134 protein-coding genes, 5 pseudogenes and 3 other annotated features (2 of these 142 cut by a window edge) are annotated in these 113,405 nt (G+C 35.5%); of the genes and pseudogenes, 100 read left to right on the top strand and 39 right to left on the bottom strand.

Features of this window, described 5'->3' with window-relative positions; all coding sequences use genetic code 11:
- Positions 1–609: pseudogene (gene mnmA, locus ACFYKX_RS04095) on the top strand (tRNA 2-thiouridine(34) synthase MnmA) (it extends 500 nt beyond the left edge of the window).
- 36 nt (positions 610–645) lie between these two features.
- Here the strand turns inward: mnmA and ACFYKX_RS04090 are convergent.
- The 4 genes from ACFYKX_RS04090 to ACFYKX_RS04075 all read right to left on the bottom strand — a co-directional run bounded on the left by ACFYKX_RS04090 (position 646) and on the right by ACFYKX_RS04075 (position 5,299).
- Positions 646–1,728, bottom strand: a complete 1,083-nt coding sequence (locus ACFYKX_RS04090; protein ID WP_389358302.1) for a Ger(x)C family spore germination protein — start codon at positions 1,726–1,728, stop codon at positions 646–648.
- Positions 1,725–2,837 (bottom strand): GerAB/ArcD/ProY family transporter, encoded by a 1,113-nt coding sequence (locus ACFYKX_RS04085; protein WP_389358300.1) that lies wholly within the window; start codon positions 2,835–2,837, stop codon positions 1,725–1,727. Before ACFYKX_RS04085 ends, ACFYKX_RS04090 begins: the two co-directional genes overlap by 4 nt.
- The gene (locus ACFYKX_RS04080) at positions 2,821–4,311 is read right to left on the bottom strand and encodes a spore germination protein (protein WP_389358298.1); all 1,491 of its coding nucleotides are present in this window, start codon (positions 4,309–4,311) and stop codon (positions 2,821–2,823) included. Before ACFYKX_RS04080 ends, ACFYKX_RS04085 begins: the two co-directional genes overlap by 17 nt.
- Before the next feature lie 478 nt (positions 4,312–4,789).
- Positions 4,790–5,299, bottom strand: a complete 510-nt coding sequence (locus tag ACFYKX_RS04075) for a CBO0543 family protein (protein WP_389358296.1) — start codon at positions 5,297–5,299, stop codon at positions 4,790–4,792.
- Positions 5,300–5,555: 256 nt separating this feature from the next.
- Between ACFYKX_RS04075 and ACFYKX_RS04070 the strand changes: the two are divergent.
- A pseudogene (locus tag ACFYKX_RS04070) lies at positions 5,556–5,813 on the top strand (cyanophycinase); the annotation flags it as partial.
- Positions 5,814–6,117: 304 nt separating this feature from the next.
- Here ACFYKX_RS04070 and ACFYKX_RS04065 read toward each other — a convergent pair.
- Positions 6,118–6,678 (bottom strand): TetR/AcrR family transcriptional regulator, encoded by a 561-nt coding sequence (locus ACFYKX_RS04065; RefSeq protein ID WP_389358294.1) that lies wholly within the window; start codon positions 6,676–6,678, stop codon positions 6,118–6,120.
- A gap of 203 nt (positions 6,679–6,881) precedes the next feature.
- Between ACFYKX_RS04065 and ACFYKX_RS04060 the strand changes: the two genes are divergently transcribed.
- Positions 6,882–7,211 (top strand): DUF2834 domain-containing protein, encoded by a 330-nt coding sequence (locus ACFYKX_RS04060; protein ID WP_389358290.1) that lies wholly within the window; start codon positions 6,882–6,884, stop codon positions 7,209–7,211.
- A 379-nt stretch (positions 7,212–7,590) separates the two neighbouring features.
- Here the strand turns inward: ACFYKX_RS04060 and ACFYKX_RS04055 are convergent, their stop codons facing one another.
- From ACFYKX_RS04055 to ACFYKX_RS04035, 5 genes are all read right to left on the bottom strand, one after another.
- Positions 7,591–7,917, bottom strand: coding sequence for a hypothetical protein (locus ACFYKX_RS04055; RefSeq protein WP_389358289.1), 327 nt, complete (start codon positions 7,915–7,917; stop codon positions 7,591–7,593).
- Between the two features lie 223 nt (positions 7,918–8,140).
- Positions 8,141–8,365 (bottom strand): hypothetical protein, encoded by a 225-nt coding sequence (locus tag ACFYKX_RS04050; RefSeq protein WP_389358288.1) that lies wholly within the window; start codon positions 8,363–8,365, stop codon positions 8,141–8,143.
- An 18-nt stretch (positions 8,366–8,383) separates the two neighbouring features.
- The gene (locus ACFYKX_RS04045; RefSeq protein ID WP_389358287.1) at positions 8,384–9,631 is read right to left on the bottom strand and encodes an MFS transporter; all 1,248 of its coding nucleotides are present in this window, start codon (positions 9,629–9,631) and stop codon (positions 8,384–8,386) included.
- A gap of 1 nt (position 9,632) precedes the next feature.
- Positions 9,633–10,280, bottom strand: coding sequence for a TetR/AcrR family transcriptional regulator (locus ACFYKX_RS04040; protein ID WP_389358285.1), 648 nt, complete (start codon positions 10,278–10,280; stop codon positions 9,633–9,635).
- Positions 10,281–10,299: 19 nt separating this feature from the next.
- On the bottom strand, positions 10,300–11,559 hold the full coding sequence (locus ACFYKX_RS04035) for a glycosyltransferase (protein ID WP_389358283.1): 1,260 nt from the start codon (positions 11,557–11,559) through the stop codon (positions 10,300–10,302).
- Between the two features lie 276 nt (positions 11,560–11,835).
- Between ACFYKX_RS04035 and ACFYKX_RS04030 the strand changes: the two genes are divergently transcribed.
- Complete coding sequence (locus ACFYKX_RS04030; protein ID WP_389358281.1) at positions 11,836–12,381, top strand: GNAT family N-acetyltransferase; 546 nt, start codon at positions 11,836–11,838, stop codon at positions 12,379–12,381.
- Positions 12,382–12,444: 63 nt separating this feature from the next.
- Here the strand turns inward: ACFYKX_RS04030 and ACFYKX_RS04025 are convergent, their stop codons facing one another.
- Positions 12,445–13,017 (bottom strand): hypothetical protein, encoded by a 573-nt coding sequence (locus tag ACFYKX_RS04025; RefSeq protein ID WP_389358279.1) that lies wholly within the window; start codon positions 13,015–13,017, stop codon positions 12,445–12,447.
- A 1-nt stretch (position 13,018) separates the two neighbouring features.
- Entirely contained in the window at positions 13,019–13,675 is a 657-nt protein-coding gene (locus ACFYKX_RS04020) for a hypothetical protein (RefSeq protein ID WP_389358277.1), read from the bottom strand.
- A 296-nt stretch (positions 13,676–13,971) separates the two neighbouring features.
- Here ACFYKX_RS04020 and ACFYKX_RS04015 point away from each other — a divergent pair, with 296 nt between their 5' ends.
- The 13 genes from ACFYKX_RS04015 (at position 13,972) to ACFYKX_RS03955 (ending at position 22,897) form a co-directional block, all read left to right on the top strand.
- Positions 13,972–14,571 carry a hypothetical protein gene (locus ACFYKX_RS04015; RefSeq protein WP_389358275.1) on the top strand — a complete coding sequence of 200 codons (600 nt, stop codon included), beginning with the start codon at positions 13,972–13,974 and terminating at the stop codon, positions 14,569–14,571.
- A gap of 735 nt (positions 14,572–15,306) precedes the next feature.
- Positions 15,307–15,762 (top strand): hypothetical protein, encoded by a 456-nt coding sequence (locus tag ACFYKX_RS04010; RefSeq protein ID WP_389358273.1) that lies wholly within the window; start codon positions 15,307–15,309, stop codon positions 15,760–15,762.
- Between the two features lie 298 nt (positions 15,763–16,060).
- Positions 16,061–16,291: a DUF3888 domain-containing protein gene (locus tag ACFYKX_RS04005; RefSeq protein ID WP_389359039.1), complete on the top strand. Its 231-nt coding sequence runs from the start codon at positions 16,061–16,063 to the stop codon at positions 16,289–16,291.
- 96 nt (positions 16,292–16,387) lie between these two features.
- Complete coding sequence (locus ACFYKX_RS04000) at positions 16,388–16,585, top strand: DUF2281 domain-containing protein (protein ID WP_188206660.1); 198 nt, start codon at positions 16,388–16,390, stop codon at positions 16,583–16,585.
- A complete protein-coding gene (locus tag ACFYKX_RS03995; RefSeq protein WP_389358271.1) occupies positions 16,575–16,913 on the top strand; it encodes a type II toxin-antitoxin system PemK/MazF family toxin in 339 nt (112 codons plus the stop codon). The genes ACFYKX_RS04000 and ACFYKX_RS03995 overlap by 11 nt, the downstream gene beginning before the upstream one ends.
- Positions 16,914–17,084: 171 nt before the next feature.
- Complete coding sequence (locus ACFYKX_RS03990) at positions 17,085–17,333, top strand: hypothetical protein (protein ID WP_389358269.1); 249 nt, start codon at positions 17,085–17,087, stop codon at positions 17,331–17,333.
- A 186-nt stretch (positions 17,334–17,519) separates the two neighbouring features.
- Positions 17,520–18,002: a hypothetical protein gene (locus ACFYKX_RS03985; RefSeq protein ID WP_389358267.1), complete on the top strand. Its 483-nt coding sequence runs from the start codon at positions 17,520–17,522 to the stop codon at positions 18,000–18,002.
- Positions 18,003–18,197: 195 nt separating this feature from the next.
- Entirely contained in the window at positions 18,198–18,602 is a 405-nt protein-coding gene (locus ACFYKX_RS03980; protein WP_389358265.1) for a hypothetical protein, read from the top strand.
- A gap of 114 nt (positions 18,603–18,716) precedes the next feature.
- A complete protein-coding gene (locus ACFYKX_RS03975; RefSeq protein WP_389358263.1) occupies positions 18,717–19,571 on the top strand; it encodes a GNAT family N-acetyltransferase in 855 nt (284 codons plus the stop codon).
- Positions 19,572–19,879: 308 nt separating this feature from the next.
- Positions 19,880–20,656 (top strand): hypothetical protein, encoded by a 777-nt coding sequence (locus ACFYKX_RS03970; RefSeq protein WP_389358261.1) that lies wholly within the window; start codon positions 19,880–19,882, stop codon positions 20,654–20,656.
- Between the two features lie 195 nt (positions 20,657–20,851).
- On the top strand, positions 20,852–21,040 hold the full coding sequence (locus tag ACFYKX_RS03965) for a hypothetical protein (protein WP_389358260.1): 189 nt from the start codon (positions 20,852–20,854) through the stop codon (positions 21,038–21,040).
- 156 nt (positions 21,041–21,196) lie between these two features.
- Positions 21,197–21,895: a class I SAM-dependent methyltransferase gene (locus ACFYKX_RS03960; RefSeq protein WP_389359037.1), complete on the top strand. Its 699-nt coding sequence runs from the start codon at positions 21,197–21,199 to the stop codon at positions 21,893–21,895.
- Between the two features lie 402 nt (positions 21,896–22,297).
- Positions 22,298–22,897 (top strand): GNAT family N-acetyltransferase, encoded by a 600-nt coding sequence (locus ACFYKX_RS03955; protein ID WP_389358258.1) that lies wholly within the window; start codon positions 22,298–22,300, stop codon positions 22,895–22,897.
- A 239-nt stretch (positions 22,898–23,136) separates the two neighbouring features.
- Here ACFYKX_RS03955 and ACFYKX_RS03950 read toward each other — a convergent pair whose 3' ends face one another.
- Entirely contained in the window at positions 23,137–24,381 is a 1,245-nt protein-coding gene (locus ACFYKX_RS03950) for an ATP-binding protein (protein WP_389358256.1), read from the bottom strand.
- Positions 24,382–24,941: 560 nt separating this feature from the next.
- Here ACFYKX_RS03950 and ACFYKX_RS03945 point away from each other — a divergent pair.
- From ACFYKX_RS03945 to ACFYKX_RS03900, 10 genes are all read left to right on the top strand, one after another.
- Positions 24,942–25,418 carry an SRPBCC family protein gene (locus ACFYKX_RS03945; RefSeq protein WP_389358254.1) on the top strand — a complete coding sequence of 159 codons (477 nt, stop codon included), beginning with the start codon at positions 24,942–24,944 and terminating at the stop codon, positions 25,416–25,418.
- A gap of 468 nt (positions 25,419–25,886) precedes the next feature.
- Complete coding sequence (locus ACFYKX_RS03940) at positions 25,887–26,327, top strand: YaiI/YqxD family protein (protein ID WP_389358252.1); 441 nt, start codon at positions 25,887–25,889, stop codon at positions 26,325–26,327.
- Positions 26,328–26,357: 30 nt separating this feature from the next.
- Complete coding sequence (locus tag ACFYKX_RS03935; RefSeq protein WP_389358250.1) at positions 26,358–26,555, top strand: hypothetical protein; 198 nt, start codon at positions 26,358–26,360, stop codon at positions 26,553–26,555.
- Positions 26,556–26,768: 213 nt separating this feature from the next.
- Positions 26,769–27,185: a flavoprotein gene (locus tag ACFYKX_RS03930; RefSeq protein ID WP_389358248.1), complete on the top strand. Its 417-nt coding sequence runs from the start codon at positions 26,769–26,771 to the stop codon at positions 27,183–27,185.
- 131 nt (positions 27,186–27,316) lie between these two features.
- Positions 27,317–28,075, top strand: coding sequence for a phosphorylase family protein (locus ACFYKX_RS03925; RefSeq protein WP_389358246.1), 759 nt, complete (start codon positions 27,317–27,319; stop codon positions 28,073–28,075).
- A 92-nt stretch (positions 28,076–28,167) separates the two neighbouring features.
- The gene (locus ACFYKX_RS03920; RefSeq protein ID WP_389358244.1) at positions 28,168–28,629 is read left to right on the top strand and encodes an NUDIX hydrolase; all 462 of its coding nucleotides are present in this window, start codon (positions 28,168–28,170) and stop codon (positions 28,627–28,629) included.
- 158 nt (positions 28,630–28,787) lie between these two features.
- Positions 28,788–29,621, top strand: a complete 834-nt coding sequence (locus ACFYKX_RS03915; RefSeq protein ID WP_389358242.1) for a DUF2268 domain-containing putative Zn-dependent protease — start codon at positions 28,788–28,790, stop codon at positions 29,619–29,621.
- Between the two features lie 139 nt (positions 29,622–29,760).
- Positions 29,761–30,138 carry a DUF4181 domain-containing protein gene (locus tag ACFYKX_RS03910; RefSeq protein ID WP_389358240.1) on the top strand — a complete coding sequence of 126 codons (378 nt, stop codon included), beginning with the start codon at positions 29,761–29,763 and terminating at the stop codon, positions 30,136–30,138.
- 439 nt (positions 30,139–30,577) lie between these two features.
- Positions 30,578–30,754 carry a hypothetical protein gene (locus tag ACFYKX_RS03905; protein ID WP_389358238.1) on the top strand — a complete coding sequence of 59 codons (177 nt, stop codon included), beginning with the start codon at positions 30,578–30,580 and terminating at the stop codon, positions 30,752–30,754.
- A 695-nt stretch (positions 30,755–31,449) separates the two neighbouring features.
- Positions 31,450–31,926, top strand: a complete 477-nt coding sequence (locus ACFYKX_RS03900; protein ID WP_389358236.1) for an NUDIX hydrolase — start codon at positions 31,450–31,452, stop codon at positions 31,924–31,926.
- Positions 31,927–32,373: 447 nt separating this feature from the next.
- Here the strand turns inward: ACFYKX_RS03900 and ACFYKX_RS03895 are convergent, their stop codons facing one another.
- Entirely contained in the window at positions 32,374–32,559 is a 186-nt protein-coding gene (locus ACFYKX_RS03895) for a hypothetical protein (protein ID WP_389358234.1), read from the bottom strand.
- 270 nt (positions 32,560–32,829) lie between these two features.
- On the opposite strand from ACFYKX_RS03895, the gene ACFYKX_RS03890 reads away from it, so the two are divergent.
- From ACFYKX_RS03890 to ACFYKX_RS03875, 4 genes and pseudogenes are all read left to right on the top strand, one after another.
- The gene (locus ACFYKX_RS03890; RefSeq protein WP_389358232.1) at positions 32,830–33,057 is read left to right on the top strand and encodes a hypothetical protein; all 228 of its coding nucleotides are present in this window, start codon (positions 32,830–32,832) and stop codon (positions 33,055–33,057) included.
- Positions 33,058–33,148: 91 nt separating this feature from the next.
- The gene (locus tag ACFYKX_RS03885; protein ID WP_389358230.1) at positions 33,149–33,289 is read left to right on the top strand and encodes a hypothetical protein; all 141 of its coding nucleotides are present in this window, start codon (positions 33,149–33,151) and stop codon (positions 33,287–33,289) included.
- A gap of 8 nt (positions 33,290–33,297) precedes the next feature.
- Positions 33,298–33,507, top strand: a complete 210-nt coding sequence (locus ACFYKX_RS03880; RefSeq protein WP_389358228.1) for a histidine phosphatase family protein — start codon at positions 33,298–33,300, stop codon at positions 33,505–33,507.
- A pseudogene (locus ACFYKX_RS03875) lies at positions 33,497–33,857 on the top strand (cupin domain-containing protein); the annotation flags it as partial. The gene ACFYKX_RS03880 and the pseudogene ACFYKX_RS03875, both read left to right, overlap by 11 nt.
- A gap of 597 nt (positions 33,858–34,454) precedes the next feature.
- Here ACFYKX_RS03875 and ACFYKX_RS03870 read toward each other — a convergent pair.
- Entirely contained in the window at positions 34,455–34,616 is a 162-nt protein-coding gene (locus ACFYKX_RS03870; protein WP_389358226.1) for a Spo0E family sporulation regulatory protein-aspartic acid phosphatase, read from the bottom strand.
- A 170-nt stretch (positions 34,617–34,786) separates the two neighbouring features.
- Complete coding sequence (locus ACFYKX_RS03865; RefSeq protein WP_389358224.1) at positions 34,787–36,532, bottom strand: methyl-accepting chemotaxis protein; 1,746 nt, start codon at positions 36,530–36,532, stop codon at positions 34,787–34,789.
- 363 nt (positions 36,533–36,895) lie between these two features.
- On the opposite strand from ACFYKX_RS03865, the gene ACFYKX_RS03860 reads away from it, so the two are divergent.
- From ACFYKX_RS03860 to ACFYKX_RS03845, 4 genes are all read left to right on the top strand, one after another.
- Positions 36,896–37,792, top strand: a complete 897-nt coding sequence (locus ACFYKX_RS03860; protein ID WP_389358222.1) for an HNH endonuclease — start codon at positions 36,896–36,898, stop codon at positions 37,790–37,792.
- 99 nt (positions 37,793–37,891) lie between these two features.
- On the top strand, positions 37,892–38,836 hold the full coding sequence (locus tag ACFYKX_RS03855; RefSeq protein WP_389358220.1) for an HNH endonuclease: 945 nt from the start codon (positions 37,892–37,894) through the stop codon (positions 38,834–38,836).
- Between the two features lie 97 nt (positions 38,837–38,933).
- Complete coding sequence (locus ACFYKX_RS03850) at positions 38,934–39,443, top strand: hypothetical protein (RefSeq protein ID WP_389358218.1); 510 nt, start codon at positions 38,934–38,936, stop codon at positions 39,441–39,443.
- Between the two features lie 340 nt (positions 39,444–39,783).
- The gene (locus ACFYKX_RS03845) at positions 39,784–39,924 is read left to right on the top strand and encodes an SDR family NAD(P)-dependent oxidoreductase (RefSeq protein WP_389359035.1); all 141 of its coding nucleotides are present in this window, start codon (positions 39,784–39,786) and stop codon (positions 39,922–39,924) included.
- A gap of 174 nt (positions 39,925–40,098) precedes the next feature.
- On the opposite strand, the gene ACFYKX_RS03840 is transcribed toward ACFYKX_RS03845, so the two are convergent.
- From ACFYKX_RS03840 to ACFYKX_RS03820, 5 genes are all read right to left on the bottom strand, one after another.
- A complete protein-coding gene (locus tag ACFYKX_RS03840; protein ID WP_389358216.1) occupies positions 40,099–40,782 on the bottom strand; it encodes an ABC transporter ATP-binding protein in 684 nt (227 codons plus the stop codon).
- 1 nt (position 40,783) lies between these two features.
- Positions 40,784–41,818: an ABC transporter permease gene (locus ACFYKX_RS03835; RefSeq protein WP_389358214.1), complete on the bottom strand. Its 1,035-nt coding sequence runs from the start codon at positions 41,816–41,818 to the stop codon at positions 40,784–40,786.
- 178 nt (positions 41,819–41,996) lie between these two features.
- A complete protein-coding gene (locus ACFYKX_RS03830; RefSeq protein ID WP_389358212.1) occupies positions 41,997–42,383 on the bottom strand; it encodes a hypothetical protein in 387 nt (128 codons plus the stop codon).
- Between the two features lie 143 nt (positions 42,384–42,526).
- Entirely contained in the window at positions 42,527–43,918 is a 1,392-nt protein-coding gene (locus ACFYKX_RS03825; RefSeq protein WP_389358210.1) for a sensor histidine kinase, read from the bottom strand.
- Positions 43,915–44,595 carry a response regulator transcription factor gene (locus tag ACFYKX_RS03820; protein WP_389358208.1) on the bottom strand — a complete coding sequence of 227 codons (681 nt, stop codon included), beginning with the start codon at positions 44,593–44,595 and terminating at the stop codon, positions 43,915–43,917. Before ACFYKX_RS03820 ends, ACFYKX_RS03825 begins: the two co-directional genes overlap by 4 nt.
- Positions 44,596–44,927: 332 nt before the next feature.
- Positions 44,928–45,180, top strand: a binding site (T-box leader).
- A gap of 90 nt (positions 45,181–45,270) precedes the next feature.
- Here ACFYKX_RS03820 and ilvE point away from each other — a divergent pair.
- The 6 genes from ilvE (at position 45,271) to ilvA (ending at position 52,313) form a co-directional block, all read left to right on the top strand.
- Entirely contained in the window at positions 45,271–46,164 is an 894-nt protein-coding gene (gene ilvE, locus ACFYKX_RS03815; protein ID WP_389358206.1) for a branched-chain-amino-acid transaminase, read from the top strand.
- A gap of 23 nt (positions 46,165–46,187) precedes the next feature.
- A complete protein-coding gene (gene ilvD / locus ACFYKX_RS03810; protein WP_389358204.1) occupies positions 46,188–47,855 on the top strand; it encodes a dihydroxy-acid dehydratase in 1,668 nt (555 codons plus the stop codon).
- 359 nt (positions 47,856–48,214) lie between these two features.
- The gene (gene ilvB / locus ACFYKX_RS03805) at positions 48,215–49,927 is read left to right on the top strand and encodes an acetolactate synthase large subunit (RefSeq protein WP_389358202.1); all 1,713 of its coding nucleotides are present in this window, start codon (positions 48,215–48,217) and stop codon (positions 49,925–49,927) included.
- Positions 49,924–50,217 carry an acetolactate synthase small subunit gene (gene ilvN, locus ACFYKX_RS03800; RefSeq protein WP_389358200.1) on the top strand — a complete coding sequence of 98 codons (294 nt, stop codon included), beginning with the start codon at positions 49,924–49,926 and terminating at the stop codon, positions 50,215–50,217. Before ilvB ends, ilvN begins: the two co-directional genes overlap by 4 nt.
- 47 nt (positions 50,218–50,264) lie before the next feature.
- On the top strand, positions 50,265–51,278 hold the full coding sequence (gene ilvC, locus ACFYKX_RS03795) for a ketol-acid reductoisomerase (protein ID WP_389358198.1): 1,014 nt from the start codon (positions 50,265–50,267) through the stop codon (positions 51,276–51,278).
- Positions 51,279–51,410: 132 nt separating this feature from the next.
- Positions 51,411–52,313, top strand: a complete 903-nt coding sequence (ilvA, locus tag ACFYKX_RS03790) for a threonine ammonia-lyase (RefSeq protein WP_389359033.1) — start codon at positions 51,411–51,413, stop codon at positions 52,311–52,313.
- A gap of 947 nt (positions 52,314–53,260) precedes the next feature.
- On the opposite strand, the gene ACFYKX_RS03785 is transcribed toward ilvA, so the two are convergent.
- Both ACFYKX_RS03785 and ACFYKX_RS03780 read right to left on the bottom strand, forming a co-directional pair.
- Positions 53,261–53,860, bottom strand: a complete 600-nt coding sequence (locus ACFYKX_RS03785; protein WP_389358197.1) for a TetR/AcrR family transcriptional regulator — start codon at positions 53,858–53,860, stop codon at positions 53,261–53,263.
- Positions 53,861–53,882: 22 nt separating this feature from the next.
- The gene (locus ACFYKX_RS03780; RefSeq protein ID WP_389358195.1) at positions 53,883–55,187 is read right to left on the bottom strand and encodes a phytoene desaturase family protein; all 1,305 of its coding nucleotides are present in this window, start codon (positions 55,185–55,187) and stop codon (positions 53,883–53,885) included.
- 195 nt (positions 55,188–55,382) lie between these two features.
- On the opposite strand from ACFYKX_RS03780, the gene ACFYKX_RS03775 reads away from it, so the two are divergent.
- Positions 55,383–55,958, top strand: a complete 576-nt coding sequence (locus ACFYKX_RS03775) for an FAD-dependent monooxygenase (RefSeq protein ID WP_389358193.1) — start codon at positions 55,383–55,385, stop codon at positions 55,956–55,958.
- Between the two features lie 191 nt (positions 55,959–56,149).
- Here ACFYKX_RS03775 and ACFYKX_RS03770 read toward each other — a convergent pair whose 3' ends face one another.
- Both ACFYKX_RS03770 and ACFYKX_RS03765 read right to left on the bottom strand, forming a co-directional pair.
- Positions 56,150–56,434, bottom strand: coding sequence for a hypothetical protein (locus tag ACFYKX_RS03770; protein WP_389358192.1), 285 nt, complete (start codon positions 56,432–56,434; stop codon positions 56,150–56,152).
- A 486-nt stretch (positions 56,435–56,920) separates the two neighbouring features.
- Positions 56,921–57,088, bottom strand: coding sequence for a hypothetical protein (locus tag ACFYKX_RS03765; protein WP_389358190.1), 168 nt, complete (start codon positions 57,086–57,088; stop codon positions 56,921–56,923).
- Between the two features lie 205 nt (positions 57,089–57,293).
- On the opposite strand from ACFYKX_RS03765, the gene ACFYKX_RS03760 reads away from it, so the two are divergent.
- The 20 genes and pseudogenes from ACFYKX_RS03760 (at position 57,294) to ACFYKX_RS03665 (ending at position 71,673) form a co-directional block, all read left to right on the top strand.
- The gene (locus ACFYKX_RS03760; protein ID WP_389358188.1) at positions 57,294–57,740 is read left to right on the top strand and encodes a GNAT family N-acetyltransferase; all 447 of its coding nucleotides are present in this window, start codon (positions 57,294–57,296) and stop codon (positions 57,738–57,740) included.
- A gap of 177 nt (positions 57,741–57,917) precedes the next feature.
- Positions 57,918–58,124, top strand: a complete 207-nt coding sequence (locus ACFYKX_RS03755) for a hypothetical protein (RefSeq protein ID WP_389358186.1) — start codon at positions 57,918–57,920, stop codon at positions 58,122–58,124.
- Positions 58,125–58,249: 125 nt separating this feature from the next.
- Positions 58,250–58,429: a hypothetical protein gene (locus ACFYKX_RS03750; RefSeq protein ID WP_389358184.1), complete on the top strand. Its 180-nt coding sequence runs from the start codon at positions 58,250–58,252 to the stop codon at positions 58,427–58,429.
- Positions 58,430–58,524: 95 nt separating this feature from the next.
- Entirely contained in the window at positions 58,525–59,112 is a 588-nt protein-coding gene (locus ACFYKX_RS03745; RefSeq protein ID WP_389358182.1) for a histidine phosphatase family protein, read from the top strand.
- Between the two features lie 261 nt (positions 59,113–59,373).
- On the top strand, positions 59,374–59,931 hold the full coding sequence (locus ACFYKX_RS03740) for a hypothetical protein (protein ID WP_389358180.1): 558 nt from the start codon (positions 59,374–59,376) through the stop codon (positions 59,929–59,931).
- Positions 59,932–60,194: 263 nt separating this feature from the next.
- Complete coding sequence (locus ACFYKX_RS03735; RefSeq protein ID WP_389358178.1) at positions 60,195–60,761, top strand: ATP-binding protein; 567 nt, start codon at positions 60,195–60,197, stop codon at positions 60,759–60,761.
- 68 nt (positions 60,762–60,829) lie between these two features.
- Positions 60,830–61,356: pseudogene (locus ACFYKX_RS03730) on the top strand (helicase).
- A gap of 107 nt (positions 61,357–61,463) precedes the next feature.
- Entirely contained in the window at positions 61,464–62,051 is a 588-nt protein-coding gene (locus tag ACFYKX_RS03725) for a hypothetical protein (protein WP_389358176.1), read from the top strand.
- A gap of 149 nt (positions 62,052–62,200) precedes the next feature.
- Positions 62,201–62,647 (top strand): HIT family protein, encoded by a 447-nt coding sequence (locus ACFYKX_RS03720; protein ID WP_389358174.1) that lies wholly within the window; start codon positions 62,201–62,203, stop codon positions 62,645–62,647.
- Between the two features lie 80 nt (positions 62,648–62,727).
- On the top strand, positions 62,728–63,174 hold the full coding sequence (locus ACFYKX_RS03715; RefSeq protein ID WP_389358172.1) for an NUDIX domain-containing protein: 447 nt from the start codon (positions 62,728–62,730) through the stop codon (positions 63,172–63,174).
- 133 nt (positions 63,175–63,307) lie between these two features.
- Positions 63,308–63,727, top strand: a complete 420-nt coding sequence (locus ACFYKX_RS03710; protein ID WP_389358170.1) for an RDD family protein — start codon at positions 63,308–63,310, stop codon at positions 63,725–63,727.
- A gap of 52 nt (positions 63,728–63,779) precedes the next feature.
- A complete protein-coding gene (locus ACFYKX_RS03705; protein ID WP_389358168.1) occupies positions 63,780–64,139 on the top strand; it encodes a DUF4181 domain-containing protein in 360 nt (119 codons plus the stop codon).
- A gap of 343 nt (positions 64,140–64,482) precedes the next feature.
- Positions 64,483–65,028 carry an RNA polymerase sigma factor gene (locus tag ACFYKX_RS03700; RefSeq protein WP_389358166.1) on the top strand — a complete coding sequence of 182 codons (546 nt, stop codon included), beginning with the start codon at positions 64,483–64,485 and terminating at the stop codon, positions 65,026–65,028.
- Entirely contained in the window at positions 65,000–66,463 is a 1,464-nt protein-coding gene (locus ACFYKX_RS03695; RefSeq protein ID WP_389358164.1) for a GerMN domain-containing protein, read from the top strand. The genes ACFYKX_RS03700 and ACFYKX_RS03695 overlap by 29 nt, the downstream gene beginning before the upstream one ends.
- 192 nt (positions 66,464–66,655) lie before the next feature.
- A complete protein-coding gene (locus ACFYKX_RS03690) occupies positions 66,656–67,465 on the top strand; it encodes a nucleotidyltransferase domain-containing protein (protein WP_389358162.1) in 810 nt (269 codons plus the stop codon).
- 123 nt (positions 67,466–67,588) lie between these two features.
- Positions 67,589–67,816, top strand: a binding site (T-box leader).
- A 54-nt stretch (positions 67,817–67,870) separates the two neighbouring features.
- Positions 67,871–68,326, top strand: coding sequence for an HIT family protein (locus tag ACFYKX_RS03685; RefSeq protein ID WP_389358160.1), 456 nt, complete (start codon positions 67,871–67,873; stop codon positions 68,324–68,326).
- Positions 68,319–69,131 (top strand): protein phosphatase 2C domain-containing protein, encoded by an 813-nt coding sequence (locus tag ACFYKX_RS03680; protein WP_389358158.1) that lies wholly within the window; start codon positions 68,319–68,321, stop codon positions 69,129–69,131. The genes ACFYKX_RS03685 and ACFYKX_RS03680 overlap by 8 nt, the downstream gene beginning before the upstream one ends.
- A 40-nt stretch (positions 69,132–69,171) precedes the next feature.
- A complete protein-coding gene (locus tag ACFYKX_RS03675) occupies positions 69,172–70,089 on the top strand; it encodes an alpha/beta hydrolase (RefSeq protein WP_389358156.1) in 918 nt (305 codons plus the stop codon).
- Positions 70,090–70,130: 41 nt separating this feature from the next.
- A complete protein-coding gene (locus ACFYKX_RS03670) occupies positions 70,131–70,712 on the top strand; it encodes a histidine phosphatase family protein (RefSeq protein WP_389358154.1) in 582 nt (193 codons plus the stop codon).
- Between the two features lie 169 nt (positions 70,713–70,881).
- The gene (locus ACFYKX_RS03665; RefSeq protein WP_389358153.1) at positions 70,882–71,673 is read left to right on the top strand and encodes a phosphotransferase; all 792 of its coding nucleotides are present in this window, start codon (positions 70,882–70,884) and stop codon (positions 71,671–71,673) included.
- 127 nt (positions 71,674–71,800) lie between these two features.
- Here ACFYKX_RS03665 and ACFYKX_RS03660 read toward each other — a convergent pair whose 3' ends face one another.
- The 3 genes from ACFYKX_RS03660 to ACFYKX_RS03650 all read right to left on the bottom strand — a co-directional run bounded on the left by ACFYKX_RS03660 (position 71,801) and on the right by ACFYKX_RS03650 (position 73,185).
- Positions 71,801–72,067, bottom strand: a complete 267-nt coding sequence (locus ACFYKX_RS03660; RefSeq protein WP_389358151.1) for a hypothetical protein — start codon at positions 72,065–72,067, stop codon at positions 71,801–71,803.
- A gap of 261 nt (positions 72,068–72,328) precedes the next feature.
- Positions 72,329–73,000 carry a TVP38/TMEM64 family protein gene (locus tag ACFYKX_RS03655; RefSeq protein ID WP_389358150.1) on the bottom strand — a complete coding sequence of 224 codons (672 nt, stop codon included), beginning with the start codon at positions 72,998–73,000 and terminating at the stop codon, positions 72,329–72,331.
- Complete coding sequence (locus ACFYKX_RS03650) at positions 72,997–73,185, bottom strand: hypothetical protein (RefSeq protein ID WP_389358148.1); 189 nt, start codon at positions 73,183–73,185, stop codon at positions 72,997–72,999. Before ACFYKX_RS03650 ends, ACFYKX_RS03655 begins: the two co-directional genes overlap by 4 nt.
- Before the next feature lie 285 nt (positions 73,186–73,470).
- Here ACFYKX_RS03650 and ACFYKX_RS03645 point away from each other — a divergent pair.
- Both ACFYKX_RS03645 and ACFYKX_RS03640 read left to right on the top strand, forming a co-directional pair.
- Positions 73,471–73,877, top strand: a pseudogene (locus ACFYKX_RS03645) (hypothetical protein).
- Positions 73,878–74,115: 238 nt separating this feature from the next.
- A complete protein-coding gene (locus ACFYKX_RS03640) occupies positions 74,116–74,586 on the top strand; it encodes a hypothetical protein (RefSeq protein ID WP_389358146.1) in 471 nt (156 codons plus the stop codon).
- A gap of 244 nt (positions 74,587–74,830) precedes the next feature.
- Here ACFYKX_RS03640 and ACFYKX_RS03635 read toward each other — a convergent pair whose 3' ends face one another.
- Positions 74,831–75,319 carry a DinB family protein gene (locus ACFYKX_RS03635; protein ID WP_389358144.1) on the bottom strand — a complete coding sequence of 163 codons (489 nt, stop codon included), beginning with the start codon at positions 75,317–75,319 and terminating at the stop codon, positions 74,831–74,833.
- A gap of 318 nt (positions 75,320–75,637) precedes the next feature.
- The gene (gltX, locus tag ACFYKX_RS03630) at positions 75,638–77,302 is read right to left on the bottom strand and encodes a glutamate--tRNA ligase (RefSeq protein ID WP_389358142.1); all 1,665 of its coding nucleotides are present in this window, start codon (positions 77,300–77,302) and stop codon (positions 75,638–75,640) included.
- 44 nt (positions 77,303–77,346) lie between these two features.
- Positions 77,347–77,584, bottom strand: a binding site (T-box leader).
- Between the two features lie 260 nt (positions 77,585–77,844).
- Between gltX and ACFYKX_RS03625 the strand changes: the two genes are divergently transcribed.
- The 4 genes from ACFYKX_RS03625 to ACFYKX_RS03610 all read left to right on the top strand — a co-directional run bounded on the left by ACFYKX_RS03625 (position 77,845) and on the right by ACFYKX_RS03610 (position 80,075).
- Positions 77,845–78,312, top strand: a complete 468-nt coding sequence (locus tag ACFYKX_RS03625) for a hypothetical protein (RefSeq protein WP_389358140.1) — start codon at positions 77,845–77,847, stop codon at positions 78,310–78,312.
- Between the two features lie 105 nt (positions 78,313–78,417).
- Positions 78,418–78,921, top strand: a complete 504-nt coding sequence (locus ACFYKX_RS03620; RefSeq protein WP_389358138.1) for a hypothetical protein — start codon at positions 78,418–78,420, stop codon at positions 78,919–78,921.
- Between the two features lie 364 nt (positions 78,922–79,285).
- Positions 79,286–79,522 (top strand): hypothetical protein, encoded by a 237-nt coding sequence (locus tag ACFYKX_RS03615; protein ID WP_389358136.1) that lies wholly within the window; start codon positions 79,286–79,288, stop codon positions 79,520–79,522.
- A 310-nt stretch (positions 79,523–79,832) separates the two neighbouring features.
- Complete coding sequence (locus tag ACFYKX_RS03610; RefSeq protein ID WP_389358134.1) at positions 79,833–80,075, top strand: hypothetical protein; 243 nt, start codon at positions 79,833–79,835, stop codon at positions 80,073–80,075.
- Positions 80,076–80,162: 87 nt separating this feature from the next.
- Here ACFYKX_RS03610 and ACFYKX_RS03605 read toward each other — a convergent pair whose 3' ends face one another.
- Positions 80,163–80,618, bottom strand: a complete 456-nt coding sequence (locus tag ACFYKX_RS03605; RefSeq protein WP_389358132.1) for a hypothetical protein — start codon at positions 80,616–80,618, stop codon at positions 80,163–80,165.
- A 157-nt stretch (positions 80,619–80,775) separates the two neighbouring features.
- Here ACFYKX_RS03605 and ACFYKX_RS03600 point away from each other — a divergent pair, with 157 nt between their 5' ends.
- The 3 genes from ACFYKX_RS03600 (at position 80,776) to ACFYKX_RS03590 (ending at position 82,889) form a co-directional block, all read left to right on the top strand.
- The gene (locus ACFYKX_RS03600; protein ID WP_389358130.1) at positions 80,776–81,303 is read left to right on the top strand and encodes a GNAT family N-acetyltransferase; all 528 of its coding nucleotides are present in this window, start codon (positions 80,776–80,778) and stop codon (positions 81,301–81,303) included.
- Between the two features lie 207 nt (positions 81,304–81,510).
- Positions 81,511–82,335 carry a methyl-accepting chemotaxis protein gene (locus tag ACFYKX_RS03595; RefSeq protein ID WP_389358128.1) on the top strand — a complete coding sequence of 275 codons (825 nt, stop codon included), beginning with the start codon at positions 81,511–81,513 and terminating at the stop codon, positions 82,333–82,335.
- 149 nt (positions 82,336–82,484) lie between these two features.
- Positions 82,485–82,889, top strand: a complete 405-nt coding sequence (locus ACFYKX_RS03590; protein ID WP_389358126.1) for a hypothetical protein — start codon at positions 82,485–82,487, stop codon at positions 82,887–82,889.
- A 54-nt stretch (positions 82,890–82,943) separates the two neighbouring features.
- On the opposite strand, the gene ACFYKX_RS03585 is transcribed toward ACFYKX_RS03590, so the two are convergent.
- Positions 82,944–83,165 carry a hypothetical protein gene (locus ACFYKX_RS03585; RefSeq protein ID WP_389358124.1) on the bottom strand — a complete coding sequence of 74 codons (222 nt, stop codon included), beginning with the start codon at positions 83,163–83,165 and terminating at the stop codon, positions 82,944–82,946.
- A 287-nt stretch (positions 83,166–83,452) separates the two neighbouring features.
- On the opposite strand from ACFYKX_RS03585, the gene ACFYKX_RS03580 reads away from it, so the two are divergent.
- The 8 genes from ACFYKX_RS03580 (at position 83,453) to ACFYKX_RS03545 (ending at position 89,283) form a co-directional block, all read left to right on the top strand.
- Positions 83,453–84,211 (top strand): SDR family oxidoreductase, encoded by a 759-nt coding sequence (locus tag ACFYKX_RS03580; protein WP_389358122.1) that lies wholly within the window; start codon positions 83,453–83,455, stop codon positions 84,209–84,211.
- A gap of 242 nt (positions 84,212–84,453) precedes the next feature.
- Positions 84,454–85,350 (top strand): hypothetical protein, encoded by an 897-nt coding sequence (locus ACFYKX_RS03575; RefSeq protein ID WP_389358120.1) that lies wholly within the window; start codon positions 84,454–84,456, stop codon positions 85,348–85,350.
- 78 nt (positions 85,351–85,428) lie between these two features.
- Positions 85,429–86,874: a sensor histidine kinase gene (locus ACFYKX_RS03570; protein ID WP_389358118.1), complete on the top strand. Its 1,446-nt coding sequence runs from the start codon at positions 85,429–85,431 to the stop codon at positions 86,872–86,874.
- A complete protein-coding gene (locus ACFYKX_RS03565; RefSeq protein ID WP_389358116.1) occupies positions 86,874–87,563 on the top strand; it encodes a response regulator transcription factor in 690 nt (229 codons plus the stop codon). Before ACFYKX_RS03570 ends, ACFYKX_RS03565 begins: the two co-directional genes overlap by 1 nt.
- Before the next feature lie 88 nt (positions 87,564–87,651).
- Positions 87,652–87,990, top strand: coding sequence for a DUF1516 family protein (locus tag ACFYKX_RS03560; protein WP_389358114.1), 339 nt, complete (start codon positions 87,652–87,654; stop codon positions 87,988–87,990).
- 124 nt (positions 87,991–88,114) lie between these two features.
- Positions 88,115–88,522: a VOC family protein gene (locus tag ACFYKX_RS03555; RefSeq protein ID WP_389358112.1), complete on the top strand. Its 408-nt coding sequence runs from the start codon at positions 88,115–88,117 to the stop codon at positions 88,520–88,522.
- A 20-nt stretch (positions 88,523–88,542) separates the two neighbouring features.
- Positions 88,543–89,130, top strand: a complete 588-nt coding sequence (locus ACFYKX_RS03550; RefSeq protein WP_389358110.1) for a GyrI-like domain-containing protein — start codon at positions 88,543–88,545, stop codon at positions 89,128–89,130.
- Positions 89,131–89,145: 15 nt separating this feature from the next.
- Positions 89,146–89,283: a hypothetical protein gene (locus tag ACFYKX_RS03545; protein WP_389358108.1), complete on the top strand. Its 138-nt coding sequence runs from the start codon at positions 89,146–89,148 to the stop codon at positions 89,281–89,283.
- Positions 89,284–90,419: 1,136 nt separating this feature from the next.
- Here the strand turns inward: ACFYKX_RS03545 and ACFYKX_RS03540 are convergent.
- Positions 90,420–91,046: an FMN-dependent NADH-azoreductase gene (locus tag ACFYKX_RS03540; protein WP_389358106.1), complete on the bottom strand. Its 627-nt coding sequence runs from the start codon at positions 91,044–91,046 to the stop codon at positions 90,420–90,422.
- A 142-nt stretch (positions 91,047–91,188) separates the two neighbouring features.
- Between ACFYKX_RS03540 and ACFYKX_RS03535 the strand changes: the two genes are divergently transcribed.
- The 7 genes from ACFYKX_RS03535 (at position 91,189) to ACFYKX_RS03505 (ending at position 96,898) form a co-directional block, all read left to right on the top strand.
- A complete protein-coding gene (locus ACFYKX_RS03535; protein ID WP_389358104.1) occupies positions 91,189–91,782 on the top strand; it encodes a YdcF family protein in 594 nt (197 codons plus the stop codon).
- A 309-nt stretch (positions 91,783–92,091) separates the two neighbouring features.
- Positions 92,092–92,631 (top strand): GNAT family N-acetyltransferase, encoded by a 540-nt coding sequence (locus ACFYKX_RS03530; RefSeq protein WP_389358102.1) that lies wholly within the window; start codon positions 92,092–92,094, stop codon positions 92,629–92,631.
- A 74-nt stretch (positions 92,632–92,705) separates the two neighbouring features.
- Positions 92,706–93,704 (top strand): DUF3231 family protein, encoded by a 999-nt coding sequence (locus ACFYKX_RS03525; protein ID WP_389358100.1) that lies wholly within the window; start codon positions 92,706–92,708, stop codon positions 93,702–93,704.
- A 177-nt stretch (positions 93,705–93,881) separates the two neighbouring features.
- Entirely contained in the window at positions 93,882–94,583 is a 702-nt protein-coding gene (locus ACFYKX_RS03520; protein ID WP_389358098.1) for a LytS/YhcK type 5TM receptor domain-containing protein, read from the top strand.
- Entirely contained in the window at positions 94,493–95,377 is an 885-nt protein-coding gene (locus tag ACFYKX_RS03515; protein ID WP_389359031.1) for a sensor domain-containing diguanylate cyclase, read from the top strand. The genes ACFYKX_RS03520 and ACFYKX_RS03515 overlap by 91 nt, the downstream gene beginning before the upstream one ends.
- Positions 95,378–95,544: 167 nt before the next feature.
- Entirely contained in the window at positions 95,545–95,970 is a 426-nt protein-coding gene (locus ACFYKX_RS03510) for a VOC family protein (RefSeq protein ID WP_389358096.1), read from the top strand.
- 139 nt (positions 95,971–96,109) lie between these two features.
- Entirely contained in the window at positions 96,110–96,898 is a 789-nt protein-coding gene (locus tag ACFYKX_RS03505; protein ID WP_389358094.1) for a MerR family transcriptional regulator, read from the top strand.
- A gap of 115 nt (positions 96,899–97,013) precedes the next feature.
- Here ACFYKX_RS03505 and ACFYKX_RS03500 read toward each other — a convergent pair whose 3' ends face one another.
- Positions 97,014–97,607, bottom strand: a complete 594-nt coding sequence (locus ACFYKX_RS03500; RefSeq protein WP_389358092.1) for a DUF421 domain-containing protein — start codon at positions 97,605–97,607, stop codon at positions 97,014–97,016.
- 106 nt (positions 97,608–97,713) lie between these two features.
- Here ACFYKX_RS03500 and ACFYKX_RS03495 point away from each other — a divergent pair, with 106 nt between their 5' ends.
- From ACFYKX_RS03495 to ACFYKX_RS03465, 7 genes are all read left to right on the top strand, one after another.
- A complete protein-coding gene (locus tag ACFYKX_RS03495; RefSeq protein WP_389358090.1) occupies positions 97,714–97,911 on the top strand; it encodes a hypothetical protein in 198 nt (65 codons plus the stop codon).
- Positions 97,908–98,429, top strand: a complete 522-nt coding sequence (locus ACFYKX_RS03490; protein WP_389358088.1) for an AAA family ATPase — start codon at positions 97,908–97,910, stop codon at positions 98,427–98,429. Before ACFYKX_RS03495 ends, ACFYKX_RS03490 begins: the two co-directional genes overlap by 4 nt.
- Before the next feature lie 136 nt (positions 98,430–98,565).
- A complete protein-coding gene (locus ACFYKX_RS03485; RefSeq protein WP_389358086.1) occupies positions 98,566–99,234 on the top strand; it encodes a hypothetical protein in 669 nt (222 codons plus the stop codon).
- 38 nt (positions 99,235–99,272) lie between these two features.
- On the top strand, positions 99,273–99,752 hold the full coding sequence (locus tag ACFYKX_RS03480) for a hypothetical protein (RefSeq protein ID WP_389358084.1): 480 nt from the start codon (positions 99,273–99,275) through the stop codon (positions 99,750–99,752).
- 98 nt (positions 99,753–99,850) lie between these two features.
- Entirely contained in the window at positions 99,851–100,387 is a 537-nt protein-coding gene (locus ACFYKX_RS03475) for an RNA polymerase sigma factor (protein ID WP_389358082.1), read from the top strand.
- A complete protein-coding gene (locus ACFYKX_RS03470; protein WP_389358080.1) occupies positions 100,380–101,672 on the top strand; it encodes a DUF4179 domain-containing protein in 1,293 nt (430 codons plus the stop codon). The genes ACFYKX_RS03475 and ACFYKX_RS03470 overlap by 8 nt, the downstream gene beginning before the upstream one ends.
- Positions 101,673–101,884: 212 nt before the next feature.
- On the top strand, positions 101,885–103,618 hold the full coding sequence (locus ACFYKX_RS03465; protein WP_389358078.1) for an ABC transporter ATP-binding protein: 1,734 nt from the start codon (positions 101,885–101,887) through the stop codon (positions 103,616–103,618).
- Between the two features lie 68 nt (positions 103,619–103,686).
- Here ACFYKX_RS03465 and ACFYKX_RS03460 read toward each other — a convergent pair whose 3' ends face one another.
- Positions 103,687–103,863: a hypothetical protein gene (locus tag ACFYKX_RS03460; RefSeq protein WP_389358076.1), complete on the bottom strand. Its 177-nt coding sequence runs from the start codon at positions 103,861–103,863 to the stop codon at positions 103,687–103,689.
- A 161-nt stretch (positions 103,864–104,024) separates the two neighbouring features.
- Positions 104,025–104,846, bottom strand: coding sequence for an STAS domain-containing protein (locus tag ACFYKX_RS03455; protein WP_389358074.1), 822 nt, complete (start codon positions 104,844–104,846; stop codon positions 104,025–104,027).
- Positions 104,847–105,130: 284 nt separating this feature from the next.
- On the opposite strand from ACFYKX_RS03455, the gene ACFYKX_RS03450 reads away from it, so the two are divergent.
- Positions 105,131–106,807, top strand: coding sequence for a CocE/NonD family hydrolase (locus tag ACFYKX_RS03450; protein WP_389358072.1), 1,677 nt, complete (start codon positions 105,131–105,133; stop codon positions 106,805–106,807).
- 1,253 nt (positions 106,808–108,060) lie between these two features.
- On the opposite strand, the gene ACFYKX_RS03445 is transcribed toward ACFYKX_RS03450, so the two are convergent.
- Together ACFYKX_RS03445 and ACFYKX_RS03440 are read right to left on the bottom strand one after the other, a co-directional pair.
- A complete protein-coding gene (locus ACFYKX_RS03445) occupies positions 108,061–108,555 on the bottom strand; it encodes a hypothetical protein (RefSeq protein WP_389358070.1) in 495 nt (164 codons plus the stop codon).
- Positions 108,556–108,675: 120 nt separating this feature from the next.
- A complete protein-coding gene (locus tag ACFYKX_RS03440; protein ID WP_389358068.1) occupies positions 108,676–109,173 on the bottom strand; it encodes a hypothetical protein in 498 nt (165 codons plus the stop codon).
- 97 nt (positions 109,174–109,270) lie between these two features.
- On the opposite strand from ACFYKX_RS03440, the gene ACFYKX_RS03435 reads away from it, so the two are divergent.
- The 4 genes from ACFYKX_RS03435 to ACFYKX_RS03420 all read left to right on the top strand — a co-directional run bounded on the left by ACFYKX_RS03435 (position 109,271) and on the right by ACFYKX_RS03420 (position 111,146).
- Positions 109,271–109,858, top strand: a complete 588-nt coding sequence (locus ACFYKX_RS03435) for a vWA domain-containing protein (RefSeq protein ID WP_389358067.1) — start codon at positions 109,271–109,273, stop codon at positions 109,856–109,858.
- Positions 109,859–109,955: 97 nt separating this feature from the next.
- Entirely contained in the window at positions 109,956–110,282 is a 327-nt protein-coding gene (locus ACFYKX_RS03430; protein ID WP_389358066.1) for a rhodanese-like domain-containing protein, read from the top strand.
- Between the two features lie 53 nt (positions 110,283–110,335).
- On the top strand, positions 110,336–110,653 hold the full coding sequence (locus tag ACFYKX_RS03425) for an MGMT family protein (RefSeq protein ID WP_389358064.1): 318 nt from the start codon (positions 110,336–110,338) through the stop codon (positions 110,651–110,653).
- 1 nt (position 110,654) lies between these two features.
- Positions 110,655–111,146 carry a GNAT family N-acetyltransferase gene (locus tag ACFYKX_RS03420; RefSeq protein ID WP_389358062.1) on the top strand — a complete coding sequence of 164 codons (492 nt, stop codon included), beginning with the start codon at positions 110,655–110,657 and terminating at the stop codon, positions 111,144–111,146.
- 131 nt (positions 111,147–111,277) lie between these two features.
- Here the strand turns inward: ACFYKX_RS03420 and ACFYKX_RS03415 are convergent, their stop codons facing one another.
- Positions 111,278–111,631, bottom strand: a complete 354-nt coding sequence (locus tag ACFYKX_RS03415; RefSeq protein ID WP_389358060.1) for a hypothetical protein — start codon at positions 111,629–111,631, stop codon at positions 111,278–111,280.
- A gap of 230 nt (positions 111,632–111,861) precedes the next feature.
- On the opposite strand from ACFYKX_RS03415, the gene ACFYKX_RS03410 reads away from it, so the two are divergent.
- Together ACFYKX_RS03410 and ACFYKX_RS03405 are read left to right on the top strand one after the other, a co-directional pair.
- On the top strand, positions 111,862–112,746 hold the full coding sequence (locus ACFYKX_RS03410) for a GNAT family N-acetyltransferase (RefSeq protein WP_389358058.1): 885 nt from the start codon (positions 111,862–111,864) through the stop codon (positions 112,744–112,746).
- Between the two features lie 55 nt (positions 112,747–112,801).
- Positions 112,802–113,405, top strand: partial view of a hypothetical protein gene (locus ACFYKX_RS03405; RefSeq protein WP_389358056.1) — the 5' portion only. It continues 281 nt past the right edge of the window; only the first 604 of its 885 coding nucleotides appear in the window; the start codon lies at positions 112,802–112,804; its stop codon lies off the right edge, out of view.

Below are 113,405 nucleotides of genomic sequence, written 5' to 3'. Positions count from 1 at the left end.
ACTATGTTTCCGCTTGGGCATTTATCCAAAAAAGAAGTGCGTGAGATTGCGATAGAGGCAGGTCTTGCAACAGCAAAGAAAAAAGATAGTACGGGTATTTGCTTTATCGGTGAACGTAATTTCAAGGAATTTCTAAGTGGCTTTTTGCCAGCTCAACCTGGTGAAATGCAAACCTTAGATGGTGAATTTAAAGGTCACCATGATGGTCTTATGTATTATACTATTGGTCAACGTCAAGGTCTTGGCATTGGCGGATCAGGGGAGCCTTGGTTTGTTATTGGTAAAGACTTAGAGAGTAATGTTCTGATTGTTGGACAAGGGTTTCATAACGAAGGACTTTATACAGAAGGTTTAGAGGCTATTGGTATGAATTGGATTACAACAGATCAAACTTTTAAGCAAGAATTTAGTTGTACCGCCAAGATGAGATACCGTCAAGAGGATCAACAGGTAACTGTTTATCCGCAAGAAGATGGAACAGCTAAGATTTATTTTCACAAAGCACAGCGGGCTATTACCCCAGGACAAGCTGTTGTTCTGTATGATGGTGATATTTGTATTGGTGGGGGAACAATAGACAGTGTAATTAAAAAATGGGAAAATGCTTAAATGGCATTTTCCTTTTTTGGCTGTAAAATCAATCTTCTACTGACCTACATTTGTAAGTGGTTCGATTTTTAAATTAAAATCTACATCAAAATTTGCTTTTTCCCAAAAGTATAGCCAATCTTTTTCACTCATTGGCTTTGAAAAAGGGCTAAGCGTGTTTGTTCCTATTTGCATAGGGTCGACTTTTAACTCTTGCATTTTATTTAATAAATCTGTTGTTTGTTTTTCCAAATAGGATTCAATCTCTTGATTGAAGGCGTAAAAACCTTGATCTTTTAGTATGTTTTTTTCTCCTCGATACTCTTCGATTCTGCCGTCCAGCATGACTTTAAATGAAATTAAAGATTGTTTTTGGTCGAAATTGATTTTGACATTTGAACGAACATGACCGAGGGTTACCGCTAAATCAGGTATGGCAAATAGCTTAAGGTAATGATCATTGGATAGAAGTTGGAAGAGTTGCTCATCCAGTTTTTCTATCGATGTGATTAGTTTGTCTTCAGAAAAAAATGCAGTACCTTCATATATTAAGGAATCTTTGTCTGCTTTAAACACCGGTAAGATTGGAAATGAATATGGAGAGTATAACCTTTTCATGAATTGATGCAAATTGATAATGCTCATTTCACCTTGATTATATTCATCGTAATGTCTAAGCATACTGTATAGAAAATAGTCTAGATTTTCTTGTTGATTTAATTGATTTTGAATGTAATCTTTAAAATTTCCTCTGAAAATTAATAGAAAAAGGCGTTGGGAAATATCCGGGTCTGTTAACATAGATTCTAGGATGGGTCTGATGCCTTTTTTAGCAAGCTCTTCATTAATTAAAACCATTCGTAGTTGTCCCGTTTTCAATTCACGGTAATAAAGTAAATTAAATTCCTTTCCTCCTTCCTCAATGAGGTCAACGTTTAAGGTAAGTAAACGCTTTTTTTCTTTAACAAGTGGCGGCACTAATGTACTAATCTCCAACTTTCCTTCATCTGTTTCACTAATCGACCAGAAAATCACAGGGGCGATATCTTCAACCTCATTATTTTCGACAAATGGAGTACAACCAGCCATTAACACTAGGCTTAACATAGCTATGAAAGAAATCTTTTTCCATGCTTTCATCCTTTAACACGTCCTTTCCATTTAATGGCTAGAAGGAGAAGTGACGGCACAACAAAGTAAGTAATGGCTCCTAACCAAATATGGAGCTTAAGCCAAACGTTTTCCTCTTCGGGACTCCAAAAAAACGAATTAATTAGGATAACCCCTATTAAAATTGTCAGACAAACAATTGCAAAACCAGATTTTGACGTCTGTTTATTCCCTCTTCCTCGGATTATTCGAGTGGCTCCATAAAAGTAAAGCAAGTAAAGAGAAATAATGAAAACGAAAGGAAACATATAGAATGAAATGAGCAGAATATCGATTCTTTCAAAAATAGGCCATTGAAGATATCGAACCATGTTCACTACGGGATATTTGATTTTTTCTAAATAGTCTGAGCTAAAGAATAACACTGATGAAATAAACAATAGCAAATACTCTAAAATAGCAAGCGCATTAGCAAACGTCCAATATTTTAACTTGTTTTGATCTGGATTAAGCCAGGGTGATAAAATAATTAAGTATTCTGGTCCTGAAAAAGAGGACCAAATGAGTAATAACGCTTTCCACGAATCCGACGACCATTCTACAGGTATTATAGGATACAAATCATGAACCGAAGCAATCGGCGGAAGTAAAAAAGGGTGAAGGGTAAACATTAACCAGATTGTGCAAAAAAATGCAATCACAGAGAAAAGAATAGCTTTCTCTAGTCCTTGCGAGGCAAGGTAATATACGACGATAAACAGAAAAAGAACCATCCAGTTACTGTTAATTGAGGGGAATATAAATTGATTTGCAATTTCTACATACCCTACTGAGAATACAGATATTTTAATGAAAATCATAAATAAACCGACAATTGCAAAAATACGAACCATACCTGTACCAAAAAGCTGGACAAAGCCTTCATAGCCCTTTGACAAAACACCAGAAGAAAATGACTTTGATAGCATCCATAAATTGAAATGAGATAAAATTCCCATGATAATAATTCCCCAAATCATGTGAGGATGCACCAAATACGCAGGCATCAATAAGACTAAATAAAGCCCCTGCATTCTGTTGACCATAAAAAAAACATAAACTCCGCTTAAGGTAGATGTTTTATTAAATAATGCTGTCACGTGATTTTCTCCTTTTGCTGTATCTCCATTTTTGCAAAGGATGTAAATGTTCAGGACGAGATTTCATCCAAGTTAAAGGAACACGAATAAAAAGATCCTTCCAATCACTCCAATAAAACGGGGTGAAAGGTGCTAAATATGGCTGCTTTAACGAAGTCAGACCATTTAAATGAACGAGGAGCAAAATTCCCCCAAGTACCATTCCATAAATACCAAGAACAGATGCAAGTAGAAGAAATACAAATTGAAGCAATGCGTTTGATTTAGTCATTAAATAATTCGGAACTAAAAATGATGCAATCGCCGAAATAGCTATTAAAACTACCAATACTTTACTGGCAAAAGCGGCAGCAACTGTTGCTTCTCCAATAATAATACCGCCAATCAACCCTAATGTTTGCCCTGTTTTTGTCGGCATTCGTAAACTGGCTTCTTTTATAATCTCCAGGACGATTAACATTAGCATAGCTTCCCAGAATGGCGTAAAGGGTAATTTGCTTCTTGACTCTAATAGAACAAATAGAATTTGTAGAGGAATCATCTGATAATGATGTGTCGATAACGCTACATACAAAGGAATTAACATTATTGAAATGATAAAACTCAGAAATCGCAGACTACGTAAGAAACTAGCAATCGTCCAGCGAAGAAAATAATCTTCTGGGGATTGAAAAAGGTGAAAGAAAGTGATCGGAGCAATTAATGCAAACGGTGTACCGTCCACTAACAAAATAATTTTCCCGACACCCAGAGAATAAGCGCAAGAATCAGGTCGATCGGTTTGTAGAAACTGCGGAAATAAAGTATGCTCATGATCTTCCATGAATGCTGCAACTTGGGATGAATCAAGAAATTGATCGAAATCAATATTGGAAATTTTACTTTTAGCCAGAGAAATATAATCCGGATTTGTTAATCCTTCGATATACATCATTACAACTTTTGTTTTACTGAGAGAACCTATTGTAAAGCTCTCTGTTTTAAGGGATGTCAAGGGAATCCGCTTGCGAATTAATGCGATATTTTGATCAATTTGTTCAATAAAGCTATCATGAGGTCCATTTATAATGGTTTCCGTTTGAGATGGTTGGATCGAACGATTTAATTGATTTTCAAGACGAACAGCCCACCAAGAATTGTCCAAGGAATCATTTAATAGTATCGACCCGTTTATTATTTCTTCTTGAGCTTCGGACAATGTGGTAATCTCTGAAACTTTAGCATTTGTAATACAATCAAGCACACGGTCCCCGGAACAGTGGATTAATGGTTCGATAATACATTCATTTAAGCGCTCCTGATCGATTAACGTTTTTATGTATAAAAGTGTAACTTTCTGTTCCCTATTTTTTTTGCGTTCAACGATTTCTGCATCATGCATATTGGTTAAAAGGCTTTTTAGTGCTGCAATAGTTATGTCTTCAAACTTATCATCATTATTATTTTTTTCAGACTTACTTTCTTTACTTAACACTATTGCTCACCACCTAAAATAAATGATTTCGGTGATACTCTTAGTATACCCACTTCTTTTATTTGACGGGAATTTAACTGAGTTTTTAAGGAATATGCTCCAGAAACCCAGTATGTATCTCAAGTTATTATGATTCGATGATCTATATATTATTCCAAAAAGAGGAATTAATGGAGGCTCCTGTTACAAGTTGGTAGCCAATATCCACTTTTTCACTCGCTGAACCTGATAATGGAACTACAGACTGAATTGATAAAGAAGATTGTTCCAAACCTTAAGATATTTCTTTTTCCACATGAACATGGGGACGGTTCTCATGTTTCTTTCGTTTTGCTAAACGAAGCAAACACAAGAACCGTCCCCCTGTTTTTCTTCTTGACTCTCATTAGTTTACAGGATTGAGATTTTTCGTGTTTGATCAAATATTATGCAACAAAAAAGAGTAGGAACGTTTTAAAATTTTCGCCTACTCCTTTGTTTATTTAAAAAAATTGTAGAAAATTCTTTGGTTATTAGATCTATCTTTATAAAACCATCTGTGGTAAATGCGTGATATGTAATAAGAAAACCACATTGTGACAAAGCTCCAATACCATTTCCAATTGTTATACTTAATTAGATTAGTGTATTTTACAGCAAATATTTCGAAACCAGTAATTATTGATGTATGGATAAAGTAATAAATAAGTTTTACAACGTTATTACTCTTTTCTGGATAATATAAATTGAATAATGAACATAACGCAGGATAGACAAAGTATTCAAATGTAAAACTTGATTTGTTTGCTTTTTTGAAGAATAGACGATTTGGATAAGAAATTAGATTTTTTTCGACTACAAGTAAACCGAAAAGCCATGTAACTACTTGTTTAAACAAAAAGGATATATGGGCTTCCCGTATTCTGTTTTTAGGAACATATTTGATTAATAATATCGACGTTATGATCCAGGCTGATATTTCAATTGTTTTATCTAATTTATTATTCATAAGTATGTCACCTCCCTAAATATAGGTTGGCAATAATCTGAAATTTTATGTGAGGTATATAAATGTCTATTGCACAGTACAAGAATACTGTTCAGCAGGAAATAAAAAAGGACGATTACCACTAAATTGGCGATCGTCCTTCTTTAACTATAGGTAGCTCTAATTAAAGAAGGATTAAAGCTTCTTTTATTGAACTATAGAGCAGGGATACTTGAAGTTGTGTTTAACAATCAGGACATATTGAGAGTATTTTTAAAACTTTGGATATAACGTTGAAATAAGCTCTGTTTACGAGGGGATCGGTCTTGGCAACTTTTCTGTTCTGTCTCATTTTGATCTTGAAAATAATTTTGCAATGGTTCAAAGGGAGCTATCTCTCCTATCGAAAGAAATAAATATTTATGCCTCGAACAAAGATTGCGCTGTACGTGTAAAGGGAGACAAAATTGACGTTTTTGGTAATGTATTTTTAATTTCCAACTCAAAGATTCAGAAATTGGATGAGACGCTCTAATTGTAGTTAAAAGTAGGAGTTTACCTAGTGGGTTTTATCACTTCTTATATATCTTTAAATATTTTTCATAAAATGTCATTAAGAGAAAACTCTTAATTGCCTTAACATATGTAATGGTTTATAACCTTTTATTGGTTAACAGTACAAACGATCACTTTGTAAGTGATTGTTTCTTCGTATTGGACCTATAATGCACAGCAAGGATATTTATTTTTAGAAGGCTTTGTGAAAGGTTGTACTAACGAAGAAAGGAGTTATATTGAATAAGAAAAGCAACCGCGTTAGGGGGTTGCTTTGGTCACTTCTAAATGTATTTTCTCTTAATGTGTCCACTATTAATTGCGTCAATGGCTTTCTTTATACGTACATCATCGCCCAGTGCATCTAAAAGAGTAATGCCCTCAATTGTAACAAGGGCAAGAGCAGCCATTTGTTCTTTATTTTCTCCTTCTTCCACTTGAATTACTTCCATGTAAAACTCATAAAAGATATCCAAGATTTCCTTTGCTATGGAGTTGAAGGGGTCACTATCCTTTGATGCAACCGCAATTAATTCAAGGTACAGTTTCATATATGGACGTACCTGGGGATCTTGCATCAAATTATATAGATAGGGAACTAGGTTTTGGAATGAGAGTTTCTCCATTTCTGTATTGTGCAGCATATGAACCAGCCTTTTTGAAATGAAGGATAGAACTGCCGTAAGTAATTCCTCTTTGTCATTAAAATAATGAAGAAGCATTCTGTCACTTGTATCAGCTGCTTTTGCAAGGTTACGTAGACTAGCGGATTGAAGACCATTTAATAGAATATAGTCAGCAGTTTTTTCTATAATTTCATGTCTTCTTTTTTCTCCTTTTTTCATATAAAACTCCTTATTGCCTTTTTCTGTAGTATAATCTACATTTTCATACTGAAGCAATAATGAAGTGAATTCTCAGCTGTTTCAAGTGTAGCAGTAGCTACATTTTTATTGACAAAAAGTGTAACGGGTGCTACATTATAAATGTAACGGATGCTACACTTTTTGCGAAAGGGATGGTGGAGTTGGTAAGTGAGAGGGATGGAATGAAGTATGATGCGAAGGATCGTAACAAATTCCCAAATGTGATGCTAATACCAAAAGCTTTACTCGTTTTAGTGATCGTATTATTTTCTATTTTGACAGGTTTTTCCGTTTATCATCATGGTGTTCTGGGTATTTTTTCTCAGGCATTTAGCAATTATGCTTCCATGCAAGTATTCTTCGATTTGTTTATTGCGCTAATTTTAGTGCTTGTGTGGATGTGGTGTGATGCGAAGAAAACGAATCGCTCTTTCTGGCCATGGGCTTTAATTACATTAACAATCGGCTCTTTCGGTCCACTATTGTACTTGTTACTACGCAAGCGGAGCTAATGAGTTAGGCTTTTTCTAAAAAACATATACTAAGGTACCGAATAGTTGAACAAGGGGCTTTCGAATGCGGTCATCTTCAATTAACTAAACAATGCCCCTTGCTGCCAGTACAAACATACTGTTCATCAAACCAACAGGACGATAACTATAAATTGATTATCGTCCTTCTTAAACTAATAAGAGCAAGAGTTTTAGAAGGGATCGTAATAGCTACGATCCTTTTTCTTATTGAAGTAAAGGAGCAGTAAAATCAGTAGTAGTAATTCGTATACGAGCAGCAAAACTTAGAGGGACATTTTGAAAAATTGCACTAAACTAAAACCAGGTACTAATTCTTTAAAGGCGTCAGCTTATAGGTTCAACGCCTTTAACCCTTTGGTTAACCACCATTAATAATTACATCCATTACATATCTTCTATCATGGAAGAATAGTTCGTTTCCATAGAGACACAGATTATTTTTATAATAATTTATGATGAACGCTTCTTCATTTTGAGTGATAAAAATATAATAGCCTAACAAATCAATAGACTTTACATTCCTCATTGGCTTTGTCTGATTACTTGATAAAAGAATGAATTCTTTAATTCTAGATAAGAGAACATAGTCTTTTATTGTAATACTGTACCGTTCATTCTTCTCTAAAATAATCAATTCTATAAAATTATTAATATTAAAATCTCTTATTGACTTTTGTACATCCATGTCTAAACCTCCGTCCTAAACTACCTATGATCCCTTTATCCTTTAGTTGTTTTTATCGCTCACTTTGTACTATTTAATCGAGTTAGCGGCCTTTCTATTTGGATGCAAACCTGTTTATGATTTACACAAAATAATTACTATTTTTAGAAGGGGAGTACCTCTTGCACATTACGAGCTATACTATACAGAGTATTTTGTCATTATCCTCATCCAATTGAGTCCCTTAGCGCCTAATGAGTTTGAAAACAAGTGGGATTGCTATAAAGAAAATCATATACTGCATGTATGGTAGTATGGTCTCTTGGAAGCCTTTTATCGCTTGAAATGATTCTTCTAGAGGTACTCCTAAAAGAAGGTTTAGGATTATAAATCCCCCTCCACCGAAAAGGGCGATACCAATGGGAATGGCGAGGGCAGAGAAGCCGATTAATACTATCTTTTTTAACACGGTTTACTTCTTCCTTTCTTAGAGAGCTGGTTCTTCAGACGGTGATATTTTCCTATAAATCTGCCTCACTCCTAGAGCGATAATAAGGGTCAGAATGCCGACGCCGAAGATGAGCAGGTATACCTGATGCGAAAATCCGTCCACCATGAAACCGAAAAGCATTTGACCAATTGGTACAGCGGTTGTTCCAACAGTGATTTGGATCGCCATGACTTTTCCGATTAGGTTGTTGGGTGTTTCTTCTTGGATTTTGGTGTTGATAAAGATGTTAACTACTGTTAATGCAAACATGACGAACATAGAACTTATTGTAACAATCAGATATTGGACAAAAGGACTGGAAATTAGTCCGGTTGTTCCGGCTGCCATGATGAAATAAACACCGGCACAGCCCAAAATCCAAAGATACAAATTGCTTACCTTGATCTTGCCTTTTAACATGCCAATGGTCATGGCGGAAAAAATGATGCTTATTGAAATGCCGGACTGCGTAAAGCCAAAGAATGTGTCTGGCATACCAAACAAAACTTTTATCATATATGGCAATCCCACAAAAAACATAGGGGCAATGAATAAGCTAACAATAAACGTGACCATAATACTTTTTAAGATGAAATGATTATCGTGAATGATATACATAAGTCCTTCTTTAATATCAGAGACGACCATTTTCACTAGCGGCTGAGGATGCCTCTTTTCAAATGGGATTTTAATGAATACTTCCATTATTGCAGCAAGGAAATAGCAAATCGCACATACGGTGACAATAGCTTTTATGCTCACGAAGCTGTACAAGACGCCTCCGACAATTGGTCCGATAAAGTTTGAAATGGACATGACGCCGGAAATGACACCGTTGCTTTTTAATAATAATCCTTTTGGTACGAGTACCGGGATGCTTGATTGCACGGCAGGTTGATACATCGCACTGATTAATGTTAGGGCAGTCATCAGGATAGCAATAGAAACGATGGTCACATTATTGGTTACGAGAATGATTGCAAAAGTGGCAATGAGTGTTCCGCTGATCACATCAAGGGTCACCATCAACTTCTTCTTATTAAAGCGGTCAGCAATGGCACCTCCGATAGGTGAAATGAATATAGTTGGCACAATAGATAGGGCCAATATCGTCCCGAAAATGGTGGCGGAACCCGTCAAATCCAGAATATAAAGGGACAGGGCAAATCGAAGGACAGAGGCCCCGAACATAGAGATAACCTGCCCGACTACCATAAGCTTGAAATGACGATTAAATTCTTTCATATTATTCTCCCACTAAAAGTTTTTGGAGTGCAGTTGATAATACGCTTATTTGCTTATTGATTTTCTCTGTTAATTCGTCCAATGTTTTAGAAGTAAGGTCTGGGTGATGAATCAGGCCTGTCATATACACTTCGATTAGAGTTAACACTTCTTCCTTATGCATGGTTGTCTTAAAAGTGCCGGTCTCTATCTGTTCTACTAAAAATGCAGCAAATGATTTCTGTAGGTATTGAAGATTGGACACTTCATTCAGTTGATCCTTCACAGTCTCAAATCGTGCAGGATCTTTTGAGTACAGGGAAACAAGTTCGTAATAAATTGACCCATCTGCCTTTAGGGAAGCAACGATGTGCTGTCCGATGATGCGAAGAAATTGGTCCAACTTTTCAACAGGCTCTGACTGACTTTGAAAAATGGCATCAACTCCCGCCTTTATCGATAGAGTTAAGGTTTCCTGGTTTAAAACCGCGACAAATACTTCATCTATATTAGCGAAATATTTATAAACGCCACCCTGGCTCATTCCAGACTCAATCACGATATCTCTCATCGCCACTTCATAGACGGGTTTTTTGCTACAAACACGCTTTGCTGCTTCTACTATTTCTGCTTTTCTCCGTTCTGCATGATCTGGTTTAACTTTTGGCATGAATCGTTCCCTCTTTCTGTTAAGATTGGTTATTCTTTATCGTATCAATAATAAGTTCCGCTGCCTTTTGGGCACCCCGTTCTGCTTTTACCTTCATTCCTAATTGATTTGCCTTTTCTTGAACAGAAGCTGTCTGGGTAAAGCGGATGGCATCTCCAAGTTTTTCCGCAGTCAATTCCTTTCTAGGAATAGATTTAGAGCCTACTCCCAATTCATTCATCCTTCTGCCCCAAGCAAACTGATCGTTTCCAAACGGAATTATCACTTGTGGAACACCGGAACGTAAGGCCGCAGCTGTCGTCCCAGCCCCGCCGTGGTGGACGACGGCTGACATATAAGGAAAGAGCCATTCGTGAGGAACACTCTTTACAAAGAAGACATCCTTAGTATTTGGTCTTTCTTCCATTCCTCCACCCGCATTAATGATGGCCCGTTTTCCTGTTGCCATTAGTGCTTCAAGTACCATGTCTGTAGATTCTTTAGCACGCTTCTTATCTCCCACACTGCCAAACCCGACATAGATTGGTACGTCTCCGGTGTTTAAGAATTGTTGCAACTCCTTGGGAGGCTGGTAGTCGCTTTGGTCTTCAATAAACCAATTTCCAAAAGAATGAACATGCTCCGGCCAATCCTTAGGAACAGGAAAGACGTTCGGACTTAAGGAAACGATGGTAGGGTTATTTTTGGTCCGCTGCTCTGGGTAAGGATTAGTGAATCCTTTTGGCAGCTGTCCGAACTTTTCTGTCCAATAACGCTTAAACCCTGTATTGGCCATCTTCCAAAATCCCTGCTCAAAGATAAGGTGTGTCAGTTTATTGGATAGCTTCCCAAGCCTTACCTTGTCATAAAAAATAATTGCAGGGTACTCATTGGTCGGAACCATAGGGAAGGGGGAGGCAAGTATGCTTGGGATCCCCATTTCTTTAGCCACAAAATACCCAAGAGGCGAACCCGGATGATACACAATCGCATCCGCTCCTTCGCACGCTTTATGTTGATCCTCCTGAGCACCCACCATTAAATCCATCAAGTCATCATTCTTTAAGCTTGAAAAAAACTTAAAAGGATTATCCGCCTCTTTCACTACACCACTTTCAATGATTTTGGCAACGTCCCCGCGGATCTTAGCATAATCAAATCCATAACTCTCCACCAATCCTTGATAAGACTCTGAAGCGGCAATTCGAACATCTATTCCAAGCTTTTTTAATTCTAACCCAAGTGCAATATATGGCTGTGTATCTCCGCGAGTCCCACTCGCTAGCATTGTAACTAACATGTAATAACCTCCTGTGATCAAGTAGGAATTAAAACGATAACTTTGTCGTTTTTATCTTATAACAACCCTGAAATAGAGTCAATAAAAAAACGACAATTATGTCGTTTTAGTTAGTTATTGGGTTTGGTAATGTACTATCCTAAAGGTTATAACTAAAGAATCAGTTTGCTGAAAAAGAGTTAATGAAAAAATAAGCACAAAATCTTTTCTACCTTCATAATTAGAAGTATAATATTATTCCGATAAAATAATTTCTTTATGTTTGGAGACAATTTAATGATTATTAGTTCACAAGTTTTTAATGTAAAAGATTTAAATTATACGATTAGATCTGCTATTAAAAGTGACGCAAAAGATTTGTCTGAATTACGATTACAGATTGACGGAGAAACGGAAAATATGGACAGAGAAAAGGGAGAAGACTTTATCGACCCAGCTGGATTTGAAAAAATAATTGAATCGGATACGAAACATGCAAATAAGTTATTTTTAGTTGCTGAAACAGATGGTAAGATAATTGGTTATTCAAGATGTGTAGGCAATGATTTAAAAAGATTCTTACATAAAGCTGAATTTGGATTAGGTGTGCTGAAGGATTTCTGGGGATATGGCGTTGGTAAGAATCTTATGAAAGAAACAATTTCTTGGGCTGATGTTAATGGTATTAAGAAAATAGTATTGTATGGTGTTCTTGAAACAAACGAAAGAGGCATTGAACTATATAAAGGACTTGGTTTTGAAATAGAAGGCTTACTGAAAAGAGATAGAATTCTCTCAGACGGAAAATACTATAACACATATATAATGGCAAGATATAATTAGAGACAAGGGGACAGGTACCTTGTCCCAACAAGAATGGGGACAGCGAACTGCTCATCTGTCCCCTCAATATTCAATCCAAAACCCGGCAATATTTAATCCCTTCATTTCATCTTCATTTGCGAGTTTCAAAGAACCTTTTGCAAATATGTAGTAGAAGTCAAAAGAGTATCCTTCGACAGGTAGGATCTCGACCTTTGTTTCCAAGAGGTCCTCAGCTGTTACTATGGAAGTCAATTTCACGCATTCGAAACTATGTATACATTGATATGTCTCTTTGGTACTAATGTAATCTTGGAATGAGTTCTGATGAGTCGGAACTCTTAACACATTGAAAATTAATAAAAATAGTAAGATCAGTACAAACTTCTGCCCACCTTTTGTTTTATCTTCTTTTGGCTTTAAACAAAGAATGATACCGACCATTGAATAGAGGGCAATCCAAGGCATCCACTTTATATCATAAATAATTCCTGCAAAGATCGAAATCAGTGACCCGAAATGGAGATAACGTGCTATGGTTGATAGGGATTCTGAACGAAACCTGCTCCAGTCGTTTTGTTCAGCCTTTATAAAAATCTGATAAAAGCTTGCTATAACAATGACTATCATAAATACAATGTCCAAATTAATCATCACTCTACAACCTCCTTACCTTTTCTCCTGCCTTTATCATGATGTTCACATATGAAGCAGATCCAGTCTCAACATGTTCCTTCATATTTGAAACATCAATCATCGTTTTAAGCGTAATCTGCTTTGTATCATTAGGTTCAATGTTTGCCTCATAGGGTGCATGGATACCCATAAGTGATACCATCTTTATATCCTCAAAGGGATAAGTTTCGTAAAAATCGATAGAGAAATTCACGTCGTCATTACTATAATTCTGAAAAGTAAACTCACATTCAGCCTGTATAGTATGGTCAGTAACCATGTCAAAACGGCATTCGCTTGTTTCTTCATCATATGAAATAGCATAGATCCCTGACGCAAGTGTTTTTTGATAAGAATCTGCCAGCATAGAAGGCAAAAGCATAGCTAATACAATCGCAAGCAGAACAAATCTCCCTGTATACTTTTTTAATGATCTTGCAAGGAAGAAAAGACTTGTGATTAGTAAAATTAATGAAGTGATCCCTACAACTTGTATCCCTTGAGTAGTTTGAATCGGAATATTTACTATGGAAAAGATTAATTCACCATATCGATATTCATGTGGAAATGGAAAGTTTAAAATTATGGAAATCACAAAGAGAATTACAGAAATAAACAGGAGTTTTTTATTTTTTAACATAATAGCCTCCTAGAAAATTAGATTAATAACAAGTGGATTCTGTGTTAAGGTTCCTTAACTTATTTTATAATTTATATAATAGTGACATTTCATTATTTTACCACAAGTTCAAAGGGAGGAACTTGACCTTAGAGAAAGCGTAATAATATGTGCCCGTCCTTCCTTCAAAAAACAATAGAAACGTCCCTTTGTTCTTTTGTTTCCTCTGCAAGAAGGAGATATAAATAGAACAAAGTTTACGAAAAGAGCCTTAATGAAAGATGAAATTAAGAATATGAAGAATGGGGAGGAGTATAATGAAAAAATTAATAAATCTAAATACGTTGTATATTTTAGCAGCAATCCTAGTTCTTGGTGTTTTGCTCATACCTAGAGCATGGGAAATTTATTCTTTTCGGACGCAGGGAATAAATTATTTTACCGATATTATTGAAAACTATCACAACCATGCACACCGGATTGAAGGTGAGTATACAATTGAGATTGATTTAAATAATTTGGAAGATAACAAAGGAAAGGTACTTTTTGATGATGGAGTAAATCAAATTTATGTGTCGAAAGTAATCGCTCATCATGCAAAGGAATATGAGTTGTTCTTTAGTTCAAGTGGGAGTTTTAGTTTAGGTGGTGGAACAATTGTTTCAGGTGTGGAGTACGAACATAATCGTGATGGTTTAATAAGTAATTTTCAAGCGAAAGGAAATGTAACTTATAGAGGTGATACTTATCAATTAAGTCACTCTGAATTTTCAGGCTTAAACGACCTTAATGTAGATGAGTTTAGCTTTTATTTGGAGTTACCAGACGAGATCGTTGCTGATTTAGATGAAGAAGGATTGATTGATGTGGAAGTTACAAATTTATATATAAATTTTTGGGCGAAGAAAGCATTTTGATCGAGCGGAGTCCGATTGCTTGTTGGAGTTGCGGTAGCTGTAATTAAGGAATCAGGGTAGCCTACAAGAAACCTAATCTTGTTTAAATTCTTTCTAATATATACGATGAAAAGATACTTAAAGAAATGTTAATTCATTCACCATTACTACAAAATCCACCATTTGATTTATTTATAGATACATGTTCTGTTGAGACACATGGTTGTAAATTGCTTTATGAGAAATTTAAAAAAGAGGAAATAGAAGGGATTATTTCCGTTGTAGTAAAATTTACTAGAAACCTGTTTTAACTATAAGGGGTGAAACTTTAGTGGACAGAAAATTAATAGGTCATAATATAGGTTCATTTGGGTCGGGTATAATGGCAAGTGCCATGATTTACCCACTGGGCTATTTAGAGTCAGAAGTTGTATTTCGTACAATGATTATTATAGCTACTACTTTTATAGTTTTGGGAATTTTAATACGGCCAACCATTACAAATAAAGACAAGATTAACTAAAATGTCTTTAAAAATATTTAGCTAATGGGATTGAATCCCACGGGTACTACGTCCTACCCCGACAACCGTTTCTTAAGACTATATAGAAAAAGGTCGACCAGAAATATTTGGCTAACCTTATACTACGAACGGGGGAGATAATCCCACCTTTTTATTGAACTAACGGGAAGTTTAATTTAATAGCAATTATTTTTACAATGTCTTATGATATATCTTTTTATTGAGGTGATTAAGTGGATCATGATGAGTACAAAGCATATTTGAAACAGCAATATTCCCATAAGATTCGACCGTTAAAATCAGTTAATGACGTTATCTCCGCATTTCAAAAAAAATTAGATCTTGCCGAAACAGAATTATCTGAATCCGAAATAATTTTCTTGAAAATGACAATTCTTAACTATACTCATGCACACAAAAACGACCCTATAATATCTAACTTGGATTACTTAAATTTCATTTCGTATGAAGTAGTAAAAAATGAAAAAAGTGATTATTACTACAATCATATAAAGATTAACTCTGGTAATGAAAGAATACTTTTCATTATTGAATCCCAGTTAAATGAAATAACCTCCAATTGCGAAGAACTAAAAGTGGATATGCTTATCGAACGTGGAATCGACACATCTCATGTTAAACAAGACACACCTGAGTTTTTTGCATATCTAATGCTTTTTGATAATTAATTAAACGTTAAACCTTTTGTTGCTAACGGGGTGCTAAAGCGGAACAAGGTGTTGTCGTTGTCGTTGCGGCAACTCCTATTGTGTGTGCTTAATACTTGTATAAATCATTTTAGTTTTAAGAAACTAAAATGAGGTGAATAAAATGAAAAAATGTCGGTAATGCTTTTGATTGGAATACTTTTAGTAATTTCTAATACAACAGTAAATGCCAAAACAATAAATGAAGCTGATACGGATTTATGCGAAACGCTAAAATTTGCACTAATAAGGTAGTCTAAGGGAACCAGTAGATAAAGCAATTATTGAAATTTATAAAGATAACCCCAATGCACCAGAAGGTCTTACTTGGGCTACATATGATACGGAAATCCTTAAAATAAAGCAATTGTATGGTGTTGTTGGATTATATGAGATAACGCTAAAAGTAAATCCTTATTATCGTGCTCATATTTGTTATGGGATAGACGAGGTTGTAATAAATACAAGCGGGGAACTAATTAGTTATAAACACTTGAAAATATACCCCTAAACTTCAACAATTGGAGCTTTGCTAAACACCAATGGTTTGAAGTAATTCAAAATGATATAATTAGATAAAATATTCATGAAAGAGGTGATGGACATCATGAATACTGCTAAGGAACGATTACTAAAAATTATTGATGAAATTCCAGAGCAAGAAGTCGATAAAATTTTAGACTTTGCTGAATATTTAAAGGCAAAAAAAGAAAAAAGTTTATCAGAAGATTTAACAAAAGCGAGTGAAAGTAGCATTGATTTCTGGGATAATGATATAGATGATGAGGTTTGGAATGATGCATAAACAAGGTGACATTGTTTTAATTCCAGTCCCTTTCAGTGACTTATCAAATAGAAAACAACGTCCTGTTCTCATTATATCAAACGATGATTATAATCAGATGACTGATGATATTCTTGTTGTTGCTATTACATCACAATTAAAAGACCTTGATTATTCAGTCGTGATTGAACAAAAAGACTTAGACGAAGGTGCTCTTAAAGTTACATCAGCAGTGAGAGCAGACAAAGTTTATACACTTTCAAAAAGAATCATCAGAAAAAGATTTGGAAAAGTGAACTCAGAAGTATTGAATAGTGTTCGAACTAAGGTACAAGACTTAATCAAATAATTCTAGACTAGATGGACTGCGAATAAGCAGTCCTTTTATGGTTATCAAATGATATATATATGTATTGTGAATCTTTTCACTTAAATTAACGGAGCGATACCTTAAGAAGGGGATCGCTCCTTTTTTTATTAAACTAACGAAGCAATTTATGGAATGAGAGGGGGTAGTTTAATGACAACGGCTAGTCAGCCATTATGGAAGAAAATAACGGCAGTGGCCCTACTTGTCCTTGGACTCATAGGTTTATTTAAAGGAAGAACTGAATTAGGTTTAATTGCTTTCAAAGTGATTATTCTTATAGCTTGTTTGGATTGGGCTATGAAGTACAGAGCAAGTGGGAAACAATCAAAGTTCTTTTTGGTAATGTCCATTGTATTAGGTATTCTAATTTTCATAAATCTCATCAATACCCTCTTTTAATGAAGTAATTTAATTTCTTAAACTAAAGGGACGTTGATCCAAGAAGGATTAACGCTTATTTCTATAGAAGTTACTCCTACTAACGTATAGGTTATTGAACTAGCAGGGTTTCTTTTACTTTAGAGTAGAAGTAGTTTTATCGAGGGTTTTAGCATTGCTAGAATTTAATATGGGGGAAATATCGTTATGAGAATTACAAAAGGAGTTATAGTCGGAATTGTTTTTGGTTTTGGTTTGTCTTTTTGCATTTCCTTTTTGTTTATGTTGATTGCACAGGGTTTGGCAGGTGGCTATACATCTTTATTTGGTAAGAGTTGGTTATATTACGCAACGATTTTTCCCTTTATGTTAACCTTTGCAATATTAGGACTTTATTTCACAAAACAAGAAAACGTTTCGAATAAAAAACTTAGGTTAGTAAGCCTAATAGCGGCATTATTTATCACACTATACAGTGGTACTATCGGTGCTTTATTTGGGGAGTATGTTGTAAGGGGAGGAAGTCTTAGAACTTATACATCGGGTGGATATACGGGTGTTAATGTAGAGGGTGTTTTAATTTGGGGAACAATTTATTCCTTTATTTTGCTTCCGTTCACTACCCCACTGGCACGTCTGATAATCCATGCGTTCTTGGAATTACTTAAAAAATATAAAATATCATATTAAACAAACGTGTGCTTAGTGTTAAGGAGAGAAGTTTAGCAAAATAATGAACATGTCAAATTTCCCCCATTCTGATAGTTTAATCGAACTGAAGATCTATTGAAGTAACGAAGCAGGTTAGTGAAGAAGCCGAAAAGTGAAGCTAAGTGAAATAGATACACTATAAAAGTTATAGTCTAACGGAGGTTGAAATTCAGAATGGACTCAAAGAAAGTATTTTTAATTGAACTACACGAATTAATTAAAAAAAGGTCAGAGATACGAAATCAACTTGTAGAACCATCAGAAGAAAACATTATATGGAATGAATTTAAGTTAAATAGAGAAGAAGAAGATGCTTTGAAAAAATGCAATTTTGATGATGTAGCTTTATCAGCTATTGAAAAAATAGTCAGAGACACAATTCTGGCAACATTCCACGATGCTTTCGCCTTATTAGACGCTGTTGGAGACCCAGAAATTGTTCAGGTAGATAAGACATGGCTGGGATTAACCCTAAGTGAACGTAAGCTGAATGAGGAAGAAGAGGATGAGGGATTTTTGCACGATGAGATTTATGGTGCTTATTGGGATTGGTTGGAACAAAGAAATAAAGGTGAATAATTGCTGTTATGTTAAACAAACGGGAAGCGAGTGTTCAATAAGAGCATTCGCTATTGACGAATGGAGAAGCTTAGTTGCCTTCAATTTTATTTGATTATGAATGGAGTGTTGAAAATGAAGTTTATAGTTTATGATAATGCTCATGATTTTGAGAGAAAGATAGAGTCCTTTTTAATGGAGAAGGAAGATGTATTCAGTCTTTTTTACGGTGTACTGCAAGCGATTAAAGCTGGTCATTATGAGAATCCATTTATGGCAACAATTGAAGAAGATGGAAATGTATTAGCGTTTTTCCAAATGACACCCCCGCACCCGTTAAATCTTATTTTTGTGGATGAAAACCGTTTAGAAGAACTAATAGATTTCCTCATAAGAAATATGGTTGAACTTAAAATTGAATTTCGTTCGATAATCAGTTTGAAAGAGTGGGCATACAAGGTCGCGAAGAAGTGGGAAATTAAAACCGGTAAGGCTCATCAACTGCTTATGGATCAGGGATTGTATCGTTTAAATAATATCAATGAAGCGCTTGAACATAGTCCCGGTTCTTGGCGTAATGCGGAGAAAAGTGATTCTCCACTTATCGAGAAGTGGTTTAACTCGTTCGAAAATGATGCCGGACTGCCGATTTCTCCAATCGAACAAGTAAAAAAACGTGTTGCAATGTTTCTAAAAGAAAAAGAGATTTTTATTTGGGAGGATAATGGAAAAATTGTATCTATGATGAAGAAGTCTCGCCCTACAAAGAACGGTGTAACCGTAGGTTTGGTTTACACGCCAAAGGAAGAACGCAAAAAAGGATATGCTCGGTCGCTTGTTACGGCCGTATCAAGAGAACTACTTAAAGACTTCAACTTTTGCGTCCTGTACACAGATATGATGAATCCGACATCAAATAAGATTTATATGGAAATTGGCTATGAAAGGATTGCAGACTCTGTTCATCTCGGTTTTGATATAGGTGAGTAATTTTGTTTCAATAACTAATAAAATATCGAATCATATATATGGATAAAGTAAATTTTAATAGGTTCTTTGTTCATTATTTTTGGATTTTTTTCATCCTATCACCTAATTAAAGAGGAGTTTGGGAAATCAGCTATTGATCAAACGGAGGCGAATGTTCAATAACAATTTGGGTCAGCTACGGCTGCTCTTTTTTTAAGGGTCGTATATTTTAACTACATTGGGTGTTACGTTTAGGAAAGTCCATTTGGAATTTAGTTTTAATCAAAGGGTAAAATACATAGAAACTACTTCCAAAGGTGGCGATTGCCATGAAAAAGTTAGTCTGGTCAGTCACAATATATATAATGTTTACTGGATTATTCTCATCAACGCAATTAGCAGTGGCAAGTTTTCAACCGACAATAAAAGCACACGAAGTTTTATCCATTCAAGTAAACCGTTTAAACGGAGGTACTCGTACATTTAAGTTTAACGATGGCTATGAAGAAGTAATCATAAATAGGGTAGTAAAATGGATAAACACATCAAGTTTTGCAGAAGGACCAACTGATTTAAAACTAAATAACACTCCTATCTCTAAATTGAAAATAAGAATGGAAAATGGGGAAGTTGCAACTATTGAACCTGCCTATAACTGTATTTCTGAAAAACAAGAGAAAAAATGCACAATAGCAGATGGAGAGGTCATATATACGAAAAATAAAGCGAGAGTCAGATTAAAGTCCTTAGATCTGTTTGATTGGATTTTAGTTGGATGGAAGTTTGAGAGTGTGGGTGCACCAAAAGAGGAGTTACTTGAAGAAACCTTATATACAAGGTATTTTTCCTATCTGGGCAAATCTTATTTAGATTTTATTATGTGCCCAAAAATAGATAAAATCGAAAGAATTAATGGTGATACAAGGAGACATATCATCCATGCAAGTGCATTAAATTATAGTGCACACCACGGTGAAGAACCCTATGACAGAATTCATATTACGTTGACCGATACTCCTGATAATGGTGTTAAGATAAACCAAGTTAGAATTGAAAAAGGTATTCCTAGCAAAGAAAGTCGTATTCAATGTAGACGAGAGAATTAAACATTATTGCATTAACGGGAACAAGAGTTAAACAAATGATCATCAAATTGATGGTCTTTATTTTTTTGAAAAACGTTTTGAATATTATTTTATTAAGATATAAAGATCTTGGGATAACGAAGCAGGTCTGTTCAATAGCGATTATGGTATAATCTGTATTAACATATAATGGATAATAGAAGGTGAGGTAAACCAATGAATTCTTTTCTAATTTTTCTTATTCTTATTTTAACAGTTGTCATTGACTACTATTGGCTTGATACAGACCTGAAAAGATGGGGATGGATGAAAAAACGGTCTAAAAGAAATAAAGTATTATTTTCCACTGGATTTATTGCAATTTCAGGTTTGATTTATTTGGGTTTGAGTATTAAATACTTTTAAGGTTTAAAATTTTTATTTTCGTGTAACGGGGGTGAATGCTAAACAAAGGTATTCGCCTTTTCTTGTTGAAGTAAAGGACCGGTTTAATACAAGAAGGAATATCGCATTTTTTGATTGAATTTATGTTGTATTAATGGAGGTGAAGTTGTGAAAGAAATGGTAATAGGAACATTTAACCAACTTGCCAAGGTTTATGAAAATAGTGTAGACACAACCAGCTTGTATAATAGCGAATATGAGAGACCAACAATGTTAAAACAGTTGCCAGAAAACTTAAATGGAAAAAATGTATTAGATGCTGGCTGTGCTGCTGGCTGGTATACTAACAAATTAGTCAGTAAAGGAGCTAATGTTGTGGCAACTGATATTAGTCCTGAAATGGTTAACTCAACAAAGAGGCGGATTGGGGAAAAGGCAAAGGTTATTTGTCTAGATTTAGAGGATGAATTACCTTTTGATGATCATTCTTTTGATTTAATTATAAGCTCACTAACTCTACATTATTTAAAGGAATGGGATTATACCTTTAGTGAATTTCAGAGGATATTGAAGCCAAAAGGTATCCTTTTGTTTTCGGTACATCACCCTATTACAGATATAAAATTACTCCAAGACCCCAAATATTTCTCAACTGAATTAATAATTGATAAATGGAATAAAGAAGGTAAATTATATGAAGTGCCTTTTTATCGAAGACCTCTAAGTGATATTTTAAACACAACACTTAAATATTTTTCTATTAAAGAAGTTATTGAGCCTCAGCCTACAATGACATTTAAAGAAAAAGCACCTAAAAGTTATGATCTACTTATGAAGAGTCCACAATTTTTAATTATAAGTGCAACTTCAAATTAAGGATATAACTTTATTGAAGTAAAGGTGGCGAATGCTTAACAAGGTATTCGCTTCTTTCATTATAGTCTAGAAGCAGTTTACTTAAGTGAAAGAGATGTCGTTTACTCAAATCTGTTAAACTTGGATTAAATAGACACTATTCAGTGCTTGGAATAGCGTTAAGAGGGTAGAACCTCTTTTTCAAAAGAGAAAAATATACATAATTATTAGCATCCAATCCAGTTTTAGTGTGGGGGACACAGAAGGTAAATCCATAAAGCAGCGTATTTGCCAAAGTTCCTTTTATTTATGCTAAAAATACGGATTTGGGCTAGTAAGTCAGCATGATAAAGCAATCGAAAGTTTTGAAGAACTGTTACGTATTTACTAGTAAAGTATTAACAATTTTTAGTAGGTGAAGATATGATTATGTATGAAGGAACGCCCAAAATAGAAACAAAACGCCTAACTCTTAGAAGGTTAGAACACATCGATGCCCAAAGCGTCTATGATAATTGGATTTCAGATGAACGCGTTACAGATAATAGAATAAATGCAGCACACAAGTCTATTTCGGAAACAGTCGAGAGACTAGTTAAGATTGTTAGTGGATACGACTCGAAAGATTTTTGTTATTGGGGAGTTGAATTAAAGTCCTGTGGTGAATTAATTGGAGAAATAGATTTATATAATTTCGACAGTTCCACTGGGAATTGTGAGGTAAGTTATTCCATTGGATATAAATGGTGGAAACAGGGTTATGGTACTGAAGCTTTAAGGGCTGTTGTGGATTATGGTTTTAGGTACATGAACATACACAAAATTTCCGCAGCACATAACACTGACAATCCTGCTTCAGGAAAAATTATGAGCAAAGTAGGGATGGTACAAGAAGGAATAATAAAACATATGATACGCAATTCGAAAAATCAATATAAGGACTGTGCCATTTGGGGGATTCTACAAGAAGATTATCTTAAGAATAATGACAATGGACAACCCTATATGACAATAAAAGACTAACTCATAATCTAAAAAGTAGAATGAATTAAACAAAATAGAGACGGTGTATGAAAGATGATTCATTTTCTTTTATAGGGTAAAGTAAATGTTTTTGGAATCAGTTTATCATATAGAAACAAGAAGTTTATATGGAATCTAATCATCTAATTTCATAAAAGGGTTGGAAGAGTTGACGATCATGACTGATTATCAACTCTTTTTAAAAAACAGATTAATAGAATAATCATCCTATCTATTTTTCAAAGAAAGGGTAATTTGATAATAAAAGTGGTTCCAACTCCCTTTTCACTTTGAACGGTTATTTTCCCTTTCATATCTCTGATAATTTTATAAGTAAGTGCTAATCCAACCCCTGTCCCTTTATCTTTTGTAGAATAATAAGGTGTCCCTAGTAGTTCTACTTGTTCTTTTGACATCCCAATCCCGTTATCTGCTATTTCTATATAGATATTACTTTTTAGTTGATAAGCACGGACTGTTAATGTTCCGTTTTTATTTATAGCTTCTACACTATTTTTCATGATGTTTAAGATGGCTTGTTTAAATTCACTTTTTTTTCCCTTTGTGAGTATGCCTTCTTGTATGTTTGATTCAATAGCAATATTATTGGAATTCGTGTAAGAAGTGATAATATCTAACATAGAATGTAATTCCGCAGTCACATTTAGCTCTGAAAAGTCTTCAATAGATGTAGGTTTAGCTAATGACAAATAATCATTAATTACATCTTCAGCGCGTTCTAGTTCTGATAAAGAAATTTCTATATACCTATATTGACTTTCATTCAAATTTTTCTCTTGAAAGATCAATTGTAAAAAGCCTTTTATAGAAGTCATAGGATTTCTTACTTCATGGGCAACAGATGCTGCTATTTGACTTACTAAATTCAACCGCTCCGCACTTTGAATTCTCTTGTCAAATATAATCTGTTTATCTAAATTTTCAATGATAAATATAAGGATTATTAGAGTAATCCATGTTAGGATCGAAAAAATAAACATAAAAGATAACTGATCTAATTGACCCGTGATTGTAAGAGTGATCATTCTATTAAATGAACTAAACCCACATAATAAACTTATAACTAGCAATCTTCTCCTTAATGTATAAGGTTGAAATTTTGCCGTTAATACTACAAAAAATAATACTAACAGTGTGTAATTTATCAGTGTGACGTAAAGACCGGCTCCACCAATTGAAAATCTAAATAAGAACATGATTATAATTAGGGTAATTCCTGGTTTTACCCCACCGTAAAGCAACAAGAAGAGGATAGGAATGACTCTAAAATCATATAAAAACCCTTCCGAAAACTCAATCGGGTTGGACATAGTAAGAATAAGAATCGTTAACGAGATATACAGTAATTTTGAGTTTATTTTTTCCCTAAATTGTTTTTCCTCCCTAATAAACAAATGGTAAACAATAAAAGGGAGAAGAACGATTAAAATATGATATGAAACTTGTTCAATTAACGATAACAAGGCAAAACCAGTCCTCTCAATAAAAAAACATATAGGGGTTATAATATTACTTTTGCAAGGATTATTTTATTTCTAGTTAAGCGACTAATATTAATGTATGTAGTACTTATTATCTACATATATATGGGAATTGTGAATACATTCGACAAAACTATATAATATTCAACATTCGGAATTTGACGAAGGCATTAGCTGAAAAAGAAGACTGAAAATAGATTGATCATTTAAGGTGGGAAAGCAGAAGAAGCGATGAATATTTACATGTGTCATTGAGGAGTCTTAAATTACAAGTACTGTTAGATGACGTGGCTAATGAAGCTGGACCTGAAGATCCGTAATGTAGGCTACATTTACCTTGAAAGAGAAGGGATATATGTGTATTGTGAGCAATAGCAAGGATCAATTCACTCTTACACTTTTTTCCTATTGAAATAAAGAGCACTTTTTAAAAGGAAAGTCTCCAGCTTTTAATTTAATACATAAGTAAATTAGCTAAATGATTCTCGAATCAATGTGTAAGAATATGAAACTGTAATACATTTGAAAATAGGAGGTAAATTGTGAGTAACTATGGCAGTCTCCATGAAAAAGAAGGAAGGCAAGTTTTGGTTTTTGAACGTAAATATCCATTTAGTCCAGAAAAAGTATTTCGTATTATAACGGACCCTGATTACTTCACTAAGTGGTATCCATTTGCAACTGGGGATATGGATCTTAGTACTGGTGGAAAGATAAAGTTCGATGATGGTGAAGGCTCAGTCTACGAGGCAGTTATTACCGAATTTAATCCCCCATATTCTTTTTGTTTTAGAGAAGTTGATGACTTGTTAGATATAAATATACATGCATCGAATCAAGGATGCATCATGACATTTAGACACACCTTTGATAATCGTGAAATGGCGATATACATAGCTGCAGGGTGGCACAGATGCTTGGATGTCCTTGGTCAATTAATCCATGGTCGCCCAATAGAATGGGAAGATAATGCACTTGAATTACGTGAATACTACAAAAAAAATCTGAATGAAGCATAAGGATTTTTAGATCAACTCACATATATGATAGCTCGAATGCACGATAAATAATACGATCAACAATTAGTTGGTCGTCTATTTGTTTTTGGAATTCATGCATGCAGATTGAAGAGCTTCTATAATCTACAATCGTTTTCGTTGAGTAATCAGGCAATTCAATAAATAGTTGCAAACAAGGTAGTATCTATGTGAATTATAGGTGATAAGGATTCCTACTGCTGTAACCATTTTTCTAACTATTCATATAAGAATTATAATTAAATTTCCTTAAACTATAGACAGTTTTAATTGAATAAATAATTCATCATATCTCAGTACGCATTAGATCTTTTTGTGCAACAAATATCTTCAGTTACAGGTGAATTTGTGAAAGAATGTACTTAAGATATCGGAGTAGGTTAGTGGAAGAAGTGGACTAAATTAATCAGTTAAATAGCAAGTCAATCTTCTTAACAGGAGGAAAAATAGATGAAAATTTATGTGGATGCAGATGCTTGTCCGGTGAAAGATATTATTATTTCTGAAGCAAGGAAGTTAGAGATCCCGGTTATCCTTGTTACAAGCTTTTCTCATTTTTCAAATGCAGAACAGCCATCAGGAGTGGAAACGATTTATGTTGATTCTGGAGCAGATGCTGCAGATTATCGGATTGTGAAGTTAGTGGAAAAAGGAGATATTATTGTGACTCAGGATTATGGTCTTGCGTCGCTAGGTTTAGCAAAAGGAGTAATCGTCCTCCACCATAAAGGATTTAGTTATACAAATGAAAATATTGACCAATTATTGCAAACACGTTATTTAGGTGCAATGGCTCGAAAAAGCGGACAGCGAACAAAGGGACCGAAGCCATTTACTGCAGAAGACCGGGAGCAATTTAGGGAACTTTTTAAACAGGTTATTTCCCGATGAAAATTAGGATTAAAAAAGGAGATATATATTTTGAAGTACATAAAATCGCAAATGCAACAACTCATTAAGGAAAATAAAGAACTGCATACACGTTTTAAAGAACTGAAAGCAGAACATGGACTTGAAAAAAACAATGCCCTCAAGGCCTTATACCATTCAGAAGTTGCCGATGGAGGAAAGTTCCAGGTAGCTTACCAAGCACTTGATCAGCCTAAGCCAAAAAAGTAGGAGTGTAATTATTTGTAGTTACTTTTAATGGTATCCTAAATATTGGAAAAGTCTAAAGCGTCTACACTTGTTACTATATTTATATATATTATGAGTGGCATGTAGAAACCAGTTAGCCATTCTTCTTGTGTCCGAATAGTATAAAGCAACTTCAATAAAGGAATATCAATCCACCATATAGAATTGTATTGAAAGTGAATTTAGGGGGCTTTTATGGATAATCTATTTAGAAATTTTCTTGATAGTTATTTAGATGCTTGGCGTTCTTCCTCTTTGCCTCAATTAAGAGATTTAATATCGAGAGATTACAAAGCCAGAGAGATTACGGATGGAGATATAATTGATTTTGGATTTGAAGAATCAATACTTGGGTGGGAACAAGGTTTCAATTTTGCAAAAGAAAATAATGCAGAGTGGGAACTCAAAGAAATTTCTACTATCCCATTGAGGGCGGATGAAACATTGGTTATTATATCAGCAACCATGATTTTACAAGGCAAGAGCTTAAATACTGCACACTTATTTTTTCAGACCTTTAAAAAAGATACTTATGATGGTTGGAAACTAATAAGAAGTTATATTGAAGCAGGAATCCCAATGGATAATATAAAGAGATTTCAATTGAACTAACGGGAGCAATAGCTGAATAAGGGGCTGTCGAATGTGACAGCTCCTATTGGCGTTAAAGAGGCAGTTGTTGAATAAAAGGATTTTTATCTTAAAAAGGTTTGTAATCAATTTTATTAGGGGAAGGGATGTACTTGAAGTTATATGGTGATTTCACAAAACAAGACTGGGTGCAGATGTTCGGAGTTGCCGAAAATCAAATACCATTATCATTCGTCATTCATGGTGAATGGAATCATGATGATAATTTGAAAATTTGGAAACAAATTCTTAAAGAAGAAGTATGGGTTCCAAAATGGAATACAGTCATTGGAAAATATAGTTGTACCAATATTGGGTTTGCGAATGTATTTGGTGGTCCAATGGCTACAACAATTGTCCATCAATTTGGTTCAGCAGGAACAGAACTATTTATTCAAACTGGTTATTTTGGTGGCTTATCACATGAAATTAAATATGGTGATATTCTTATTGTTAATCAAGCTGAAATGCAAGACGGTGTTTCACATTGGTATCTTCCAAATCAGACAATAGTTAAAGCGGATGAAAACTTAGTAAATGCTGCAATTGATTACTGCGAAAAAAAAGGTTATAGCTATTCTACTGGGAGTGTACTATCAACCAGTGCTATGCTTTTAGAAACAATAGAAATGATAAACCATTGGGCTTCTAAGGGTCATGTAGGTGTAGATATGGAAACAGCTACAACATTAGCAATCGCAAAGAGATTTAATAAAAAAGCGATTGGTTTATTAAACCTATCAGATCATTTAATTCAAGGAGATACTCTCTATTCTTATACAAAAGAAAGAGAAAAGATTGAGGCTGAAACGGATGAAAAAATTAGAGATTTAGCCCTATATTTAGCTACTAATTCAGAAAAATTCATATAATGATATTTCTCTACGGGGACTTATCTTCAAGCAGGAGATTAGGTTTTTCTTATTGAAAGAAAGGAACAAGTGAAATTAAAGGGGGTAATTATATGAGTTACGTTATGGAATTAAGAGAGTTAGTGGGTACCAGACCATTGTTATTACCAGGATCAGTAGTATTAGTTATAAATGAAGATAATAAATTGTTGCTACAACATAGAAGAGACGGAAGTTGGGGGGTACCTGGCGGACTAATGGAAGTAGGTGAGAGCTTAGAAGATACTGCAAGGAGAGAGGTTAAGGAAGAAACTGGTCTTGAAGTAGGAGAGTTAGAGTTACTTGATGTGTGTTCAGGTCCTGAGTATTTTTTAAGATTACCTAATGGTGATGAAATATATTCAATTACTGCTGTTTACTTAACTAAACAATCAAAAGGAAGCATAATAATGGATGATATGGAGTCAATTGATTTACAATACTTTGACATTAATGATTTACCTAAAGGTTTAAATGAGGCAAATAGCAAGTACATAGAAGTGTATCTAAAAAAATTGCAAAATGGTTCTTGCTAAGGCAACGGGGCATCTCTCCAAAAAGGAGAAGTGCTTTTTTTGTAGGATTTATTATACAAAAGACTCTGAATACTTAAATAATAACCGTTTTGATTGAAACCTTTTATCCGACTATTTCGTAAAATTATTAAATGACATAAATAGGTGGAGTGGGGTAATTGGATCATATTGAATTAATAAATCTAGTTCCAAAATTTTTAGATTTTTATAAAAGGGCTGATATTGAAGGTATAGATAGTGAGGATCGTTGGGACCTATGGAAGGAACACTATAATTTTGCAGCAGTACCTCCGGGTGATGAAGGTAGAAAAATGGCAAGAGTACTTTTAGACAATGCTTGGGGTAACTATGCTCAGAAAATAAATTTCATAAAGAGTTGGGAACCAGAACATAAATCGGTGGACCACTACTTAGCCAAAGTAAAATCTTTATTGGGGTGTCAAAAACCAATTAAATTAGTTTTAATTTATTTTGTTGGAGGATTTGAAAACAATGCTTTTGTAGCTCCCTATGACAAGGAGCGTGTGGCATTGTGCCTTCCAATTGAATGTGGAGACTCTGATATTTTGCTTTCCCACGAACTAACACATGTAGTCCATTCAACGACTGCAAACCTTACAGCAGAATGGGAAAGAACGATCGCTTCAACCATTTTACAAGAAGGTTTAGCAACACAAGTAAGCAAACATTTAGTACCAGGTAAAAAAGATCATTGTTATATCGAACATAAAGAAGGTTGGTTTGACTCTTGCAAATCAAATAGAACAGAAATTTTGAAAGGGCTTTTTCCTTATCTAGATGATTCATCATCAGAAACGATAACTAGATTTACATTTGGCACTGGAACTACTAACAATGAAAGAGAAGTATATTTTGTTGGTTGGGAAATTGTAAAATTCCTTTTAGAGGAAGGAATTACATTTGAGGAAATTGCAAGGGTTCAAGAAGTTGACATACCAAATTATTTAAGAGAAGTGTACCCTAAGTTGTAAGACTAATTGGTGCGTTAATATAAGTAACCCATACTATTAACCTGTATAAAAAAGTTGGATTTGTTCAAATTCATGAGTTATGTTTTTAAACGAAAAGTGCTTTAATGATTAAGATTTAAGGAAGAGTGGTGATGACTAAATGAATCTAACGAACTTATTTATATTTATTATCATTTTATCTTTGGCAGTTATAATTTCAGAGAAAATAGTCAGAAAAAGGTTCGGCATCAAGAAGAATAAAGGTGCTTCTAGATATGTAAATGAAATTCACAAGTGGGGAGAAATAATTCTTTCAATCGGAATGACAATTGGGTCTCTTATGCTCGTTGAATATAATCCGGAGGCTGCTGCATTATTTTTTATATGCTATATAATGGTTTATTTTGGCTTTGTTTGGTTGATGCAATGGTGGTATACGAAGGAATCGAGGGAGCATATTATCACTTTTGTGACAGGTACGGTGTTAATACTGGGTATTTTAATAACGGCTAGTATCCCTAATTTTATTTTCAACTAACGCGTGCTAAGATCAAAATTTAAAAGGGGTTTGGGGTCTGTAATATGGATAGAATTTTATTTCTTTTTGGGGTTGTAGTATTTTTCTTTAGTTTCATATTCTTCGTAATGAATTTTTTTACTGAATTTGATGGAGAAGGTTTAATATACTCTGTACTTGTCATGCTTAATGCAAGCATTGCAATAGGTGTTTCGGAAATTCTATCAAGAACTAAAAACTTAAAATGAGATTTTCTTTATTAAACAAACGGGTGGCTTTAATTTTGATAGATAATAGAGAGAATTATATTAAAAGATCATTCTAAATACTCTTCCTTCTTTTCTTGCGATGTTTTGTTGATGCCCTTAAAGAAAATTATTTGTTGCAAGGTATAATCTTTTCCGTGAGAAATAAATTTAAATTAGGATAAATAGATTAAAAGAAAATGGGGGGACAGAATATGAAAGAAAGAAAAGAAAAAAAGTTTAATGCTCCAGTTGGTTCTAAAAGTGCAATTACTTTTGGTTCTGCGTTAGCCATTACAATTTCTTGGAGTATCCATAAATCAGTTCTTTGGGCTATCATTCACGGGTTCTTTAGTTGGATATACGTTCTATATTATATTTTGACTAGATAAAACTTTTTTCAATTTTGTAACCTTAATCAACGAACGGTGGAGAATGTAAAACAAGGAGTTGTCGACATGGCAGCTCCTTTTTGTTATGAGATCAGAATAGTTCAATAAGAATGATGGTTTTTTATGGTAATATATGTGGAAGTAAAGTGGAAGAAAAGGTGCTAGAAAATAGAGGTGAAAATGGTGACAACTCCGGTTATATTCCTTATCTTACTTATATCAATTTTTGTATTTAGAGGAATGAAAAATGGAAGCATGCAACTTACTGTTAAAAAGTTTGTATTAGGTTTAATTATAACTATCATTTTTATTAACGTGATTATGTTTTTCATCATGTAAAAATATACGATGTGAACTATTGTAATTCGAGCAACAGGGGCTTTTCTTCAATGAAGGATAAAGCTCTTTTTTTGAACAACTATAGGGGCAGAATTGTGAGAAAAGAAGGGAAATTATTTGCAGTAGTCGAAATATGTTTTTAGAAAAGAATAGAGTTTTTAGGGTGTTAATATCAAGTATATAGAAGATTTACGCAAAGTGGTTGGAAAATAGAGATAAATTTGTGCCACATCTAGTTTCTTTCTATAAAGAAGTTATACAAAAAAACCAGGCACATATAAAATAACTTATAGCGTAATCATTAAAAATAATATTAAGTAAGGTCTATTTATGGAATGAACAAAGAGGTGTACAAAATGGATAAGGACTATTTTGAAGTTTCAATTAGGTGTACAGGGGTTGCAGTAGTTTTATTAAAAAAAATAAAAGAAGAATACAAAGTTTTATTATTAAAAAGATCTACGCCTGTCCTTCAAGAAGCTTGGTGCTACATCGGCGGAAGCATTGAACATGGAGAAAGAGCTTGGGAAGCTGCTTTAAGAGAAGTCAAAGAAGAGACTGGGATTTCTAATATTAAGTTATATACCTCTAATAAATTTGATCAGATATATTCTCCTAAAGAGAATTATATTTATGTTGCACCTGTATTTGTTGGGTATGTAGATGGACAACAAGATGTAACTTTAAATTATGAACATAACGACTATAAATGGTTATCGATTAATGAAGCAATTGAAACTGTTACTTTACCTGGTAATGATGATGTCCTTTTGTCTATTGAAAAACATTTTGTAATTCGAAAACCTCCTGAATATTTGCGTATTGAAAATTAAAATTCCTTTTAAACTAAAGCGGGAAAGTGTTTAATAAGGGTATTCGCTATTGCCTAATGGAGAGGGTTGCCTAATTCTAAATAGGGGCCTTCGATTTTATTTGATTTTGAATGGAGTGTTGAAAATGAATTTTATAGTTTATGATAATGCTCATGATTTTGAGAGAAAGACTCTTGGTACATAATATATTCTTTCTTTTCAACGTTACGGGGTTCCTATAATGAAGGAGAAAAAACTAGGTCATTTGCTACTCAGTACAACGATGTTGTTTCAAATTACGGAGACGATCACGGTTATCACGTGGTCGTCTCTTCCCATTTGGCTTTAATACGCAGTAGATAACTTCTAACCAATAAAAACACCTTAACCAGAAAAATCAACATCCAAAGTTTTGGTGGAGGTTTCTATGCTAGATATCTTATGATATACCCCTCACTTGGTTATAGATTATTGCTTTTTCATAATACCTGTTGCTTGAAGCTTAGCTAATAACTCGTTAAAGTCTGCTACTAATTCAGGTAGTGTAGTTGCAGTGGAGTCCGCTTGGTGCTCTATCTGAAAACTAACCTCATCGGGTTGGATCTTAACTAGAGTACCTAACCCAGGAATAAGCTTTTTACCCTCGTGTGCCATAGTTATCACCTCTTTTCTTTTTAATGTATAGCTTTGTATATAATGAAATAACGCATAATTCAACATAATAACTTATCGGCAATGGGCAATAGTATCATTTTATTGATATTCAACTAACGAGCGATTGTTGAAGAAGTTGTATAATGAAATAATGAACACTACAAGCAATGAATATTTTTACTGAAGCATGATAAATAATAGTAATTGGAGGTAAGTCATGGAAAATAAATATGTGACTTGGTTCACCCTAAAGGTGTTAAGGAAAAGAAAATGGAAGTGACAGATGGATACACGATAAAGTACCATGCAAACGGAAAAACAATATGGTCAAAGGGAAAGATGATTGAAGATAAGCCAGACGGCTATTGGGAATGGTATCGTACGGATGGAACGATAAAGCGATCTGGGTATTTTGAAATGGGTGAGCCTATTGGAGAATGGATTACCTATGATAGCAAAGGTGAAAAATACAAGATTACCAATCGTAATAAAGAATAGTTTGGAATGGTATTCTTTTACTGACCTAGTTAAAGGATTACATATTTTATTGGAGTAAGGGCGTTAATCCAGAAGGGGGTTGACGCTTATTATGTTTAAGTATGTATTTCAACTAATGAACTGGGTATATAGTGACAAAGAATTTCGAGGAAGAATTGAAAATGAACCGATTATTAGTATTTATATTTTTAGTAGTGGTATCAAAGTAGTGTTTAACGTAATACGAGATTAGAAACTCTATTGGGGTTTTCTACAAAAATTATTGGTAGTAAAATAGATTTACCTATTAATCATATAGATAAAAGAGTCCGCGAGATAAATTGTGGGCAGATAGAAGGAACCACAGAGGAAGAAAGAGTGAAACAATGGGGTAGTAATTGGAGTGGTTTAGAACTTGGAATGGAAAAGTTTGAAGACGTTTCTCTTAGAGGAAGAGATTTTTTTACTTGAGGAATCAAATACTGAAGATTTTGTTGTAATGTCAAATGAACGCAAAAAAATGGTTGTTGAAAATATAACCTATGAGTTGTTGTCACCTGGTTTTACAGGAACATTGGCAACTGCCCTTATGCATGTTCCTCCTAATACTTCCCCGTCTGAGAAGCTTTTAGGACATAAAGGAGAAGAAGTGGCGTTTGTATTAGAAGGGAAAATTAAAGTGTTTTTAGATGATGAAGAAAGAATATATATTAGACACTAGTGATAGTGTTAAAATACCAGCACATATGAAGCACAAGTGGGAAAAGGATTTTAAAGAAAACGCAGTGGTTCTTTTTTCTGTGACACCACCATCTTTCTAAGGGTTTGTTAAACTATTAGGTGGCATTACTGCAAGAACGGAGATCGTGTCACTTGGCGGTCTTATCTAAAATAAATGCTGGAATTTGGAACAAGAAAAAGTTGTATTAATTACTGCTAAATAGACATTTACTGTTAAGTAAATTGTTTTGGCTAGTCCACGATACAGAGCCAACATGTTAACTCCAAAATACACTAAAGCAAGAACGGTGGATATTACGGATTTTACACAGTTCAACTGTTTATAAATAAGTCGATTATTTTTTGAAATTTAATCACTAAATTTCATTCTAACTAAGTATAGTGTCAAATGAAAGGCTGCGTGGTGTTTACCGTACAGCCTTTTGATTTGATTTCCTATTTTTATAATTTTCGTAAGTACCTAATTCGATATTTAATAACTTTTCCATTTCCTCAAGATCGTTACTTTTAACATCTGGATCTGTTTGTGACCAATGGACAGAATACACAAAATAATAGTCTCTAATTGTTCTGAAAACCACAGGAGAGTTTCGGAATCTGTCAAACAAAGCTTTTATATTATAACGTTTAGTATATGACCACTTTATTAATTCCACTACTAAGCACCTTCTAGAATATCATTTCTCCTTATTATATAGCTGATACTTATTTAGAAGGGAATCCAAATCCTGGCTAATTTTAAGAGTTTCGGGTGAGGTTAACCCTTTTGTCAATCCAGTCTTAATTAAGAGTTCTCTTTTTTGGTCAATGTCACGTGTGAGATTGTGTAATGAAATCATTCTATTTCTTTTTACTCCAACTAAATATTATTTACTACTATTAACACACACCATAGGCTAGGTTTTCTTGGATAATATATCAACTCTTGAACAACAGTATTATATAATTCTCCCATCGAAAAACACGACTTGAAGTAGGTGGGAATATCCTACAGTGGGAAAAAAATAACCTAATGGGATGTTTTAAACTGTTTTACTTTATCTTGTAATTCATCTGCCATAGATGCTAATACTTGGGATGAGGTCGCAATTTCTTCAACTGAAGCGGCCGTTTCTTCTGTTGATGCTGCAACTTCAGTGGCGTATGTAGCTGTTTGTTTAATGAAGGACTCAATATCATCAACCTTTTCCCCCATCACTCCAGCTTGTTGATTGATGTCCTCAATCGAAACTGAAACTGAACGCGTCTTTAGAGAAACTTCTTCGATAGTCTCATTGATATCTTTAAACTTCTCACCAGCTTGATTCACCAGGATCATACCATTTTGGACGATACTAATTTCTTGATGAACTACAGATTTTGCTTGTTCAGAAGAATCTTGAATCTCACTGATTAATTGACTAATTCGAGTCGCGCTTTCACCAGATTGCTCAGCTAGCTTTCGTACTTCATCTGCAACCACCGCAAATCCTTTTCCGTGCTCTCCAGCACGAGCTGCTTCAATTGCAGCATTCAAAGCTAGTAAGTTAGTTTGATCCGCAATATTGGTTATTAGGGAGATGATTTCACTAATTTCATTTGATTTCATTCCTAACGACGTAATTACATCTTCCATCTGTTTTGAACTTTGGTTCATAATGTTCATCTGTTCGATTACAGCATCGATGCTATTATTTCCTTCATAGGATTTCTCTTTTGCTTGTTCGGTACTTTCCCTAACCCATTTTACAGTTTCACTCATCTCAACTAATTGTTTTGATAATTTGTGGAATAAACTGGTTAATACATCTATTCGTTCCATTTGTTTTTCATTACCAACTGCTACCTCTTGGATGGAGTGTGATACATCTTCAGTTACTTTACTAGTTTTATCGGTAATTGCATTTAACTGTGCAGAGGAAGAGGCTACATGTTCGGTAGCTTTTGTTACATCCTGAATAAATTCTTTAAATCGTTCAGTCATTTCATTAAGGTTTTCACTCAAACGACCGATCTCATCACGAGTATTAACTGGCAATTTTTCTAGTGATAAATTACCTTTAGAAATCTCATGCAAATGCTCACCCACAGAAGTGATAGGTGAAGTAAAACGTTTCACAAAAATTAATATAGTTGTAAGTCCAATGATAAAAGACAAAATTAAAATAAATGACATGAAATAGAGTAACTGATTGCTGTTAACCCGATATTCATTCATATATTGGGCAGAAGAAACTAGCCAACCCCATGTTGGTTCCTTTTCAGTGTAGGCAATTTTCATCTCGGTAACATCTGGTTTATCTGGAAGAGGAAATTCAAAGTGTGAAAAACCGCCTCCATTAACAGCTTTTGATATCATGTCTTTGCCCCAGAAGAAACCATCCTCAGTTTTGGCTTCACTAATATTTTTACCTTCTGCTGCGGGATGAGATAATATATTTCCTTCCTCGTCTAAAATTACGACATACCCATAATCGCCTATAGCAATTTCTTGATTAATGGGTCTTTTACCTTCTTCAGTTTTTTCCCCAAGTAAAGATACCTTTACCATCTCTTGGGCATCCTCTAAACTAATCTGGCCTTCTTTTACTTGTTTATCTAACATTTCAATCATTTCGATTACCATTTTGGTTTGAAGTTTCAATCGTTCCTCTGCAATCGTATCTAGACTACTCTGTGATTTTAAGAAACTCCCTATTCCAATTATTAGGCTGGGAACAAAAAGTAAAATCAAAGAAAATAAGACTAATTTCCCCTTAATGCTACGCGTTTTCATATAATCCTCCTAAATAGACTCAAGTATTTCCTAGTGTTGTATAAACACTAGTAATATATTCCTATATTTAAAGGCACATGAACAGGGAATAATTTCGACAAATTTTGCCATTAATGTAAATAATAGAAAAAACTATACCGATATATTATGTGGCAAAATTAATTTATGAAACGGTGACGACGTTTTAAATCACCTAGTTCTTGAGCTATATCAATGTTTCTCTAAACTCGAAGAAACTTCTGAATCTGGAGAAACCTTAACTCCAACGTAAAACATATTAACTCTTGAAGTATATAGAACTTTGTAGAGATAACATAATTAACATGGTAAAATTATCCTAAGTATTTTAAGGGAGGAAGATCAGTGGCAATTTTTCGCAACATAGGAAAAGTAACCAATACGGTAGTTGGGGGAGCGGCAAAAGGTGGAGTAAAGCTCGTTAGCAAGGCTGTTTCAACTAAAAATAAGGAATTAGGGCAATACATAGGTGAAGTGGGAAATACTGTCATAGATGCTTCTAAAGGAGCGGTAGATACGGTTGGACAACTTGCTGATGGAGTGGCAAGAGGTGGTTACGGACTTCTCAAAAACAATGATTCTTCTAAACAACAAGGTTGGTACGATATTAAAGATTCTACAGGTAGAACAGTTAAAGGGATTGGCTCTAGCATCAAATATACGGTGAAGAGTGCAGGAATTACAGCAAACGGATTGAAGAATAAAGATAAGGAACAAATTCTTAAAGGGGTAAAGAATCTTGGAAAAGTGGTAGCTGTCACGACCTTTGCTGTTGGTGTCGTGGACTTTGTAGATGGGGTTGATAAAGTTGAAGCAGAAGAGATTGATATGAGAAATGACCATTTGAGCGGGTTAGATCATACAGAGACAGGGGTTCCTTTTGAAACAAGAGAGGTAGAACTACCTAACGGAGAGATAAAAGTCGGTACATTCCCTGTCTTTGAATCTGACTTTAGTGTAGTAATTGCAGAAGAAATGTATTTAGCCTCTGATAATACTCACTTTAATATAGCGAATGAAACTTTATATCAATCTATTCAGGAGAATCATAGTTTAGCGAATCAATTAGATTTATCCTCCTTCGATGTACAAGGATTACAAAATGGTGTTACTCCAGAAGGGTATGTATGGCATCATCATGAGCAACCAGGGGTGATCCAATTAGTGGACCAAGAAGTACACCAAGATACAGGACATACAGGTGGTCGTGAAATTTGGGGCGGGGGAAGCGAATACCGATAATTCACTGATGGAGAGAATTAGGTGAGCATAAAGAACATAAATACCATAGACAAACGTGTGCTCTATGTATTTGTAAATCACCATTAGGAGGGATTTATATTGAATAGTGATTTTTCCGTATTTGATGATCCAATAATATTGGATAAAGAAATAAGTGATATCTATAAATTTGCAAGCCATCTTAAAAATACAGAACTTCCTAAATATCAGATTAAAATGGGATCGTTTTTCTTACAAGGTCGAGAAGGGATAACAAAACCCATTCAATATAGTGATGAAAGTTTTCAGTTATTGAAGGGATACCATAATTACACATTTCCAATCCATCAGGGAGAGGTCGAATTATCTCTTCAACTCTATGAAAACACTAATTGCCATTATCGTATTAACTGCTTTGGTCGCTTTAACAATAAAAGCGGGCAATTATTCTCTATAAATCTAACAAAAGAAAAAGACGCAAAAGGTTCGATATTTTTAGTGCAGAAGATAAAGTTCTCAGACCGCCTTAAAGGTAATACAAAAGCAACTAAAGCTTTTAGACAGATGAAGCAGCAGGTCTTTTCTGAGTTACTCTATAAACTTGGTTTTGATATCACAGAAACAAATGACCTATTATTAGGAATTTATGATACTAAATCCGAAACTTTTTTAAACACTACTTCAGAAAAATTCATATCTGATTTTCTAATGATTTCACTATTAAAAGGACATTTTATGGGCAACAAGGGATATCAGTTAGAAATTCTACCTACTTTTAATTTGAACCCTCTCTGGCTATCAAGTGATGCCTCAAGTGATGTATTTCCTGAAAAGATTCAAAAGAGACAAGGGAGCCGTTCTATCCCTCTTAGTCTGCGGTTTAAAGTCCTAGAAAGAGATCGCTGTTGCAAACTATGTGGGCGTTCACCTAAAGATGGAATTACTCTTCATATAGACCATATTGTTCCTTATTCATTAGGTGGACTTACTATTTTAGAAAATCTTCAAGCGCTTTGCCAAGAGTGTAATATAGGGAAAAGCAACAAATCTTTAACTAAATACTAAGGCTAACCATGCATTTATAAAGTGCAATTAAGATTTGACTTTCTTTTTAATAAAGAAGACAACTTTTATAAATAGAGATTGAAGGTGTTACTAGTCTATGAATAATATGCAGCTTAGACTTGATCAATTACTGTCTGAGTTTAGAAGTGAATTTAAACAGATGTTCGAATCAGAAGAACATTTCCCAGAAGGAACATGGGTAGAAATCAAGAGTGAAGAAGATATTGATGATGTAAAATACTATCCTAGCCTTTATCTAATAGCAACGGATTGTAAGTTTGATGAAAACCCTTGTAAATTAGTTTTCAATGATAAGTACAAAGTCATTTATCGAGGCGAGGGTTATCATCCCAAAGTTAGAATACAAAGCCATCTCTTTAATAATAGCTACATAAAACAGGGAAGGAAGTTCGGCTATTATAAATGTATGAAAGTTGAACCAGGAATGGATGGAATTAATTTAGATAATCCAAAAGAGGGTTATCAGAACTTCAAGTGGTTTGTATACCAAATAAAACTCGATGTTGATTCGGCAATTAGGAAACAGGCAGAATTAGGCTTTGATGATGCTTTTGACACTCCATTGGCATCTAGGGAACGTAATTAGCGCATCAATATAGAGGTTACTTACTGTATCTGTTTCCAAAAAAAACCATCTAAATAACTAGCATATCTTTGCTCCTTTTTAGCCTAAATGTACTTTGAAAGTATCCTACTTTTTTAGTGTTTTAATATGACGTTTTAGAAATACCTATCAAACATTTCATGATATAAGATATGAGTATTAGCTATATCTGTAGGGAGTAGCTAAATTAATATAGAATAGCACCATTAAAAAAGACAGTGATTACTGTGTCTATTATTAAAGGTCACTGCCTATCGGGACCTCTCAACATCCCTATGACACGAGAATGCGTATTTGGAGGTAATTAAAATGTCAAAAAGATATAAAAGTTGCACTTGTCACCGGTGGAAACCGAGGTCTTGGGTATGAACTGGTCAAACAGTTAGCGTTGAAAGGTTTTAAAGTTGTTCTAGCAAGTCGGGATCAAGAGCAGGGACATGAAGCTACTCAAAAATTTCAATAAGACCTAATAAAATAAGGCACCTTTGAAAGAATGAAGGCAGGGCTTCGTTTTTCCTAAGGTGCATAATAATTAGTAAGTTGTATTATATCTAATGTAGTTTTTAACAAAACGAAAAATCTCTCTTTGCCGAGGTTCAGCATTCTGACTTGATTGTTTGTTACAATTTAAAGGAATCTAATCACTCTTCATTACAAATCCATCGCTCATTTTTACAATTTGATCAGCATACGAAAGCATTTCTTCATCATGGGTAACCATTAGGGTGGTAATGTTTAGTGTTCTAGTTAAATCTCTAATTAGGATCATAATATCTTTAGATCTTCTAGAATCTAAACTTGCAGTTGGTTCATCTGCGAAGAGAACTTTGGGTTTATGGATAATTGCACGGGCAATTGCTACCCGCTGTTTTTCCCCGCCCGATAATGATGAAGGATATGCATTTTTCCGATGTTCCATTCCAACTAGTTTAAGAATTTTATCAATTTCTATTTTTTGTTCTTTTTTCTTAACTTTTGATCCAGAAACATCCAGCATTAGTATCAATTGTTCTTCTACAGTGAGAAAAGGTACCAGATGTGCAAATTGAAATACGAAGCCAAATTTACTTGCTCTGATTTTCCGAACTTGTTCTGGACTCATCGTAATCATATTGTTTCCTTCGAAAATTATCTGTCCACCTGATGCAGGCTGAAGTCCCGCAGCGATTGTAAGAAGGGTACTCTTACCAGAACCTGACACACCCACTAACGCCGTTATTTCACCTTCTCTTAGAGATAAGTTTATTCCTTTTAAGATTTCTTCCTTCACTTCACCAGATGAAAATGTTTTTCTAACTCCATCCATGGTAAACATCGCCACTTTAAACCTCTCCTTGTTGAATCGCTTGTAATGGTTCTACTTTTTTTATTTGTATACCTGATACCGTAGCCCCAATAAACCCTACAATTAGGAAGATCAACGATAATTGTACTGTTGTGTCAGTTGGCAAACTATAAGGCATTCCTTTAGGTGCAATCAAATTAAAAACTTGACTAAATGCTATGGTTAGAGAAAGTGCAATTAGTGTAATAAACAGCATTTGTGTCCACATCATTCTAAACAACGTACTCGTTTTTAAACCAATTGCTTTCAGAATACCGTATAATCCCATTTTTTGAACGTTTACCATGTAAAAAAAGATGGCAAACAACATTCCACTGATTACAATTAAAAACCACACAATCATATTTAAAGACATCTGTTCTGCATTATAGCTCGGAATGGTGCTAAGAAAATCTTTCTTTGAGAATGATTGTAATCCAGCGACTTTTAGTAACGGATTCCCTTCCGGTATGAAAATCAATTGCATTTCTTCGACTCGATAAATTTCTTGATAATCCTCCATACTTATATAAGCGACGGGGGCATGGCTATATTTCTTTTGGTCCACAAAACCCTTTACGACAAACTCTCCACTATATTGGTTATTAGTTAAGGTGTCTCCAACCTTAATACCTTCTTCCTCCAATGAACGATCAAGGATGATTTCCCCGTTATTAACATTTTCAAATAACTTTGAGTCGGTGGATGAAACAAAGGCGACACTCCGTTGTTTTTCTGTTTCATCATTCAAAAATCCCATTTGTATGGATAGTGCCACAGCATCCTTTTGTTTGCTTAATATATCATCTTGGATACGAATATCTATTTTTGATAAGTTATAGGTTTCTTCAGCGTTATCATTCATATAAAATTGTCCGTTTGGCAATCCTTTGATTAATGCAGCATTATCTTGTGATAATCCATTCGCCAAACCAGAGATAATAAATGTTAACAAGCTTACTAGAAATATGATTGAGCCTAATATTAAGAACCTTACTTTGTTTTTGTTTATTTCTTTCCAGGCTATATTCATAAATTATCCTCCAATCTTTGTTTATTATTTTTGAGTGAACGGGATCCAGACAATAAGCAACAAAAAATCGGGAAGTATGGAGACCTAATAGAAAAACTTTTTTGGAGTCAATTTTGCTTTCACAAACTGTAAGACAAAATTTTAAAAAATAAGTGTTTCAATTATTATTGCAATATATTTATTCCTCTTCTTTGTAAACCATTGTAATTATGAAAAACATTACGAAACTTACAAGCAGTGCTACTCCTCCTACAATATAGAAGACCAGTGTTAATTTTTCTGGAAGGTTAAATGGATTCACCATGTATAACCACATACCTAAAGTTAAACCTACTGATCCTATAATGGCACTCCAAACATGTACTTTTGTCAAAATAGTCTCTGAGGTTTGAAAAACCTTATAGTAGACTGCCCATGCGAAGAGACTTAACCAACCAACAACTAAAATATGAGCATGAACAGGACGGAATACATAGGTTCCAGAGCCAGCCATATGCGCACCCATTACTGCTCCTATTACACCAAAGAAGCCAGCAAAACGTAACAATGTTTGACTATGTTTCATTATACTTATTCTCTCCTTCAATTTCTTTGTAAGACTCTTTTCTAAATGTACAGCATGAATATGAACGGAGGATGAATAAAAGATTACAAAAAAAGTGTCAGTCATTTAAGTGGATTTGCTTCCACAGAAAATGACTGACACCATTAAAAGACATTAGAACCAATAGGTAATTGAACAACGAATGTAGTTCCTTCTTTTTCCTTACTTCTAACACTAATATGACCATCATGAAGTTTAACAATAGTAGCAACTATTGATAGTCCTAGTCCTGTCCCTTCAACCGAACGTGTTCGTGAGATATCTCCTCTGTAAAAGCGATCAAATATCCTACCTATTTCACTTTGATCCAATCCTATGCCTGTGTCTTCAAAGGTTACTAATATCGATTCTCCACGTTCTTCTAGTGATATCTCAATTCGGCCATCTGATTTATTATACTTAATAGCATTGGTTAACAAATTATCCCAAACTGTATTCAGTAAAGATGGATCTCCGTTTATTTCTATATCCGGTAAGGAGTAGCCAATCATAATGCCTTTTTCATTGATGATCCATTGATAATTTAGGATTAATTCCTTAATTTGCTGTGCAACATTGAAACTTTTTTTCTTCATCAGATCTTCATTGCGATCCAATGAGGCAAGAAGCAATAATTGTTTTGTTAAAGTAGAAAGCCTATTAATTTCACCATTTATGACAGAAATATAATGTGTCTTCTCCTTATATCCAAGTGTCTCTTTTTCCAACAGATTTGTATAGCCCTTTATGTTCGATAGGGGGGACTGTATATCATGAGAAATGTTGGATATGAACTCCTTTCTCATCTCATCCAATTGTTCTAATTTCCGTGACATTTGTAAAAAACTCTTGGATAGTTCTCCTATTTCATCGCGCCGATCGATATCAAGTTCAACATTAAAGTTTCCTGTTGAAAGTGATTTTGTTGCATCTGTTAATTTAGATATTGGTTTCACTAAATATTTTGTACTGATGATTACCATCACAATGCTTAAAACAATCATAAATGCAAGTAGACGGCCAAACAAAATATGCATCTCATTAAAAAGAAGCTTAATATCAGGTCGGATAAAAAGAGCATAATCGGTGCCATTATGTTTAAAGGGGACACCAATTGTATTCTTTAATTCATTTGCAAAAAAGCCTGTAACAAAGGTTTCTTGTGGAAAATGAAGTATACCATGATAAATATCTCCATTTAGTACCTTTTCTATAGTGGTGGCAAAGAGCGTTTTATCCCTGAATGGTGCGCCAAAATAGGATTCCCTTCCAGTGTGATCCACCAAGTAAATTTGATAGCCAACTGAAGAAAGGTTTTCTAAGTACGCATTCAAATCGAGATACGGATGCTCAACAACAAACGCAGTAATATCCAGGGCAATTTTTGTGTTTTTTTGATCATTATAAGGTTTTAATTTTTGTTGATAATATGTATTGGAGATTAAAAAAGCTACGATTCCACTTAAAATCATGATTCCGATTGTAGTTGCAACAAATTTCACATAAAGAGACTTCACGACCGTTTTGCCTCCAATAAATAGCCAATCCCCCGTACAGTCTTGATGTGAAAATCCTCCGTCAATTTAGAAAAACGTTCCCTTAATCTTTTCACATGAACATCAACCGTTCGTTCGTCTCCTTCAAATTCTAACCCCCAAATATGTGCTATTAGATGATCTCTGGAAAACACTTGCATAGGGTTTGAAAGGAAATAATACAATAATTCGAACTCTTTTAACGGTAAAAGGATCGTTTGATTACCAATTTGGACTTCATAGCTTTTTCTGTTTATAATCGTATTTCCTACTCGGATTATGGACTCATCCTGTTTTTTATCATATCGCCGTAATAAGGCTTTGATTCGAAAGAGTAATTCTTTCGGTTCGAAAGGTTTGACAAGGTAATCGTCGGTTCCAGATTGAAAGCCTTGTTCTTTGTCTTCAATTTGATTTTTAGCAGTTAATAGGACAACAGGAATGTCATACTCATTTCTGATTTCTCTCGTTAACGTATACCCATCCATATATGGCATCATCACGTCCACAACTGCTAAATCACACGTGTGATTTTTTAAGATACTTAAAGCTTTTATACCATCCTGAGCTTGGAATACTTGATAGCCTGCTTCAGATAAATGAACTTCTACAAGTTTTAAAATATGGATATCATCATCAACAATTAGAATGTTCGTCATTCTAAGACACTCCTTTGCACTTACATCATAATGATTAAATAGAGGTGGAAATTAAGTGAACATAACTTAACGATTTTTTCATCACTATTACATCTCGTCTAAGTTAACATAGCATTCTATTCTAAGATAGTACAAGAAGGAGAGATATAAATTTAATAAAATGGCAAGATGAGCGAATCATAGAGAAATAGGCGTACATAGAGGGAAATCTGATTGCTATAAGAGCTTTGATTTTAGTAACCTAAAATAAAAAAATATAGAAAAAAGATTTAAAAAAGTATTTGACAAATTAATTTATAGCTGATAATTTTAGTATTAATAAATTTTGGAAAATAAAATCGATGACGAGAAGAGTAAGATAAGTGCCCTGTTCCACAGAGAGTCGGTAAATGGTGCGAGCCGATGTTCAGAGCTTATCCGAAAATCATCTCCGAGATGCAATGCTGAAATAGTTCAGTAAGTATTGCCGGGTGGTCCCCCGTTACAAAGGAACACGTATGATTGTACGTTGATCGAGTGTCGTAAGTGGATTTTTCTATTCACATACGGAACTAGGGTGGTATCGCGAGCTAACTCGTCCCTATTTTTAGGGGCGAGTTTTTTTATTTTTCAAAAAAATTATTGTTTTAAGATGATAGTAATGTTTTGAAAACAAATGAGAAATGAGGAAAGATGATGATGGAACAATTAATTTATTTGAATGGACAATTTGTTAGTAAAAAAGATGCCGTTGTTTCAGTGTATGATCACGGTTTTCTCTATGGAGACGGGGTATTCGAGGGAATTCGAATGTACGAAGGCAATGTGTTTAGACTTCAAGATCATGTTGATCGACTTTATGACTCAGCAAAGTCAATCCTATTATCCATTCCATATAGTAAGCAGGAATTAAGTGATCTTATTGTAGAGACTTTACTACGAAACAATCTACAAAATGCCTATATTCGGGTAGTTGTTTCTAGAGGGGTGGGGAATCTGGGCTTGGATCCAGCTTCTTGTTCACAACCTCAAGTCATCATCATTGCAGAAGAACTTACATTATTCCCTAAAAAATTATATGAAACGGGAATCGACATTGTATCTGTTGCAACGAGAAGGAATCGTTCGGATGTTCTTTCACCAAAAGTGAAATCATTAAACTACTTAAATAATATTCTTGTTCGAATTGAGGCGAATTTAGCTGGTGTTAGTGAAGCGCTTATGTTGAACGATCAAGGCTATGTAGCTGAAGGGTCTGCAGACAATGTTTTTATTGTGAAAAATGGCGAAATCTTAACACCCCCTGGGTATGTAGGAGCATTAGAGGGAATTACAAGAAATGTCATCATGGAAATTGCTCATAAACTCGGCTTCCCTATGAAAGAGGAAGTTTTTACAAGACACGACGTATATGTAGCTGACGAAGTCTTTTTAACGGGGACAGCGGCAGAGGTAATTGCTGTTGTGAAAGTGGATGGAAGAAAGATCGGGGATGGTAAACCTGGTTCCTACACAAATAAACTTCTAGAAGAATTTAGAAAAGTCGTTAAAGAAGATGGAGTAAAGGTATATGAACAACAAAATGTCTAAGTTGGATAGTTGGAGGATTTGATATGCGTAGCGACATGATTAAAAAGGGAGTGGACCGTGCTCCACACAGAAGTTTACTGTATGCAACAGGAGTGAAATTAAAGGATCTTGATAAGCCATTTATTGGCGTTTGCAATTCCTATATAGATATTATTCCTGGACACGTCCACTTAAGACAGTTTGCTGATGTTGTCAAGGATGCAATTAGAGAAGCAGGTGGAATTCCGTTCGAATTTAACACGATTGGGGTTGATGATGGTATTGCGATGGGGCACATTGGGATGAGATATTCCTTGCCAAGTAGAGAGCTTATTGCAGATTCAGCTGAAACCGTAATTAATGCACATTGGTTCGACGGAGTATTCTATATACCTAACTGTGACAAGATTACTCCCGGGATGCTTATGGCGGCAGTGAGGACAAATGTTCCCTCTGTATTTGTATCGGGTGGTCCAATGGAAGCGGGTGTTTCAAGTTCTGGAAAGCCCTTATCGTTAGTATCTGTGTTTGAGGGTGTTGGAGCTTATCAATCAGGGAGAATGTCTGAACAGGAATTACTAGATATTGAAAAGAATGCCTGTCCAACATGCGGTTCCTGTTCAGGGATGTTTACGGCAAACTCAATGAACTCTCTTATGGAAATGCTCGGGGTGGCTTTACCTGGGAATGGGACGCTTGTTGCCACCTCCAAGGATCGCCATCAATTAATCTATGATGCAGCTCGACATTTGATTGAAATGATTAAAAAAGACATTAAGCCAAGAGATATTATTACAAGAGATACAATTGATGATGCCTTTGCGCTTGATATGGCGATGGGGGGATCAACAAATACAGTTCTTCATACACTAGCAATCGCAAACGAGGCGGAAATAGACTATGATCTAAGTCGAATTAATGAAGTGGCAAAACGAATTCCATATTTGTCTAAAATAAGCCCAGCATCCGATTATTCTATGCAGGACGTTCATAATGCAGGCGGTGTAAGTGCAATTATTAAACAGCTTTGTGAAATGGAAGGGGCTGTCCACCCAAATCGCATCACCATCACAGGAAAATCACTTTATGAAAATGTAAAGGATGCAGAAGTTTTAAACGATGATGTAATTCGTAGTAAGGAAACGGCACATAGCCCAGTTGGCGGTTTATCCATTTTATTTGGAAATATTGCACCAGATGGGTGTGTCATAAAGGTAGGAGCAGTAGATCCCACCATCAAGACTTTTAAAGGAGAGGCAATCGTTTACGATTCTCAAGACGAAGTTTTAGCTGGAATTGAAAAGGGTGATGTACAGGAAGGGCATGTTGTTGTTATCCGGTATGAAGGACCAAAGGGTGGACCAGGAATGCCGGAAATGCTTGCACCAACTGCCGCCATTGCTGGGAGAGGACTTGAAAAGAAAGTCGCGCTTATCACCGATGGTAGATTTTCTGGTGCATCCCGTGGAATTTCCATTGGCCATATTTCACCAGAAGCTGCTGAAGGAGGCCCTATAGCGTTTGTACAAAATGGAGATACGATATTTATTGATTTAGTAAACAGAACGATTTCCCTCTCCGTTTCTGAAGCGGACTTTAATATGAGAAAGGCTAAATGGACACAACCATCGCCGAAAATTAAAAAAGGGTATTTAGCCCGTTATTCGAAGCTAGTCACATCTGCAAGCACAGGCGGAATTTTAAAAATTTAATAGTAAAATCGATGACGAGGTATAAGGTTTTGGAGACCGTATTCACAGAGAGCTGGTCGTGCTGAAAGCCAGTAATACGCCAAATCCTTTCATCCCCTCTGAGTGTTGTTCCGAAATAGCAGTAGGAACAGTCGAGTATACGCGTACTTATGTATACTTGTTATCAAAAATGAGACAGGTCAGGACTTTTATTCCAAGAGTGAGCCTTGATTTGCCTTAAAAGGTTACATTTCGAAAGAGATGTTTCAAATGAGGGTGGTACCGTGGAAAGCAAAAGCCTTTTCACCCCTACACAAAGAATAAATCATGTGTGAGGGTGGATTGGCTTTTTTTATGATCCTGAGAAGGAGGAGATTGATATGGAATCAAAAAAGGCAACGGTAGAAGTAGATAAATTAAATTTGAACGGGGCAGACTTGCTCATTCAAGCCTTGAAGCAGGAGGGCGTTGAATTATTGTTTGGTTACCCTGGAGGGGCGGTTTTAGGACTTTACGATGCATTATATCGTTCACCGATAAAGCATATTCTTGCCCGCCATGAACAAGGAGCAATCCACGCGGCTGAAGGCTATACACGTGTTTCAGGGAAGCCAGGTGTCGTTATTGCTACTTCCGGACCAGGTGCAACAAACTTAGTGACAGGAATAACTGATGCCATGTTGGACTCATTGCCACTTGTTATTTTCACCGGTCAGGTTGCTTCGCAAGTAATTGGAACGGATGCCTTTCAAGAAGCAGATGTTCTTGGTATTACAACACCTATCACAAAACATAACTATCAGGTGAAAAGAGTAGAGGATCTGCCTAGAATTGTAAAAGAAGCCTTTCACATTGCGACAACAGGTAGACCAGGTCCTGTATTAGTCGATATACCAAAGAACTTAACAGCTCATCAAGCTGCCCCTTTATCACCGGTCGAAGTTAAGCTGCCAGGATATCGACCAACTGTTAATCCAGATCTAACCCAGATAAAAGAGCTTCTTGGGGCTCTTAAACATTCCAGTAAGCCAGTCATTCTAGCAGGAGCAGGAGTTATACATGCAAACGCATCAGAAGAACTACATAGATTTTCCGAACAATTTCAAATACCTGTAGTCCACACTCTTTTAGGACTCGGAGGATTTCCAGCGCAGCATCCTCTATTTTTGGGAATGGCTGGTATGCATGGATGTTATACCTCAAACATGGCCATTTATGAATGTGATTTATTAATCAATATTGGTGCACGCTTTGATGATCGGTTAACAGGTAATTTGAATACGTTTGCACCAAAAGCAAAGGTGGCACATATTGACATTGATTCATCAGAAATCGGTAAAAATGTACAGACTCATTATCCAATTGTAGGCGATGCAAAAGTAGTCTTACAGATTATTTTGGATCAAACAATTAAAGGACCAGATTCGAAAAACTGGCTAAACCGATTACAACAAAACAGAAAAAAGTATCCTTATTGGTTTACCGATACCGAGGATTTCCTATCACCGCAACAATTAATTCAATTGGTACACAGATATACAAAGGGGGATGCAATTGTCACGACTGATGTCGGTCAGCATCAAATGTGGGCTGCACAATTCTACTCCTTTTCCCGTCCTAATCGCTGGGTTACTTCTGGTGGATTGGGGACAATGGGTTTTGGATTCCCGGCAGCCATTGGTGCTCAGTTGGCAGAACCTGATGCAACCGTCGTTTCGATCGTTGGGGACGGTGGTTTTCAAATGACACTTCAAGAACTAATTTTATTAAAAGAATGGGAATTACCGGTAAAAATCGTAATTGTCAATAACGGTTCTCTAGGAATGGTTCGTCAGTGGCAAGAAACCTTTTATGAAAAACGACTTTCACAATCTATCTTTTCCCTGCAGCCAGATTTTCTTAAGCTAGCAGAATCCTACGGAATAAAAGCTTATAGAGTGAGCAAAAGGGAGGAAACAGAGAAGGTATTGCAGGAAGTTTTGGCCGACCGAGAGCCAGTTCTAATTGATTGTTGCGTAAACCCTAATGAAAACGTTTATCCAATGGTAGCTCCAGGAAAAGGGTTGCATGAAATGATTGGGGTGAAACCATGAAAAAGAGAATGGTCACGGCATTAATCAATAACCAAAATGGGGTTCTAACTCGACTTATGGGTTTATTTACGAAACATCAATACCAGATTGAAAGTCTTGCAGTAGTTGTTTACAAAGAGGCAAAAGAGATTTCGAAGATGTCTGTAATTATAGAGGTCGAGGATGAACATAAGTTTTTGCAGTTCGTGAAGCAAATAAATAAACAGATTGATGTCCTGTTTGTAACAGATGTAACTGATGAAGATTTCATTGAACGAGAACTCTCATGGATTAAGAAGGTACTGATGTAAGAAAGCATAGATGCCATTAGATTAAAGAAAAAGAGGAGAGATTTGAAATGGTAAAGGTTTATTATAATGAAGATGTAGAAGGTGGAGTTTTAAATGGTAAGACCATAGCTGTCATAGGTTACGGTTCACAGGGCCATGCACATGCTTTAAATTTACGGGAAAGTGGTATTCAGGTAGTAGTCGGATTACGCCGAGGAAATTCATGGGTTCAAGCAGAGAAGGATGGATTCCGTGTGTTATCTGTGATGGAAGCTTGTGAAGAGGCAGATGTAATCATGGTCTTATTGCCTGATGAAAAACAGCCAACCGTTTATGAAAATGAAATTATGCCTTTCTTGTCTTCAGGAAAAGCACTTGCATTTGCTCACGGTTTTAATGTTCATTTTCATCAAATAGATCCACCTAAAAATGTGGATGTGTTTTTGGTGGCACCTAAGGGTCCAGGTCACCTAGTCCGGAGAACCTTTGAGGAAGGGGCTGGTGTTCCAGCGCTAATCGGTGTTCACCAGAATGCAACAGGTCAGGCTAAGGAACTTGCACTAGCCTATTCAAAAGGAATTGGTGCTACTAGAGCAGGTGTATTAGAAACAAATTTTCAGGAAGAAACGGAAACCGATTTATTCGGTGAACAGGCGGTTCTTTGTGGTGGCTTAACATCACTTGTAAAAGCAGGGTTTGAAACCCTTGTGGAAGCTGGATATCAAAAGGAGGTCGCCTATTTTGAGTGCATGCATGAACTCAAATTAATAGTTGATCTTATGTACGAACAAGGGCTAGAAGGAATGAGACATTCAATATCGGATACAGCACAATGGGGAGATTTCGTATCTGGACCAAGAGTGATTAATGCAGAAACAAAGGCAAGGATGAAGGAGATATTGGCGGATATACAATCGGGAAAATTCTCTAAAGGCTGGGTATTAGAAAATCTAGCTAACCGGGCTGAATTTAATGCGATTAATAATCGAGAGAATCAGCATCCGATTGAGGAGGTTGGTAAAGAGCTGAGAAAAATGATGCCATTCGTGAAACAGAGGACAAAGAGGGAACTAGTAAACTGATGAAAATTAAACCATAAAATAGTTATAACGAGGTGAGCCTATTGGGAATTTATTAAAGAATATCAACATCGTTGAAGCAATGGAAAAACTAATAGATAAAGTGCATCAAACTCCTTTAAAGCAAAGTTCAACATTAAATTACTTAACAAACGCAAACGATTTCTGAAGCTAGAAAATTTACAGAAAACAGGATCCTTTAAATTAAGAGGAGCCATGAATAAAATCTTATCCCTTTCAGATCAGGAAGCGAAGAACGGGATTCTAGCTGCATCTGCTGGAAATCACGCTCAAGGAGTAGCCCTTGCAGCATCCTTAAGAGGGATTAATTCCAAAGTTTACATGCCCAAGCATACTCCCCTTTCTAAGGTTGCTGCTACAAGTGGATACGGTGCAGAAATCGTATTGTCTGGTGAAACATACGATGAATCCTATCAGAGGGCCATAGAAGAAATGAACCAAAATGGTAGCACTTTTGTTCATGCTTTTGATGATGAAAAGGTTATTGCAGGGCAAGGAACAATAGCATTAGAAATGTTGCAACAAAAAAGCCAATTAGACGTTATTTTTGTACCCATTGGAGGGGGAGGACTGATATCAGGTATTGCACTTGGAGTAAAAGCATTTAATCCTTCAATAAAAGTATTTGGTGTGCAGGCATCAGGGGCATCTGCCACATATCACAAATTTACAGATCAAAAAATGAAGTCCTCCCTTTCGGTAAACACATTAGCGGATGGGATATTAGTTAAGGAACCAGGGATTAATACTTATCCAATCATAAAAAAGTATATAGATGATATCGTAACTGTCTCCGATGAAGAAATTGCCCATGCGATCATGTTTATGCTTGAAAGAGAAAAAATGCTTGTCGAAGGAGCGGGGGCGGCTGCATTGGCAGCTATTCTATACAAAAAAATCCCGATTGACCAAAAAAAGGTGGGATGTATTATCAGTGGTGGAAATGTAGACCCAATTAAAATACAAACCTTTAAGGAAATGTCAAACAAAGCTATGAACCTTTATTATGCTGGATAAAAATAAGTAGGACAAACAGCTTTCCCTGAGAAAAGGGGAAAGCTGTTTTGGCGTAGAAGGAAGGTACAATTAGAAGTTGTGGAGAATATGAACAATAACTTTGATATACCAGAAAAGACCTTAGTGAGGTTTGAAAAATAAAGGCTTTTTCAACAAACGGCTGCATTAGCTGAAAAAGTAACGGGAAGCATTTCTTCAATAAGGAGAAGTCCTTTATATATGATTCTACAATAGAGCAGGTTTTTTGAAGAGAGGGAAGTGATTTTTATTGAACGTTATAATAAGAATAATATTAAGTGTAATGGTATGGTATGTATGTTTCTTATAGCAATGGTTGACTACTACATCGAAGGAGGATTCCTAAAGTACCTCCTAATAGGTCTGGTTGTAGCTGCAATTTCATTATTTAACCAAAAGCAAAATCTCAAGTTAAAGACAAATAAGTTAGTAAAGGGACGGGGACCATACATAGATAGGCAGGAGTAGATGAACTTGTTCATGTTTGCAGAAGTATTACGTACAATTTCTTACGTAATCCTTATAGTTAGTTCCGCTTTCTATTTAAGGCATTTGGAAAAAACTAAAAAGCCAAATAAACTCTCAACCTTTGAATTTACCATGTACATTATCATTCAGATTGCTTATATTTTATTTTCAATTAGTTTATTGATTTTTGTATTTGTTAAGTGACTATGGTTTTAGTAATTTATGAATTTTATACTAAGGGAAGCGTTTCTGGGTAAAAGCAGAAACGCTTATCTTATGATTGTAGCAGTTATATGAAATAAGCAACTGTGATTATTTGCTGTGGAGTAGACCCACATTGTGCAACAAATATCTTCAGTTACTGGTGAATTTGTGAAAGGGATGTACTTAAGCTAACGGTGCAGTTTAGTGAAAATACCTTTTTTCTCGTTTTTTTGGTCGGAAAAAAACAATGGAATTCTTTATTTTTGAAATAAAACCCGATCTACAATATCCTGTACTGTCCGGATACGCATTTCAAGAAACTCCTTTTCATCCAAATGGCTACTATAAAATTTATTTAAGGCATTTCGATGGGAATAGAAGAAGTAACAAGAACCTAAAAGGGAAACCAAATAATCGACTGGCTCATCAATGACTCTAATTTCTCCTTTTGTAACTCCCTCAAAGTATAGTGCCATAACCATTTGAAAATAGAGGTTTTGTTCGTATAAATTGTCAAAAAGGTTATTGCTGTTATTAACAGCTTGATCCAATATTTTTACAAAAATCGGGTTATGATGAATAAACGTTGTGAAGTGTCTTATTAAAAGTAACATTTTTTCTCTAACTGTTAAAGAAGAGGGTATTTCTAATTCTGTAGGGGCTGATTTTTTGAACAAATAGTTAATTGTAGATACATAAAGCTCTTCTTTGCTTTTAAAATGATAATAAATTAGAGCCTTATTTACGCCTGCTTCAATTGCAATCCGATCCACTCTGGCCCCTTCATAACCCTTACTAGCAAATTCAACTAATGCTGTCTCCAAAATCTTTTCTTTACCGGGTATTGCCTCTGTCATTTGTACTGATCTTCCTTTTTAACTAAACATTACTAACATGCTTAATTGAATTTTTTATATCAATCTTCTCTGAAACTTGCCAAGCACTCTCATATGCTGGCAATCCTAAGCCTCCACGGCCAGACGTAGAATCTCCTACAAAATAGAGAGATTCCACATTCTTACTTTCAAATGGAAGGAGTTTATTACCAGTATGTCTTGCAATTCCGTTCACCATAGCCCTATTTATTATCCTTGCTCCAACTGTGTGCTGTCTCCATCCTGTATAGACGCTATCAAGAATTCTTTCTACTGATTTTTTGGACTGCTCTGCATGGCAATCGTCTTGCTGATCCTGTTTACTTAAAAACTTTAAACAAGATAGGAGCTGCCCGCTATTTGTAACCGATGAAGGAACATTTAAGGAGTAATCATTAATATATACGTTTTCCTCCAGATCCAAGATGTTTGTTATATCTTTTCTTAAAGGCTTAGATAGCATTAAATCATAAACATATACAAACTGTGGTCTCTGGTTAAAGTAAGGGCTAAGTTCATCTATTAAAGGATCATATTTAACTATATTCTCTATAGCTTTAGGAGGCAAGTTCAATACAACATTATCTGCATATAAGTTTTGTTCCTTTGTTTCAACCCCAACCACTTTTCCATCTTGAATAATAAGCGCTTCAACTTTACATCCCAATTGAATTTCTCCACCGTTTGCGATAATATGTGTTCTTAACTTATCCAATAATTCATCATATGCTGCATAAGCAAGTGGTTCGTTGTTTGAATATTCACAGTTTGCTAGTTCGACGAAAGCGTTCATAGAATAACAATCCAATGCTCCATCATAGACGGATAGAGCTGCATATGCCTTGATTACCTTTGCTATAGATTCATCTTTTATGTTTTCGTTTATCCAATCCTCAACTGTTACATTAGGATCGAACGTAGGCTTTGCTTTCACCATTTGGATGAATTTTTTTATAAACACAAAATGATTCATCATCCCATGAATGGCGGGTGATGTTAGAATTCCAGATCCTAAAGGGGTAGAGATTAATTTATTTTCCTTATAAAGCTTAAATTTAGATAGACTTGCTTTATGATAGGTTAAATTTATGTTTAACTCTTTGAAGATACTTTTTACGGGGTGTGCTTTTGGTGCCAAGATGGCATGAGCTCCATAGCTTAATGTAAAACCATCCTTTTTTAAGACGTGAGACCTGCCACCTAAAATTGGTGATCGTTCAACTACTGTGACTTGATATCCTCTTCCTGCCAATAAACCAGCAGTAAATAACCCGCCTAAACCTGCTCCAACAACAATTACCTTTTTCATAACATCACCCCGTGGAATAATTTGTTAATTTTAATTTAGACTAACTAGTTAGTTAAGTCAATAACTAATATTTATAAAATGAAATAACCTGGATTTTTATTACAGTTTTGTTAGACAATCTGTTAAAAGGGGGGGGAGTTAGTTAAGGAGAATTATTTTGAAATCATAGTCTTAACTTAGCTTAGATACTGTTCGTTGTTTCCTAATCATGACTTACGCTTTTGTAGTTATGAAGCTTGGAGAGGGGTCTCTTCTTATACAAATCAATATACGAAATCTGGTTTCACGTTTGAATCTTGGGATAATGGGGTGCGGTTTGCATTCATTCCTATTTCAGATTCCCTAGTTTATTGGTATGGGACAAGGAATACATCGGAAAATCTGAAAGAAAGTCAGATATTCAAAGAACAATTGATCAATTCGTTTAAAGGATTTATCCAACCGGTTCCAACCTTAATTGAAGGGACAAAAGAGAAGGATATCTCTAGAAAATTGATCTATGATTTTAAGCCATTACAGAATTGGTCAAAAGGAAGAGTAGTGCTAATCGGCGATGCAGCACACGCTACGACACCTAATTTAGGACTGGGAGCATGTATGGCAGTAGAGGACGCGGAGGTACTAGCAAAATGTTTAGAACAAGGAAAAGATCTTTTTGTTGCAGTAAAGGCATTTGAAGAGAGCCGTAAGGATAGAGCTAAGCTCATTGTGAATAGTTCATGGATGTATGGAAAGATTGCACAACTGGATAACGGCCTTCTTGTATGGTGAGAAATACGATAGTTAAGATTGGCCCGTCTATATACAAGAATAATAATTTTAATAAGATAGTGGGCCACAAGGTTTAAATGAGAGGATTAAGGTAATTTTAGCTGCGTAGTATAGGATGAAATGCAACCTTTTAAGACGATAAAGACCTACACAATACTTGCATATTATATAAATGAAGGGACAATATGTAATTATTTCTTACCTTTTCGTTCTAAAATTATGGGTGCTATATTTAGTAAAATCGAAACAATTGTCAAAAACCATAATGCCCTTTCCATACCAGGTACTACATCTGCTAAAGCTGCCCAATCTTCTACTTTTACCCAGCGAGATACAAGACTGTATTCTGCACAAAGTGTTAATGCTGTATATGATAATCCCATCGCCATAGCAAGCTTATAATCCTTTCCTGCTGCATACATATAAAGATTTATAAAAGTTACTACTATAGCAATAACCCCTAATATTACCCACATAATTATACCTCCATAGATTTTTTTATGTAATGATCCTTTAGGTTAGTCTTATTTCACAGTACTTTTTTGATTTCTTATTGAATAGTTCTTATCGGTATTTTAGGAAATAGCCTTCACAAACTCTATATTTAATTTAACATAAAATTACAGTTAACTGATGATTCTTTTAAAATCACTATGGCAAATGACACGGAATTAAATAGGATTAGCCCGTTGACAACAGCTATTGTCATTATGTTATTTAAGGTGCGGTTTCGTATGTGAATCCAAGTGTTTATACCCAATAAGTTTTGAAATGTATAAGGAAAAAGCAACAGACCAAATCATATGCGATTTGGCCCTGGTACTTAGTATGCTCTTTCATATGTTTCTCTACAGAAACGGACCGTTTAGAACTAATTCAGCTAAATCAAATTTAAAAGCAAGTAAATTTTAATAATATTTGAACATACATCATTATGTATAATAGTTTGTTATTATTACTCTCTAACTAAAGAAATCTTTTAAATAGGTTCCGACACCATATCCAGCTGAATACATGCTATTACTAAGCTGAACAGTCAACTCTATTAAAGTTGTCATTCCAAGCGTTAAAACATTTACCGTTACTAATATTGTTATTACTTTCAATAGCGATTGAATATTACGGTTCATATGAACACCCCAATTAATAATAATATAGAGCTCATTAATATCATACCGGTATTAACCAGAAGAGGCAATATTTGAAAAACGTAGACTTAAAGTTAAATTGTGAACCTTCCCTATTTGAGTACATCTTTTTCCTGGTTGACTAACTGGTGAGTCTTATCAGAATATGAATGTAGTAATTCTTAATTATTACGTTAGGAGGGATTAAATGAGCATAGATTATTTTATTTTCAATTCTATGCCTGAAAGTGACGTCTTAAATGAAATTTTGGAAATACATAAAGGTATTTTTGGTACTTCAGATGATTTAATTAATAAAATGGCGAGTAAATCTCAATTGTTAGTTGTTGTTGCAATGAATGGTCCAAAAGTAATTGGATATAAGATGGGCTATGAACTTAACAATACTAGATTCTATAGTTGGCTAGGCGCTGTGGATGTTAATTATAGAAAACGTGGTATTGCTTCAGGGTTAATGGAAAAACAACATCAATATCTAAAGAAACATGGCTATAGTGTTGTTCAAACAAAAACAATGAATAAATGGCGTAATATGTTAGTCTTGAATATTAAAAATGGATTTGATGTCATTAATACTTATACGGATGAAAAAGGATTACATAAAATCGTACTTGAAAAGAAATTACTCAACTAACGGTTAAGTTTATATGAATAAATATCAGAGTATTAACAAGCTATGAGAGATGAATTGGTAGAGTTATTTTTTAACAAAGTACAGGTTTTTTCAAAAAGGAAAATCATTGCTATCGAGAGAGTTTAGTAGATTTGGTAAGGGTTTGTTTTGAAAGATAAGATCCAAGGAGTGCTAATAATGGAGCAAACAGAAATAAAGAAAAGAGAACGATTAACATTAGTAGGAGTAATTGGAGGCGGAACTGCGGGATGGTCAGTAAACACAGGGCTAAATCTTTTCACTGAAACGGATATGACTAATTTTTACGGAATATCCATATTATTAGGAGTTATTATTGGATTATTGTGGGATATAGCTGATAAGCTAAATCAAGACAAATCGTAGGATATATTAAAGAAGTATATTTATAGAAATTTAGCTTTAACTATGGAGGTGAATGCTAACGTGTTCGCCTTGCTTCAAAAAAGGGACAGTAGAATTCAGTAGTCTGATTGTGGGGGGGAAGTAAAGTGAAAACTTATGTTGTATTGTTTGTAATTGTAGCTTTCATGCACACGATTACTCTTGTTAATATCACTATATTCAGTGGTGAATGGAACGGAATAGTACTAACAATCTCAAGCATTTTGTTTCTAATCGCTGTTTTTTATTTTTCTACAGAAAATAGAGCTAGCAGAAATCGAAAGTAACTTTAATTGACTAGAAGTTAAAACGGTTGTGTTTTTTCTCTAATTTAGCAATAGAAGTCGATAATTAAGTTGAATATAGAAGGTAAGGTGGGAACATGGTAACAATTGGACTAATTCGACACGGACTAACGGAATGGAATTCTTTAGGTAAGGCACAAGGAGTATCTGATATTCCTTTAAACGAGATGGGCAGAAAGCAAGCGTCGGATATGGGAGAGAGACTCTCTCGAGAAGAAAAATGGGATATGATGGTTACAAGTGATTTATCAAGGGCAATTGAGACGGCAAAAATTATTGGTAGTATAATAGATTTACCTATTAGCCAGATGGATAAAAGAGTTCGAGAGATAAATTGTGGGCTGATTGAAGGAACCACAGAGGAAGAAAGAGTGAAACAGTGGGGAAGTAATTGGCGTAATTTAGAACTTGGAATGGAAAAGTTTGAAGACGTTTCTCTTAGAGGAAAAGATTTTTTAGAAGAGATAGCTAGTACATATAATGGGAAAAGAATATTAGTAATTAGCCACGGTGCTTTAATTGGATTAACTTTACAACATTTATTTCCACAAAAATTCCAAAGGACATATATCGATAACACATCTATTACTATTTTAAATAAGACAGAAGGAGAATGGGACTGTATTTTGTATAACTGCACAAAACATTTAAAATATATTTATTAAGCAGGGGGACTATCCTAGGAACTGGATAAAAAAGGAAGGGTGGAAGCCATTAAAAGAAGAAACCCGACACCGACCATCAGGCTGGAATATAAGAAGAGGTACTTGATCATCATTGGGATGGTCTATTTTTTTGCAGACAAATAAGTTAAATGATTTTTAACTAGGTATTAATCAGCCTGGATAATTGAATGGGGTTAAACAAATATCAGATTGAAACGTTTTCAAAGTGCAATTCGTCTTATTATTTGAGGGGGGAATAATGTGAAGTATTTCTATTTTGGAACCTTGATCGCAGTTCTCCTATTATCTTTAATAGGGTGTCAGCAAAATGTAGCACAATCAAACAACCAATCTTCGAATGGTGCTGTAGAAGGTTTCGTTGAACCAGAACCATCAGATTGGGTGGAATATACAAAGCCTGTAAGAGAGTATATGTATTATAGGACTCAAGCAGTGTTAGAGAATAATGCACATATTCTCTGGGATCAATATCCTCTATTAAAGGAGAATATTGATCGTGAAAAAGGATTGAATGTAGAAAAATTTGAGATTGAATCGTTAAATTCAGGCTTTGAGTTGCTGGATGCTAACTTTAATATTGAAGGTTATGAGCGAATTAAAGTAAAAACAATTAATAATAGTGAGGCAATCGTTTTAGTTCATGGAAGTATTGTATATTTGAGAAATGATTTTGAAGAATCTGGAGGAGAATATTTAATAAAGCTTTTTCTAAAACAGGAAGGTAACCAATGGACTGTAGTGAAAACGGATGAATACACACTACCTGAGTACAAAGAATGGTTAAAAGAAAAGCAATAATAGAATGACTTTATGAGGAAAGCTAACATACACTGTTGGCTTTTTAATTGTTAAAAAAAATAGATTTTCTGTTTATTTAAAATTTGTGCGTTCAACATTCCACTCTCCCCACCATTCTAGACGAAATTATTTTCTTGGGAATGATACAAAAATGTTTAAGCGAACGCAAAAAGTTGTTCTAGCAGGATTACGACTCTTTTTATAGAAGTTATTATGCTAACGAAGAAATTGAGCTACTTTGAAGAACGTTGTTAGGGGGAATTATGAAAAGGTTAGTGATTATGACCGTTGGTAAAACACATAGTGGAAAGACCACATTTGCAAGAGCTTTAGAACAAGAGTTGAATCACTCTTTTGTGATGGATCAAGATAACCAGGCTGAATTCATAAACACTTTCTATCATCAATTACAGCCTAAACAAGGACCCAATACTCTTAAGCACGCTGTATCTCGGCTAATTGTTGAGTACGCCATTGATCATACTGATTTCCATATGATTGTCTGCAATTCCAATCGAAACCGTAAAAGTCGATTAAATCTACTTGAAGGGCTGTTTAATCAAAATCAGTTTGTTCGTATTCTGGTTCATTTTGATATTCCAGATGACATTCTTAAGGAGAGAGTTACTCAAAGCCAGCGTAGTACCAACATATTTAGGGGGGCTTATTCTAATTTTGAGGAAGTGCTTTTGAGGCAACAAGCTGAAGATCTATTAGAAGATGTTTCGGAGCCAGAAGAGGGGGAAGCGGACTATTTATTTGTCATTAAAGATGAAAGGGAAGTTGATTTTGTCATCAAAGAAATTGTAGATATTTCCAAGTGTTTATAGGATGATTAATCCCTCGGAGAGTGCGGTATAAATGGGAGTGCTCATCTTTACTTAGGAGTGACCTTAACATGTCAATATACCCTGATTGTCCATATATTACTAGAACAGTAGAGGTCGGCGGACTTACGAAATCGCAGCTTATTAATAAATTGAAACAATACGACATATCCATAAATAGTTTGGAGATAGACTGCTGGCTGATGATTCATTTACGACTTCTGATCATAAAATGATATTAAGGACCGTCGAACTAACCGTTATAGACCTTGGTTTTCCCGAGGGTGCTACAACGTCTGAAATTTTTAAAAGAGCGAGCAAACTTGGGTTGGATTTGTGCCCGCTTGAGCTAGGTCCATATCTAAGACTAGCGTACCGAGACCAGCCAGAAGGTTATTCTGGGGCTACCTCAAAGCAAAATCAAGCACCATCAGGTTCCATCACAATCGCATCAAAGATAATTAATGAAGATGATGATTTTCCGAAAGGATTTTACATAAGAAAAATAAATGGCGTGTTATGGCTGCGTGGATATATTGCTGACCATTTGCACGTTTGGAAGCCTGAAGATCGCTTTATTTTTGTTAAGATTGGTTAACTACAAGCTTAAGAGACGGAAAAGTGAAACTTGGTAAAAGGATAGTAGAAGAAAATCTTGCTAGTCGTATAAAACGTGGGCGTTATTTAAAGAATTGAGGTGTGAACATGAAAGGATTTTTACTGTGGTTATGTATCCTTGGATTATTTTTCATGACAGCTTGTACTCAAACTAAAGATACGATAAGCGAGAATGAAAGGGAACTTAACGAGAAAGTTCAGAAGTTAACTCAAAGCTTAAATGAGAAAGGAAACGAAATAAAACAATTAGCTCAGAGTAAAGAGGAATTAAATCAAAAGATTGATAGCTTTATTCTAGAAAAAGAGAACTTTCCCGTTATAAGCAATATATCAAGGGAATTTGTTCAGGCACATACAGCTGGAGATAAAGAAAAATTGAGAGAATTATTGTCAGAGGATGTAAATCTTTTAGAAAAAGACAGCAAGTTGTATGTCAGAATAAGTGGAAACGACTATGAATGGCTTTTATTTGATCCTCACATTGATAGTACATATGATGACTGGGTAATACAAGGTTATCAATATGATCCCGCAACAGACACATATAGTGTTTTTATTCGTGAATTTTTTTCTGATATAAATGGTGAATCTGTAAGTCCTCCTACTTTTCTTGGTTTAACATTTAAATATCAAGAGAATCAGTGGAAAATTATAAGCCTGGGATTTGATGTTTAATTTGGTTTTGATGTAAAGGTGATTTTATCAAGATTTAAGTTGAGGAATGCTAGTTTTACAATGTTACAACTTTTGTATTTTTCAGCTAGAAGGCCGGAATCTTCAATTAAACAGTAAACTCAGTCGTATCTTATGGGGGAGGTTTGCAGATGGTAAAAGATTGTATGTTTTGTGATTTAACCCTAGAGCCAAATCAAAGAATCATATTAAGTAATGAGCATTGTATGTTTTTGCAGCTGGAGCAGGCTAATACAAAGGGAATTCCGCTTGAAGGTGCGGGGCTTATCGTACCTAAAACCCATAGAGAGACTGCTTTTGATTTGACTCGTGAAGAATGGGATGCTACCTACACTCTTCTTAAAGAAGTAAAAAAATATTTGGATGAAAAGTACCAACCAAAAGGTTATAACCTTGGTTGGAATTGCGGTGAAGTTGGTGGGCAACATATTATGCACTCGCATTTTCATGTAATACCAAGGTATGAGGATGAGGCTTTAGCTGGGAAAGGTATTCGTTATATGTTTAAAGGGAATGAGAACAACAGAAGTTCTAACGTGGTTTTAAAAGAACACTGCTATTTGTTCTACGGGTGCTAATCTAAGAGAGGTTGGCAACCGTTGTTTTTGAAGCGAAGTGTCACGTTACTCCACGAAGAATAGAAAGAGAAGTGGTAATAATGATGAGGAAAGCTGTCGGTGCAATTGTCTTTCAAGCTAACCAGTTTTTACTTATAAATAAAACAAAAATAAATACAAATGAAGGAAAAGAAGATATTGAAGGAGAATGGGACTTTATTAAAGGTGGAGTAGAACAAAGAGATCGCTCTTTAATAGATTCGTTATTACGGGAATTAAAAGAAGAAACCGGTTCTTCAGAATATAAGATAATAAAGCAATTAGATGAAAAAATATGCTTTGACTTTCCGGATGAAATCAAAAAGAAAATCGGTTATGAAAGACAAGAAACTACCATGTTTCTTGTGGAATTTTTGGGTGACGTTAACAACCTTGCTCCAATCGATAATGAAATAAGTGCTATTCGTTTTGAGGTGAAAGAAAAGGTATTAGACATGCTCACTCATTCAGATTCAAGAGATTATTTTATCAATATTTTAAGAGTCTAACGGCTAGCGATACTGTAAGAAAGAGATGGCTCTTTTTAGAGCTAACGAAGCAAGAAGTATCATAATATGTGATAGATGTTGAATCTTTATGGTTCAGTGGTGAAGATATACAAAGGAGAAAGGGGGAGGGAATGTGGAGAACAATAATATTGCTGGAACTGGCATAAGGTTTTTAGCAAGTTTTTTAGACGCGCTTATTTTTGGTGTTGTTTTTGGCCTAATATTCTATGCCACTACAGGAGATTACTCAGTTACTTGGACACAAGAAACAACAGGACAGTTAATTTATTATTTCTACCTTACTATTACACCAGTATTATGGGGCGGTTATATTATAGGAAAGCGCATCTGTAGAATTAAAGTAAAACGAATAGATGATGGAAATGTAAGGTTATCTAATATGATTTTAAGAGAGGTTATTGGTAATTATCTCTTAGGAACTGTCACATTTGGAATATCAATATTAATCAGCATCTTTATGATTATGTTCCGTAAAGACAAAAGAGGGATTCACGATTTTATAGGGGGTACTCATGTAGTTTATAGCTCTTAGTAATTTTTTGACTAACTAACATAGTAAATTCACTGTACAAATGGAGAGAGTTATGACCAATAATACACAGATTCTAGGTTTGCTAGTTATATTTATCATATATCTTATTTTGTCAGAGTTGTATTTAAAAAGAATTTTAAACATTAGAGAAGTCAAAAAGGGTTTATTTATAAAAGGAAGAAGAAAAATTTTTGTTTCCATAGAAATCATACTTATGATTTTATTCGTTTATGTTATAGCTAGCGGCATTGTTATATTTGCAATATTTTTATTCTTTGCATTACTATATTTCCTTCGAGGAATTGAGGAGTGGCTTGAGAAGAAAAGTCAAAAAGGACACTATCACGATTGGTTAGGCTCAATAATTTTCTTAGTAATGTTTTTATTTATGTTAATTGGAGAATTTTATTAGAACAAGAACGATTCTTTGGTAAAGGGTCGCTCTTTTTTTTTTTTGGGAAGCAGTTTAGTTTAAGGATCACTTACGTCCTTTTTCTTCTTTATACTTCCAAAGATCATCCTTTATTTGATTAACCTTAATTATTTTTAAACATGTTTTAACTTACTTCTACCTTCAAGGAAGAGCAAATCTGCATAAGCACCCCTTGGAACTGTAAAGAGGATTATCACTAAAATACGAAGAAATACACTAAATATTAAATCAGTAAAAATTTCTACCATTATAATGAACTTATTTTAGAATAATTGAAACAAAATGAACGGAAACCCGACTTGTTAATGAAGGGGGGATTTAAATGAGTAGTGGATTGGATATAGAAAGTTTATATATAGAATTTCATTTAGATATTTATCATTTTTCTTTATATTTTTCCAGTAATAAACAAGATGCAGAAGATATAACACAGGAAACATTTATAAAAGCAATACGAAATAGTCATATGCTTAAGGATCATACTCGTGCAAAATATTGGTTACTTTCAATAGCTCGGCATACGGCAATTGATCATTTGCGAAAAAAAAAGTTTAAATCTACATTGCCTGAATTGCTAGATAAAATGACAAAAATTGAACGAAGAGATTCCTTGGATGAGCATCTTCTTGTCAAGGAGCAATGGGAGGAAATTCAAACTGCACTGTTTAGAATTAAGCCACATTATCGAAGTTTACTTATTTTACGGGGAATTCAGGAAATGACAATCAGGGAGACAGCCGAAATATTGGAGTGTTCGGAACTGAAGGTACGAGTAGACTTTTATCGTGCCGTAAAGGTTTTGAAAAAGGAACTGCAGGTAGTGGAAGGAGTGAATATAGATGAAAAAGGCAGAAAACTTAACTCATGAGGCTAAACAGCTGCTTCAACCAATTAAAGGAAGACCAGACTTAATACCAAGTCAAGATTTTGTAAATGAATTACATGATCGAATCATGTTGGAAGGAACAAAGAAGAAACCAAGAAAAAGGGTATTTCCCTTGTTTGCAGCTACAGCTGTCATTCTTATCCTGCCGTTAATCATTTTATCTACTCTGTTTGAACAAGAAAAATCAGAAGCATTTGTGATTGAGGAAACCTCACATATTCAATTGGTAGATACAATCGAATATGGAGATGGAGATGGAGAAATTGGTCAATATACGGCACAAGGCATGAACCCAGTTAGTAGTTTTGATATTGAAAATGGAACCTTATATCTTTTAGATGAAGCGAGTTTTAAGGTAGTGATTAGGGGACGTGATGGAAATTCGACATCATTTCCTATCCAGAATAAGCAAAATATGGTTGGTGTCCTTGAAGATATACTGGTCACACAAGATGAGGATATTTATATCTTAAACTCAGGGGAAAAGGTTGTGTATGAATACAAAGTCAATGGCGATCTCACAAATATCTATGATTTTTCACAACTCGATTTATTTTTCCCAGACTCATTATATGAATTCGAAAATAATGAAATGGTTGTTAGTCAAAATCAAGAGAAATTTGCTAGCCTAAAAACATTAAGTTTCATAAAGGACGATGATCTGCCTTTTCAACTTAAGGGAATGAATCGCAAGGAAAGTAGGTTATTACTTAATGATGGAGGAAAGCTTACAGAGCTTTCTTTGTTTTCAGATTTAGGACTAGGCAAAGTTGCTTTACAAGAGGTGGCGGATGAACAAATAATTTATATGCAGACCGTTACTCCTGCTGTTAACACTCCGATCTCAGAGACACATGTATTTGGTATTAATAAGGAGGGGAATAAGCTCGGAGGTGTACTTATTCCAGAGGAAAACTTTATTGAAAAACCTCAAAGAATGGAGAACTATATTAAAACAGATCGCAATGAAATCTATCTTCTTATTCCTGAAAGAAAGCAAGTAGTGTTATACGAAGTAACCTTGGGACAAGAGTATGAAAGCTTTATAGAGGAACAGGCAGAAAAAGTCAATGTTGGGTTTGATTATAAAACCTTTGGAAAGCCGTTTCCCGAATTAGAGGAGGAAATTAACAAGCTTTTTAAAAATGGCGAAATCCAATTTGGTAATGAAGATTCATTAAATGGAGTAGCAATCGATGAAAATGGAACAGTTGTTATAGATTTTAAAGAATTTTTGGTGGGAAGTCCTGCAAGTGCTGAAGCACAATCCTTATTCAAGGCACTTCAAACAGCAACTTTTGATAAGTTCCCCGAAATACAACAAATATATTTTCAGTTTGATGGAAGCTTTAGCTCATGGGTCCATTGGTTAGAAAGTATTGAAGAACCTTGGAAAAGACAAGATTCACAATATTGAAGGAGAGAAAAAAACAATTAATGAGTAATTTCATAGCAAAGTAACAAGGTTGTTAAACTAAAGGAATGCTTTTCTTCAAAAGGGAGGATGGCTCTTTAGTTCTTAAGGTAAGAGTAAACCAATAAGAAATAAGTTTGTACACGATATCATAAAGATATAATTAGGGAAATACTGGATCAAAAGAAAAGGGTGATGGGTATAGGGAATCTAAATGCAGGTTATGGTCTTGATGCTAATGGTTTTATTGTAAGCGATGTTAGTAAAGATAAAATTGATGATGTCTACATGCCTTGCATCCAAGAATCAGTCGAGTGTCTTAAAAAGTTATTCCATCATCAATTGTATAGTGTCTATGTGTACGGAAGTGTAGCCAGAGGAGAAGCGATTGCAAAAAAATCTGATTTAGACCTTATAGCTATGTTCAATACGAATCTGAGTTCCTTTAAGTTGGCTGAATTAAATAAGCTTTCTAAAGAACTGTCTCAAAAGTATCGTTCTCTAGTTCGTGATGTAGGTATAGCTGTAGCATATTATGACTATACGGTTGACCCCTCAAATTATTACGAAAATGCATTTCTTAAGGAACTCTGTGTTTGTGTGTATGGAGAGGACTTAGCAGAACGATTTGGTCCGTATAAACTTACATCAGAGATAGCCATCCGTTTTAACGGTGATATTAATGAGGCATATAATCGGACGTTAAAAAGGTTAGAGTCATCTTCTAAGGAAGAATTTAAAACATTTACACAAGGATTCGCACGTAAACTCATTCGAACCTATTATTCAATGGTAATGGTTCGTTCTCAGATTTGGACGACACGAATTTACGAGCAGTCTGAAGTCTTTATTCACCACTTCCCTGAAAAACAATCTATTATGCGTACTTTGCTAGATTGGATAGATGAACCCCCGTCGGATCGTGATGCTGTGTATGAATTGTTTAAGAGTGAAGGTGAATGGGCTAGTGAAAACTTTTTGAGTGAAGCTAAAATTCCTTATTAAACTTTCGGCGGCGATTATTCGAATATCAAATGCTCTTAAGTGCTAACGGAGAAAGTAAGTTTAATAGAAAGTATTGACTGAATGTTTCGTTCTATTGTATCATTGGTTAAAATTTCCTATAGTTAAAACACGGTGATTAGGAGTATTAAGGAACCTTTATTGTTTAGAGAGCTGCCGGTTGCTGAAAAGGTGGTCAATAAATTCCCCAACTCGCCTATGAGTGGCTAGACTGATATGTAGGTCTAGACGGTTAACTTCCGTAATGAAGTAATTGAGAAGGTTTGTTCAAGCTTATTTTAGACGGACCAAGAAGAGTGGTACCACGTTAGGGTTAATCCTGTCGTCTCTTTATGAGATGATAGGATTTTTTACTTTTAGCTATTAACCTACAAAGGAGAATTTACTATGGAGGAGAATTGTTTTATTTGTAAAAAACATAATGGCACGATCCAAACGTCTGGAGTCACTATCTATGAAGACGATTATGTTTATGTTGGACATATTGATCATAACGGAAAACCTAATTATTTAGGGCATCTTATGATTGACTTGAAGCGACATGTACCTACTCTTGCAGAAATGAATCCTGAAGAAGCAAAAGCGTTTGGAGTTATTATGGCGAGATTAAGTAGAGCCTTAAAAGAGAGTGAGAAAGCTGAGCATGTTTATGCTCTTGTATCTGGTAATTCGGTTCCTCATCTTCATATGCATTTAGTAGCTCGCTACCCCAATACTCCTGAGCAATATTGGGGGCCATTTGCAGTCTATGACTCTCCAAATGCAAGGATGGGCGGTAACAATGAAGTTATCGATTTATGCAATAGAATAAGAGATTACTTAGAGACTAACCCGTATGAGTAAAGTGGTCAAGGATCAGGAGTATTGTTGGGTAGGGAGCCAAGAACATTTCGTTGATGAAATTAGTATCCAAGAGGTAAGTCATGTAGTAGTGGGGCGTTTTGGTGGCAACTCTTCTGCTGGCCAATATAAAAATGAAGACGGATGTATCGTTTGGGTGAATGAGGACGTAAATTATGAGTTTGTTGTACTTTTAGATGCACACCAAACAGCTGAAAGTGCAGAATTAATAGTGTCTACTATTGAATCTCTTAAAGAAGATGTAAAAAGCATATTAACCTCTTCACCTCGAAATTCATTTGATAGTCTATACAAGCTACTATTGGCCATTTTTGAAAGTAACCCTTTTAAAGAGGCTTGTAAAAATGTTCAAGGAGAAACAGCATTTTTGTGTGTAGTAAGAAAGGATAAATTTCTTTGGTGGTTTTCAGTTGGAGACTGTATTCTTTACCTAAACCATCCCGAGCTGTCAGACTTAAATGAGTATCAACAAAATCATCGTAGTTTTTACGAGTGGATTGGTAAGGTTAATACTTTTGAGTTGGAAGTTCCTTGTTTCAGTACAGGTACCAAGGAACTTAGACAGGGGAGAAATCACATTTTTGTAACGACGGATGGACTAGTAGAATGCCCTAACGTAAATTTTGTAAATCCGAATCAGATATTTGATCGGTTTCAGGAGTTAACTAATGAGGAAAGTGTACTTACTTTGTTGAATGAAATTAAGGGTCATCATGTACGAGATAGCACGACTATTTTATCTTGGTTTGTTGATATTGATAGTGCGGGAAGTCAACCAAGTAAGTGAGGTTCCTTTATGAGATCTTTATTAGTAGTAGGAGGAAAGCATGATTATACCTACAATCGTTAGAAACACTCTAGGCGTTATTGGTTTTCCCTTTACGTTTTGGAACTTAGCTATGGACAAGAAAAATAAGGTGAAGCCACCTGGGCAAATTATTCAAACGAAATACTCTGAGGTTCATGCCATTGTGACAGGTGAAGGCCCTGTAACGGTTATATTAGAAGCAGGTTTTAGTTCAATTTCAATAGATTGGTGCTATGTCCAGCCTGAAATTTCAAAGGTAGCACGTATTGTATCTTATGACAGAGGGAGTTATGGGTGGAGTAGAACGAAGCGGAAATCTTTGACTTCATTAGATAGTGTTGAAGAACTAAAAGAAATATTAAACCATCTAAATATTAAACCACCTTATGTACTGGTTGGTCACTCCTTTGGTGGTCTCTCCATGAGATTGTTTGCTAGTATGTATCCAGATGAGGTCTTAGGGTTAGTTTTAGAGGATGCTGCTCATGAAAATCAATATATTCTATCTCAAGAAAATAGCAAACGTATAAAAAAGTTTAGAAGGCTCGTAACCTTTGGTTATGTAACTTCAATGGTAGGTATCCCTAGAATTCTTAAACAGAAGATTGGTAGAAAGTTTCTAGCAAAAGAATATGATGATTCTTTAAAATACATCGGCTACACCCTAGGTGCATATAAGTCTGCATACCGGGAGTATATGGATTCGGTAATCTCAGCTAATCAATTATTAAATGCCAAGCCTCTACCAAAGGATTTACCTGTAATCGTTATTAGTGCGAAAAAACAACCTGAAGAGTGGATAAGAAATCAACTACTTTTAACAACATTGACTAACAACACCCTACATATTGAAGCAGATACAGGACATTCTGTACATCTTGAAGATCCTAAAATTGTTATAGATTGTATTTTAAAGTTGATAAACAAAAACAAATAAATTGAAAGTTTATTTGAGGATTGTAGCCTGAGGAGGGTCTTATGTACACCTACATTTACTTTGTGAGACACGGAGAATCACCAAAAGAAGGTGATGAAAGAACAAGGAAATTAACGGAAAAAGGGATATTAGATGCACAACGAATAACATCTATATTAATAAATGAAGAAGTTGATACTGTTGTATCAAGCCCTTACTTACGAGCGATTCAAACAGTTGAAAAGGTAGCTCAACATATTGGAAAAGAAGTCTTAGTTATGGAGGACTTAAAAGAAAGGATTTTCACTTCCAAAAACCATCGGATTTCTGACAAGGAGTTGATCCCACTTTTAGAAAGATCCTTTTCAGAACCAAACTACGCTTTAGACGGTGGGGAATCAAATGCTGATTGTCAAAAGAGAGCGATAAGAAGTATAAAAGAGCTATTAGAGAACTACCGAGGTAAGAGAATTGCTATAGGTACTCATGGAGCTGTTATGACTTTAGCAATGCAACATTTTGATAGCCGTTATGACTTGAATTTTTTGCATAGCACATCAAAACCAGATATTTATAGAATGAAATTTAAAGAGAATTCTTTAGTGGAGATTAAAAGATTATGGGGTAATGTAGTTTATCAATAATTTTACTTCTAGTGGGTACTTAGCAATAAGCTGCGACTGATCTTTTTTAATTTGTTCGTCATCTGGATGTGGATAAGGAAAATTATGGTATCTGTTGAAGGATTAAAGGTACTAACGTTTAGGGAGATATAAACAGAAAAAATTTACAAAATTTAAAGGGGGATTGTCAGTGTCAGACAATGGAAACGAAGAAAAGCTAACAGGAGGGAATGTATCTAACGTATATCGGTCAGGAGATACCGTTAGACGTGAACTACATCAAGACAGTCACAAAATACATAAGCTATTAAAGCATTTAGAGCGAAAAGGATTTAGTTATGCACCAAAGTTTTTAGGAATTGATGAAAAAGGAAGAGAGGTACTGACATTTATTGAGGGGGAAGCTGGTAATGACCCTTTAAAAGAATATATGTGGTCTGATGATGCTTTAAAGGGAATAGCAAAGCTGCTCCGTCTTTACCATGATGCTGTGAAGGACTTTCCGTTAACAGATGAGTGGAAGCCGATAGATCATACTCCAGATCCATTCGAGGTAATATGTCATAATGACTTTGCTAGATACAATATCATTTTTAATCATAAAAGCCCGGTAGGTATTATTGATATTGATGTTGCAGCACCTGGGCCAAGACTTTGGGATATAGCTTATACTCTTTACACTTGCGTACCATTAAGTAGATTTTACCTTTCTGAAACAGGTGAGGAAGTTTATTATGATTCATTACAACATGCCAGTCGTATTAAAAAAAGGATTAACTTGTTTTTCGAATCTTATGGTGAAAGTAAAGAAGACAAATATTTAGAAATGGTTTTGCTCCGATTAGAAGGGCTATGTAAAACGATTAACAGAAAAGCCGGTGAAGGTGACATTGCTTTTCAAAAAATGATTAATGAAGGCCACCTTGAACATTATCAAAATGATATAAAATTCATTCGGGAACATGGATATGAGTGGGTTTAAGAGGGCTACTTAAGAAAAGACGATTAAATTAATCTTCGCCTTCTAAAATCATTGGTGGTGCGAATGGGAAGAATGTAATGAATTTCTCTAAAACAAAAAGCAAAATGGAGACTAGGTCAATATTGCTTTAATCTTCCGTTTTTAGTTTATAAACTTTTGTTTTTACAAAACTAAAGGACTTTCGAAACATTTCTTTCAAATCAATCTGTCCTTTTACCAGCTCATATTCGTTCTCAAATCGATCCCTATCATAAGGGTATTGTTCTCCGTTCTTATCTGTAATTAGATAATCTCCCGGGAGACCCTTCATTGTACCATTTGAAGTTTCAATTGTAATGGATCTTGTAAGCTTCACTGCTTCAACAACGATAGGTTTTTTCCGATACTTTGTCATACACCAACCTCCTACTTTTTTGTCTAATAATAGACTATGCAAAAAGGGGCTAATGTGTATAGGCCATAGTTGTCTTTATGGTTCTTAAAGAAAACTAAGTATCTAATTATGGCTGATTTAATGAAAATAAGAAGATGTAATTATTTGGATATGGAGGTATTACTTAACGGATAAACTGTATGATATTTATTATTGTTTGAGGTAGTGTGAGTTAAAAACAAAGAGGGGCCCAATGTTCTTTGGTGTTCTTGTAAAACTATCTTAGTGTTCTCTTCGTTTCTTTTTTGCCCCTGCTTTTTTAATGAAATACGTTGTTAAAAAAATGACGGTGATTATTGCTGTTAGGTAAGCGATAAATTGAGAATTCGATAGTTGAAATAAATTAGCTAATTCAACCGAATACGCTAAAGCAAAAGACGTAAATAGTTTCGAAAGAGCTGCAATTAGTACAAACCTTTTAATGGAAATTCCACTAATCCCAGCACCGACACAGATAATTTCGTCCGGTAAAATAGGTATGATGAAGAGGATTCCCATAATGAACGTTTCGTTTCTTCGAACATAATTTTGATATTGTTCTAAATGACGCATCTTTATCATCTTAGAAACAATCTTTGTACCACCGTATCTAGCAAGGAAATACATGACTAGGATCCCGGAAAAAGTACCTGCAAAAGCCAAACAAGCGGCCTGAAAAGAACCAAATACCGTACTTGCAGCCCCCACTGTAATAGCCTCCGGAATAGGAAGAACAATGGGTTGGGCAAAACAAATAATAATGAAAAGCAGTTTAGCCGTCGTACCATATTCTCTAAGAAGCTTCTCCATCCCGTAAGTATCTGTTAATACTAAAAGCGCAGATACGTAATAAAGAATGGATACAATCGATATAAATATGAAAAAGTATAGTGAAATTAACCTCGTATGTTTCAAAAGTAACTGTTTTTTGCCATCATGAAAGAATTTACTACTAATATAACTCCCCCAAAACCGATTAAAGAATAACGATATAATGGAATTAGAGTCGGTAACAAGAATAACGCTATAAGAATGCCCATTAGAACAAATAAACTTTGAAGAGAAAACTCCATTAAAACTCTGTTCTTTATCAGATTCATTAATCCTTTCTCCTGTTAACTTTTAAGATAAAATGATTTTACCTAAATTAATAAGTATCTACTATGAGCCTAAGCCTTAATATTCAGTAAGGCTATAGGCTTAGTATGTGGGATTCTAAATAAGAATTGATAGCAAAGGAAATAGATAGAAGAGGCAACTTGGGGTAATATTTTTCTAGAATATTAAAAAAGGACACGAAATCTGCAACTGGCTAGAAAGTGAAGAGAGTATACTAAAACTATATAACAGGAGAATTGACCTGAAGCAAAAGGGGGGAAAGGCAAATGAGTTTAGCTACCTATATAGGCACTAACGTAGAATTACCTATCAAAGATAAATTGGACGATTTAATTATCATCGGAAATTATTTTTCAGATGAAGAACATCGATTTCATGTTAAAAAATATCAACTTACTACTCCCTATGTTTATGAAGTGAATATTGATGGGTGGGGGATTGAAATTTCTAAAGATATGAACGAGAGTACTCTCAAAGAGTCGAAAGAGCATTTAATTGCACTATTCAAGTTGATGGACGGGTATCTTAAATCAGGTGACTTTTTTGAACTGTACAGTTGTTGGATTGGAGACGAAACTGAAAAGCGAGAAGGAGAATTAACCTTGAACATCTACAATTTGACATTGACCAGATTGAAATACCCGATAAAACATTAGTGAGAATTGAAAAATGAAAACTCCTTCATTTAACGCGATGATCAAAGACGGATGGATACTCTTTTTGTGAAAGGTTTTGTACAAACGACGAGTGGGAGAGCTGAACAATAGATTGTCATTTGACGGTCTATTCTTTTATTAATTTTTTTCAGAAAATTAAAAATAAATTATAACGAATATGATAAAATTACAGAAGTAAGCAGTATAGTCAATTAGCTCACGATTACATGAAGTTATTAAATAGGAGGGTTAAAAATGAAACTATTTAAGACAACTTCACTACTTTTGTTTATTCTATGTATCTTGTCTGGTTGCACTACAACAAAGGAATACCACCAAACTTTTAACGGAGTTAGCCAAAATTGGTCTGGTGAATTAATTCAATATGGGAAGATCCAATATAAAAATCATAAAGAATTAAGTGACCAATATGAAATTGACTATGAAAAGAACGAAACTCTAAGGTTAAGATATATAGGTGAGGAATCCAACTTAGGAGAATTAGTTGAATATTCTTATCGTCGGGGCAATGGTTCCATGAAAGCCTACGATGGTGAAGTTATTGGAATTGATGAAGTATTTACACTTTCAGGTGGCTCAAGCGGTACTTCTCACATTCCAAAAGACAGCGAATATAAACCTGTAAATAATAAAAATAATGTATTTGAAGTAACAGTTAGATGGAATGGTCAAGAGGAAAAAATTAAATTGAAATATGATGATTAAATGTTGGAGTTAGCATTTATTTAGCTAAAGGTTGTGATTGGTCAGTAGGTGCGGTGACTTCTTATTCGCTTATTTCATTTAAGATTGGTGAATATCATAATTTGAGATACAACCATAAAGGGAAAAAGAGTGCACCAAGGGAGTCTATGTAGCAATCCCATTTCACTAAAGGAAAAGTTTAGTATAACAAGACATTAAAAAAAAGCTTTGGAAATATAATGATCTCCAAAGCTCTCTCACTAAATTATAATGTTGTTTTAACATTCTCAATTTTTAAGCCAAAAACTTGAGGAGGTTCAATTTTGTTTATCTGTAAATAAGTAGAGATTTGTCCACGATGATGGATTTCATGTTCTGGAATTGCCATAAGTATTCGCCAAGCACTAACTTCATGACCATGAAGGGTTAAAACTTTCTTTACCAATACACCATTTCCAGCTTTTAATAGACCCTCTTTCAGTTTAATCTGACATTCCTCTAAATAATTTGAAATATCCTCAATAGTTGCTCCCTTGCCGGTATCATGTCCAGTGTATGTCCAATTACCATGTTCAATTATACCTAGAAACATCAATCGAGATGATGCGATATGTCGCAATAAATCCCCTGTAGAAAATTTATCTTCAGAAGGCTTCCAATCTAGGAGTTCCATAGGGATTGTTTTCAAATATTGCATTGTTCGTTTATGTACTCCATCTAAATATTTCACATATTCCGTTATATCATGTATCATGTTTCACACTCCAATTTTTCGGACTTTTAATACTTTATATTCTTAATTGGGTGGAAATAATCCTCTTACACACCATTACTGACTTAGTTTGTTTTTTAATTAACGGCGAAGTTTAGTTGAAGAGTGGTTTTTAACTTTTAATCAACACTCGAGGCAGATAGTTAAGAATTTTTTTAGGACCAATAGCCGTGAACCGTACCACACTTAGTAGTAAAGCGTAGGGGGGAGTGCTTAATCTGAAGCGTGTAGCTATGTAAATAAAGTGAAAAATGACCGAGAGGTGATGTCCGGTCATTTTTTGATATATTTTTAAGTTGGTTAAATAGAACCGCCTAAAAATGTCTCCATTCTTGAAAGAACCCTTGTTTCGCCCATTACTTTCATCATATTAAACAAATCAGGTGTATTTGTTCTGTTAGTTAGAGCGACCCTAATGACCATCGCTACATCACCAACATGTCCTTTGTAAATGTTAGGATTCGCTTTATATTGCTTCATATCCTTTGCAAATCCAAGTTCCCCAGCAAGTTCTTTAATCTTATGGAACCAAACCTCCTTTTCATTATTAAACCTATAAGATTTGCTGAAACCTAGTACAATTTCTTTCGCAACATCAAAATTTACACTTGTAGGTAACATATATCCACTCGATACATCTTTTTCAAACAATTCGTCATAAAAGAATGCAATCATTGGCTTCACATCTGACCACTTTGAATAATCTTTCCTTGGTTTATCAATGGTTCTTCCAATATTTAGAATATTTACTGTGTAATCCTGATTCTTGTCAATTAAACTATAAAGCTCAGAATCGAATTCCTTTGACCAAGTGTATAAATACTCAAAAACTTGTTGACCTGTGAGCCTAGAGATAACCTCCTTACTGATGTCATCCAGTTTATTCATGTCAAATAAAGCACCACTGGCATTCATTTTTTCAGTATGGATAAAAAACTCTCTAAATGATTGATAAGGATTTGCCATTCTCCATTCTTCAAAGTTGGAATTAATGAGATTCATGAAGTATTCACTGATAGAGATCCCTGGGTACCCTTGTTCTTTGTAATACTCAGCCGTACCATCAAGATCCTTACGTTTACTAAATTTCCGTTTAGAAGCTCCCACTTGCTTCATGATTGGAGCAATATGACCGAATTGCGGTACTCTAAAACCTAAGGTTTCAAACAATTGAATATGGATCGGCACTGAAGAAAGCCATTCATCACCTCTAATGACATGGGTTGTACCCATCAGATAGTCATCTATGGCATGAGCGAAGTGATAGGTTGGTAAACCATCCGTTTTCATAATCACAATATCTTGGTCATTTTCAGGTATCTCAATTGGACCTTTCACCAAATCATGGTACGTTATTCTCCTACCTGAAGACCCTGAGGATTTAATTCTAATAACAAACGGTTTACCATTTGAAATCTCTTCCTTGGCTTGTTCAAAAGTAATATCTCGATGTTTCGCCCATTGACCATAGTATCCTGTTGTTACTTTTATGTCTTGTTGGCTTTTTCTTATCTTTTGTAAATCGTCCGTATCACAGAAGCAGGGATAAGCTAATCCATTTCGGACTAGATGCTTAATAAAAACCTGGTAGATTTGCATTCGGGAGCTTTGTTTATAGGGTCCGTAATCCCCCTTATCGTCGCCTGTAAGCTGAGGTCCCTCATCAAATAGAATCCCAAAGTATGACAATGAATTTATGATGTTTTCGAGGCTGCCTTCTATTTCACGCTTTTTATCTGTGTCTTCGATACGAAGAAAAAATACTCCATTACTTTGGTGGGCTAATCTTTCGGATATCAAAGTGGCGTAAAGTCCGCCAATATTCAATGAACCCGTTGGGCTCGGTGCAAAACGTGTTACGAAAGCAGAGGAAGGTAAATCTCTTGGCGGGTATAGTGAATAAATATCAGTAGGTAGTAGCCTAACATCCGGAAATAACAGTTCTGCTAGATTCTCATTTGACATAATAGTTTCCTCCTTTAAGTACAAAAAAAGCCCTTCATCCTTAATAAAAGGACGAAAGGCTAGCTTCCGCGTTACCACCTAAATTGGTTAAAAACCCGCTCATTATGCAACAATTCACTTTCTTGCTGCACATTTCTTTAACGGGAAATTCCCGATTGACTTACTCCGATTTTTCAGTCACTGCTCCAAGGCTTCATTCATTAAGCTCGAATGCCCAATTTCACCTTAATGGGCTCTCTATGATTCGAGTGATCAATTACTCTTCCTCTTCATTGCATTTTACAATATGTGGTATAATTAGAAACACTTTAATACATTATGATTAGATTGTCAATCACACAATTGGATTTAATCACAACATTTTTTTAACTACTAAATCGGCAAAAAATGAATTGATTGAGAAAACTACTAATAAAGATTGAAATATTATTACACAGTCTGTGAAATAATGTACTTAAAAAACGTGAGCTTTAGTAGAAAAGCTTTGGAGGAATAAGGGTGTAAACAGAGAATAAATCCTTATTTAATTTCGGGAGGAATTAATGAAACATCTACTATTAATAGTTTTTTCTTTAACACTTTTAACTTCTTGCGACACTTCCAAAGAACCCCAAAACTATATAGAGATAGCATTTCAAGAACAACTAAACCATGTACCCGATAAAACAGAATACACTAGAACAAACTTAAAAGATGTCGAAATCGTATTCTATATAAACTCTAAATTATATGCGCTTATTTTTAAAGATAAAGAGTTTTTTGCTATGAAGGAATTAAACTTTGTTGATTCTATAGATGATGATGGAATTGCTTGGCTTTACTCGGAAGAACTGGAACTAGACCTTAACCTTCTAATGGTTTATATAAGGGAGGATATTGAACTACCCATTTTGGTCAATGGGGAACTAGTTGATGGAGAAAAGCTTGACTTAAACACCCATAAGGCTATTTATCAAATTTATGATAAACCTTTGCAATTCCCTATAATCGTAGAAGCAAAGAAAAATTAGATAAAGTCTTTACCGTCTTGAGTAAAAACTTTGGGCATTCTTAAACATTGCAGGTTAGTGTAAATGGGTTTATTTGGTGGAATTTGTACAGTGGGAGGGAAGATTTTGAAATTTAAACTTGTGGTTTCCTTCTTATTTTTATTTTCAATCGTAGGTTGTTCACAAACAAGCGACAAATTGGTAATTGAACGTCCCTTAAAAATTGCAGTAGTTGGAACTGAACCATCTTATAATTTTGAAAACATTAAATGGGTTAATATAAATATTGATGAATTATTTGAGAATAAAGGAAATTACAATGCTTTATTTGTTATGGAAGAAACGTTTTTTGAAACCTCAAAACCTAAGTATGCTTCTTTGTATAAAGAGCTACCTTATCCAACCTTTTTTATTGGGTTAAATGAACCTTATGAATTGTTTATTGATGAAAACTTAACCATTTCTGACTATAAGGAAAGTGAAAGTGTAGCTTTTGCACAAGGGTATTTTAATAGTGTGCAAGGAACAAAGACTTGGAAATTTGTTCCCCATAATCAACTGAAATCGGAATCAGATTATCGTTTAATATATCAAGAAATATTTAATACAATTATTGAATTCAGTTCATAAAGTAAAAAGTCTGTAAAAGTTATTGTGCTAAACGGGTACTAGAGTAAAGGACAGAATTCTGGCTATCTTGTTGTACCTTGCGAACCAGATTATTGAAAAAGGGGAGAGATATGAATATTTTAATATATGCTGCAATCTATTTAAACCCAATTTTAGCGATAGTATTTTGTCTGAATTTAGTTGTTATCATTAGGAAAATCTCTGCAAATCCTGAAGCTGAGACTGCAAAGCATACTTTTTGGATGACTATATCATTTGTATACATGGTTGGAACAATTACTATGGCGAGTTTCATGCAATAAAAAGAGGATAGTAGTCTTAGGGAAGAGTGTTATTGAATTAAATGGGGCAGGAGGAAGTATAGATGGAATTTGAGGATTATCTTAGGGAGCATTATAACTTAGGAGAAAAATCGGTTAAGGATTATGTAGGTCGTTTAAACGGTCTTTTAACAAGAGGAATTTATAAAGGCGAGCCACGCTTAACTTCCAAAATGGAATCATCCATAAATAGAGAATATAAAGAAAATTCTAGAAAGAACTACTTGCTTACAATTAAATACTATATTGAGTTCTTAGAAAAGAAGGACCAACTTAGGTGACCATTGAAATTACGTTACCCGGTTGCCAAACAGGAAGTTAAATCAAAAGAATGATGAGAAAAGGGTAAGCCGAAAAACTTTGTATTAGCTTCACTTTAAATTTTGTTGTGGATTATTCTAAAAATCGATCAGAGATTCAGTTAAATGAGTTTTAATCCTATGTTGATGATAATAAAAGGAAATCTATTACCAAATATAGAAACATATATTACACTTAAATCAATCAAACTGGAAAAAAGGCAGTTGTTGTTTTTATAACTAACATTGCAGAAGTTCAAAATTAAAGAAAATAATTGTGGGGGTGAATATCATGCAAAGTATAGTAACTTCGTTAAAAAGGCCTAATGTACTGTTACCAATATTATTTGTGTTTTTCATATTACCAGAATTAACTGAGTCAGATTTATTTAAAGGAATTTTAACTATTTTATTTGGATTATTTTTTTTGATCCTTGGCTATGTATTAGCAGATGGTAATAAAAAGTATATCTTAGCTTCTTGGTTTCCTGCTATAATTTTAGTTTTTTTTGGAATTTCGAGGTTGTTACAATAAATCATTATCAAATTAGGCTGTCATTTTATGGCGGCCTAATTTATTGAGTTGCTTATAGAAAAACTATCGACACATCTTTACTTTATTTTATTGAACATATTCATCTAAGTCCTTAAGTAAATCTTCCGGCAATGTATATAGATAATGTGTGTCCTCTGCATGCATTAACGACCCATGGTCATCCCCTAGCCACAGAAAATATTGCGCTGATGTTTTGTTTTCAAAGGTTAAAGTAAACTGGTAGTGAGGAGTCGCAACATCCACAATCCCTGCCAATTTTTCAGCCCTGTTAATAGCATCTACAAACGTTCGAAGAACATCCGTGTTTTCTTGGGTATATTCTCCATGCGGTTCCTTAATATCACTCATATTTTCCCCAACTTTTGATATGGAGGCACTAATTACTACTTTTCCTTCTAATTTTACCGACTCAACCTTTTTGCCATTTACTTCAATCTCGTTCTGCGCTCCACATCCAATTAACGCAACAAGTGAAAAAACAAATGTAGTTAAGACCATGGATAGATGTTTTAGGGATAACACAGTTTAACCCTCCTCTGTATATTTTACTAATTAGACGCCATTATTTGGATAAGAGTTACAAAAGAACCAAGGAGTTTTTTGTATGCTATTTTTTCAAAGAAGGAAAATACTTCTTCTTGTCGAATTGTAATCCGACTGACTAAAAGGAGAATTAACTATGCAATTGAAGACTTTCAAATTAGTAGAAGCAACAGATGATATGTTGGATCAAATAAACGGAATCTATCTAAAATGCCGCGAGAACTTGTTCGCGAAAGGGATCCTGCAGTGGGATGAACAATATCCGAACAAAGATTATTTTGGTGAATGTATTCAATATAAGGTGCTATACGTCCTGATGGATGGGGACGACATGGTTGGTCACGTCGTATTAAATGAGTGGGAATCTGATGAATGGAATGCAATTCCTTGGGAAGGAAGCAAGCCGATAATTATACACTCGTTAATGATTAACCCTCAGATCCAAGGGAAAGGGCTTGGGACTGAATTCGTGAAGCTTTGTGAGAATCTAGCGATAGAAAATGGTTATAAAAGTATACGTTTAGATGCTTTCTCCGGAAATAAGATGGCATTACATTTATATGAAAAGCTCGGGTTTCAGAAGAGAGGGAGTGTGTTCTTTTCTTCCAAGCCAGAGGGACATCAAGAATATGTATGTTATGAGAAAGAGTTGTTAAAAGCATAAAGAAAAAGGAGCGTTTCATACCGAACGTTCCTTTTTCTAGTTATAGAAGGTAGCAAAGCTAAATAAAAACAGGAAGTTATGACAACCATAGAAATCCAAAGTTTACATTAATTTAATTTTATTACATATTGTGTATGATATCATGATAGTTATATACTCTTGTGAAAATAGGACTATATGAAAATCGACTTAAAGGGAGCTAACTAAATGAATGAACTTTCAAGCAAGAATTTAAGTACACAAGTCCTAAATCCAAACTCAGTGGTAGCAGCATTAGAATCTAATCTAGCGATGATAGAGTTTAATTTAGATAGAGAAGTAATTTGGGTAAACGAAAATTTTGCTGGGACGATGGGGTATTCTTCCTCTGATATGAAAGGGATGAAACATAGACAATTCTGTAAAGTGGATTTTGCAAATAGCGAAGAATATGAAAACTTATGGAGAGATTTAAAAAAGGGCAAGAAATTTCAAGAAAAAATACTACGCGTAGGAAAAGATGGCAATTTACTTTGGCTTGAAGCTACCTATATTCCGATTCGAAACGAGGATTATGAGGTTGATGCCGTTTTAAAGATTGCTACGAACATCACTGAACGTGAAGAGAGAACAGCGGAAATCATATCCCAACTAAAGGATATGCCTAGGGAGCTAGTTGAAATAGTAGTTTCTAATTCTAATTTAAAAACGAAAGCAATTGATTCGCTAAAAGAACAGACTACTCTAATTACTGAAGTAACCAAGATTATAAGGGGCATTTCATCTCAAACGAATATGTTAGCACTGAATGCTGCAATTGAAGCTGCTCGTGTAGGGGAGCAAGGAAGAGGCTTCAAAGTGGTAGCAGACGAAGTAAGAAAATTAGCAGGGAACGTGGATCAAGCTATTCAGAGTGTAAAGACAAATGTAGATCATATATCTACTGAGGTAAATGAGGTAAGTAAAATTACAGAAGATCTACAAAAACTAGTAAGAGAAGCTCAAACGAAATTCAACCATACAATTGATGAATTTGAGGGTGTCTCAAAGTAAGGACCTATTTACAGTGAACGTTGGAAGAGCATTCTTCTTATATAAATAAGTACACATCAGTTCTGAACAAAATAACCACTTGCAGACCGAGGGGTAAGCAGTTTCTCTTCTAATATTAAGTAACTTAATGAATCTTAGGGTGAGGGATTATGGATCTTGGATGGAGAATAATTGGGGCATTTGTATCTGCAGGTATTACAGGCTTCTATGGAGCGTTTTTAGAATATCATTTTCGAGACCCGGCAAGACCATTCGGTTTTCAGAAAGAATATCTTCTTAGTTTACTATTTTCCCTTCTGTTCTATGTAATTTTTATGATATGGTTATCCATTGCCATCGACAGGCTAACGAAACATTTCATAACCAGTCAAAAAGTGGCTTATGTTTTTAAACTAGTAGTATATACCGCAATTGGTTGTTTACCAGTTATTCTAACATGGATCAATAGCAGGGAGTATAATCCAGACGCTACACTATTTTATCCGGAAGCTACCTATTTTCCAGTTGCTTCGATTATCTTTTTTCATGTTTTACTAGGTATAGGAGAAATATAAAACATAAAAAAGGAACTCCCATTCATGCAAGGGTGTTCCTTTTTGCTGCGAAGCCTATTTTTTCTTCTTTTTCGTATCCGCAGCAGCTGCTGCTTTACCTTTCGATACAGGGTCTAATGCTACTTGAACATGAATTTTATTATCCTCAAGAGTGTCAACACTAGCGACTTTTCCTTTTCGTCCCTTAATCGAAACACTGTCGCCAACAGAAGGGACTTGATTACGGAACTGATTTAATAATAGATTTCTGTTATCAAAAAAAGAAACAACAAACATGAGCCTCACCTTTTCCCTTTAGTATAGAAAGAATCTGATATTCTTTGATATAAGATATAAGAGAAATGGTAGATTTAGACCTAAAATTTGTGGGAATCTATAAAAAATTGGTTATTTCATTTCCTAGCAAGGCTGCGGAACAGAACCATTTTTCTAATAAGAATCACCTATAAATCTGTTGATTTTCTGCCATAATGTAAGCGGTTTTTCGTGCTCCTTCAGTTATATACTATAGTTAGCAGGATATTAGTAAAATTTAACAATATCATCTGAATGGAGGAGTTTACATGAGACTTCAAGATAAGGTAGCTGTGGTGACAGGTGCGGCATCTGGTATGGGAAAAGCAATTGCCGAGCTTTATGCAAAAGAGGGTGCTAAGGTTGTCGTTTCTGATATTAATGTAGAAGCAACAGCTGCTGCCGTAGAAGGGATCAAAGCAAGTGGTGGAGAAGCCATTGCTGTTATTGCCAACGTAGCTAAAGAAGAAGACATTCAGAAATTAATTGACACGGCTGTAAATACTTATGGAACACTAGATATTCTAGTTAACAACGCAGGAATTATGGATAATTTTGAGCCTGCTGGTGATATTGAGGATGCAGATTGGGAGCGTGTATTCGCTGTAAATACAACAAGTGTTATGCGTGCAACACGTAAAGCTTTACCGATCTTTTTAGAGAAAGAGAAGGGAGTCATCATTAATATTGCATCTATTGGTGGATTAAATGGGGCTCGAGCTGGAGCAACATACACCGCTTCTAAACACGCTGTCATTGGATTTACGAAAAACACTGGTTTCATGTACGCTCAGAAGGGAATTCGCTGTAACGCCATCGCACCAGGTGGAGTTGAAACGAATATCGGTGCATCGATGACGAAAATCAATGAATTTGGAATGGGACGCACTCAAGCGGGGATGGCTCTAAATCCAGCTTTTGGGAAGTCAGAACAAATTGCAACGGTAGCTCTATTCCTTGCAACTGAAGAATCTAGCTTTATCAACGGTGAAATCATTACAGCTGATGCTGGTTGGACGGCTTACTAATTTTCAGCGGAGGGAGACCTCTATCAAGAACGAGGGAGCATAGATACTCGGTATGGCTTATTCGCGAATATGAATTCCCCTTAATAGTAATCAACTCTTTCTCTTTTCGGGAAAGAGTTTTTTATTTTACGAATGAACAATTTGTGAACTTACTAGATTTAATAATTTATTAATAATTCGTTTATAAACGGTTTAGAATTACGGATTATCCTACAAGAGAAAATAAGAGGAGGATGATCAACATGAAAAAGAAGTTACTCATTACGACCGTTTCGTTAAGTGCATTACTATTAGTCGGTACAACAGTCTCTATCTTCGCCAATCATGATGGGTATGACCTATACAAGCAGGCCATGAAGAATACCCATAAAGTAAACAATGCTGCACTAAGTTTTGACGCTTCGATGACAAGTAACGGGCAGTTAGTTCAAAAAGTAGAAGTAGACTCAAAATACAATTTAGACCAAAAATTAGCACAAGGGGAGTTATCCATTGAAACTCCTAATCAAGTGGTGGATCTGAATGTGTATTACCAGGATCACCATGTCATTATTAAAAACGATCAAGTAGAAAACGATTATGTCATTGAAGGTAAGCAGTATACAGAGGAAGAACGGAAAGAACTATATGAGAAACATCATAATCCTGAACTTCTTAACCTGATGGAAAAAGTCTTTGATACCTTAACCATCCAAACACATGATGAATTTGTAGTATCTCAGGATAACGGAAAGCAAACGATCACCGTAGATTTAACAAAAGAAGAGATTCCTAGTCTCATTCACCAAGGTAGCCAATATATGATTAAGAAAATGCTAGAAACTCATGACGATGCCACCATGACATCAAGTAAGTATCCTTTTTTAGAGTCTGGTTTTACAATGCAAACACCAGTATTGGTTGATGATATTACTTTAGAAGAAGTGAAGATTCAAGCGGATCTTACGGAAGAGAAACTGATTGATAACCAACATGTGTATGTAAAGGTTGCTGGAATAGACAAAAATGGTAAACAACAAGTACTAGAATTAGAGATGAACATGGATTATGCTAATATTAACTCGACAACTCTGCAACCAACGACAGATTTAACAGACGCGATAAAACTAGATCAATCCCTTTTCAAACATGGACGATAATTTATTTAGATTTTACAGATAGGGTGTTTCTTGCCCTATCTTTTCCTGTTTTACATTAGCTCTAGGTGGTGAAGGTGAATGACAATCCGAAAAAAACTAATTGCCTCTTATATTGCCATTATCATCGTTCCTTGTATTCTATTTATGATTGCGATCGGTGCGTTATTTTTTTCATTTGCAGGAAAAGACCAGTTTATCAATCCCGCACTTTTCGGAGAGCAAGCAAAGGTTGAGCATGAACTATTTTCAAAATTAAAATTGATGACTACCTCTGAACCAGAAAAGTTAATAGATGAGACCTATCTACAGAGTGTTAACTCGGAATTCATTGAGTATAACTTGTATTTACTAGTACGAGTAAATAATGAAATCGTCCACCTTTCAGAAGACATAAAGTCGCTCCCTCTTACTCACTATTTAACATCATTTGGGGAATTTAAAAAGCACTCTCATGATTTTGTTACGATTGACCAAAAAGCGTTTAAATTTGATCAACATGATTTTTATTTTCCTGATCAAAAACAAGGTAGCATTTTTGTGATAAAAGAAGCGAATGCTATCGAGCAATTTACGACTAAATTTTTCGGGTGGTTACTAATTCTTTTGCTTCTTATTTTAATAGGAACGTATGGGACCATCTCTTATTTGGTTTCAAGGAATATCATACACCCGTTAACAGCTTTAAAAGATGCAACAGAAAAAATTAAAGCAGGGGACCTTAATTTTAAAACCGATACAAAGCGGAAGGACGAAATTGGTGCGCTTTCTGCGTCTTTTGAAGAAATGAGGGTCCAGCTCAAAAAGTCAGTAGACATGCAATTAAAATATGAAGAGAATAGAAAGCTACTACTCTCCAACATATCCCATGACTTAAAGACTCCTATTACATCGATTAAGGGGTATGTTGAAGGAATTCAGGACGGTATTGCCAATAATCCTGAAAAACTAGAACGTTATATTTCTACCATCTACAAAAAAGCAAACGACATGGATGCGATGATTGATGAATTGTTCCTGTTTTCAAAGCTTGATTTGAAAAGAATTCCATTTCATTTTGAGCGAACCGATATCCTTCAGTACGTTGAAGAATGTGTGGAGGATGTTGCTTTAGATTTAAAAGGAAAGAATTTGAAAGTAGAATTTGTGCACAGTCTAGTGCAGCCTGTTTTTGTAAGTGTGGATCGGGAAAAACTGATGAGAGTTTTTTCCAATATTATTTCAAACAGCGTCAAGTATATGGACAAAGAAAGGGGAGTCATTACGCTTTCGGTGATGGTTCAAGAAACCCATGTTCAGATTACGATTAAGGACAATGGATCAGGAATTTCCAAGGAATCTCTTCCGTTCATTTTTGACCATTTTTACCGAGCAGATCAGTCAAGAAACAGTCATAAGGGTGGAAGCGGTCTTGGTCTAGCTATCGCAAGGCAAATTATTGAAGGACACGGTGGAGAGATTTGGGCGAACTCACATAAGAATGAAGGAACAGAAATCCATTTTACGGTTAAAAGGGAGCAAGCGTGATGAAAAAGATACTCATTATAGAAGATGATCATAGCATTGCTGAACTACAGCGAGATTATCTTGAGGCAGAAGATTATCTTGTTGATATAGAAAATCAAGGAGCACAAGGATTAAACCGAGCTCTAACATCTCATTATGATTTATATATACTAGATTTAATGCTACCAGAGATTAACGGCTTTGAGATTTGCCGACTAATACGAAAAGAAAGAGACGTCCCAATCATTTTTGTTTCTGCTAAAAAGGAAGACGTCGATAAAATTCGAGGGTTTCGACTTGGAGCGGATGATTATTTAGTGAAGCCGTTTAGCCCAAGTGAGCTCGTCGCACGTGTAAAGGGGCACATCGCTCGCTACGAACAGTTAGTCGGTAAACAAGTGAGGAGTAATAAGAAGTTGATTGTCGGTTCAATCCAAATTGACGTGGAGGATCGGAAAGTTTTTGTTAATAATCAAGAAATTACTCTAACGTCTAAGGAATTTGATTTGCTCCTATTTCTAGTGAATAATCCGAACCATGTGTTCAGTAAAGAAGAATTATTCGAGCGATTATGGGGGGTTGATGCCATCGGTGACGTTTCTACGGTTACAGTCCATATTCGAAAGCTTCGCGAAAAAGTGGAGATGGACTCTTCCAACCCGCAGCATATTGAAACGATTTGGGGCGCGGGGTATCGTTTTAAACTTTAAAGATTTAAGAAATATTTAATCATTCGTTTAGAATTATTTTATAGATCATTGTTATTCTACTCTTATATTCATATAGGAGGATTACAAAATGATTCATGCACACGTTACAACCTGGTTCCTAGCACTTATTCTATTTTTCGTGAGTTACTACTTATTAAAAAAAGGAAACATGAAAGCACAAAAAATTACTCATATGGTGTTAAGGTTATTTTACCTACTCATTCTAGCAACGGGTGGTCATTTACTAGGATTATACCAATTTGGCGGAACTGCACTCATTAAATCGGTAGTTGGATTATTTGTCATTGTTTCTATGGAGCTTGTCCTATCTCGCGGAAAAAAAGGAAAGCCGGTTCAAAACTTTATGATATTGTTCGCGGCATCACTCGTTCTTGTGCTTTACATCGGTTATTTTGTATTAGGTTAATAGGTTGATAAAAGAGAAGGGCCATACTTAGTTGATAAGTATGGTTCTTTTATTTGTCAAAATTAAAGGAATATTATGGATTTAGTGGAATATATGCTTATGAGTAAAAAAACGAGGAGGGATTATGGTGAGCAATCCAACCGCTTCAACATTTGTAAAGGGAATAAACTGTATATATGTACCAGTTAGCAAGGTAAAAGAATCTGCTGAGTGGTACTCAAGAAACTTTGGGTTACCACTATTAAATGAAGTCAATGAAGATTCCACTCAAGCTCAATTGAAAATAAGTGGCGACCAATCCATTTTCTTAATTAAGACAAGAGAAAAAATGAACCTCACCTACACAGAAGTAACTGGTCATGAGCAGTGTATATTGACTTTAGAAGTGAAAGATATCAAAGAACTATATGAACACTTCAAAAAGAATGGAGCTCCGGTGGAAGAAATTCTTGATAACGCGGAATGTGGGTTATCCTTCTATGTAAAAGATCCAGATGGAAACAAATTAGATCTTTGGGGTGGATGGGCTTAATTTTAAAGGGGAGAAAGAAATTGATAGTACACGATCATCGAAAAATACATAAAAACATTTATCGACCGACAAAGGGAATTGAAGTCATTGATACCCCTGACATGCAATTTGTGGTTGCAAACGGGACAGGGCCAAGAAATGTATATGGCATGCATGACGGAGATGCTATCTATTCAATTAGCAGGGTTATCAATCGTTTGAAGGATATGACGAAGAATGAGATGGAATATAAATTTACTCTAATGCCGTTGGAAATCATCTGGCACAAACCAGTTGGGGAAGATTGGGATTGGAAGGCGATGATGCAAGTTCCTGATATAATTACAGAAGAAATGTTTGAAACGGCATTAGCTGAATTGGATAAACGCAATAGAAGTGTTCGTGTCCCAGTGACACTCGAACGAATCCATCAAGGAACATGTGTGCAAACCACCCACATCGGACCCTATCATTTAATTGAGGACACGGTTGGGCAGACGAAGGATTACTGCCAAAATCAAGGGTACGCCAATGTAGGCGAATTTAGAGAAATTTATATTAATCAGCCATTCTGTAACCCACCAGAAAAATTACAAACAATTGTTCGAGCACAAGTTTTAAAAGGATAAAGGAGGAGTGTTGTTGTGGATAGTATACCAACATATTATGATGGTAGCGGGAACCACAAGCTAGCTAGCCCAAAGTCTAATCAAGACTATACGATAAAACCAGAGGGAATAAAACAGGAGATTATATTTCCTTGTTTTCCGTTCTTAAAATAGGGGACTGCAGTGTTTGCAATCCCTTTTGAATAATAGTCCAAGTATGGTGAGGATCTGGGGAATAAGTTACTGCGATTGCAGGCGTCAGAATGATTTTTATCTGGTGTTGGTTAGACTATTGAAAGGGGTTCACTCCTTTAGCCTTGCCAAGTCCGAAGTGGGTTTGACTTTTGACAGTAAGTGACTTTTTAACAGGGTGTTGAGCAACGACTTGGTCGTACTTCTGACAATTCATCTTGATTCCCTGCAAGTAGAGTCAGAAGCTGGTAGGAGTTCTGACAGTATAGCCAAATTCAAAGCGGGTAGAGTCAGAAGATCGCTAAACTTCTGACAGTGTAGCCCCGTTTTCATGCAGTAGAGTCAGAAGAAGGTTAAACTTCTGACAGACCAGGCGCGTTTTCATGCAGTAGAGTCTTGAAGCTGGTTCAACTTCTGACAGTCTAGCGCGATTTTAAGCCGGTAGAGTCAGAAGCTGGCTAAACTTCTGACAGTCCAGGAGCGTTTTCATTCAGTAGAGTCAGAAGATCACTAAACTTCTGACAGACCAGGCGCGTTATCATGCAGTAGAGTCCGAAGCTGGTTCGACTTCTGACAGTCTAGCGCGATTTTAAGCCGGTAGAGTCAGAAGATCACTAAACTTCTGACAGACCAGGCGCGTTTTCATGCAGTAGAGTCAGAAGCTGGTTAAACATCTGACAGTCCAGGCGCGTAATCATGCAGTAGAGTCAGAAGCTGGTTAAACTTCTGACAGTCTAGCGCGATTTTAAGCCGGTAGAGTCAGAAGATGGTTCAGCTTTAGACAGTTCTACTATTTTTTCGTCAAGTAGAGTCCGAAGTAGGTTCACCTTCAGAGGGTGTTTCACTTTTTACAACCAGTGCAATTCGAACCTGGTTCACCTTCAGACAGTGCAACATTTTTTTCATCAAGTAGAGTCCGAAGCTGGTTCCACTTCAGACAGTCCAGCCCCACCTTCACCGAGTAGAGTCCGAAGCCAGTTCAACTCCCGACAAGCCCTACACTCTTTCTAATCTCACCAGTCCAAAGTTACCTCAACTTCTGACAACACGCCTCTTCCCCCAACGCCTTTCATTAAGAAGCTATCCTTCAACCACAAACCAACAAACCTTACTATCTATTAAAACCCCTTCGCCAACTCCACAGCCTTCTCTAATCCTTCTTTAATAATTTCTTCGGCCTGATCAGGGAACTGGTTGTGCCCTTCAATAATAACGGTTGTTGTTTCCTGGATTCCCCAGAAGCTTAGCATGTTTTTAACAAAGTTAACGGCCATTTCAGCTGCTTGAGCGGGACCTTCTGAGTAGACGCCACCACGAGCATTCAACAAAGCAACCTTTTTATCGGTCAGTAACCCAACAGGACCTTCTGCCGTGTAACGGAATGTTTTGCCTGCTTGTGCGAGGTAGTCCAGATAGGTGTGTAATACGGCAGGAACGGTAAAGTTCCATAGTGGGAACGCAAATACTACTTTATCCGCATCTAAAAACTGACTTAAGTATTTAGTAACCGTAGCTGTTGCAGCTTCCTCGTTTGAAGTTAGCTCGATTCCTTTTGAGAGTTTAAACATCCCGTTAATCATTTCGGTATTATAGTAAGGCAGATTTTCCTTAAATAAATCTAGTTCAACAATCGTATCCTCAGGGTGTGAAGATTTATAACTATCAAGAAAAGCCTGATAGAGCTTTACGCTAACGGCTTGATCGATCGGTCTTGAGTTTGCTTTAATAAATAATACTTTTGACATCTTATAGTACCTCCATAGGTGTAAATATAATTGTTGGTTGCTATAGCAACTAACTGCATGTGATAGTATAGAATAAAAGATGTTTAGGTGTCAATTTATACACCTCATCACCGTAATTCTTTTAGACGAGGGCTGAAATTACATGATTAAAAAGATAAGAAGATTGTTTTCGCTTTTGATAATATTTATTGTATTTTTAGTAGGATACTCTGCTTACTCAGTTTGGTCTTTTAGTGAGAAAAATGAACTAGTAAAATCAGACGCTGCCATAGTACTTGGGGCAGCGGCATGGCATAATCGTCCATCACCTGTGTTAAAGGAGAGAGTGAATCACTCTATCTGGTTGTACGATAATGGGTATGTTGATAAGCTTATTTTTACAGGTGGAAAGGGTGAAGGGGCTCCATTTGCGGAGTCTGAAGTGGCAAGAGATTATGCAATTAGTCAAAATGTTGCCCCGGAAGATATCTTCATTGAAACGAAATCTACCATCACAGAAGAAAATTTACTATACGCGCAGGAAATTGCTTTTGAGCACAATCTAAATTCATTCACGGTTGTCAGCGATCCGCTACATATGAAACGGGCGATCTTATTGGCAGAGAACATAGGGTTGGATGTTCATTCTTCTCCAACAACTACTTCTGCATATCAATCGTTAAATAGTAAAATTCCATTCTTCTTTCGAGAAGTATTTTTCTATGTCGGTTATCTTCTTACCAATCCATTTCGATAAGGTGAAATAATTGCCAAAAGTTTACATGTTTGGTATGTTCTAAATGAAAAAACACAAGGGAGGGTACCGTTTATGAAAAAAAGATCTTTGAAATCTTTATCAAAGGGTGTCGGGTACTCGACTGCTGTTTTTTTCAAATCCCATAAAATCACGGGACCAGTCTGCCTAAATCTAAAATTGTAACAACTGATACACAGGTAGCATAATGCACATATGTCGTTATCCCGTGGTTAAAATAAATCCAATGATAGCCGCAGGCATTTCTGTGGTTTTTTCTGTTTGTTATTTGAAGTGAGCGGAGGAATTGGAATGGAAAAGAGACAAGGAATTTATTTGCGTTTATTAGAGCTAACAGATGCTGAGGGGCTGCTTTCGTTAGAAGTGAAAAATAAGGATTTTTTCCAACTCTATACCCCTTTGAAGAATGAATCATTTTATACGCTAAAAGGGCAAAAAGAGCGAATTGAAAAAAGTATAGCTCGTGCGAATGAGGGTACGTATTACTCTTTTGGAATCTTTTTAACAGAAACCAATCAGTTAATTGGCAACCTGACTTTATCTGAAGTTATCCGTGGAGATTTGCAAAGTTGCTGGATCGGATACTACTTAGATAAGGATCAGAATGGGAAAGGTTATATGACTAAAGCAGTAAGGCTAGGGGTCGATTATGCGTTTAAAGAATTGAAGCTTCATCGGATTGAAGCTGGAGTCATGCCCCATAATGTAGGATCGATTAAAGTACTTGAAAAAGCCGGTTTTAATAAAGAAGGGATTGCAAAACAGAATGTCCGTATAAACGGAAGATGGGAAGATCACCAAACGTTAGCCATTATTAATCCAGAAGAGTAAAACTTGTTTCCAAGTAATGGATACTTATTTTTGAAATGGGAAAAATACTGACAGATTATTCTGGAGGTATTATTATGGAGACTCATCATATTCGTTTAACCTCTTCCGAAGTGGGAGGGTTATGGGCAAATTATATAGCAGATTCAATGTTTATATGCATATATAAATACTATATAGAGAAAGTAGAAGATTCAGAAATCAAAACCGTATTAGAGCATGCTTTGGATTTATCGATGCAGCATGTTCAAGTGGCTACAAAGATTTTCAAGGAAGAAGGACATGCTATTCCGCATGGATTTGCAGATCAGGATGTAAATGTGCATGCACCTAGACTTTTTTCGGACGAGTTTTTTCTGTTCTTTACAAAGCAAATGACAAAAGGAGCATTGGTAACATACGGTGCGATTTTGCCGCATACATTCCGCAATGATATACGCGAACACTTTATGTCCTGTATTTCGTCTACGATGGAGTTATTTAATGAGACGACTAATTTACTTTTATCAAAGGGAATTGAGGTTAGGTCGCCTTATATTCCATACCTTGAAGAAGTGGATATGGTAGAAAAACAACAATTTTTAGCCGGATGGTGGGGGAAACAACGTCCTTTAACCGCTGCGGAAATTACTCACCTCTACTCTAACGTACAGACCAACCAACTAGGGATGTTAGTTGTGACTGGGTTTGGACAAGTATCACAGTTAGAGGATGTTCGTGATTATATGAGAAGGGGGAAAGAGATTTCCCAAAAACAAATTAAAATTTTCAGTGATTACTTGATGAAAAATGATTTACCAGCACCTGTACCGTGGTCAACGTCTGTAGAACCAACTACGGAATCTCCTTTTTCTGATAAATTAATGACTTTTCTAGTGTCTATGATGACTGCTGCGGGAATGGGGAATTATGGGACAGCACTATCAGCAAGCCCAAGACGTGATATCGCTGCAGATTACACACGACTATTTGGTGAAATTGCCTTATATGCTGAAGATGGTGCAAATCTTTTAATTAAGCATGGCTGGCTTGAGAGGCCACCACATGGTGTGGATCGTGATGAATTAATGAAGTGAGACCTAGAAATGCTCTATCTATCGGTAGAGCATTCCTTCTTTTTAAAAAATGTGTAATCATCAGAAAAAACACAAACCTCATATTTGAAAGATTTGTGAATTAATAACGTAAACATTGTAGAAATAGTTTTCCATATTATAGAATGTATTCATTGAGTATATAAAAGAGGTAATTTTGTGTATAGGGATTTAATTGTTAATTTAACCATTATCATTTCATGTTTAGCGATTACAGGAGAGCTTTATAAAAACAGGAGCAACCCTTCTTCTAGAAAGTATCATGTTTTGGCGGGTATCATAGGTGGATTTCTAGGAATTGTTTTAATGTTTTTTTCTATTAATATTACAGATACGACGATTATGGATCTTCGGAATTTTGCCATTATCGGTGCAACGTTGTATGGTGGAATCCTCAGTGGAGCAATCGCTGCATTTATTTGTTCAGTAGGACGGATGCTACTGTTTGGATTTAACATTTCCTCATATACAGCACTAATTACTTTTATCATTCTAGCGATTTTATGCGGAGTAATTTATAAGGCAGAGATGAGCGCTTTTCGAAAGTTCATGACGATGAATATTGGCAATGTTGTAGTTGTGTATGCGGCATTTGTCTACTTGATTAAAGACCCAATTCGTTTATCAGAAGCTGTGATTTATTATGGATTAATCTCATTTATTGGTGGTCTAGTTATCTATCATTTTTACGATTATATGGTCCAATCTAACGAGAATTTTAGAAGGCTAAGACTTTTTGAAAAAGTGATAGATACGACTCATCAAGGGGTATCAATACAGATAAAGAAGGAAATATTGTTATTGTCAATGAAGGATTTACAAGAATTACAGGTTACCCGAAACAGGAAGCAATCGGATTAAACCCAAGAGTGCTTAAATCAGGTAAGCATGATGCTTCATTTTATCGAAAGATGTGGGATGATCTAGCAAAGACAGGTCAATGGAAAGGCGAGATATGGAATAAGAATAAATCTGGATACACGTACCCCGAGTTATTAAATATTAGTGAAGTAAAAGACAGTCGTGGGCTTACCGTGAATTATGTTGCAGTATTTTCAGATATTACAAAACTAAAAGAAACGGAAAAGAAATTAGTAGAAGCAAATGAACGTTTACAAAAAATATCATCCTTAGATGGCTTAACAGGTATCCCTAACCGTAGAACTTTTGATTTTACAATGGAAAAAGAATGGAACCGTGCGCTGCAAAGCCAAAATCCTATATCCCTCATTATGCTAGATATTGATTACTTTAAAAAATATAACGATACATACGGACATTTAGAAGGAGATGAGTGCTTAAAAAAAGTAGCAACTTCACTCGCTAGTTCCGTTACTGGGCTTACGGATGTCGTAACAAGGTATGGCGGGGAAGAATTCGCAATTATTTTACCAGATACGAACCAAATGGATGCAAATCTTTTCGCGGAAAAAATAAGGAAGAATATTGAGTTACTGGAGATCCCACATATCAATTCATTAGTGAGCAACCACGTAACAATTAGTATGGGTGTTGCAACGCTAATGCCTAAACATTCCATAAAATTTGTTGAATTAATACATAACGCAGATCAAGCTCTTTATGAGGCAAAGGAAAGTGGGAGAAATCAAGTCAAATCCTATGAAATCAAGTTGGAAAGTATTGTGTTGAGGTAAAGTATAAAAGCTCTATCACTATTTAGTGGTAGAGCTTCATTCATGTATATCACCTTTTCGAAAAAATATCCAGTTGCGAACATTTGTTCTGTATTGTATAATTTATATAGATACAATTAGAAAAAAGTGTTAATACTGGAAATGAAATAATAAAGGGAGTGGTAATCATGACAGTTAAAGTAATTCCGTATTTAGTTATGGATGGGAACGCTAAGGAGGCAATTGATTTCTATAAGGAAGCGTTAGGGGCAGAGGTCGCTTATGTACAAACCTTTGGGGAGATGCCTGAAAACCCTGAATTCCCATTACCAGAACAGGCTAAGAACCGAGTTTCACATGCTACCATTCAAGTAGGTGGGGCAGAAATCATGTTCTCGGACACTTTTCCTGGTCAACCTCATCAAGTTGGAAACCAAGTAACTCTATGCATCACATCAGATGACATGGAAAAATCTAGAAAAATGTTCGAAGCATTAAGTCAAAATGGGAACGTAACCATGCCTCTGCAGGAGACTTTTTTCAGTCCAGCCTATGGGACCGTTATAGACAAATTCGGTGTAACATTCCAAATATACACAGAAGGTGAACATTGATTAATTTCTACTAGCATGATGACCACACAATTACTTCGTTGTGTGGCATTTTTTATTAAAACTGTACTTCTCTTATGCTTGAGTAAGACGTTACGTTACATGCTAAACTTGACTCATTCATAGAAGAAAGGATGTTCATATGACAAATAAAGAACATGTATTCACGATTGGTGAGTTTGGAAAGCGGGCTAGAATTACTGTTAGGACACTACGTTTTTACGAACAACTCGGTTTGCTTACACCAACAGAACAAAATAGCTCTGGTCACAAACTGTATGGGTTAAAAGAGCTAGCAAAGCTTCAACAGATTCAGTCTCTAAAGTTCATAGGTTACTCTTTGCAAGAAATTAAAGAAATATTAAAGGATGACACAGAGGCTATATTTGAATTGGAAAGATCTTTGCCGTTGCAGCACAAACTGCTAATTGAAAAAAGAGATGAATTAAATCGTGCCATAGAGGCTGTAGAACGTGTACAATGCATGATCACAGAAGGAAAGCCGATTACATGGAAAGTTTTAGCATCACTTCTTTATCAAATTGAACATGAAGAAGACCTAAAAGAGTGGATGAAAGAGTATCTTTCAGATGAAGCCGTTAGTCAAATATTTTCTTTGCCAAAAGAACAGCGTAAACAAATGGATATGGAAATGGTAGATATTTTGGCAACTGTTAAGAAATTAATGAAAGAGGATGCATCTCCGAAATCCCCTGAAGCTTTTAATGTTCTGATCAAAATAACAGAACTCGCGACAAAACATGTGGAAGATAAAGAAGAACTTGCAAAGGAACTTGAAAAACTGCAGGAATTATCAGAATCAGAGCTATTAGATTATAAGTTTCCTACATTTTTCACAAGGGAAGAAGAAGAATTTTTAATGGAAATTGGAAGATCAATGGAAGCGTTATATAATGAGAGTTCTAATTAATAGGAGTACCGCTGTATTCAAAGCTTAGTTTTGTACATTGCAAATGATTTTAGAATTCCTAAGGCAAGTTTAGAGCCAACAAAAAAAAGAGTTTGGATAATCCCAAACTCTTTACCTAATGTAACTGCTCTGGATTTGATGGAGTATGACCTTGCTGGATTTCTTCGAATAAGTTTGTTCTAGGCGAGCTAGACGGAATCTGCGTCGGAAATGTATAGCCTAACTGTGTCATCAAATTTTTAAACTCTCCTACCGTTAAAGGTTCTGCATCCGATTGTAACTCGTACCCAAGTTGCCCATTCGGCTCTAATGTCGCAGTTTTAACATCAGAAATGTTCTTTATTCCTGCTTGTCGTAATTGCATTTCTAGTTTATCGACTGTTAACCGCATTTTTTTCAACGTTTTCAATTGCAAGTTTCCGTTAGAGATCACAACTTTTGATTTTCCTGTAAACAACTTCTCCATAAAGTTGAATTTTAATGATAATAATTCTGCTGTTATGAGAAAAAGAATAAAAACCCCTGTGGCAATAATGGTATTTATAATTCCATTGTTTACAACCGGTTGAATGACAATGGAACCAACGGAAATGAGTACTACAGTGGTAGCAATAGTCATTTGAGATACAGATTTTCTCCCTACGAATCTTAGGAATAAGAATCCGACCGTGACCATTAACAGCGACCTCCAGATGACTTCTAAATCCATATTTATCCTCTCCTTTGTGACATTTAATGTTATTATTAGAACTAGATTCCAAAATATACATCAATCATCCGGGTAAGTGTATGAGTTTCTTGAAGGAGGAGTTAATATGAATCGGAACGAAATTGAAAAGCGAAGTCCTGCTTATTATTTGTTTACCGGGTTTGCTTTTCTTTTACTAGGAATAGGCAATCTTTTGCATCTTTTTAACGTTGATCATTACTTTGATCTCGTCTATGGAATTCTTGGTATCCCCCTCATGATCGGTTCTATTATCCTTCTAAAACTTTATTTGAAGAATAGGTGATACGGTTGAAATATAGCAAGGTACATATCATTGGTTCTGTAGGCAGTGGCAAAACCACATTAGCTAAGAAGTTAACTAAAGAATTCAACATCCCTTATTACGAATTGGATAATGTTGTTTGGGAGAGACATAAGTCCGGGGATATCAGAAGAACTGAAGAGCAACGAAAGGAATACTTGGAACAAATTATTCAATCGAAAGCTTGGATTATTGAAGGTGTTCATAATGAGGAGTGGGTTTCAAAAAGTTTTTATGAAGCAGATATCATATTATTTTTAGATCCAGCTTACTCCCTTAGAACGTTTCGGATTGTTAAAAGATTCTTTTTACAAAAAATTGGTGTTGAAAAATCACATTATAAGTCGACCTTCCAAATCTTTCTCAAAATGTTTAAGTGGAATAAGCAGTTCGAGACGGTAGGGAAGCCTAACTTCTTAACGAACTATCATCAACTTAACGATAAGATTAAGATAATCAGGAGTGATAAAGATATCGTAGAAGTATTGGGGGGGAAGTAATCTAATGGTTTGCTAAAAGGCTTGAACAGATGGATGTTTTGGTGAGCCCTCCTAAAAAATGCCTGTTGGTGAAACTTTTTAAACCATATAAACGTATGAATACATATAAATGCCAATAGGGAAGGAGTGGGTCCCAATGGATGGGTTCTTCAATATAACAGCAAAAGTGTTTTTTATCTTTTTATTTATATCTACCATTTACATTTTAATTCGAAATAGGGTGAGCTTAAAAAAGGCGGCCGAATCCTCCAAGGACGCTATTTTTCCGTCAACAACGGAAGAATATAGTCGAATTCTGATCCCGAATGAATGGAAGGAAATGATTCCTCTTTCAAAAGATACAAAGTCCTATAAGTATGTTCATTGGGGGACAATTATTGCTACCATTTTTTTAACGGCTTTAATCGGTATTCTAATTTTTACTGATTTTATAGATTCATCGTCATTTTTTAATATTGCCTATGTGTTTTTCTTGGTATTACTAACCGTAAAGCATCGAGGAAACTTATTTATTTTGCCTCAAGGACTCATTCTTAATGGGAAGTATTACACGATCCATCAAATAAAGCATTATGAAGTTGAGCAAATTGTTCGCTGGCACACATTGTATGGCCTAGATTCTCGTGTGGATAATGGATACAAGCTAACCATTTCTTTAAAAAGTCCTTTTGCAAACCCTTTAGTGGTGGTTGTAGAAGATTATACGCACCTTGAAAAAATTGTGAAATTACTTCACGAAAAGGGGATAGCCATCAATCCGAAAAGTGAGCAAGCGTTGGGTGAAAAGGAGAAGGAGCAACCTTAACAAAGATAATCAGCCAACCCAAAAAGGTGGGGAACTACATGAAAAACGCCATTATTTTATTTTTCGTTCAAATCATCATCGGGGGTTTGTTCTACTTCATAAACATCATGACTCCTCACCCCGGTCAATCTTCTGGTAATGGGAATCCTGCCATTATTGTAATGGGAGTAATTGTCTTATTGTTCATCTGGTCAGTCTTACTATGGGGAAGAGTTTTGTCGAACTTTGATTTTCCCTATAAGGTTTATAGAATCTTTATCATTTTCATTCTTCTCCATTGGACTTTTGGTGTTTATTTTCAGCGGCAATCCTTTCTAGAATATCGTGAACTTTTATCATCGATTCAGCAAAAAAACTTTGGTGTAGTAGATTTAGAGTATATTAGCCAGATCACATCCTTCATGTCGATCCATGTGAACAATCAATACTTTAACGCAAACACCTATTTGCTTTGTTTAAGCTTATCGATATTAATTGCTATTTTGTTGAGAATCATATTAAACCGTAAAAAGGCGTAGCTAAATAGCACGTCTATTTTTATTAATAAAAATATTTTTTCATTAAAAATGAACTTTTCAGGCTACTAGTAACTCTTATAGGTGAGAGAGGTGAAGACATGGATGTTACGAAGCTCGTCAAAAAAGCAAAAAAGGGGAATAAAGAAGCGTTGTTACAATTAATTATCCATCAAAAAGATGATTATTATAGACTTGCCTATACGTACTTAGGAAATCAGCATGATGCCATGGATGCAATGGAAAATATGATTGTAAAACTATATGAAAATATACATCAATTGAAAAAAGAGAGTTCCTTTTACAGCTGGAGTAAGACGATTCTAGTGAATGATTGTAAAGAGTTGATCAAAAAGAAGGAGAAAGTTGTGTTGGTTGAAGAGTGGAATGACCATATAAATCATGAAAGCTTAGAGACGAATCCAATCCTACATAGCGATGATAAATTTACAATTCAATGGTTATTAAATCAACTGAATGAGCAGCAGGCTGAAGCCATTAGATTAAAATATATACTTGATTTTGATTACCAATCCATCTCGGAGTTAACGCAAGTACCGGTTGGAACAGTTAAATCTAGAATTTTTGAAGGGCTTAAAAAGCTAAAGGATTTGAAAGGGGGGAGTAGCAATGAATGATGTTGAAAAGCTTTTACATGCTGAGAAAAACCGAACAGACGAGATAAAGGCACCAGCCGATTTTGAGCTAAGATTAAGGGGAGCACTTGAAATGGAAGCAAATAAGAAGCCCCCTCGAATACCAACGATTTGGAAATTAGCTACTGTTTCCGTTCTTTTACTATCTCTTATTGGTTATCAATTTAACGCTTTCGCTTATTATGGAAAGAAAATTTTAGGTTTTGATGAGGTCCTTAATGGAACGTTAAAAGAGTTAAACGAAAAAGGGATGGGGCAGGCTATTAATAAAACGTATCATTTGGGAGAGGGAACAACCTTGACTTTAAATGGACTCATGGCAGACGATAACCGCTTAATCGTCTATTATACAATCAATAGTCCAAGTGGTGCGGATGTAGCGTATGACCATCAGTTTAATCCAGACAAGATTACTGGATTTTTTACAAATAGTAGGTTTGAAGGTGGCCACGCACAAATAAGTGAGGATCGAACAGAATGGAAGGGTCAACTAGATTTTGAGCCAGTCAGTCCTTTTGCAAAGAACTTAACGCTCCACTTTTACGAGCATGGCCCCAATGGCCGATTGATAGAGAAACAAATTCCCGTTCCATTTGATCCGAACAAAGCGATGCAATCAGAGCAAACATTCAAACTTAATAAAACCATTAAGGTTGATAAAGGAAAGATTACCTTTAAGTCGATTGTGGCTTCCCCTACTTTGACGGTCATTCGTGGTACGGCAAGTGTTAGCAATTATGACCGAGTACCGGATGGTCTAGGTGGTATTGAATTGTTAGCAAACGGGAAACCGGTATCACGACAGGGAAGTGGTGCGAAGACAACTTTTAAAAGATTCATGGAATTTGATATTCGTTATGATTCACTACCCGAGGAACTAGAATCATTAGAAATACACGTAAAAGAATTTGCGGGGTATAAAACGGTAGAGGACCAAGTACCTCTTGAGAACATACCGAATGAACCCGTAGATATTTCAGGAGAAAAACTTTGGTTAAAAGAATGGGAGACTCCACCTGAAGGGTACGCATTAACCATTGCTACCGAGGACAAAATCATGTTGGATGAAGTTTATATTTTGAGTGAAGATGAAAAAATCCCATTAAGAACGACGGTTAATCAGAGTATGGCAAAGATAGAAGATGGCATTCTTTTAAAAGAACGTACTTTATTATTTGATGCAAAAGAGGCTCCACAGTTCCTTTACATTGGTGGTTTTCACTATATGAAGAAATACGATGAGAAGGTTTCAATCCCTATTGATTAAATAAAGCTGTTTTCACATAGTCTCAAAACGGGTGGAATCTTTTCTTCCCAAAACATAGAAAAAAGAGTTTAAAACGGTTCAAAGTAATTAAATAGCAACAAAGATTACGAAAGATCCTTAAGTAAAAAAGTGGATATGGGGTAGTGAAACGTTTATAGTAGGGATGGAATAGATTTATGTTTACGTATTTCTTATGATTGGAGTCTTTTTTAATGGAAAAGCAACAGTCTGGTTTAAAACCGTTCATTTCATTGCTATTATCCACAAACATTCCAAGACTTGCATTGTTCATAGGTCTTGCAGCAAGTGTGCTTACGACCATCACGGGACTGCTTGTTCCAATCCTAACGAAGAATCTGGTAGATGGCTTTTCAGTAGAATCATTAAGTGTTCCACTGATGATTGGGATTGTGGTTGCATTTATTATTCAAGCAGTCATTAACGGGGTTTCGATTTTTCTTTTGAGCCTAGTTGGTCAGAAGATTGTTGCGAGCTTACGCGAACGAATGTGGCTTAAGTTAATCCGGATGCCTGTTCGTTATTTTGATACAAAATCAAGCGGGGAAACAGTCAGCCGAATAGTTAATGATACGAGTATTGTTCGTGAATTAATTACTAATCACTTTCCACAATTTATTACGGGTATTATCTCTATTATAGGTGCAGTAGCCATTCTACTTGTGATGGATTGGAAAATGACGTTACTCATGTTAATTTCAGTTCCTGTTACATTAGCAATTATGATTCCGTTGGGAAGGAAGATGGCAAAGATCTCACGAGGTCTACAAGATCAAACGGCTACGTTTTCAGGCCATATCACACAAACTCTTAGCGAAATTCGTTTAATGAAATCATCAACCGCTGAGATAAATGAAGAAGCTAAAGGACTTAGTGGAATAGATCATCTATATCGGTTCGGATTAAAAGAAGCCCGTGTGTTTGCCTTAATTGGTCCTATTATGTACACCGTCGTGATGTTTGTAGTTGTTATGATTATTGGGTACGGTGGTATGCGCGTGGCGAATGGAACGATGTCGATGGGATCATTAGTTGCTTTTCTCCTCTACTTGTTCCAAATTATTATGCCCATCACGTCTTTTGCGATGTTCTTTACACAGTTACAAAAGGCAAAAGGTGCCACTGAGCGAATCATTGAAACATTAGATGAGCCTCTAGAAGAAGGTCAAAATGGCTTAGATATGGATATTTCAAATCAGCCAATTACGATCTCAAACGTGTCGTTTGCATACAGTGAGACTGAATCAGTTTTAGAAAAAATATCCATAAAAGCCGAGCCTGGACAAATGATTGCTTTTGCTGGTCCGAGTGGGGGAGGAAAAACCACGATGTTTGGTCTGCTCGAACGGTTTTACGAGCCGACTGAAGGAGAAATCTTGATTGGAAACACTCGAATCCAAGACTTATCCATGAGGTCTTGGCGTAGTCAAATTGGATATGTATCCCAAGAAAGTGCGATGATGGCTGGTACGGTACGAGAAAACTTATGTTATGGACTAGAAAATCCAGACTCCATTTCAGATGACCGGCTATGGGAAGTGACTGAAATGGCGTATGCAGACCAATTTATTCGGTCCTTTCCTAAAGGGTTGGATACAGAAGTTGGAGAACGAGGGGTTAAGCTCTCAGGAGGGCAACGCCAACGAATTGCGATTGCTAGAGCCTTTTTACGAGATCCAAAAATCTTAATGATGGATGAAGCTACGGCAAGTCTAGATAGTCAATCCGAAAGCATTGTACAACAAGCGCTGTCGAGATTAATGGAAGGTCGTACAACATTTGTGATTGCGCATCGATTATCAACCATTGTCGATGCGGACCAAATTATCTTTATTGAAAGTGGAAGGGTTACTGGTGTAGGAACACACTCTGAATTAACTAGAACGCATCCACTATACCGTGAGTATGCAGAACAGCAGTTGGCATAATAGATAAAAAAAATAGTGCCCATTCTAAATTTTATGATTTAGAGCGGACACTATTTTTTTGTAAAAAACTAATTATCATTTCCTCGCTTAGTGATGATATCTGAAAATTCTTGAGATATTTCCGTCGGTCCTTTTTCAACCTTACCCCCATCGTACTTTCTGCCTTTTTTCTTGTTTTTTCTATCTACAAGCCAACTTAGTACTAACAGGCATCCAATAATCGCTAATATAAAAATAGTAAACAAGTAGATCCCTCCATACCATTTCTTATTATTACGGATTAGAGGTAAAATGGTTCCCACATAGTACAAGAAAGTGGAGATTGTGAAGGTGAATGGAAAATAGCTTCAATTAGGTGGTGGAGGGGCCAACCTGCGTACGGACAGGCTGGTTGGTCATTATTTGTTTATGATTTTATGAAATCCTTTAATGCTTGTTGGAGGGTACCAAACGTTTTAGTGTTTTCTCCAAATGATATTCCCAAAGTAATCATTTTTCTTACTACTTCAGGCCTTAACCCCGTTATCACAGTGCTACATCCCATTATAGATGCGCCATCAATAATTTTCATAATTTGATTAATCACATCGTTCTCCATGTCTGCGATTCCTGATAAATCCAAAATTAAGGTTTGTAAATGCGAGTTCCCAATCTCGGTTAACACCGTTTCTTCAAGAATGGAGCTTCTTTTTGAATCTATGGTACCGATCAATGGCAATATACAAACTGAAGAGTTAATGGGAATAATGGGAACTGATAGCTTCTCCACTAATTCCCTTTGAGCTGAGAGTAGGGAATCCTTAAATTTTGAGTAGCAGATAAAAAAGGTATTTAAGAATTGGTCTACACGATTATTATATTGTTGTTCTAGTTCAAAAAAGTCTATGTCTTTATGGACTTTACATTCACTAAAAGCTTGGATGAAAATCCACAAAGTCCTTCGAATTGCTTGAACCCATTCTAATTTAAAAGATAATGTAAGGGAATGTTTTGCCCACGCGATCCCTTCTTGTTCTGCGAATAACTTAAGCTCTTTTTCTTTTCCATCTATAATATACAGAACTAATTTATGAGCATTGTTCACTAAATCAATATTCCCAACCTTCAAAATTCCATTAATTTTATCCCTTACATTAACAGCCTCTGTAAGTAGTTTATTTTCAAAAATCTGACTATTTGTTGTAATAAATTCTTTTAAGCTATAACTTTCATAAAATGTATACTCCAACGTGTATTCCTCCTTGAAAACCTATTTCTCCTTTAGTTACGAAAAGTTGTATCTAGTTGTTAAGTAAACATTATCTGGAATTATTTTACCATAACGAAAACAGTAAGAAAAAGAATTGAGTTACATGGGAACTTGTTGTCAGGGAAATTACCACTATCTATATGGTATTATCTTAGACTTGTAATAATGATGAAAAATAAAGGAGGATAATTTTTAAAAAAGGAAATGATCTTTACTTATCGAAATATTCTTAATAGGAAAATTTTAAAAGTGGAGGAATGTACATGCTTACGGCACAAAAGAAATATGCAGTATCCATTAAAAGAGATATAAAAGTACCCATGCGAGATGGTGTGTTGTTATCTGCAGATATTTATATGCCTGTAACCGATGTTCCGGTGCCTGGTATTGTGGTTAGAACCCCTTATCTAAAAACTTCCAATACAACTCATGAAAATGGGACCTATTTTGCTGAACAGGGTTTTGCGACAATGTATATGGATGTTCGTGGCCGAGGGGATTCAGAAGGGGAATTCCATGCCTATTTCCAGGATGCGAATGACGGATACGACACGATTCAATGGATGGCTGAACAAGAGTGGTGTGACGGAAAAATTGGTACAATGGGTGGATCTTACCTAGCACGAATTCAATGGTTGGCAGCTTTAAAGCAGCCTCCGAATTTAAAAGCGATGATTTCAACCGTTTCACCTTCTGATCCTTTTGTGGAGTGGCCAACAGGAATCCCTACGCCTTTTCATCTTTGCTGGGTATACATGACGAGTGGGAAGGTTGCTCAAAATGTTGATGTGATAGATTGGGAGAGCATTTATAAACACTTGCCATTGATGACTGCTGACGAATTAGTGGGGAAAGACTTACCTCGTTGGAGAGAAGAGTTTGATCATCCTTATTTGGATGAGTATTGGAAGGAAATGTGTTACCAAACAAGGTTCAATGAGATTGATCTTCCAGTTTTACATATATCAGGCTGGTATGATGACGAACAAATTGGAACACCATTGAACTTTCAAGGAATGACAGAACAAGGAAAAACAGAGTTTGCTAGGAAAAATCAGAAAATGATTATGGGTCCGTGGCCTCATCAGGTTAATAAATCAACTACGTTAGGTGAAATTGATTTTGGTCCAGATTCTGTGATTGATTTAAATGGATATATGGTTCGTTGGTTTAACTATTGGTTAAAGGACGAACAAAATGGAGTAATGGCGGAGCCTCCTATTAATCTTTTTGTAATGGGCGAAAATGTGTGGAGAAAAGAAAACGAGTGGCCGTTAAAGAGGACAGATTGGACGAAGTATTATATTCATAGTAAAGGAAGAGCTAACAGTCGGTTTGGGGATGGAGTCTTATCAACGGATAAGCCGACTTCTGATGAGGGTACACACGATGAGTATACATATAACCCGGAGGACCCATTTCCATTTATTTCAGAGCCAACGTCTTCCCAGATTGGTGGACCTGATAATTACTCTGCCGTTGAAAGACGAGACGATGTTTTAGTGTATACAACTAGTTTGCTAGAGGAAGACACAGAAGTCACGGGGCCTGTAAAAATGGAGTTGTTCGCTGAATCGGATGCGGTTGATACGGACTTTATGGTGAAGCTCCTTGATGTTCATCCGAACGGGTTTGCACAAAGACTTACGGATGGGATGGTAAGAGCTAGGTTTAGAGAGGGAATGGAATCTCCATCACTGATTGAACCTGGAAAAGTCTATCAATATCTTGTGGATTGCTGGAATACTTCCCACGTTTTTAAAAAGGGACATAAAATCCGTATTGAAGTAACAAGCAGCGCATTTCCCAAGTACGATCGGAACTTAAATACAGGAGAAGAACTAGGAAAGAGTACAAGAATGGTAGAAGCACATCAAAAGATTTACCATACTGAACAATACCCATCAGCAATTATATTGCCTGTGATTCCTAGGGGGTAATGAGAGCCTTTATAATTGTAGAAGGTGTTGGTTTTGGTGTTGTTGATCGGGTTTGAGCTAAAATAACAAGTGAAGTAGCGTGCCGAGTAGTCTTGGTGCGCTATTTTTTGTTAATAGATTTAGTATCAGGCCGAACTTCTGACAGTAAAGGAGGGAAAACTTCTGCTAGAGTCAGAACATGGGTGAACTTCTGACAGTAAAGGAGGAAAAACTTTTGCTCGAGTCAGAAGCAGGGTGAACTTCTGACAGAAAGGGAGGAAAATCATCTGCTCGAGTCAGAAGCAGGGTGAACTTCTGACAGAAAGGGAGGGAAAACTTCTGTTGGAGTCAGAAGCATGGTGAACTTCTGACAGTAAAGGAGGGAAAACTTCTGCTAGAGTCAGAACATGGGTGAACTTCTGACAGAAAGGGAGGAAAAACTTCTGCTCGAGTCAGAATATGGGTGAACTTCTGACAGAAAGGGAGGAAAATCATCTGCTAGAGTCAGAACCAGGCCGAACTTCTGACAGAAAAGGAGGAAAAACTTCTGCTAGAGTCAGAATATGTGTGAACTTCTGACAGAAAGGGAGGAAAATCATCTGCTAGAGTCAGAACCAGGCCGAACTTTTGACAGTAAAGGAGGAAAAACTTCTGCTAGAGTCAGAAGAAGGGCGAACTGCTGACAGAAAAGGAGGAAAAACTTCTGTTCGAGTCAGAACCAGGCCAAACTTTTGACAGTAAAGGAGGAAAAACTTCTGCTCGAGTCAGAATATGGGTGAACTTCAGACAGAAAAGGGAGTAAAAACTTCTGATAGAGTCAGAAGCAGGCCGAACTTCAGACAGTAAAGGAGGGAAAAACTTCTGCTAGAGTCAGAACATGGGTGAACTTCTGACAGTAAAGGAGGAAAAACTTCTGTTAGAGTCAGAAGAAGGGTGAACTTCTGACAGAAAGGGAGGAAAAACTGCTGTTCGAGTCAGAACCAGGCCAAACTTTTGACAGTAAAGGAGGAAAAACTTCTGCTCGAGTAAGAAGAAGGGTGAACTTCTGACAGAAAGCCTTAAAAATACTATGTTCTAGTCAGAACATGGCTATACTTCTGACAGTAGGGCCGAAAAAAAGTCAGTTCAAGTCAGAACCAGTTCGAACTTTTGATAGAGAAAATCTATCTTCAACTGTCTAGTACGTACGTACAGGCTTGGGCCTGTTCGAGTAAGGCGTATCCCTTGGATCGACTATCTCTTTCATCCCATAACTCCCCCCACAGCATTAACTACTATTCCTCAATTACCTCATAATTAACCACCCACTTCGTTCTAGGAAGATAATGAATGACAAAGGTTTTATCTTCCATGTTGCCAACTTCTAAAAAATATTTTGCTTTTACAGCTACATCAAAACGTTGATCATCAATCACTACTGTTACGGTTTTGACTAATTCTCGATTTGCTTCAAAGTCAATTATTTCAGTAGGCACTCCGCTAACCGTCTCCGTTTCCCCGTCAAGATAGTACTTAACATCCACATAATATTGGTTCGCTAATTGCAGCACGAAGAATCCAATTCCGATTGCAAGCAACCGGAAGAACCAGGATATTGGCTTTAACTCACCGTAGCCCTTCCATTTCTTTGTGGCAGTTAGTCCGAACAGGACAAGAGATGCACCAACACCAACTAACCCAATAAAAAACACCAATATGTGATGTGTAGAGTAACCTGTGGGGACAAAAAGTATAAAGATAAATAACGTGGTTATAAAAAGCCAAGGCAACTCTTTCAGTCCTCTCTAGTATCTTAGTACATCTATTCTTACCATGATTCGCCCTAAATAAAATTAAACAACTAATAAAAACCCTTCCTATAACGGAAGGGTTAATAACATTTAATCTAACTAAGCTCCTGATAACGGTTTCAGACTAAAGTAATCTAAAGCTTCATTTACATCGAGAAGATTATAGATGCTTTTCTCAAAGCAGAATTGTATGACTAAATCAAATGTCTCACTTTCAGACAATGAGTAACCTGCTGCACCCAATAAATCATCTGCATCGTCTCTCTCTAGCTCTAAAGCCAGGGCCAAAGCAATAATGGTGTTCTTTCCTGGTCGGTAGTTCTCGTTTGTTCGAATCTTTGAAAATAGTTTTCGATCAATGCCTGCTTTTTTATAAATTTCAGCATCCGTTGCACCGATCTGATCGATATAACTAAAAAGCACTTCTCGTAATGTTGGTTTGCGGCGATTTTTAACAAAATCCTCTAATTCAATATTTTGTTCAGTTTCGAGAATGCTGTAATTGGCTTCTTCAGAATAGTGTAGGGAGAACGTGAGTGAATTCAGACTCATTTCTACATACTGCTCTAACTCTAGCAAAATCTCTTTTGACAACATTTAACGGACCTCCAAAAATGTCGCTTATCAAGCGACCAAATGTTGGATTAAATTAGCTACTATTATATCATACCTAATTTTGAAAGGGATGATTGTAATGAAAGCGCATTTAACAGAGATTATTTTTTTACTAGACAGAAGTGGATCAATGGCGGGGCTAGAAAGTGACACCATTGGTGGGTTTAACTCGTTTATTAAAAGACAATGCCGAGAGGGAGAAACTCTTCTAACCACTGTCCTTTTTGATGATGAGTATGAGGTGATCTGGAACGGTGTCGACGCTTCTCTTGTTACTTTATCAGAACAGGAATACTATGTTCGAGGCTGTACTGCACTTTTGGATGCAGTAGGAAAAACCATTCTAGATGTTGGTTATAGACTCTCAAAGACGGATGAAGATGAACGACCAAAGAAAGTAATCTTTGTGATTACTACTGATGGCATGGAGAACGCCAGTAAAGAATTCTCCTATAAGAAAGTTAGAGAATTAATTCAACATCAAAAAGAGAAATATAGATGGGAATTTATTTTCATGGGAGCAAACATCGACGCTCAGAAGGAGGCGGAGAGCATTGGAATAGGTAAAGAGGATGCATTCCATTTTGAAGCGTCAAATGAAGGGATGGAAAAGATGTATAATGTCGTAAGCGAAGCGGTAATGGAAAAAAGAAACACTCGTTTTTAGAAAAATGCATCTGTGATTCTTGCAGATGCTTTTCTTATTGATTGAAGGGAGCGATATGGTTATAGTGAAACTATATAAAGAAGTAAGGTGGGATAGAATGACATTACGAACAATAACCGCAAAAGAACTAAGTGATAAGCTAAAGAAAAATGATGTGGTCCATTTATTAGATGTCCGAGCAGAAGAAAAATACAATGATTATCACATTAAAGATCCTAATATAGAGAGTCTGAACATTCCTAAGACACAAATTTTTGATCTGAATATGGAAGCCATTAATCTTTTACCAAAGAAAGAAGAAATTATTGTAACTTGTACAACTGGTAATTCAGCAAGCAAGTGTGCAAAGATTTTATCGGAAAAAGGCTTACAAGTAGTTGTTTTAGAAGGCGGAATTACGGAATGGAAAACTCTGAATAAATGAGGATCCAGGATTCAGGTGATGTGAGCCGCCATGAGACTCAGAGGGTCGGAGGGTTGAAGCCATTTACGGAACAAGCGGTACAAATCATAAAGCAAATTCCACCTGGTAAAGTGATGACATACGGACAAATTGCGAGTTTAGCTGGTAGTCCTAGGGGAGCGAGACAAGTGGTCCGAATCCTTCATTCCATGAGTGAGAAATACCAACTTCCATGGCACCGCGTCATAAACTCAAAAGGTGAGATTGGACTAAGGGACGAAGAATCATTTTTTATTCAAAAGATGTCGCTTGAAAGTGAAGGAATCCATTTTAAGAGAGAAAATTATATTGAATTAGAGGTTTATCAATACCATCCTGAAGTGAGGGGTTAAGATGGAGATAAGAGTTCTAGAGCCAAAGGACGCGGCTCTTTATAGGGAGATTAGGTTAGAGGCGCTTAAAAATCATCCTGAGGCATTTAGTTCCGGTTATGAAGAAGAAAAGGAATTTTCCTTAGCAAAAACAGAAACTCGATTAGGAGGGGGAAACTTCTTTACATTTGGAGCTTTTGAACAAAATGAACTATTAGGTGTGGTTACACTAATAGTAGAAAGCAAATTAAAGATTAAGCATCGTGCCAATATTGTGGCCATGTATGTAAAGAGAAAAAGACTTGGTATCGGCAAAAGACTTATGCTTGAAGCCATTAAAAAAGCGAGAGAATTAGAAGGAATTGAACAAGTCTATTTAACGGTAACATCGAGCAACGAACCTGCTAAGAGGCTTTATCAGTCATTAGGGTTTGAAACGTATGGATTAGATAAACGAGCATTAAAAATTGGTGATGACTATTATGATGATGAGTTAATGGTGTTGTTTCTTTAGTATTTATTCAATCTTCCCCAGGTAAGCACCTTGGAGAATTACGTGATTCTGGGGAGATCTATTTGGAACTAATGATGTGAAAATTAAAATTCTTGGAGAAAAAACGGAGTGTTTATTTTGAGTGAGTTATACTAATGCTTTATCGTATTTTTCTCAATGCGTTTAAGAATGGCAACGGTATCGTCATGTGCTGTTTTAGCAACCGCATTTAATGTTTCTTCCATTCGATTAAGCTGAGTCTTTACGCCATCAACCTCTTGAATGACATTTTCAACCTTTTGGTCGACGTTTTCAACTTTTTGCTCTACATTTTTAAGCCTCTCATCCATTTGATGCATTCTTTCATCCATTCGATGCATTCTCTCATCCATTCGATGCATTCTTTCATCCATTCGATGCATTCTTTCATCTATTTGTTGCATTCTCTCATCCATTTGGCGTGTTCTTTGATCAATTTGCTGAATGACTTTTAATACTTCCTCCATTTTCGTATCACCTCCTATTTCGATTTTATTATACAAGATAATTTCAAAATAAAACACTATCAATCTACAAGGGGCTGATTTTTTTTGGGTAAAAAACAACCACAAAAAATTTAATTATACAACCATCCCCAGCTGCAATCTGTTCTGCAAAGTAATTATTTTTACAATATTTAGTTAATTGTATGTTACTGTAATATAGAAGAGGTTTTTAGACATAAGGATGGGATAGAATGCTAACATTTAAAAAAATGAGTAAAAGTGATACCGAGATGGTTGCTGAGTTTATATCTACCTTGAATAAGTTAGACACTCATCATATTGGGTATTGTGGAACAGATGCGAAAGAAATCGAAAATACGTTGAGAGAAGACATAACAGATGTACCTTATTGGGAAAGTTTTTTAATAGCATTAGATCACGATAGCTTTATAGGTGTTCTCGGCTTTGATGCGGATATTGAAAATGGAAGTGCCGAGATTTGGGGACCTTTTGTAAAAGAAGATTACTGGACTATAGTGCCTGAAATGTGGCGTGAAATGCAAAGCTTCTTGCCAAGTGGAATAGAAAAGCTATATATGTTTCCGAATAAGAATAATATCAGTTCCCTAGAATTTGCCAAACAAGAAGGTTTTCAAATTCATAGTGAACAAACGATTCTTGAGTTTGAAAAAGTTGATTTCCATCACAATAAAAAGCCACTAGAGGAAATAACAGAAGCTCACTATTCAGAATTTGTGTCCCTTCATGACCATACTTTTCCATCTACCTATTATAATGGAGACCAAATTATTGCACGATTAAATAATCATCGAAAGGTCTTTATTACAAAGGAATCAGATGTTTTAACTGGCTACATCTATGTTGAAGCTGAACCTGAATTCGGTGAGGCAAATATTGAATTCTTCGCAGTACATGAGCAGTATCGTGGAAAAGGAATTGGAGGACAACTACTTCATTGTGCTTTGCAATGGATATTCTCCTTTACTAGTATTAACACAGTAACACTTTGTGTGAACGCGAGTAATGTGTTAGCTATTACTCTCTACAAAAGAGTTGGTTTTACTCATGTGCATGATTTAGTTTTTTTAACCAAGGAAATGAAGTCTGGACGATAATAAGCAATTGAACCTTTAGAGTTCTTTTCCAGAATTTTTAAAAGGAGTGAAAAAATTGACCAAAAGAGATGTTCTTGTTGGAATTGCTGTAGCTGTTCTGATTATTTTTAACATCATCCATATGAACAAAATTAGGGTCTTAAATGAAAAATTGCAAATGTTCGAATATATGCAGCATGAAATTCAAAATGTTCATGACTCTGTTGGTAGTATTTCATATAATATGGACACAAAGCTAGAGGAGTTTATGCAGGAACAGCTATGGGTGGCTGAAAAAACTTATAAAGTTCATAGCGTTGATCTAGAAAAGAACACGATTGATGTATTAATAGAATGGAGTTTACGTGATTTAGTGGATGGGGAAGAAATTTCTTTCTTATATCGTGAAGCAGGTGAAGAGAATTGGACGGAGCTTGATGTTACTAAGAAGGAAGGACTTAACTATTCATTGGAGTATACCTTCCCATTAAAAGGGAACTTTGAAACACAAGTGGTTGCAACAGCAAATAACGGCACGAGAAGTGAGAGTCTGCTAGATCTAAATTTCAAAGAACAGTTGAATTCAAGAATCTCCATACACTCATTTTTTCATAACACTGGTGATGGTCATGTCGATATGAATTTTGACATACAGAATCGACTAGACCAAGAGCTTCCAC

This window comes from Cytobacillus spartinae (assembly GCF_042865285.1).
GTDB lineage: Bacteria > Bacillota > Bacilli > Bacillales > Cytobacillaceae > Robertmurraya_A > Robertmurraya_A spartinae.
Note: the sequence above shows the minus strand (reverse complement) of the source record. Positions and strands in the feature narration are given on the sequence as shown.

Excerpts from the sequence above, each read along its gene's own strand:
- ACFYKX_RS04065 (WP_389358294.1), bottom strand. The coding sequence starts at position 6,678 with ATGAAAAAAGGAGAAAAAAGAAGACATGAAATTATAGAAAAAACTGCT.
- ACFYKX_RS03640 (WP_389358146.1), top strand. The coding sequence starts at position 74,116 with ATGAAACTATTTAAGACAACTTCACTACTTTTGTTTATTCTATGTATC.
- ACFYKX_RS03780 (WP_389358195.1), bottom strand. The coding sequence starts at position 55,187 with ATGAAAAAGGTAATTGTTGTTGGAGCAGGTTTAGGCGGGTTATTTACT.
- ACFYKX_RS03500 (WP_389358092.1), bottom strand. The coding sequence starts at position 97,607 with ATGGATTTAGAAGTCATCTGGAGGTCGCTGTTAATGGTCACGGTCGGA.
- ACFYKX_RS03565 (WP_389358116.1), top strand. The coding sequence starts at position 86,874 with ATGAAAAAGATACTCATTATAGAAGATGATCATAGCATTGCTGAACTA.
- ACFYKX_RS03720 (WP_389358174.1), top strand. The coding sequence starts at position 62,201 with ATGGTAAAAGATTGTATGTTTTGTGATTTAACCCTAGAGCCAAATCAA.
- ACFYKX_RS03555 (WP_389358112.1), top strand. The coding sequence starts at position 88,115 with ATGGTGAGCAATCCAACCGCTTCAACATTTGTAAAGGGAATAAACTGT.
- ACFYKX_RS03715 (WP_389358172.1), top strand. The coding sequence starts at position 62,728 with ATGATGAGGAAAGCTGTCGGTGCAATTGTCTTTCAAGCTAACCAGTTT.
- ACFYKX_RS03905 (WP_389358238.1), top strand. The coding sequence starts at position 30,578 with ATGAAAGAAAGAAAAGAAAAAAAGTTTAATGCTCCAGTTGGTTCTAAA.
- ACFYKX_RS03495 (WP_389358090.1), top strand. The coding sequence starts at position 97,714 with ATGAATCGGAACGAAATTGAAAAGCGAAGTCCTGCTTATTATTTGTTT.
- ACFYKX_RS03900 (WP_389358236.1), top strand. The coding sequence starts at position 31,450 with ATGGATAAGGACTATTTTGAAGTTTCAATTAGGTGTACAGGGGTTGCA.
- ACFYKX_RS03535 (WP_389358104.1), top strand. The coding sequence starts at position 91,189 with ATGATTAAAAAGATAAGAAGATTGTTTTCGCTTTTGATAATATTTATT.
- ACFYKX_RS03510 (WP_389358096.1), top strand. The coding sequence starts at position 95,545 with ATGACAGTTAAAGTAATTCCGTATTTAGTTATGGATGGGAACGCTAAG.
- ACFYKX_RS03955 (WP_389358258.1), top strand. The coding sequence starts at position 22,298 with ATGATTATGTATGAAGGAACGCCCAAAATAGAAACAAAACGCCTAACT.
- ACFYKX_RS03615 (WP_389358136.1), top strand. The coding sequence starts at position 79,286 with ATGGAATTTGAGGATTATCTTAGGGAGCATTATAACTTAGGAGAAAAA.
- ACFYKX_RS03435 (WP_389358067.1), top strand. The coding sequence starts at position 109,271 with ATGAAAGCGCATTTAACAGAGATTATTTTTTTACTAGACAGAAGTGGA.
- ACFYKX_RS03590 (WP_389358126.1), top strand. The coding sequence starts at position 82,485 with ATGGATCTTGGATGGAGAATAATTGGGGCATTTGTATCTGCAGGTATT.
- ACFYKX_RS03440 (WP_389358068.1), bottom strand. The coding sequence starts at position 109,173 with ATGTTGTCAAAAGAGATTTTGCTAGAGTTAGAGCAGTATGTAGAAATG.
- ACFYKX_RS03415 (WP_389358060.1), bottom strand. The coding sequence starts at position 111,631 with ATGGAGGAAGTATTAAAAGTCATTCAGCAAATTGATCAAAGAACACGC.
- ACFYKX_RS04045 (WP_389358287.1), bottom strand. The coding sequence starts at position 9,631 with ATGAAAGAATTTAATCGTCATTTCAAGCTTATGGTAGTCGGGCAGGTT.
- ilvB (WP_389358202.1), top strand. The coding sequence starts at position 48,215 with ATGGAATCAAAAAAGGCAACGGTAGAAGTAGATAAATTAAATTTGAAC.
- ACFYKX_RS03975 (WP_389358263.1), top strand. The coding sequence starts at position 18,717 with ATGAAGTTTATAGTTTATGATAATGCTCATGATTTTGAGAGAAAGATA.
- ACFYKX_RS03705 (WP_389358168.1), top strand. The coding sequence starts at position 63,780 with ATGACCAATAATACACAGATTCTAGGTTTGCTAGTTATATTTATCATA.
- ACFYKX_RS03635 (WP_389358144.1), bottom strand. The coding sequence starts at position 75,319 with ATGATACATGATATAACGGAATATGTGAAATATTTAGATGGAGTACAT.
- ilvC (WP_389358198.1), top strand. The coding sequence starts at position 50,265 with ATGGTAAAGGTTTATTATAATGAAGATGTAGAAGGTGGAGTTTTAAAT.
- ACFYKX_RS04035 (WP_389358283.1), bottom strand. The coding sequence starts at position 11,559 with ATGTTAGTTACAATGCTAGCGAGTGGGACTCGCGGAGATACACAGCCA.
- ACFYKX_RS03680 (WP_389358158.1), top strand. The coding sequence starts at position 68,319 with ATGAGTAAAGTGGTCAAGGATCAGGAGTATTGTTGGGTAGGGAGCCAA.
- ACFYKX_RS03830 (WP_389358212.1), bottom strand. The coding sequence starts at position 42,383 with ATGAAACATAGTCAAACATTGTTACGTTTTGCTGGCTTCTTTGGTGTA.
- ACFYKX_RS03690 (WP_389358162.1), top strand. The coding sequence starts at position 66,656 with ATGGGTATAGGGAATCTAAATGCAGGTTATGGTCTTGATGCTAATGGT.
- ACFYKX_RS03770 (WP_389358192.1), bottom strand. The coding sequence starts at position 56,434 with ATGTGGGTAATATTAGGGGTTATTGCTATAGTAGTAACTTTTATAAAT.
- ilvD (WP_389358204.1), top strand. The coding sequence starts at position 46,188 with ATGCGTAGCGACATGATTAAAAAGGGAGTGGACCGTGCTCCACACAGA.
- ilvN (WP_389358200.1), top strand. The coding sequence starts at position 49,924 with ATGAAAAAGAGAATGGTCACGGCATTAATCAATAACCAAAATGGGGTT.
- ACFYKX_RS03890 (WP_389358232.1), top strand. The coding sequence starts at position 32,830 with ATGGAAGTGACAGATGGATACACGATAAAGTACCATGCAAACGGAAAA.
- ACFYKX_RS04060 (WP_389358290.1), top strand. The coding sequence starts at position 6,882 with ATGAAGTATGATGCGAAGGATCGTAACAAATTCCCAAATGTGATGCTA.
- ACFYKX_RS04075 (WP_389358296.1), bottom strand. The coding sequence starts at position 5,299 with ATGAATAATAAATTAGATAAAACAATTGAAATATCAGCCTGGATCATA.
- ACFYKX_RS03745 (WP_389358182.1), top strand. The coding sequence starts at position 58,525 with ATGGTAACAATTGGACTAATTCGACACGGACTAACGGAATGGAATTCT.
- ACFYKX_RS03430 (WP_389358066.1), top strand. The coding sequence starts at position 109,956 with ATGACATTACGAACAATAACCGCAAAAGAACTAAGTGATAAGCTAAAG.
- ACFYKX_RS03575 (WP_389358120.1), top strand. The coding sequence starts at position 84,454 with ATGAAAAAGAAGTTACTCATTACGACCGTTTCGTTAAGTGCATTACTA.
- ACFYKX_RS03990 (WP_389358269.1), top strand. The coding sequence starts at position 17,085 with ATGACAACGGCTAGTCAGCCATTATGGAAGAAAATAACGGCAGTGGCC.
- ACFYKX_RS03670 (WP_389358154.1), top strand. The coding sequence starts at position 70,131 with ATGTACACCTACATTTACTTTGTGAGACACGGAGAATCACCAAAAGAA.
- ACFYKX_RS03995 (WP_389358271.1), top strand. The coding sequence starts at position 16,575 with ATGATGCATAAACAAGGTGACATTGTTTTAATTCCAGTCCCTTTCAGT.
- ACFYKX_RS03505 (WP_389358094.1), top strand. The coding sequence starts at position 96,110 with ATGACAAATAAAGAACATGTATTCACGATTGGTGAGTTTGGAAAGCGG.
- ACFYKX_RS03820 (WP_389358208.1), bottom strand. The coding sequence starts at position 44,595 with ATGACGAACATTCTAATTGTTGATGATGATATCCATATTTTAAAACTT.
- ACFYKX_RS03980 (WP_389358265.1), top strand. The coding sequence starts at position 18,198 with ATGGACTCAAAGAAAGTATTTTTAATTGAACTACACGAATTAATTAAA.
- ACFYKX_RS04055 (WP_389358289.1), bottom strand. The coding sequence starts at position 7,917 with ATGGATGTACAAAAGTCAATAAGAGATTTTAATATTAATAATTTTATA.
- ACFYKX_RS04090 (WP_389358302.1), bottom strand. The coding sequence starts at position 1,728 with ATGAAAGCATGGAAAAAGATTTCTTTCATAGCTATGTTAAGCCTAGTG.
- ACFYKX_RS03920 (WP_389358244.1), top strand. The coding sequence starts at position 28,168 with ATGAGTTACGTTATGGAATTAAGAGAGTTAGTGGGTACCAGACCATTG.
- ACFYKX_RS03600 (WP_389358130.1), top strand. The coding sequence starts at position 80,776 with ATGCAATTGAAGACTTTCAAATTAGTAGAAGCAACAGATGATATGTTG.
- ACFYKX_RS03960 (WP_389359037.1), top strand. The coding sequence starts at position 21,197 with ATGGTAATAGGAACATTTAACCAACTTGCCAAGGTTTATGAAAATAGT.
- ACFYKX_RS03625 (WP_389358140.1), top strand. The coding sequence starts at position 77,845 with ATGAAACATCTACTATTAATAGTTTTTTCTTTAACACTTTTAACTTCT.
- ACFYKX_RS03940 (WP_389358252.1), top strand. The coding sequence starts at position 25,887 with ATGAAAATTTATGTGGATGCAGATGCTTGTCCGGTGAAAGATATTATT.
- ACFYKX_RS03910 (WP_389358240.1), top strand. The coding sequence starts at position 29,761 with ATGAATCTAACGAACTTATTTATATTTATTATCATTTTATCTTTGGCA.
- ACFYKX_RS04040 (WP_389358285.1), bottom strand. The coding sequence starts at position 10,280 with ATGCCAAAAGTTAAACCAGATCATGCAGAACGGAGAAAAGCAGAAATA.
- ACFYKX_RS03675 (WP_389358156.1), top strand. The coding sequence starts at position 69,172 with ATGATTATACCTACAATCGTTAGAAACACTCTAGGCGTTATTGGTTTT.
- ACFYKX_RS03725 (WP_389358176.1), top strand. The coding sequence starts at position 61,464 with ATGAAAGGATTTTTACTGTGGTTATGTATCCTTGGATTATTTTTCATG.
- ACFYKX_RS04015 (WP_389358275.1), top strand. The coding sequence starts at position 13,972 with ATGAAAAAATTAATAAATCTAAATACGTTGTATATTTTAGCAGCAATC.
- ACFYKX_RS03420 (WP_389358062.1), top strand. The coding sequence starts at position 110,655 with ATGGAGATAAGAGTTCTAGAGCCAAAGGACGCGGCTCTTTATAGGGAG.
- ACFYKX_RS03650 (WP_389358148.1), bottom strand. The coding sequence starts at position 73,185 with ATGAATCTGATAAAGAACAGAGTTTTAATGGAGTTTTCTCTTCAAAGT.
- ACFYKX_RS03660 (WP_389358151.1), bottom strand. The coding sequence starts at position 72,067 with ATGACAAAGTATCGGAAAAAACCTATCGTTGTTGAAGCAGTGAAGCTT.
- ACFYKX_RS04020 (WP_389358277.1), bottom strand. The coding sequence starts at position 13,675 with ATGTTAAAAAATAAAAAACTCCTGTTTATTTCTGTAATTCTCTTTGTG.
- ACFYKX_RS03530 (WP_389358102.1), top strand. The coding sequence starts at position 92,092 with ATGGAAAAGAGACAAGGAATTTATTTGCGTTTATTAGAGCTAACAGAT.
- ACFYKX_RS03450 (WP_389358072.1), top strand. The coding sequence starts at position 105,131 with ATGCTTACGGCACAAAAGAAATATGCAGTATCCATTAAAAGAGATATA.
- ACFYKX_RS03870 (WP_389358226.1), bottom strand. The coding sequence starts at position 34,616 with ATGATTTCATTACACAATCTCACACGTGACATTGACCAAAAAAGAGAA.
- ACFYKX_RS03685 (WP_389358160.1), top strand. The coding sequence starts at position 67,871 with ATGGAGGAGAATTGTTTTATTTGTAAAAAACATAATGGCACGATCCAA.
- ACFYKX_RS03985 (WP_389358267.1), top strand. The coding sequence starts at position 17,520 with ATGAGAATTACAAAAGGAGTTATAGTCGGAATTGTTTTTGGTTTTGGT.
- gltX (WP_389358142.1), bottom strand. The coding sequence starts at position 77,302 with ATGTCAAATGAGAATCTAGCAGAACTGTTATTTCCGGATGTTAGGCTA.
- ACFYKX_RS03470 (WP_389358080.1), top strand. The coding sequence starts at position 100,380 with ATGAATGATGTTGAAAAGCTTTTACATGCTGAGAAAAACCGAACAGAC.
- ACFYKX_RS03785 (WP_389358197.1), bottom strand. The coding sequence starts at position 53,860 with ATGACAGAGGCAATACCCGGTAAAGAAAAGATTTTGGAGACAGCATTA.
- ACFYKX_RS03865 (WP_389358224.1), bottom strand. The coding sequence starts at position 36,532 with ATGAAAACGCGTAGCATTAAGGGGAAATTAGTCTTATTTTCTTTGATT.
- ACFYKX_RS03480 (WP_389358084.1), top strand. The coding sequence starts at position 99,273 with ATGAAAAACGCCATTATTTTATTTTTCGTTCAAATCATCATCGGGGGT.
- ACFYKX_RS03765 (WP_389358190.1), bottom strand. The coding sequence starts at position 57,088 with ATGAACCGTAATATTCAATCGCTATTGAAAGTAATAACAATATTAGTA.
- ACFYKX_RS03525 (WP_389358100.1), top strand. The coding sequence starts at position 92,706 with ATGGAGACTCATCATATTCGTTTAACCTCTTCCGAAGTGGGAGGGTTA.
- ACFYKX_RS03595 (WP_389358128.1), top strand. The coding sequence starts at position 81,511 with ATGAATGAACTTTCAAGCAAGAATTTAAGTACACAAGTCCTAAATCCA.
- ACFYKX_RS03695 (WP_389358164.1), top strand. The coding sequence starts at position 65,000 with ATGAAAAAGGCAGAAAACTTAACTCATGAGGCTAAACAGCTGCTTCAA.
- ilvE (WP_389358206.1), top strand. The coding sequence starts at position 45,271 with ATGATGGAACAATTAATTTATTTGAATGGACAATTTGTTAGTAAAAAA.
- ACFYKX_RS03485 (WP_389358086.1), top strand. The coding sequence starts at position 98,566 with ATGGATGGGTTCTTCAATATAACAGCAAAAGTGTTTTTTATCTTTTTA.
- ACFYKX_RS03760 (WP_389358188.1), top strand. The coding sequence starts at position 57,294 with ATGAGCATAGATTATTTTATTTTCAATTCTATGCCTGAAAGTGACGTC.
- ACFYKX_RS03850 (WP_389358218.1), top strand. The coding sequence starts at position 38,934 with ATGAATAATATGCAGCTTAGACTTGATCAATTACTGTCTGAGTTTAGA.
- ACFYKX_RS03585 (WP_389358124.1), bottom strand. The coding sequence starts at position 83,165 with ATGTTTGTTGTTTCTTTTTTTGATAACAGAAATCTATTATTAAATCAG.
- ACFYKX_RS04030 (WP_389358281.1), top strand. The coding sequence starts at position 11,836 with ATGATTATTAGTTCACAAGTTTTTAATGTAAAAGATTTAAATTATACG.
- ACFYKX_RS03735 (WP_389358178.1), top strand. The coding sequence starts at position 60,195 with ATGAAAAGGTTAGTGATTATGACCGTTGGTAAAACACATAGTGGAAAG.
- ACFYKX_RS03930 (WP_389358248.1), top strand. The coding sequence starts at position 26,769 with ATGGATAATCTATTTAGAAATTTTCTTGATAGTTATTTAGATGCTTGG.
- ACFYKX_RS03835 (WP_389358214.1), bottom strand. The coding sequence starts at position 41,818 with ATGAATATAGCCTGGAAAGAAATAAACAAAAACAAAGTAAGGTTCTTA.
- ACFYKX_RS04000 (WP_188206660.1), top strand. The coding sequence starts at position 16,388 with ATGAATACTGCTAAGGAACGATTACTAAAAATTATTGATGAAATTCCA.
- ACFYKX_RS03560 (WP_389358114.1), top strand. The coding sequence starts at position 87,652 with ATGATTCATGCACACGTTACAACCTGGTTCCTAGCACTTATTCTATTT.
- ACFYKX_RS03965 (WP_389358260.1), top strand. The coding sequence starts at position 20,852 with ATGAATTCTTTTCTAATTTTTCTTATTCTTATTTTAACAGTTGTCATT.
- ACFYKX_RS03475 (WP_389358082.1), top strand. The coding sequence starts at position 99,851 with ATGGATGTTACGAAGCTCGTCAAAAAAGCAAAAAAGGGGAATAAAGAA.
- ACFYKX_RS03410 (WP_389358058.1), top strand. The coding sequence starts at position 111,862 with ATGCTAACATTTAAAAAAATGAGTAAAAGTGATACCGAGATGGTTGCT.
- ACFYKX_RS03465 (WP_389358078.1), top strand. The coding sequence starts at position 101,885 with ATGGAAAAGCAACAGTCTGGTTTAAAACCGTTCATTTCATTGCTATTA.
- ACFYKX_RS03970 (WP_389358261.1), top strand. The coding sequence starts at position 19,880 with ATGAAAAAGTTAGTCTGGTCAGTCACAATATATATAATGTTTACTGGA.
- ACFYKX_RS03570 (WP_389358118.1), top strand. The coding sequence starts at position 85,429 with ATGACAATCCGAAAAAAACTAATTGCCTCTTATATTGCCATTATCATC.
- ACFYKX_RS03755 (WP_389358186.1), top strand. The coding sequence starts at position 57,918 with ATGGAGCAAACAGAAATAAAGAAAAGAGAACGATTAACATTAGTAGGA.
- ACFYKX_RS03540 (WP_389358106.1), bottom strand. The coding sequence starts at position 91,046 with ATGTCAAAAGTATTATTTATTAAAGCAAACTCAAGACCGATCGATCAA.
- ACFYKX_RS03580 (WP_389358122.1), top strand. The coding sequence starts at position 83,453 with ATGAGACTTCAAGATAAGGTAGCTGTGGTGACAGGTGCGGCATCTGGT.
- ACFYKX_RS03700 (WP_389358166.1), top strand. The coding sequence starts at position 64,483 with ATGAGTAGTGGATTGGATATAGAAAGTTTATATATAGAATTTCATTTA.
- ACFYKX_RS03895 (WP_389358234.1), bottom strand. The coding sequence starts at position 32,559 with ATGGCACACGAGGGTAAAAAGCTTATTCCTGGGTTAGGTACTCTAGTT.
- ACFYKX_RS03885 (WP_389358230.1), top strand. The coding sequence starts at position 33,149 with ATGTTTAAGTATGTATTTCAACTAATGAACTGGGTATATAGTGACAAA.
- ACFYKX_RS03610 (WP_389358134.1), top strand. The coding sequence starts at position 79,833 with ATGCAAAGTATAGTAACTTCGTTAAAAAGGCCTAATGTACTGTTACCA.